The organism is Kribbella sp. CCNWLW201 (assembly GCF_037203805.1).
Taxonomy (GTDB): Bacteria; Actinomycetota; Actinomycetes; order Propionibacteriales; family Kribbellaceae; genus Kribbella.
This window is the reverse complement of record NZ_JBBCBQ010000010.1, coordinates 114580-227981: the sequence shown is the minus strand read 5'-3', so window position 1 is coordinate 227981 and position 113402 is coordinate 114580. Positions and strand designations below refer to the sequence as shown.

At 67.1% G+C, this 113402-nt stretch carries 113 protein-coding genes and 2 pseudogenes (2 of these 115 only partly in view); 41 read left to right on the top strand and 74 right to left on the bottom strand.

What is annotated here, in order from left to right; genetic code table 11:
• From V9K99_RS33725 to V9K99_RS42795, 6 genes are all read left to right on the top strand, one after another.
• Positions 1–2283: the 3' portion of a helix-turn-helix transcriptional regulator gene (locus V9K99_RS33725; RefSeq protein ID WP_337323756.1), read on the top strand. 582 nt of this gene lie to the left of the window's left edge; 2283 of the gene's 2865 nt are visible here — the last part of the coding sequence; its start codon lies off the left edge, out of view; the stop codon is at positions 2281–2283.
• Positions 2284–3096: 813 nt separating this feature from the next.
• Positions 3097–3555: a hypothetical protein gene (locus tag V9K99_RS33720; RefSeq protein WP_337323757.1), complete on the top strand. Its 459-nt coding sequence runs from the start codon at positions 3097–3099 to the stop codon at positions 3553–3555.
• Between the two features lie 516 nt (positions 3556–4071).
• Positions 4072–4419 carry a hypothetical protein gene (locus tag V9K99_RS33715; protein WP_337323758.1) on the top strand — a complete coding sequence of 116 codons (348 nt, stop codon included), beginning with the start codon at positions 4072–4074 and terminating at the stop codon, positions 4417–4419.
• Between the two features lie 247 nt (positions 4420–4666).
• Positions 4667–5215 (top strand): three-Cys-motif partner protein TcmP, encoded by a 549-nt coding sequence (gene tcmP / locus V9K99_RS33710; protein WP_337323759.1) that lies wholly within the window; start codon positions 4667–4669, stop codon positions 5213–5215.
• Between the two features lie 38 nt (positions 5216–5253).
• Complete coding sequence (locus V9K99_RS33705; protein ID WP_337323760.1) at positions 5254–5871, top strand: AAA family ATPase; 618 nt, start codon at positions 5254–5256, stop codon at positions 5869–5871.
• Positions 5868–6575, top strand: coding sequence for an RloB family protein (locus V9K99_RS42795; RefSeq protein WP_443137107.1), 708 nt, complete (start codon positions 5868–5870; stop codon positions 6573–6575). Before V9K99_RS33705 ends, V9K99_RS42795 begins: the two co-directional genes overlap by 4 nt.
• A 724-nt stretch (positions 6576–7299) precedes the next feature.
• Here the strand turns inward: V9K99_RS42795 and V9K99_RS33700 are convergent.
• From V9K99_RS33700 to V9K99_RS33670, 7 genes are all read right to left on the bottom strand, one after another.
• Positions 7300–7935 carry a hypothetical protein gene (locus tag V9K99_RS33700; RefSeq protein ID WP_337323761.1) on the bottom strand — a complete coding sequence of 212 codons (636 nt, stop codon included), beginning with the start codon at positions 7933–7935 and terminating at the stop codon, positions 7300–7302.
• Positions 7932–8798 carry a hypothetical protein gene (locus tag V9K99_RS33695; RefSeq protein ID WP_337323762.1) on the bottom strand — a complete coding sequence of 289 codons (867 nt, stop codon included), beginning with the start codon at positions 8796–8798 and terminating at the stop codon, positions 7932–7934. Before V9K99_RS33695 ends, V9K99_RS33700 begins: the two co-directional genes overlap by 4 nt.
• A gap of 818 nt (positions 8799–9616) precedes the next feature.
• Positions 9617–10570: a hypothetical protein gene (locus V9K99_RS33690; protein WP_337323763.1), complete on the bottom strand. Its 954-nt coding sequence runs from the start codon at positions 10568–10570 to the stop codon at positions 9617–9619.
• A gap of 205 nt (positions 10571–10775) precedes the next feature.
• Complete coding sequence (locus tag V9K99_RS33685; protein ID WP_337323764.1) at positions 10776–11108, bottom strand: histone-like nucleoid-structuring protein Lsr2; 333 nt, start codon at positions 11106–11108, stop codon at positions 10776–10778.
• 739 nt (positions 11109–11847) lie between these two features.
• Positions 11848–12072, bottom strand: a complete 225-nt coding sequence (locus V9K99_RS33680) for a hypothetical protein (protein WP_337323765.1) — start codon at positions 12070–12072, stop codon at positions 11848–11850.
• A 481-nt stretch (positions 12073–12553) separates the two neighbouring features.
• Positions 12554–13279 carry an HNH endonuclease family protein gene (locus V9K99_RS33675; RefSeq protein ID WP_337323766.1) on the bottom strand — a complete coding sequence of 242 codons (726 nt, stop codon included), beginning with the start codon at positions 13277–13279 and terminating at the stop codon, positions 12554–12556.
• 180 nt (positions 13280–13459) lie between these two features.
• Positions 13460–14095, bottom strand: coding sequence for a TetR/AcrR family transcriptional regulator (locus tag V9K99_RS33670; protein ID WP_337323767.1), 636 nt, complete (start codon positions 14093–14095; stop codon positions 13460–13462).
• A 178-nt stretch (positions 14096–14273) separates the two neighbouring features.
• On the opposite strand from V9K99_RS33670, the gene V9K99_RS33665 reads away from it, so the two are divergent.
• On the top strand, positions 14274–14885 hold the full coding sequence (locus V9K99_RS33665) for a hypothetical protein (RefSeq protein ID WP_337323768.1): 612 nt from the start codon (positions 14274–14276) through the stop codon (positions 14883–14885).
• A 101-nt stretch (positions 14886–14986) separates the two neighbouring features.
• On the top strand, positions 14987–15328 hold the full coding sequence (locus tag V9K99_RS33660; protein ID WP_337323769.1) for a DoxX family protein: 342 nt from the start codon (positions 14987–14989) through the stop codon (positions 15326–15328).
• Positions 15329–15475: 147 nt separating this feature from the next.
• Here V9K99_RS33660 and dapA read toward each other — a convergent pair whose 3' ends face one another.
• Complete coding sequence (gene dapA, locus V9K99_RS33655) at positions 15476–16378, bottom strand: 4-hydroxy-tetrahydrodipicolinate synthase (protein WP_337323770.1); 903 nt, start codon at positions 16376–16378, stop codon at positions 15476–15478.
• A 73-nt stretch (positions 16379–16451) separates the two neighbouring features.
• On the opposite strand from dapA, the gene V9K99_RS33650 reads away from it, so the two are divergent.
• Positions 16452–17348, top strand: a complete 897-nt coding sequence (locus V9K99_RS33650; RefSeq protein ID WP_337323771.1) for a LysR family transcriptional regulator — start codon at positions 16452–16454, stop codon at positions 17346–17348.
• A 6-nt stretch (positions 17349–17354) separates the two neighbouring features.
• Here V9K99_RS33650 and V9K99_RS33645 read toward each other — a convergent pair whose 3' ends face one another.
• Entirely contained in the window at positions 17355–17906 is a 552-nt protein-coding gene (locus V9K99_RS33645; protein ID WP_337323772.1) for a dihydrofolate reductase family protein, read from the bottom strand.
• 148 nt (positions 17907–18054) lie between these two features.
• On the opposite strand from V9K99_RS33645, the gene V9K99_RS33640 reads away from it, so the two are divergent.
• Positions 18055–18663, top strand: coding sequence for a GNAT family N-acetyltransferase (locus tag V9K99_RS33640; protein ID WP_337323773.1), 609 nt, complete (start codon positions 18055–18057; stop codon positions 18661–18663).
• Here V9K99_RS33640 and V9K99_RS33635 read toward each other — a convergent pair.
• Positions 18618–18986: a hypothetical protein gene (locus tag V9K99_RS33635; RefSeq protein WP_337323774.1), complete on the bottom strand. Its 369-nt coding sequence runs from the start codon at positions 18984–18986 to the stop codon at positions 18618–18620. The two genes, V9K99_RS33640 and V9K99_RS33635, sit on opposite strands and share 46 nt — an antisense overlap.
• A gap of 31 nt (positions 18987–19017) precedes the next feature.
• Positions 19018–19185 (bottom strand): annotated as a pseudogene (locus tag V9K99_RS33630) (sigma factor-like helix-turn-helix DNA-binding protein); the annotation flags it as partial.
• A gap of 71 nt (positions 19186–19256) precedes the next feature.
• Between V9K99_RS33630 and V9K99_RS42790 the strand changes: the two are divergent.
• Positions 19257–19556, top strand: a pseudogene (locus V9K99_RS42790) (hypothetical protein); the annotation flags it as partial.
• On the opposite strand, the gene V9K99_RS33625 reads toward V9K99_RS42790, so the two are convergent.
• The 3 genes from V9K99_RS33625 to V9K99_RS33615 are packed head-to-tail and all read right to left on the bottom strand — an operon-like array spanning position 19458 to position 23404.
• Positions 19458–20102, bottom strand: coding sequence for a response regulator transcription factor (locus tag V9K99_RS33625; protein WP_337323775.1), 645 nt, complete (start codon positions 20100–20102; stop codon positions 19458–19460). The pseudogene V9K99_RS42790 and the gene V9K99_RS33625 sit on opposite strands and share 99 nt — an antisense overlap.
• Positions 20099–21274 (bottom strand): sensor histidine kinase, encoded by a 1176-nt coding sequence (locus tag V9K99_RS33620; RefSeq protein ID WP_337323776.1) that lies wholly within the window; start codon positions 21272–21274, stop codon positions 20099–20101. The genes V9K99_RS33625 and V9K99_RS33620 overlap by 4 nt, the downstream gene beginning before the upstream one ends.
• A 39-nt stretch (positions 21275–21313) precedes the next feature.
• The gene (locus V9K99_RS33615; RefSeq protein ID WP_337323777.1) at positions 21314–23404 is read right to left on the bottom strand and encodes an MMPL family transporter; all 2091 of its coding nucleotides are present in this window, start codon (positions 23402–23404) and stop codon (positions 21314–21316) included.
• 459 nt (positions 23405–23863) lie between these two features.
• Here V9K99_RS33615 and V9K99_RS33610 point away from each other — a divergent pair, with 459 nt between their 5' ends.
• Complete coding sequence (locus V9K99_RS33610) at positions 23864–24151, top strand: YiaA/YiaB family inner membrane protein (RefSeq protein ID WP_337323778.1); 288 nt, start codon at positions 23864–23866, stop codon at positions 24149–24151.
• 156 nt (positions 24152–24307) lie between these two features.
• Here V9K99_RS33610 and V9K99_RS33605 read toward each other — a convergent pair whose 3' ends face one another.
• From V9K99_RS33605 to dnaG, 3 genes are read right to left on the bottom strand one after another with little or no spacing between them, the layout of a single operon-like run.
• Positions 24308–24667, bottom strand: a complete 360-nt coding sequence (locus tag V9K99_RS33605; RefSeq protein WP_337323779.1) for a hypothetical protein — start codon at positions 24665–24667, stop codon at positions 24308–24310.
• A gap of 3 nt (positions 24668–24670) precedes the next feature.
• Positions 24671–25060: an Imm1 family immunity protein gene (locus V9K99_RS33600; protein ID WP_337323780.1), complete on the bottom strand. Its 390-nt coding sequence runs from the start codon at positions 25058–25060 to the stop codon at positions 24671–24673.
• Positions 25061–25069: 9 nt separating this feature from the next.
• A complete protein-coding gene (gene dnaG / locus V9K99_RS33595) occupies positions 25070–26974 on the bottom strand; it encodes a DNA primase (protein WP_337323781.1) in 1905 nt (634 codons plus the stop codon).
• A gap of 45 nt (positions 26975–27019) precedes the next feature.
• Between dnaG and V9K99_RS33590 the strand changes: the two genes are divergently transcribed.
• Positions 27020–27880, top strand: a complete 861-nt coding sequence (locus tag V9K99_RS33590; protein ID WP_337323782.1) for a TolB family protein — start codon at positions 27020–27022, stop codon at positions 27878–27880.
• Here V9K99_RS33590 and V9K99_RS33585 read toward each other — a convergent pair.
• The 3 genes from V9K99_RS33585 to V9K99_RS33575 form a co-directional block, all read right to left on the bottom strand.
• Complete coding sequence (locus V9K99_RS33585) at positions 27877–29118, bottom strand: NAD(P)/FAD-dependent oxidoreductase (protein ID WP_337323783.1); 1242 nt, start codon at positions 29116–29118, stop codon at positions 27877–27879. The genes V9K99_RS33590 and V9K99_RS33585 overlap by 4 nt on opposite strands.
• Positions 29119–29128: 10 nt before the next feature.
• Complete coding sequence (locus tag V9K99_RS33580; protein ID WP_337323784.1) at positions 29129–29773, bottom strand: carbohydrate ABC transporter permease; 645 nt, start codon at positions 29771–29773, stop codon at positions 29129–29131.
• Positions 29774–29892: 119 nt separating this feature from the next.
• Positions 29893–31119 carry a deoxyguanosinetriphosphate triphosphohydrolase gene (locus tag V9K99_RS33575; protein WP_337323785.1) on the bottom strand — a complete coding sequence of 409 codons (1227 nt, stop codon included), beginning with the start codon at positions 31117–31119 and terminating at the stop codon, positions 29893–29895.
• A gap of 111 nt (positions 31120–31230) precedes the next feature.
• On the opposite strand from V9K99_RS33575, the gene V9K99_RS33570 reads away from it, so the two are divergent.
• Positions 31231–31995 (top strand): DUF899 family protein, encoded by a 765-nt coding sequence (locus V9K99_RS33570; protein WP_337323786.1) that lies wholly within the window; start codon positions 31231–31233, stop codon positions 31993–31995.
• Here V9K99_RS33570 and V9K99_RS33565 read toward each other — a convergent pair.
• The gene (locus V9K99_RS33565) at positions 31992–32591 is read right to left on the bottom strand and encodes a dihydrofolate reductase family protein (protein WP_337323787.1); all 600 of its coding nucleotides are present in this window, start codon (positions 32589–32591) and stop codon (positions 31992–31994) included. The genes V9K99_RS33570 and V9K99_RS33565 overlap by 4 nt on opposite strands.
• 74 nt (positions 32592–32665) lie before the next feature.
• On the opposite strand from V9K99_RS33565, the gene V9K99_RS33560 reads away from it, so the two are divergent.
• Complete coding sequence (locus tag V9K99_RS33560) at positions 32666–33208, top strand: helix-turn-helix domain-containing protein (RefSeq protein ID WP_337323788.1); 543 nt, start codon at positions 32666–32668, stop codon at positions 33206–33208.
• On the top strand, positions 33205–34461 hold the full coding sequence (locus V9K99_RS33555) for an MFS transporter (RefSeq protein WP_337323789.1): 1257 nt from the start codon (positions 33205–33207) through the stop codon (positions 34459–34461). The genes V9K99_RS33560 and V9K99_RS33555 overlap by 4 nt, the downstream gene beginning before the upstream one ends.
• Here the strand turns inward: V9K99_RS33555 and V9K99_RS33550 are convergent.
• Positions 34407–35027, bottom strand: coding sequence for a TetR/AcrR family transcriptional regulator (locus tag V9K99_RS33550; RefSeq protein ID WP_337323790.1), 621 nt, complete (start codon positions 35025–35027; stop codon positions 34407–34409). The two genes, V9K99_RS33555 and V9K99_RS33550, sit on opposite strands and share 55 nt — an antisense overlap.
• Before the next feature lie 84 nt (positions 35028–35111).
• Between V9K99_RS33550 and V9K99_RS33545 the strand changes: the two genes are divergently transcribed.
• Positions 35112–36014, top strand: coding sequence for an alpha/beta hydrolase family protein (locus V9K99_RS33545; RefSeq protein WP_337323791.1), 903 nt, complete (start codon positions 35112–35114; stop codon positions 36012–36014).
• On the opposite strand, the gene V9K99_RS33540 is transcribed toward V9K99_RS33545, so the two are convergent.
• Complete coding sequence (locus tag V9K99_RS33540; protein WP_337323792.1) at positions 35979–37505, bottom strand: UDP-N-acetylglucosamine 1-carboxyvinyltransferase; 1527 nt, start codon at positions 37503–37505, stop codon at positions 35979–35981. The two genes, V9K99_RS33545 and V9K99_RS33540, sit on opposite strands and share 36 nt — an antisense overlap.
• Positions 37506–37701: 196 nt before the next feature.
• On the opposite strand from V9K99_RS33540, the gene V9K99_RS33535 reads away from it, so the two are divergent.
• Positions 37702–38919, top strand: a complete 1218-nt coding sequence (locus V9K99_RS33535; protein ID WP_337323793.1) for a hypothetical protein — start codon at positions 37702–37704, stop codon at positions 38917–38919.
• Here V9K99_RS33535 and V9K99_RS33530 read toward each other — a convergent pair.
• The 7 genes from V9K99_RS33530 to V9K99_RS33500 all read right to left on the bottom strand — a co-directional run bounded on the left by V9K99_RS33530 (position 38916) and on the right by V9K99_RS33500 (position 49951).
• Positions 38916–39194, bottom strand: a complete 279-nt coding sequence (locus tag V9K99_RS33530; RefSeq protein WP_337323794.1) for a YciI family protein — start codon at positions 39192–39194, stop codon at positions 38916–38918. The two genes, V9K99_RS33535 and V9K99_RS33530, sit on opposite strands and share 4 nt — an antisense overlap.
• Before the next feature lie 140 nt (positions 39195–39334).
• Positions 39335–40126, bottom strand: a complete 792-nt coding sequence (locus V9K99_RS33525; protein ID WP_337323795.1) for a class I SAM-dependent methyltransferase — start codon at positions 40124–40126, stop codon at positions 39335–39337.
• Positions 40127–40213: 87 nt separating this feature from the next.
• The gene (ppdK, locus tag V9K99_RS33520) at positions 40214–42871 is read right to left on the bottom strand and encodes a pyruvate, phosphate dikinase (protein ID WP_337323965.1); all 2658 of its coding nucleotides are present in this window, start codon (positions 42869–42871) and stop codon (positions 40214–40216) included.
• A 408-nt stretch (positions 42872–43279) separates the two neighbouring features.
• Positions 43280–45238 carry a vWA domain-containing protein gene (locus V9K99_RS33515; RefSeq protein WP_337323796.1) on the bottom strand — a complete coding sequence of 653 codons (1959 nt, stop codon included), beginning with the start codon at positions 45236–45238 and terminating at the stop codon, positions 43280–43282.
• A 1-nt stretch (position 45239) separates the two neighbouring features.
• Positions 45240–46637, bottom strand: coding sequence for a sigma 54-interacting transcriptional regulator (locus tag V9K99_RS33510; RefSeq protein ID WP_337323797.1), 1398 nt, complete (start codon positions 46635–46637; stop codon positions 45240–45242).
• 1298 nt (positions 46638–47935) lie between these two features.
• Complete coding sequence (locus V9K99_RS33505) at positions 47936–49231, bottom strand: serine hydrolase domain-containing protein (RefSeq protein WP_337323798.1); 1296 nt, start codon at positions 49229–49231, stop codon at positions 47936–47938.
• Between the two features lie 9 nt (positions 49232–49240).
• Complete coding sequence (locus V9K99_RS33500; protein WP_337323799.1) at positions 49241–49951, bottom strand: Clp protease N-terminal domain-containing protein; 711 nt, start codon at positions 49949–49951, stop codon at positions 49241–49243.
• 64 nt (positions 49952–50015) lie between these two features.
• On the opposite strand from V9K99_RS33500, the gene mug reads away from it, so the two are divergent.
• Entirely contained in the window at positions 50016–50516 is a 501-nt protein-coding gene (gene mug / locus V9K99_RS33495) for a G/U mismatch-specific DNA glycosylase (protein WP_337323800.1), read from the top strand.
• Here the strand turns inward: mug and V9K99_RS33490 are convergent.
• The gene (locus V9K99_RS33490) at positions 50509–51438 is read right to left on the bottom strand and encodes an alpha/beta hydrolase (protein WP_337323801.1); all 930 of its coding nucleotides are present in this window, start codon (positions 51436–51438) and stop codon (positions 50509–50511) included. The two genes, mug and V9K99_RS33490, sit on opposite strands and share 8 nt — an antisense overlap.
• A 110-nt stretch (positions 51439–51548) precedes the next feature.
• Here V9K99_RS33490 and V9K99_RS33485 point away from each other — a divergent pair, with 110 nt between their 5' ends.
• Both V9K99_RS33485 and V9K99_RS33480 read left to right on the top strand, forming a co-directional pair.
• Positions 51549–52121 (top strand): TetR/AcrR family transcriptional regulator, encoded by a 573-nt coding sequence (locus V9K99_RS33485; RefSeq protein WP_337323802.1) that lies wholly within the window; start codon positions 51549–51551, stop codon positions 52119–52121.
• Positions 52122–52150: 29 nt separating this feature from the next.
• On the top strand, positions 52151–55471 hold the full coding sequence (locus tag V9K99_RS33480) for a hypothetical protein (RefSeq protein WP_337323803.1): 3321 nt from the start codon (positions 52151–52153) through the stop codon (positions 55469–55471).
• 6 nt (positions 55472–55477) lie between these two features.
• Here V9K99_RS33480 and ligD read toward each other — a convergent pair whose 3' ends face one another.
• The 9 genes from ligD to V9K99_RS33435 all read right to left on the bottom strand — a co-directional run bounded on the left by ligD (position 55478) and on the right by V9K99_RS33435 (position 65002).
• Positions 55478–56458, bottom strand: coding sequence for a non-homologous end-joining DNA ligase (ligD, locus tag V9K99_RS33475; RefSeq protein WP_337323804.1), 981 nt, complete (start codon positions 56456–56458; stop codon positions 55478–55480).
• Positions 56430–57536: an aminotransferase class V-fold PLP-dependent enzyme gene (locus V9K99_RS33470; RefSeq protein WP_337323805.1), complete on the bottom strand. Its 1107-nt coding sequence runs from the start codon at positions 57534–57536 to the stop codon at positions 56430–56432. Before V9K99_RS33470 ends, ligD begins: the two co-directional genes overlap by 29 nt.
• A 22-nt stretch (positions 57537–57558) precedes the next feature.
• On the bottom strand, positions 57559–58407 hold the full coding sequence (locus tag V9K99_RS33465; protein WP_337323806.1) for an acetylxylan esterase: 849 nt from the start codon (positions 58405–58407) through the stop codon (positions 57559–57561).
• Positions 58407–59336, bottom strand: coding sequence for an acetylxylan esterase (locus V9K99_RS33460; RefSeq protein WP_337323807.1), 930 nt, complete (start codon positions 59334–59336; stop codon positions 58407–58409). The genes V9K99_RS33465 and V9K99_RS33460 overlap by 1 nt, the downstream gene beginning before the upstream one ends.
• A gap of 78 nt (positions 59337–59414) precedes the next feature.
• The gene (locus V9K99_RS33455; RefSeq protein ID WP_337323808.1) at positions 59415–60506 is read right to left on the bottom strand and encodes an ABC transporter ATP-binding protein; all 1092 of its coding nucleotides are present in this window, start codon (positions 60504–60506) and stop codon (positions 59415–59417) included.
• A 3-nt stretch (positions 60507–60509) separates the two neighbouring features.
• Positions 60510–61448: a carbohydrate ABC transporter permease gene (locus tag V9K99_RS33450; protein ID WP_337323809.1), complete on the bottom strand. Its 939-nt coding sequence runs from the start codon at positions 61446–61448 to the stop codon at positions 60510–60512.
• Entirely contained in the window at positions 61445–62350 is a 906-nt protein-coding gene (locus tag V9K99_RS33445) for a carbohydrate ABC transporter permease (protein ID WP_337323810.1), read from the bottom strand. Before V9K99_RS33445 ends, V9K99_RS33450 begins: the two co-directional genes overlap by 4 nt.
• A gap of 2 nt (positions 62351–62352) precedes the next feature.
• On the bottom strand, positions 62353–63684 hold the full coding sequence (locus V9K99_RS33440; protein ID WP_337323811.1) for an extracellular solute-binding protein: 1332 nt from the start codon (positions 63682–63684) through the stop codon (positions 62353–62355).
• A gap of 10 nt (positions 63685–63694) precedes the next feature.
• Positions 63695–65002, bottom strand: coding sequence for a MarR family transcriptional regulator (locus V9K99_RS33435; RefSeq protein ID WP_337323812.1), 1308 nt, complete (start codon positions 65000–65002; stop codon positions 63695–63697).
• Between the two features lie 161 nt (positions 65003–65163).
• Between V9K99_RS33435 and V9K99_RS33430 the strand changes: the two genes are divergently transcribed.
• Entirely contained in the window at positions 65164–65595 is a 432-nt protein-coding gene (locus tag V9K99_RS33430; protein ID WP_337323813.1) for an RpiB/LacA/LacB family sugar-phosphate isomerase, read from the top strand.
• A gap of 111 nt (positions 65596–65706) precedes the next feature.
• On the opposite strand, the gene dusB is transcribed toward V9K99_RS33430, so the two are convergent.
• The 6 genes from dusB to V9K99_RS33400 all read right to left on the bottom strand — a co-directional run bounded on the left by dusB (position 65707) and on the right by V9K99_RS33400 (position 70558).
• A complete protein-coding gene (gene dusB, locus V9K99_RS33425; protein WP_337323814.1) occupies positions 65707–66828 on the bottom strand; it encodes a tRNA dihydrouridine synthase DusB in 1122 nt (373 codons plus the stop codon).
• 2 nt (positions 66829–66830) lie between these two features.
• On the bottom strand, positions 66831–67508 hold the full coding sequence (locus tag V9K99_RS33420) for a hypothetical protein (protein WP_337323815.1): 678 nt from the start codon (positions 67506–67508) through the stop codon (positions 66831–66833).
• 2 nt (positions 67509–67510) lie between these two features.
• Positions 67511–68896, bottom strand: a complete 1386-nt coding sequence (locus V9K99_RS33415) for a glycine--tRNA ligase (protein WP_337323816.1) — start codon at positions 68894–68896, stop codon at positions 67511–67513.
• A gap of 112 nt (positions 68897–69008) precedes the next feature.
• On the bottom strand, positions 69009–69299 hold the full coding sequence (locus V9K99_RS33410; RefSeq protein WP_337323817.1) for an antibiotic biosynthesis monooxygenase family protein: 291 nt from the start codon (positions 69297–69299) through the stop codon (positions 69009–69011).
• A 72-nt stretch (positions 69300–69371) separates the two neighbouring features.
• Positions 69372–70067, bottom strand: coding sequence for a hypothetical protein (locus V9K99_RS33405; RefSeq protein WP_337323818.1), 696 nt, complete (start codon positions 70065–70067; stop codon positions 69372–69374).
• Positions 70064–70558, bottom strand: coding sequence for a hypothetical protein (locus tag V9K99_RS33400; protein ID WP_337323819.1), 495 nt, complete (start codon positions 70556–70558; stop codon positions 70064–70066). The genes V9K99_RS33405 and V9K99_RS33400 overlap by 4 nt, the downstream gene beginning before the upstream one ends.
• A 77-nt stretch (positions 70559–70635) precedes the next feature.
• Between V9K99_RS33400 and V9K99_RS33395 the strand changes: the two genes are divergently transcribed.
• Positions 70636–70950, top strand: a complete 315-nt coding sequence (locus V9K99_RS33395; RefSeq protein ID WP_337323820.1) for a DUF6703 family protein — start codon at positions 70636–70638, stop codon at positions 70948–70950.
• On the opposite strand, the gene eboE is transcribed toward V9K99_RS33395, so the two are convergent.
• Both eboE and V9K99_RS33385 read right to left on the bottom strand, forming a co-directional pair.
• Positions 70942–72096: a metabolite traffic protein EboE gene (eboE, locus tag V9K99_RS33390; RefSeq protein WP_337323821.1), complete on the bottom strand. Its 1155-nt coding sequence runs from the start codon at positions 72094–72096 to the stop codon at positions 70942–70944. The two genes, V9K99_RS33395 and eboE, sit on opposite strands and share 9 nt — an antisense overlap.
• A 125-nt stretch (positions 72097–72221) precedes the next feature.
• Entirely contained in the window at positions 72222–73517 is a 1296-nt protein-coding gene (locus V9K99_RS33385; protein ID WP_337323822.1) for a YibE/F family protein, read from the bottom strand.
• A gap of 52 nt (positions 73518–73569) precedes the next feature.
• Here V9K99_RS33385 and V9K99_RS33380 point away from each other — a divergent pair, with 52 nt between their 5' ends.
• The 4 genes from V9K99_RS33380 to V9K99_RS33365 all read left to right on the top strand — a co-directional run bounded on the left by V9K99_RS33380 (position 73570) and on the right by V9K99_RS33365 (position 76747).
• Positions 73570–74526 carry a metal ABC transporter substrate-binding protein gene (locus tag V9K99_RS33380; protein WP_337323823.1) on the top strand — a complete coding sequence of 319 codons (957 nt, stop codon included), beginning with the start codon at positions 73570–73572 and terminating at the stop codon, positions 74524–74526.
• Entirely contained in the window at positions 74523–75278 is a 756-nt protein-coding gene (locus V9K99_RS33375) for a metal ABC transporter ATP-binding protein (protein WP_337323824.1), read from the top strand. The genes V9K99_RS33380 and V9K99_RS33375 overlap by 4 nt, the downstream gene beginning before the upstream one ends.
• On the top strand, positions 75278–76282 hold the full coding sequence (locus V9K99_RS33370) for a metal ABC transporter permease (RefSeq protein WP_337323825.1): 1005 nt from the start codon (positions 75278–75280) through the stop codon (positions 76280–76282). Before V9K99_RS33375 ends, V9K99_RS33370 begins: the two co-directional genes overlap by 1 nt.
• A gap of 69 nt (positions 76283–76351) precedes the next feature.
• A complete protein-coding gene (locus V9K99_RS33365) occupies positions 76352–76747 on the top strand; it encodes a Fur family transcriptional regulator (protein WP_337323826.1) in 396 nt (131 codons plus the stop codon).
• Here the strand turns inward: V9K99_RS33365 and V9K99_RS33360 are convergent.
• Positions 76744–77382: a hemerythrin domain-containing protein gene (locus tag V9K99_RS33360; RefSeq protein ID WP_337323827.1), complete on the bottom strand. Its 639-nt coding sequence runs from the start codon at positions 77380–77382 to the stop codon at positions 76744–76746. The genes V9K99_RS33365 and V9K99_RS33360 overlap by 4 nt on opposite strands.
• 89 nt (positions 77383–77471) lie before the next feature.
• Here V9K99_RS33360 and V9K99_RS33355 point away from each other — a divergent pair, with 89 nt between their 5' ends.
• From V9K99_RS33355 to V9K99_RS33340, 4 genes are all read left to right on the top strand, one after another.
• Positions 77472–78098 (top strand): TetR/AcrR family transcriptional regulator, encoded by a 627-nt coding sequence (locus V9K99_RS33355; RefSeq protein WP_337323828.1) that lies wholly within the window; start codon positions 77472–77474, stop codon positions 78096–78098.
• A gap of 56 nt (positions 78099–78154) precedes the next feature.
• Positions 78155–78637, top strand: coding sequence for a MerR family transcriptional regulator (locus V9K99_RS33350; protein ID WP_337323829.1), 483 nt, complete (start codon positions 78155–78157; stop codon positions 78635–78637).
• A 72-nt stretch (positions 78638–78709) separates the two neighbouring features.
• The gene (locus V9K99_RS33345) at positions 78710–79690 is read left to right on the top strand and encodes an aldo/keto reductase (protein ID WP_337323830.1); all 981 of its coding nucleotides are present in this window, start codon (positions 78710–78712) and stop codon (positions 79688–79690) included.
• 79 nt (positions 79691–79769) lie between these two features.
• A complete protein-coding gene (locus V9K99_RS33340; RefSeq protein ID WP_337323831.1) occupies positions 79770–80258 on the top strand; it encodes a GNAT family N-acetyltransferase in 489 nt (162 codons plus the stop codon).
• On the opposite strand, the gene V9K99_RS33335 is transcribed toward V9K99_RS33340, so the two are convergent.
• Positions 80255–81349, bottom strand: a complete 1095-nt coding sequence (locus V9K99_RS33335; protein WP_337323832.1) for an S-(hydroxymethyl)mycothiol dehydrogenase — start codon at positions 81347–81349, stop codon at positions 80255–80257. The genes V9K99_RS33340 and V9K99_RS33335 overlap by 4 nt on opposite strands.
• Positions 81350–81630: 281 nt before the next feature.
• Here V9K99_RS33335 and V9K99_RS33330 point away from each other — a divergent pair, with 281 nt between their 5' ends.
• Genes V9K99_RS33330 through V9K99_RS33315 form a run of 4 tightly spaced genes read left to right on the top strand, consistent with a single transcriptional unit; the run spans position 81631 to position 85199 of the window.
• Positions 81631–82509 (top strand): ABC transporter ATP-binding protein, encoded by an 879-nt coding sequence (locus tag V9K99_RS33330; RefSeq protein ID WP_337323833.1) that lies wholly within the window; start codon positions 81631–81633, stop codon positions 82507–82509.
• Entirely contained in the window at positions 82506–83315 is an 810-nt protein-coding gene (locus V9K99_RS33325; RefSeq protein ID WP_337323834.1) for an ABC transporter permease, read from the top strand. The genes V9K99_RS33330 and V9K99_RS33325 overlap by 4 nt, the downstream gene beginning before the upstream one ends.
• 34 nt (positions 83316–83349) lie before the next feature.
• Positions 83350–84561: a sensor histidine kinase gene (locus V9K99_RS33320; protein WP_337323835.1), complete on the top strand. Its 1212-nt coding sequence runs from the start codon at positions 83350–83352 to the stop codon at positions 84559–84561.
• Entirely contained in the window at positions 84558–85199 is a 642-nt protein-coding gene (locus V9K99_RS33315) for a response regulator transcription factor (protein ID WP_337323836.1), read from the top strand. Before V9K99_RS33320 ends, V9K99_RS33315 begins: the two co-directional genes overlap by 4 nt.
• A gap of 6 nt (positions 85200–85205) precedes the next feature.
• Here the strand turns inward: V9K99_RS33315 and V9K99_RS33310 are convergent, their stop codons facing one another.
• The 3 genes from V9K99_RS33310 to V9K99_RS33300 form a co-directional block, all read right to left on the bottom strand.
• Positions 85206–86063 (bottom strand): hypothetical protein, encoded by an 858-nt coding sequence (locus V9K99_RS33310; protein ID WP_337323837.1) that lies wholly within the window; start codon positions 86061–86063, stop codon positions 85206–85208.
• Complete coding sequence (locus tag V9K99_RS33305) at positions 86063–86251, bottom strand: hypothetical protein (RefSeq protein WP_337323838.1); 189 nt, start codon at positions 86249–86251, stop codon at positions 86063–86065. The genes V9K99_RS33310 and V9K99_RS33305 overlap by 1 nt, the downstream gene beginning before the upstream one ends.
• A 102-nt stretch (positions 86252–86353) precedes the next feature.
• Positions 86354–87193, bottom strand: coding sequence for an isoprenyl transferase (locus V9K99_RS33300; RefSeq protein WP_337323839.1), 840 nt, complete (start codon positions 87191–87193; stop codon positions 86354–86356).
• Between the two features lie 102 nt (positions 87194–87295).
• Here V9K99_RS33300 and V9K99_RS33295 point away from each other — a divergent pair, with 102 nt between their 5' ends.
• The 3 genes from V9K99_RS33295 to V9K99_RS33285 all read left to right on the top strand — a co-directional run bounded on the left by V9K99_RS33295 (position 87296) and on the right by V9K99_RS33285 (position 89355).
• Positions 87296–87904: a hypothetical protein gene (locus tag V9K99_RS33295; protein ID WP_337323840.1), complete on the top strand. Its 609-nt coding sequence runs from the start codon at positions 87296–87298 to the stop codon at positions 87902–87904.
• A gap of 554 nt (positions 87905–88458) precedes the next feature.
• Complete coding sequence (locus V9K99_RS33290) at positions 88459–88890, top strand: hypothetical protein (protein WP_337323841.1); 432 nt, start codon at positions 88459–88461, stop codon at positions 88888–88890.
• A 228-nt stretch (positions 88891–89118) separates the two neighbouring features.
• Positions 89119–89355: a hypothetical protein gene (locus V9K99_RS33285; RefSeq protein ID WP_337336417.1), complete on the top strand. Its 237-nt coding sequence runs from the start codon at positions 89119–89121 to the stop codon at positions 89353–89355.
• A 289-nt stretch (positions 89356–89644) separates the two neighbouring features.
• On the opposite strand, the gene V9K99_RS33280 is transcribed toward V9K99_RS33285, so the two are convergent.
• The 5 genes from V9K99_RS33280 to V9K99_RS33260 form a co-directional block, all read right to left on the bottom strand.
• Positions 89645–90169 (bottom strand): hypothetical protein, encoded by a 525-nt coding sequence (locus tag V9K99_RS33280; protein ID WP_337323843.1) that lies wholly within the window; start codon positions 90167–90169, stop codon positions 89645–89647.
• Between the two features lie 482 nt (positions 90170–90651).
• The gene (locus V9K99_RS33275) at positions 90652–91020 is read right to left on the bottom strand and encodes a hypothetical protein (RefSeq protein WP_337323844.1); all 369 of its coding nucleotides are present in this window, start codon (positions 91018–91020) and stop codon (positions 90652–90654) included.
• 289 nt (positions 91021–91309) lie between these two features.
• A complete protein-coding gene (gene recO, locus V9K99_RS33270; RefSeq protein WP_337323845.1) occupies positions 91310–92044 on the bottom strand; it encodes a DNA repair protein RecO in 735 nt (244 codons plus the stop codon).
• A 12-nt stretch (positions 92045–92056) separates the two neighbouring features.
• On the bottom strand, positions 92057–92881 hold the full coding sequence (locus V9K99_RS33265; RefSeq protein WP_337323846.1) for an SDR family oxidoreductase: 825 nt from the start codon (positions 92879–92881) through the stop codon (positions 92057–92059).
• Positions 92878–93867, bottom strand: coding sequence for an aldo/keto reductase (locus V9K99_RS33260; RefSeq protein ID WP_337323847.1), 990 nt, complete (start codon positions 93865–93867; stop codon positions 92878–92880). The genes V9K99_RS33265 and V9K99_RS33260 overlap by 4 nt, the downstream gene beginning before the upstream one ends.
• 165 nt (positions 93868–94032) lie before the next feature.
• Here V9K99_RS33260 and V9K99_RS33255 point away from each other — a divergent pair, with 165 nt between their 5' ends.
• The gene (locus tag V9K99_RS33255; RefSeq protein ID WP_337323848.1) at positions 94033–94524 is read left to right on the top strand and encodes an ATP-binding cassette domain-containing protein; all 492 of its coding nucleotides are present in this window, start codon (positions 94033–94035) and stop codon (positions 94522–94524) included.
• Positions 94525–94527: 3 nt separating this feature from the next.
• Here the strand turns inward: V9K99_RS33255 and V9K99_RS33250 are convergent, their stop codons facing one another.
• The 9 genes from V9K99_RS33250 to leuA form a co-directional block, all read right to left on the bottom strand.
• Positions 94528–94986, bottom strand: a complete 459-nt coding sequence (locus V9K99_RS33250; RefSeq protein WP_337323849.1) for an NUDIX hydrolase — start codon at positions 94984–94986, stop codon at positions 94528–94530.
• A complete protein-coding gene (locus V9K99_RS33245) occupies positions 94983–96440 on the bottom strand; it encodes a GNAT family N-acetyltransferase (RefSeq protein ID WP_337323850.1) in 1458 nt (485 codons plus the stop codon). The genes V9K99_RS33250 and V9K99_RS33245 overlap by 4 nt, the downstream gene beginning before the upstream one ends.
• A 50-nt stretch (positions 96441–96490) precedes the next feature.
• Positions 96491–98356: an ABC transporter substrate-binding protein gene (locus V9K99_RS33240; RefSeq protein WP_337323851.1), complete on the bottom strand. Its 1866-nt coding sequence runs from the start codon at positions 98354–98356 to the stop codon at positions 96491–96493.
• Between the two features lie 46 nt (positions 98357–98402).
• Positions 98403–98621, bottom strand: a complete 219-nt coding sequence (locus tag V9K99_RS33235) for a hypothetical protein (RefSeq protein WP_337323852.1) — start codon at positions 98619–98621, stop codon at positions 98403–98405.
• Positions 98621–99670 (bottom strand): ABC transporter ATP-binding protein, encoded by a 1050-nt coding sequence (locus V9K99_RS33230; protein WP_337323853.1) that lies wholly within the window; start codon positions 99668–99670, stop codon positions 98621–98623. The genes V9K99_RS33235 and V9K99_RS33230 overlap by 1 nt, the downstream gene beginning before the upstream one ends.
• On the bottom strand, positions 99667–100752 hold the full coding sequence (locus V9K99_RS33225; RefSeq protein WP_337323854.1) for an ABC transporter ATP-binding protein: 1086 nt from the start codon (positions 100750–100752) through the stop codon (positions 99667–99669). The genes V9K99_RS33230 and V9K99_RS33225 overlap by 4 nt, the downstream gene beginning before the upstream one ends.
• Before the next feature lie 2 nt (positions 100753–100754).
• On the bottom strand, positions 100755–101651 hold the full coding sequence (locus tag V9K99_RS33220; RefSeq protein WP_337323855.1) for an ABC transporter permease: 897 nt from the start codon (positions 101649–101651) through the stop codon (positions 100755–100757).
• A 4-nt stretch (positions 101652–101655) separates the two neighbouring features.
• A complete protein-coding gene (locus V9K99_RS33215) occupies positions 101656–102684 on the bottom strand; it encodes an ABC transporter permease (protein WP_337323856.1) in 1029 nt (342 codons plus the stop codon).
• Between the two features lie 330 nt (positions 102685–103014).
• A complete protein-coding gene (leuA, locus tag V9K99_RS33210) occupies positions 103015–104688 on the bottom strand; it encodes a 2-isopropylmalate synthase (RefSeq protein ID WP_337323966.1) in 1674 nt (557 codons plus the stop codon).
• Between the two features lie 291 nt (positions 104689–104979).
• On the opposite strand from leuA, the gene V9K99_RS33205 reads away from it, so the two are divergent.
• Positions 104980–105399: a PPOX class F420-dependent oxidoreductase gene (locus tag V9K99_RS33205; RefSeq protein WP_337323857.1), complete on the top strand. Its 420-nt coding sequence runs from the start codon at positions 104980–104982 to the stop codon at positions 105397–105399.
• On the opposite strand, the gene katG is transcribed toward V9K99_RS33205, so the two are convergent.
• A complete protein-coding gene (katG, locus tag V9K99_RS33200; RefSeq protein WP_337323858.1) occupies positions 105386–107590 on the bottom strand; it encodes a catalase/peroxidase HPI in 2205 nt (734 codons plus the stop codon). The two genes, V9K99_RS33205 and katG, sit on opposite strands and share 14 nt — an antisense overlap.
• 151 nt (positions 107591–107741) lie before the next feature.
• Between katG and V9K99_RS33195 the strand changes: the two genes are divergently transcribed.
• The gene (locus V9K99_RS33195; protein ID WP_337323859.1) at positions 107742–108731 is read left to right on the top strand and encodes a GNAT family N-acetyltransferase; all 990 of its coding nucleotides are present in this window, start codon (positions 107742–107744) and stop codon (positions 108729–108731) included.
• Here V9K99_RS33195 and V9K99_RS33190 read toward each other — a convergent pair.
• The 6 genes in view from V9K99_RS33190 to V9K99_RS33165 are tightly spaced (at most 42 nt apart) and all read right to left on the bottom strand, a layout consistent with a single transcriptional unit that may run on beyond the window.
• Positions 108728–109393 carry a GNAT family N-acetyltransferase gene (locus V9K99_RS33190; RefSeq protein ID WP_337323860.1) on the bottom strand — a complete coding sequence of 222 codons (666 nt, stop codon included), beginning with the start codon at positions 109391–109393 and terminating at the stop codon, positions 108728–108730. The genes V9K99_RS33195 and V9K99_RS33190 overlap by 4 nt on opposite strands.
• 24 nt (positions 109394–109417) lie before the next feature.
• Positions 109418–110347: a GTPase Era gene (gene era / locus V9K99_RS33185; RefSeq protein ID WP_337323861.1), complete on the bottom strand. Its 930-nt coding sequence runs from the start codon at positions 110345–110347 to the stop codon at positions 109418–109420.
• Complete coding sequence (locus V9K99_RS33180) at positions 110331–110666, bottom strand: cytidine deaminase (RefSeq protein WP_337323862.1); 336 nt, start codon at positions 110664–110666, stop codon at positions 110331–110333. Before V9K99_RS33180 ends, era begins: the two co-directional genes overlap by 17 nt.
• 18 nt (positions 110667–110684) lie before the next feature.
• Positions 110685–111989, bottom strand: coding sequence for a hemolysin family protein (locus V9K99_RS33175; protein ID WP_337323863.1), 1305 nt, complete (start codon positions 111987–111989; stop codon positions 110685–110687).
• Between the two features lie 42 nt (positions 111990–112031).
• Complete coding sequence (gene ybeY, locus V9K99_RS33170; RefSeq protein WP_337323864.1) at positions 112032–112505, bottom strand: rRNA maturation RNase YbeY; 474 nt, start codon at positions 112503–112505, stop codon at positions 112032–112034.
• Between the two features lie 9 nt (positions 112506–112514).
• Positions 112515–113402: the 3' portion of a PhoH family protein gene (locus tag V9K99_RS33165; protein WP_337323967.1), read on the bottom strand. It continues 27 nt past the right edge of the window; only the last 888 of its 915 coding nucleotides appear in the window; the start codon falls outside the window, past its right edge; it ends in the stop codon at positions 112515–112517.

The following is a 113402-nucleotide window of genomic DNA, read 5'->3' as shown; positions in this document are numbered from 1 at the left end:
CTGCGGTCAGACGCGACGCTCGAAGAGGTGGAACGGATCCACCAGCGCAGTGCGGGAAACCCATATCTCACCGCCGAACTGGCAACCCTCGAGCCGGCCGTGCCGGCCTCGCTACGTCGTGTGCTGCTCAGCCGCCTGCAACTTCAGTCGCCCGCCGTACGGACGCTCGTTGCCGCTGCCGCGACGCTGGCCCGCCCGCTTACCGACGGTGAACTGCTAGCAGTGGCCGGTGGCGAGGTCGACCTGATACGGAGGGGATGCGAGGCCGGCATCCTGGTCAGGGACCCCAACGGTAGAACCACCGCGAGACATCCGGTCCTCGCCGAGGTCGCCTACGAGAGCCTGCTGCGACCGGAACGCCAGCAGATTCATGCTCGCCTAGCACGCCACCTCAAGGCGCACCTGCGGGCTCCGGCCAGTCCGTCGGCCGTGGCTGAGGTGGCCGAGCAGTACCACCGCGCCGGCGACCCGACAGCTACCCTGCGGTGGTCGATCTCGGCTGCGCGCGCCGCCGAGGCTAGGTTCGCTCTTGCCGAGGCCGGCCATTGGTACGCCATTGCGGCAGCGGTTGTCGAGGCGACCGCCGATAGCTCGGATATGCCCAGCAAGTTGGAGTTGGCTCAGTCGGCCGCGACCAATCTCGGGAGCGCCGGACAACGGACGGCTGCACTCACCGTACTCGACGAGGCCCTAGCAGGGCGCGACGACACCGCTGAGCTGGTTCCCGCCTTGCTGAACAGGAGTTGGCTGCGCATGCATGCGGGCGACTCCGACGCTGCGCTGCGCGACGCCGAACGCGCCAGGTGCCTGGTCCCACCCGGAGATGAACTGCTCCTTGGGCGCACCCTGGCGAACCATGCGTTGGTTCTGTTGGAGTACGCGCGCTACATCGAAGCTGCCGAGTTGGCCACGGCCGCGCTCGAGCTGGCGCTGCGATCAGCTGACACTCGAACGGTGGGGCAGGCGAAGATCGCACTCGGCATCGCCAAGGAGGCGCGCAGTTGGGGCGAGGACCCCCACCAAGCCGCCGAAACATCCGCGGCCGGGATCGAAGACTTGCGCGCGGCGATGTCGATCGCCCGACAGGTGGCCGAGCCGGATGACATCGCCCTCGCAGGTGTCGGGCTCTCGAGCGCCTACCTCGCCCGGTATCAGCTCGACGAGCTGCTCGAGGCCGTACGCCTGACCCAGCGTGAATTGCGGCGATACATGTCGGGTCGGCATTGGCTCGAGGACATGATGGAGTACTGCGTCGTCATCCGCCTGTACGAACTCGGTCGCTGGGACGAGGCCCTCAGTTTCGAACGCAGTTCGGCAACGCCGGAGTTGCCGATACTCGAGCAGGCGATCGCACGGATCAGAATCGCGCGCGGCGAACTACGCTGGGCGGGCCAGCTGCAGCACCTGGCAAGCGTTGCAGATCGCGACGATCAGCCGATGTTCAAACTCAACTACGCCGAGGTGCAGTGTGAACTCTGCCTGCGGCTCGGCCGTGCGGACCAGGCGCTCGCTCTGGCCATCGCCGCAGCCGAAGTCGTTCACGGCACAGAAACTGAGAATGACGGGGAGGTTCTACTGCTAGTTGGCCTTGAGGCCGCCGTCGCGGAACATGCGCCAGAGGCGTTTGAGCGACTTGTAGATCTGCTCCGTGGCGCAGTCGGCGGCGTCACGGCAAACGCCGTCGACGCCACGATCGAAGCCGAGCGGTCCCGTATCGGCGGAGCTTCCGATCCGGAGCGGTGGTTGACCGCGGCCAGGGAGTGGAGCGCGCTCGGCCATCCGTATCCGGAGGCGAGGGCGCGCCTGCGCGCCGCCGAGGCCTTTCTCGCACAGGCACGTGTTGCAGGTTCCCGCGCACGAGCAGCGAGTGAGCTCGAGACCGCCAGGTTCACGGCGGAGTCCCTGGGTGCCGCTCCGCTGCGTGAGCAGATCGACGAGCTCGCCAAACTAGCGCGTATCCACCTCAGCGACGCCGTTACCATGCATGGCGGCAAGCCAGATGCCGCCGCAAACGACGACTATGGTCTGACCGACCGCGAGCGCGCCGTGCTCGCACTGCTCGCGGACGGCAAGACGAACCGAGAGATCGGTGCCGCGCTCTATATGAGCCCAAAGACCGCTAGCGTCCATGTCACCCACATCCTCGCCAAGCTCAGCGTCCGCAGCCGCGTCCAGGCCGCCGCGATCGCGGTGCGGCTGGGGATCGCCCGGTCAAGCACAAACGACCGTGACCAGCCTCGGGATGAGGCCAGCGACCCGCATGGATCGGCCGGGCGACCATGATGGCGCAAAAGCCTGCGCCACCGAGGACGACACGTTCAATCACAGAAGCCGCGTCACGTCGCCGAGGACTTCGCCCGAAACGATTCCGGGAGATCCTCGACCACATGTAGCCGCACGAACACTGATGCGTCCGTGTGAATTGGCACCAGACTCGGTTCGACCTCGCCTTGCACCTGCACCCGTGTGGCCGTGCCTGCTGCCGCGCGACTGGCCACCATCGACAGCCCGGCCGAGACTTTCGCCTGGCCCCGCTAGACGTTCGCGAACATGCGCGGCACATGACCATGGCCCCGAGCGCGGCCGCCACCTGAGCGGGCGACGGGTCGGCTAAGGCACCTCCGCAGGCAACTAAGGACATGCCGGCCCGCGACCTAGCCGATCGCCAGATTCGACCGCAAGTGACTTAGTCCCACGGTGAAAGGGAACCCGGCCGTCGGCCGGACCGAGGCCAAAGAGGTCACCATGAATCCCAATCTTGAAGCGCTCGCTGCCGATGGACTCGCCCGCCTGCGCCAGGCAACTCAGGTCGACCGACGCCGGCCGGCCGGCGTCCCTGGATCGCCGCCATCGTCTGAGCCAGCCGCGTCAGTTCGAGCGCCCGTCTCTGCGAGCAATCGAGTTCACAGGAAGCGGGCTCACAAGTTAGGGCTCGCCGCAGTTGCGGCGTGCTCGATCGCAATGCTCGCGGCCTGCGGCGGCAACGCTTCGGGACAGCAACCCACGACACCCTCGTCCAGCACGCCCGTGGCAGAACCACCCACGGCGCCGGTTCCCCCACCCATTTCTTCCCCACCGGTCCCTTCACCTCCGGTCATGTGCTCTGACCCGGTAGGCAAGCCTGGCAACATCCCAGCGCTCGTCGAAGAGGCCTACGACTGGCCACTGACCAACGGTCTCCACATGCACAGTCGGGTCACGGTCAACAGGAACTCAGGCGGGATCGCAGGATCGACGCACACGTTGAACACGAACCATCTGGAGGGGTTCCACGCCAGAGTCATGGCTGTTCTGAAGAATGGGTGCGGCGAGGTAATCTACGTAACTCCGCCCGAGGCCGTCGGTGTGGACGCGAACCAGTTCTTCCTCAGGTGGGAGGACTGGTTCGAATGGACAAAGCCGGTTGACCTAATGGTCACTCAACGCACGGCATCACTGCAGGTGGTCAACAGCCGCGGCGGAAACGACACGACCGACAACTTCAACCGATTGCGCGGCCTCGCCTGTTCGTACTGGGAAGCCCAGCGGCAGGCCTGCCCCATCCCCACGCTTTAGCACACCCACCACCAGGGTCCGGGTGGGCGGGTCGACCACCCGGACCTCAGCTTCCACCATTGGAGGAAGGTGCCAGTATGTTCCCGACACCGGCACATCGAGCGATCGTGGCGATGCTGGCCGAGGGCCGCCCGGTCTGGTACGTCGCTGCGGTTACCAATGCGACCGGCACTACGACTACACGGTCGGAGCTGAGCACGGCTACCCGAACCGCGTCGCACTGACGCGCTCGCTCCACGAGCCCACCACCGCCGACGCCGACTCGCGGCAACGGCATGAGCCATCAAACCAGGCGTACCCGCGTGCACGTAGCCTGCGCGACGGGACGCATGCTGACAGCTGAATCGACCCCGCCGTTCGACCTGCCTGCTGCGCACTGCGGTCCTTGGCACCTCCCCAAGGCGCCGGAAATCGATCCGGCCATGCAGCAGCTCCCGTCGAAGCTCGGCCAACGACAAAGACCCCTACGTCACGGGCGACTGCACCATAGACTGGTGCAGTCAACTCCGATGGCCAATGCTCGGTCCGAGACGGTGCAACCTGCCGCTCGTTCCCGGCACGAAGTCACTGGTCTACCCGGCCGACGTCGCGGCCATCACCCGCACGTGCGCTCAACGGCCGATCCGCCGCCCCGTCGAGCCGCCCGGATACGTCGACACCAAGCACGCCGCGCACCACCTGGGGCTCACCGGTCCCTACGTGAGCCAGCTCGCCGCCGAGGAGAAGCTGCCCGCGATCTTCCAAGACGGCCAGTGGTGGTTCGACCCAGAACAAATCGAGCTGGTCCGCCGCGCCCGCCGAGCACGGCGTGACCGGGTCGTCCATCGCCGGCCCATGCAGCGGCACGGCGGCACACCGTTGTGAAGCCGCCCCGGGCGGAGGACCGTGGTCCGGCGCCGTCTCCACCCATCGTCGCCTCGGCAATGACGGCGGCTAAGGGTCACTGCCTTCGACGTCGATGTGGACGCAGTTCTGCGCCCGTGATCTCGGGGAGGTCGGCGTAGCCGAGCGTGGGTTCCGGATCTTGCGTCCCGCCGTGAATCAGATGTTGGTTGTACGGTAGCCAGCAGTAACGACAGGCCGCGCGGTCGAGCGCCGACACCGGCCCACGATGGCGGAGGACCCGCACTTGAAGCCAACGATCTGGGCGCTCAGCCCCCACACCAAGGCAAAGCACGACCTGCTGCGCAAGTACCTCGGTGGCTGGTTCCCGATCCTGTCTCGCTGGGAGAGAAAGGTCATCTTCCTCGACGCATTCGCAGGCCCCGGCGTGTACGCCGGCGGCGAGCCCGGCTCGCCGCGACTGGCGCTGGAGACGGTGCTCGACCACAGGCATTTCAAGAACATGACGGGTACCGAGTTCGTCTTTCTGTTCAACGAGAAGGACCCTGCGCGCTACGAGTCGCTGAAGAAAGTCGTGGCGGACCTCGAAGCCGAACGCAGGGGCTGGCCGTCCAATGTCCGCGTCATCGTCGAGAACATGAACTTCGTCGACCTCGCCGACGAGATGATCGCCTCCCTCAGCGGGGAGCGTATGGCACCGATCTTCGCGTTCGTCGACCCGTTCGGGTACCGCGATGTGCCGCTGGAGAAGATCCGGGCCATAACCCACTCACTCTGGACCGAGTCGAGAATGACCCCAAGGTTGCCCAGCGTCTAAGGTCATTACTCAAGTATGCCGACCTTGGCATTTGTGACTTGACCGTCAAACATACGGAGATAACTGACGACCAGCGCAGCAGAATGCTGAGGGCGCTGGCGTCATTGCATGACACCGAACCCACGGACGAGCTGGTAATACGGGCGGTCGATATAGCCAATACGACTGTCGAGCTCCTGCATTCTTGTTCGGATGGTTCAGCACCAGTCGCCCTGCCTTTTGACCGTGAATCGGTGGGAACGAAGTCGCTTATTGCGTTGACGGGACCAATCACAGACGCCCTTGCGGAAGGGCACATATTACTCGTTGACGAACTCGATACCAGTCTGCACCCGCGTCTTGTAGCTGAACTCGTGCGCCTATTTCAGAACCCTGAAACGAATCCTCTGCACGCCCAGTTGATCTTCACGAGCCATGACACCACTCTGCTAGGTCACATCGTCTCAGATACCCCAGTGATGGAGAGAGGCCAGGTTTGGTTCGTCCAAAAGAACACCCACGGCGCCAGCGAGATATACCCACTTTCCGATTTCAAACCTCGGAAGGCGGAAGATCTGGAGCGAGGTTACCTCCAGGGACGCTACGGCGCGGTCCCTCTCGTCGACTTTGAGACAGAGTTCCCATACGTTCTCTCCGTTGTGGAAGGCGCTGAGTGAATAGCGGACGACGTGGGAGACGGAAGAATCTAGCCCCAATTCGCGACCTATCCCGAGGCGAGGCTGGGCGCGAGCAGGGAGTACGCCATTTAGTCGTCTGCGAAGGAGAACGGACCGAGAAAGCCTATTTCAAAAGCTACATTCGGATAAAGCTGAAGGACACTCTACTGGATATAGATGTTCAACATTCGTCGGGCGATCCCCTCGAATATGTTAGAGCTGCAATTCGAGGGAAGGCCATTGCCCAGCGTGCAGCAAAGCGCGAGCGGGACGATAACTTGAAGTGCGATCAAGTGTGGTGCGTTACCGATGTGGACACACATCGAAACCTGCCAGAGGCGCGTGTTCTTGCGCGGCGAAACGAGATTCGGTTGGTTGTTACTAATCCGTGCTTCGAGCTCTGGGGGATTCTTCATCTTGCTGGCTGCACCGGGCATCTCTCCAGCGCCGACGCCGCAGAGAAACTGAGAGAATACATGCCGAAGTATGATCCAAAGAAGAACAAGGAGTTTCAACACGAACTTATGGAAGGGAAGTATGCAATTGCGCGATCAAGGGCCCTTGCACTAGGTATAAAACATGAGGGCGACGGGAGCCCTGTCGGAAGCAATCCGTCGACAGATGTCTACTTGCTGGTCGATGAGCTTATCGCAGGAGCGAGGCGTGTAAGAGACGCAGGTCAGGACGGGTACTTTGGACTGTAGGGCTGCGCGAGCGGCTCGTGAGCGGTCCCGCGCGCGGCGCGCCTCTGATCCATGGCGCCCCCTGATCCATAAGGGCACGACACAGCAGCCAGAGCCGGCACGGCCATGTCCTCCGTCGGCCGATGTTTGACGGTCGACCGCCAGGCCGGTCTGCGACAAGTGAGGAAGCGCGGATCGCGGCAATTGCGGATGCCCGTGAACCGGTGCCGTCGTGGCAGGCCGTTCAGCACGGTCGTGGTTTCCTAGTGCCGTGATAACCCAGATCCGCCTCGCGACCCAGGTCGACATCGAAGACCTCGTTGCGCTCGAGGCCCGGTTGTTCGCTGCGGACGCCGGCGAGCACGACCCCATTGTCGACACCACGTGGCCGCAACGACGCGGGGCAGGCCACGAGACAGTACTTTCCCACGTCTCGCATGACGCAAGAAAGTCCTGATGCTCCTCCGAGCGAGACACCCAATAGGTTCCCTCGGCAATGAATTGCATCGATCCTCGTGCCATGGCAAACGACAAATAGCTCGCATCTCGACACGGTTCGTGTCAGATGAGCCGTGCGGCGGCTGGAGGCTACGCCGCTCGCCAGCTGGCTCCTGCAATGCGGCAACCGAGCCGGTCATGCAAGCCGCCAACGATTAAGCCCACAAGTCCGATGAGGGCGCCTCAGTCATCGATGTCCTCTCAAGCGACGGCCAAGCAACGCGTCCCCACATCCGACATTCCTGCTCTAGTTGCGAGATTCCCGCTGTGCCCGGAGTTCCTCGTCCGAGAAAATGGGCCTTAGTTCCGCGTCTACCGCCACCGCATCGTAGCCGCGGACATTCAGACGAGGAGAAACAACAGCAAGGGCATGAGAAATTGCTCCGTCGTCCGATGGCGGGTTGATCCACAGCCACAGGGGCCGGCCTTCCCAATCGACAAGAACTGACGTGGTTCCCCCTTCCGCGGCCTCGATTTCTGCAATGGGGTACAAGTTGCCGGGCCCCTTTTGTGCGTACCGCGTTACAAGGCCGACTAGGGCCGCGGGAGTGACGGGCCCAAAGTGATCCGCAGGCGCTAGTCCGTCGTCAACAATGGTGACACCTTCGACGCTGTGGATTTTGTGCAGATTGAAGAATGGTGACCCTGTCTCGTTGATCGGCAGCAGTAGGAAGTGGGGTGGTTTTACACCTGATGGCGTATGAGTAAGAACCATCGGGGTCCCGACGTAATTGAAGGCTAGCGGAAGATTCTCCTGGCCATCTGCGACAACGACTAAGTCCCACCTATCCTCAAACAGGCGATGGAGGTGCGCCATTACCGGATTCCCTAACTGATCGCGCTTAGCATGCTTCAACAGGTCCTCTAGCGTTGCGTCGATCACGGCACACGTCCTTCCATTGCTCGTCTCCTCAACTCTCCCAACGCGTACAGAGCGACGTCGGCGGCGTGGCGAATGCGCTCGTCCGCCTGTGGCTCAACCTGAGCGCCGGCCACGATGCGGTCACCGAGCTCCACGAGCTGACGAAGGCCGCGTGCAGCTTGCGTGTCGAGAACTCCTTCCTTGCTCAAGCGCGCCGGAATCTTTAGCAGGGCGATGTCGCGGTCAAGCCCGACGCTTTCCGCCAGGTCCCGTAGACGTTCTTCAAGCTCGATGCGGATGCTCACCAAGGACAGCTGCGGATCATCGATCGAGTAGAACTGCGGGTAGGGCTGCGGCCCCCGCGGCCCACCCTGCGCGAGGGCCAGAACTTCTGGCGACTCCCTGATCAGCTCCTCAACTTCGGTCGCCGCTTCATTTGTCACTGCGGCTAGGGCCGGCAGCGAGACAGGACCCACAGTGATGCCATACTCACCCAGCCAAACACGCTGAACAAAGGCGCCTGCGGCGAACGCGACAGCGGCGGCGACGAGAAGCTGCAGCAGAATTGGGCCGGCCCCACTACCCAGGGTTCTACCCAGGAATGAGGCATCGGTGCCGCGCGACGTGACCTCAGTGGACTTGGTCTCCTTGACGGTCCCCGCCTTGCCCGCACTGTTCGAGCTCTCGGTGATTGTTGTCTGTTTGGTCGACGGCGTGTTCTCATTTTCAGCCCGGGCTATCAGCACCAGCGCCAGCAACAACACCACTACGGCGACCACCGCGGCGGCTCTGGACGCGCGGCGCCGCCGGAGTAGTTCTACCGACGGAGTGGCGGTGGTCACCTGATCCGCCGTAGGCGCCAGCATCTCGCTCGAATCAGCCATCTCATCCCCTGCCCCAAAGCCGTCCCTGCCGGGGGCGGCTACAAACCGTCATACCGACCGACCAGGGCGTTGTCGAGTGGCTGGCGCAAGACGCGAACCACGAGTGCGGCCCTGGCTGGCTGAACCTAATCGCGCGATCGCATGCGGACGTGATCGGCGTTGTCTTGGTCAGGCGTAACCAAGAACATCAGCCGAAGCCACCACAACCGCTTGGCCCTGGGTCCCACCGGTGCGCGTCTCCGCCAACCTCCTTGACCCGGACGGACGGACCTCTTACGCGTCGTGCCCCCAGGCTGCCCGCCTTGCTCATCTGTCACTCCGCTTCAAGGCACGAATTGACAGTTGACGGTCAGATGCCAAAGCGCAGGCACGAGCCAGTTGGATTCGCGTGCGAGAGGAAGCGTCCTACGCGCGATAGGCCTGGCGAATTCCAGAGGTCCCCCACCCTCGAGGGCAGGCGTTTGGCCTGCGGGGGTCCCCGATCGCCAGCGCGGGATCTCTGATCTGGTCGCGTAGCGTCGGCCCTGTCGATGGGGTCCGGCGGCCTTCTAAGCCGTCTGTCAACGCCCGAAACGTTCCGCCGCAGCCAGCGCACCTCGGCCGCGGCGGCCTTGCGGTACCCGATCCGGCGACCTGTGTAAGGGCCGGTGGGAGGGCGCTGGCGGTGACCACGCATCTGCGGCGTCCTAACACGCGCTATGCCTCAGGGGCGAGGCGGCCGTGCTGGCCGGAGTGCGGACAGATCGCCACTGAGCTGCGGAGCTGCCGGCTTCGTCCGCGCCTTGGGCAACGTTCTTCACGTCCAGGCGTCTCCGTTCTCATGCCTCGCCGACCAGCGGCACGAAGGCACCGAGAGCGCTGGTGAGAAGGGGCGACAGGATCGTAAAGGCGGTCAGGGGATTCCGTAGGAGCGAAACGTCAAGGTGCAAAAGGGCTTCAAGGCGGGTTCGTGCTGCCACCCATTCCTCAGTTGGCTGACCGTCTGGTGGAAGGGGGAACGTGTGGTCGACCATGGTCCGCGCGGACCTTCTCCAGACGACAATCAGCGGAAGGTTGACAAGTGATGCGATCGCGGCAAACAGCACACCGTAGTAAATGACGTTGACCGTAGGGAACTCGTCGTCTCGGGCCGGGTACGCCTCGAGGAACGCAGCGCGCAGCAAACTCGCGGTCACGATAGCTGCAACCACACCAAGTGCGAAGGCTCCGACGCAGAGTTCAATGAGACGCCACAGACGTAGCAGCTGCTCAATTACGTCACGGCGCGACGGCTTCATATCCTTGGATCGAGACTTCGAAGATGACTCGAGCACTGGCGGGATCGACGGCAGCTCCTCTATCCGCTGCTGTAGCAAGTGGCATGTTTCATGCGCAAGCCAGACGAGAACAACCCACGGAATGCCTGCCAGCAGAGAGGTGGTCAGGACCGCCCCGACTCGCACTTCTAGCGCCTTGACAGGCAACTCTGGAGTGCCACCGCCGACGACGATCCGGCCCAGAATGAGTACGGCAGTCCCCAAGATCCCAAAAGCAAGGTGTGGCCAGAGCTTTAACTCAGAACCAGTGACCCCCCACTCGTTAGCGTTGCGCAAAACGTGGACCGCGGTCAGCAGCAACGCGAGGAACAGGACACTCGCCGTTGCAGCAACGAGACGCCAGACATCCCAAGCAGCGCTCTCAACGAAGGCGTCGCTCGCTTGCGCTCCGGTCGAGGCATCTGCTCCGAGTCCAGCGGCAACGGCAAACACGAGCGCTCCGCTGCTGATCGACACGATCGGAGCCTCAAAGCGATGTATACTTTGCAAGCTCGGCACGCAAGCCCCCCAACTGCAACCACCGCGAACGCCGCAGGCCGACATCATGGCGCCACGTGCAAGCGGCGAATGATTCGATAGCCAGAAGCTACCTGGCCTGCTTGCCGAGAACCAATAGGTCGCTGACCCCCAAGGGCTATCTCGCCGCGTCCAACTTCATCGACTAGTTCGCGGCGTCGAAAGCCTCACGAATGTGCGCCGGGACTCGTCCCCGGTCATTGACCTCGTATCCGTTCGCCCGAGCCCATTCCTTGACTGTGCGAGCATCCGCATCAACTGTGGGACGGGTCACGCGCCTGCGGGGTCCGCTCTTGATTGACCGGCCCGCCTCGACATACGGACCGAGCGCCGCGCGCAAGGCTGCCGCATGCCTGGTGCGGAGGTCGATCTCGTACGACCTGCCGTCGAGCGCGAAGAGCACGGTCTCGCCCTTGCCGGTAGGGATCTCGCGGCCGTCGAGGTCATCGGTCAGCCGAATCTCAACTCTTTGGACCACGGGCCGCCTCCTGGCGCTCGATGCAGGTGCACACAGCATCGTTCATCACGCCCGTGCGGAGGCGACGCACCCGCCGAGAATCTTGCCGTCCAGTCCAGCCCGGTCCTCCCGGCGGGCACACCTGGCCTGCGGAAACGATGTTCCGTCGTGACCGGCCGGTCGCGCGGCCAGAGGGACAGGGACTACCCGGCGGTCAGTCGCCAGGACTCAGAGCTCTCGCCGTGCACCTGCGATCGGGCTGTGTCGGCGCCGTCCTACGCGCGGCGTGGGCGAGGCTAGCTGGGCAGGCCGCAACGGGCTCGCCCACAGCGTCCCTATGTCAATCTGAGCGTCGGTCGGCCGCCTCGGCACGCCGAGCCCGTTGAGCGAACGCGGCGGTGAGCGAACCTGCCAAGTCGCAGACGCCTCCGCGTGACATGACTCGTGACATGAAATCGCGTCAAGTAGAGTGTGTTCAGTTAGCTAGAGGTGCCGAATCCCGAACCCACGCAGCCTGAAGTTGACTCGCGCGGCAAGTGGCATGGCTCTCATAATCCCTGGGTCGCGGGTTCGAGTCCCGCCCGCCCTACCAAGTGAATATCGCACGCCAGGCGCGGTTCTGGTCGTTGACCTGTGGTGGACCGACCACCCCATGCCATTCGATGCCGGTACCAGCAGCACGCCCCTGAGCATCCCGCGAGTGGCCGGCACGACCACCGGCCGGGACACGCGGAGGGCACGAACGAGGTATCAGGATCAGTCAGCGCGGTTGGTTGGTCTCTGGTCGTACTCCTGTGGGGGGCTTGGTGGAGACGTGTTGATGGTCCGTGGGTTCGTAGTGCGCCGCGGTCTCACCCGAGCCGTGGCGTCGCGTCGCCTTGGCGACGGTCACCCCTTCGAGAGCGACGACGTACAGAGTCCACAGAGCGAAGCCGACCGAAATCAGGACGACGATGATCAGCGGTATCGCAATAGCAGCACCCATGAGGAGCCTCCCGTCTGGGGGCGTTTCCCCAGTACCCGGTGACCAGCGCCCGCATTCGGTTGCTGCCGGAACTCTCTGGTTCCACTCACAGCGGCGCGGGTCGGAGGTCGTTTGCTGGCGTAGGAGAGGTTGCCCAAGCCTTTCCGGGGCCGCGAGAGTGCTTACCAGGACCATGGTGAGCACAGCGCACCCACGCGGCATCATCCTCATCTGGACCTCCTAGCCGAGTAGCAGGTCCGTCATCACCACTGTCCGTCCCCGAGGTGCCGCCGGGCAGGGACCAACGACTCTCCGCCACCGCTGAAGGTCCCGATCCGGCGCGCGTCATACGGCCCAAACGCCGATCCTGCGCACGACCTACGAGATGCCCGACAAGTCCTTGTTCTGGCAGGTCGAAGAAGATCAGCACCGACCACCCGAGCGTTGCGATGATCGACAAGTCTGTTGGCCCGTGTGCCTGTCGGTGAGGCAACTCGGATTCCTAAGGGCAGGTTCGGGTGATTCCCTGGGCGGCATCGCGGTCGGCGGTGGTGATTGGTAACGAGTACTTGTGGGCGACCTGGAGGTAGCGCAGGACGTAGGTGCAGCGGTAGGTGCGGTTGAGGGGCATCCACTCGCCAGGTCCGGCGTCGTTCTTGGAAGCGTTGGCTGGTCCGTCGACAGCGAGCAGGTTCGCGGACTGGTCGTTGGCGAAGTCGATGCGCCGCTGCAGGGACCAGCGGGCCGCGCCCATGTCCCACGCCCGCGCCAGCGGATATAGATGATCGATCTGCACCTTGGACGCAGCGGCCTTACGGAACTCGATCCGACGACTGGTGTAAGGCTCAACCGGAAGGGCGCCTGCGATGACGACGCATGCAGAGCGATCGCGGTAATGCACCGCAGTCAACTGGGCCGTGAGTACGTCGTTGCGAGTATCGCAACCGTTATGACCACCACGACCCGCGTGATCATCAGTCCACGTCGGCCCGAACTGGTCCCGCTTGTACCCAGACACCTCAGGCCGTACGGCGATGACGCGGACCTGGCGAAGTTCGGCAGTGATCAGCCTGGCCGTACCAGTCCCTGGCTGAACGGTGACGGGAGCGCCGGTGGGCGTGGTTCGTGGCGGTGTGCTCGGCTCGGCCGGATTAGCGCCGGCTACCGGAAAGGCGCACCCCGTAGCCGCGAAGCCGAGCACGATCAGGGCAGCAGGGAGGACGCGCACCACGCGACCTTAAGCACCGCTGACGTCCCGCCCGCCTTACGACACGGCCCATCCCCATCTCAGTTGCCAGGAGCTGCGCGAGCCGGGGCAACGCTAAGCAGTTCAGGGTGGAAGGCTTTGGAACCGAGGGCGCGACGGCTGGTCTCAAGAGCCTCCGAACTGGAGTTGGCTGATAACGACTTAGATCTCGTCGGGACGCTTAGCTGCCTGCTCGATGTCCGGACCGCTGACTGCTATTGGCGTCGGGGCGTAGGCACGCCAGGCGATGTCGACGACCGCTTCGACAGTCGCGTCGTCGAGCGGATGTCCGAGGAGGAATCGCTGGTAGAACAGCGGCCCGATGGTGGCCATGGCGAACGTCTCGGCCGTGACGTCGGACCGCAACAGTCCACGCTCGGTCGCCTCGGTCAGGGCCGGGCGAAGCGCGTCGGTCATCGGCTGCACGAGCCTCTCGCGCAGTACCTGCATGCCCTCGTCATGTTCGGCGCCGCCAATTACGGCCGCGACCACCGCGCCAGCGGACTCGTGGAGCCGCCGGGCGATGGCCCGCAGGTGAAAGGCCAGCTCGGCGCGCGGGTCGGTGCCGGCAGCGGCATCCGCCAGGGGCAGGTCGTGCTCGCTGGCGGACAGCACGGCCAGCCGGAGATCGAGCAACTGCGGCCAGTGCCGATACGCGGTCGCCCGGCCCACCCCCGCGCGGGCCGCAACCGCCTGATGTGTCACGGCCTCGAGGCCTTCCTCGGCCAGCAGCGCGCCCCCGGCAGCCAGCATCGCCTCGCGGCTGCGTACTGCTCGCGGATCGGTTGGTTGGTTCACGACGACATACCTCGCTAAGAGACAGACTGCTGGACATCTTCGAGCCATTCTGTCTCATAGAAGCGGATCCCTCCCTGCGCAGAGGTGACGGCCACCACTATGAGACAACTTGCATCATAGATGACTTGTGAGGCACTCTGTCTCATAGATCGTTCGAACCGAGTCCACGGAGGACCACATGACCATCAACAAATCCATCGCCGTTGTCCGCTTCTCCGAAGCCAGTCAGGCCTACCAGGCGCTGTCCGAGCTGCGGCAACTCGACGCCGGCCTCACCGGCCTGGAGGTTCGCAGCGCCGCGTTGCTGGAACGGCGGCCGGACGGAACGCTGCGCATGCCGGAAGGTGGCGACTCCACGATCGGTGTCGGCACCACCACCGGCGGCCTCGTCGGCATGCTGATCGGCGTGCTGGGTGGACCGCTCGGAGTGCTGCTCGGGTTCGGCACCGGCGCGCTCGTCGGCGGCGTCGTCGACATCGACCGGGTGACCAAGGTCGACGGCACGCTGGCGTTGCTGTCCCGCGAGATCGCCCCGGGCATTACCGTCCTGATTCTCGAGACGGCCGAGACCACCGCCGTACCCCTCGATCAGCTTGCCGCACGCTTCGATGCAACCGTCGAGCGCCAGCCGACCTCCGCGGTCATCGCCGAGGTGGAAGCCGCCGCCGAGGCAGCCGAGGCGGCTCAGAAAGAAGCCAACCGCGTTCTGCGCGAGCGCAACCGCGCCGAGTTCCGCGCCAAGGTCGACGAGCGCGTCGACGCCGTCAAGGAAAAGCTGCACATCGGCTGAGCTCCACGCGCCCTACCCGCATGTGGCGGGCTGCGCGTCAGACCGCCCCGGACTCGCAGTCCGGCGCGGGCCCGCCAACTGAATCACCCCGGAGTCTCATCGTGTTCGTTGTCTTCTCACTGTTACTGACCGCAGCGTCCCTCGGCCCCGCCGTCGGCAAGCTGCTCGGACTTCCCAAAATCCGCCACGCCGCCGCCCACTTCGGCATCCCCTGGTCCAGGTACCGACTCCTTGCCATTCCCGAACTCGCCGCGGCCGGCGGCATCCTCGCCGGCCTGCTCTGGCGGCCGGTCGGCATTGCCGCCGGCATCGGCATGGCACTACTGCTCCTCGGTGCTCTCGCCTATCACCGGCGAGCCCACGATCCCCACCGCGAGGCGCTCCCCGCGCTGGCCGCCCTCGCCGTATCCGCGGCATACCTGGCCGTTGCACTCTCGTCTTGAACGGACACGATGGTGTGTGAGCAGAGCGGGAAGTCCTGACGCCACACCATCCCTTTTCCGATAGCTGCGTCGTTGTATGAGTCCGGGTCATCCTTGACAGGTTGGGTCGGGCTCTTGCTCTGCACGGCTCCAACTGGGGTTGGGGTGTTAGGCAGGTACGGCGATTGTTGCCAGGGCGTCCACCAGGCGCTGAAGGTGTGGGGGTGGCGACTCGAGGAGAGGGAGGCGCACTGTGGGGTGGGGGATGATGCCGAGTTCGGTGAGGGCGGACTTGGTCATGATGGCGCCTTGGGAGGTGTGCATGATGGCGTCTATCAAGGGAAGCAGCGAGGTCTGGATCGCTTGGGCTGTGTCGAGGTCGGCGTTGCGGATCGCTTGGATGAGGTCGGCGTTGCGGTTGGCGATGAGGTTGCCGACGACGCTGACCACGCCGGTGGCGCCGGAGGCCAGGTAGGGGAGGTTCAGGTCGTCGATGCCGCAGTAGTAGGCGAGCGTCGTACGGGCCATGATGGTCATCGCTTCGAAGAGGTCGCCCTTGGCGTCCTTGACTGCGCGGATCCGGGGGTGGCCGGCTAGTTCGATGAGGGTGGGTGCTTCGAAGGCGATACCGGCGCGGGCGGGGACGTCGTACAGCATCACGGGGAGGTTGGTGGCGTCAGCCACTGCCACGCAGTGCGCGATCAGTCCCGCCTGGGTTGGCTTGGAGTAGTAGGGACAGACGAGCAGCAACGCATCCGCTCCGGCGGCCTCGGCCTCGCGGGCCCGGCGGACGCTGGCGGCTGTGTCGTAGGTGCCGATGCCGGCGATGACTCGCGCGCGGTTGTTCGATTGGGTCGCCACGGCACGTACGAGTTGGGCTGACTCGGCGTCGGTGAGGGTGGGCGACTCGCCGGTGGTTCCGCCGACGACGATGCCGTCGCATCCGGTGGTGAGCAGGTGGTCGACGAGGTTGGTGAGTCCGGGTTCGCTGATGGTGCCGTCGAGGTGCATTGGGGTCACCATGGCGACGAGGTTGGAGCCGAAGAGGAGTTCAGCAGAGGCGTCGGTCATGATGCGATCCTGCGGCAGCCAGATTGCTATGGTCTAGCGATGGTTTTTTGCCGATATTGCGTAGCCTTCCTTCATGGTTGAAGTCGAGGTCGGTGCGCTGAGAGCGCTGCGGTCGGTTGCTGCTCTCGGGACGCTCGCGCGGGCGGCCGATGAGCTCGGGTTCACGGCCTCGGCGGTGTCACAGCAGATCAAGAGGCTCGAACGCCAGGTCGGTGTGGCCGTGCTCGCGCCGGCAGGACGCGGCGTCGTACTCACTCCCGCCGGGCAGGCGATCGTCGACTCGGCGCCCGAAGTGTTCCAGGCGCTCGAGCGCTGCGCCGAAGCCGCACAGTCAGTCTCGGAGGGCACACCGCGCGGTGTACTCCGCGTGGTCGCCTTCTCGACGGCGATTCGCGGGCTGCTCGCCCCGGCTGTACTGCGCCTGTCGACAAGCTGCCCTGATCTGCGCCTGCACGTCACCGAGCTCGACCCCGACCAGGCCCTCCACAGCGTCGATGCCGGTACCGCCGACCTTGCCCTCATCCACGACGCCGACGGACTGCCGGCCCCGCTGCCACCAGCCTTGACCCAGAGCCACCTTCACACCGATCTCGGCGACCTCGTCATGACTCGAACGCATCCCCTCGCGCGGCTCAGCCGGCCGCTCACCGGCGCCGACCTTGCCGGACATGCATGGGTGACCAGCCCGCCTGGCTCGGTGTGCCATCAGTGGTTCCGGCGACTGTTTGCCGATGCGCCTGAAGACCCCGACGTTCGTCACCTGGTTGACGATTTCGCCAGCCAGTTGTCGCTGGTGGCCTCGAGCAACGTCATCGCCTTGATCCCTCGCCTTGCGCGCCCGCCGTTGGGAGATGGGCTCGTTTCCCGGCCCCTCAGGCGACCACCGAAGCGCGAAGTCAACGCGGCGTGGCGACGCAGCGCCAACGCCAGCCCAGCGATCCAGGCCGTGCTCGCGGAGCTCGCCAGTTGACCGGGCTCAGTGCAGGGTGGGGACGTAGTTGAGGAGTTGCATGCGGCCGTCGAAGGTGCGTGAGGTGACGAGTTCGAGGTCCAGGTCGGGCCAGTCCGCGAAGATGGGCTCGAGCCCAGTCTGGCCAGTGACCACAGGGAAGACCACGAGCTGAAGATTGTCGACAAGACCCTCGCTGAGCAGGGCCTTGTTGAGCGAGATGCTGCCCATCGTCCGCATCGGGGCCGAGTCCTCGTCCTTCATCCTGCGGATCGCCGTGACGGCGTCCTCGGCGACCAGCTGCGTGTTGGCCCACGTCAGCGGCGGTTCCAGAGTCTTGGAGAACACGAACTTCGGGATCTCGGCCATCCGCTCGAACGTCGGATCCTCCATCTCGGCCACGATCTGCGACATGATCCGGTAGGTGTTCGCGCCCATCACGATGACGTGGTCCTCGGCCAGCTTCTCCTCCAGCCACGCCAGCAACTCGGGCCCTTCCTTGCCCCAGTAGCCCGGCCAGTCCTCAGCCGAGGCGAAGCCGTCAAGACTGCTGAAGAGATCAATGGTCAGCGTGCTCACGGATCGCTCCCCTCTGCCGACAACGCGGCCGGCCGTGTGGATCCCTCGCTACCCCATATCTCCACACCATTCAAGACAACAACGCACAGAAGCCGGTACGCCGTCCAACGCAAGAACCTGCGACCCGGTGCATGGGAGGATCGTCGGCGTGACGGAGTGGGCTCTGCGCGACTACGACCCGGCCGATGAGACGTACTGGTTGCGCTGCCGCGTCCTGGCTTTCCTTGGTACGGCGTACTACGACGACGTCGCCACCTCGAAGCCGGAACGCGAAGCCGGCCTTGAACTGGTAGCAGTCGCAGATGAACAGGTCATCGGCTTGCTGGACGCCAGTGTCACCGGTAACGAGGCGACGATCGAGACGATCGCGGTCCACCCTGACCACCGTCGGCTGGGTGTCGCGACCCGGCTTCTCGACGAGATCTGTGCTCGGCTGCACACGCGTGGCGTCGTACAGGTGGATGCCTGGACCCGGGACGACGAGGAAACGCTGGCCTGGTATCGGTCGCACGGTTTCGAGCAAGCGATGCGCTATCTCCACGTCTACGCATCCGAACCGGACGAGGCGCGTGCGGCGTTCGGATCACGGTCGGACCTCATGCCGCGCACGGGGTTCTTCCACGCCTGGACTGATCGCGAGGACGCTCTGCGGAACGAGTTCAGTCGCGTGTACTCCTGCCGGCAGTTCGTGAAGTCGCTCGGGAGTGGGCCTCAATCTGCGGAGACCCAGATTCCCGTTTCGTTTTCCTCGGAGTAGAACCAGCCGCCGGGTGTGGGGCGCCAATGGACGGACGCCTCTCGCACGAAGCCGCGGTCGTCGCTGACCATGCGGATCGTGGTGTGGTCCAGGGCTCGCGTCAGGACTTGGTCCTGGTCGCGGATCATTTCGACTCCGTGCTCGGTGAGGAGGCGGTGCGCGTCGTCCAACTGCAGCGCTCCGGCCGACGCGACGGACGCGTCGGCAATCGCTTCCGGCAGGGTCAGCTCCTGGCGGTCGCGAAAGTCGATGCGGATCGAGGCGAGAACGAGATCCTTGCCGGCGCCACGCCGTACCTTGGCGTCCAGGTTGAAACACCGCATCACGAGTTCCTAGGCAGTCGCGGAGCCGGACCAGTCCGTCGCGCATTCTCGCCTTGATAGTGGGTAGCTTGCTGTCCAGCAGGGTCGCTACCTCGCTGTAGGTGTGGCCGCCGTAGTAGGCCAGGGTGATCGATTCGCGCTGCAGCTCGGTCAGCGAATCGGGGCAGTGGCGGACCCGTTCGGCGTCGAGCTGGCCGATGACGGTGTCGCTGATCTACACAAGGTCAAGAACAATCGCGCCGCGCGTCCACACCGAGCGGCCGGGGCAAGTCGTTGACTCCCGGCCAGATCGGCACCGCCCGGCAACTGAAGGCCGGCGGCCTGTCGATCCGGGCGATCGCTGAAGCTGTCGGGTCCAGCCGGGCAACAGTGCACCGCGCTCTCACCACGGCCTCCAGAGGTCTGCAACCACCACCCGCCCCACAGCGCGATCGGCAAGACCTCACCCATCACCCGGCTGGACATCACACCCTAGGGGAGCCCGGCTTCGTACGCCGCGATCACGAGATGGACCCGGTCGCGAGCGCCCAACTTCGCCAGGATGCGGGCCACGTGAGTCTTGGCGGTTAGCGGGCTGACGACCAGCTCGTCCGCGATCTCCTGGTTGCTTCGGCCCGCGGCGACCAGCCGAAGCACCTCGCGTTCGCGCGCCGTCAGGCTGGCCAGCCGCTCAGGCGTAGGGGCGTCCGGGCGACTCAGCGCACGGGTGATGACCGCCCTGGTCGCGCCGGGCGACAGCAGCGCCTCCCCCGCCGCGACGGTGCGGATGGCGTCCAGCAGCGCGTCCGGACGGGTGTCCTTGGGCAGGAATCCACACGCCCCCGCGCGAAGGCCGCGCAGTACGTTGGTGTCTGTTTCGAACGTGGTCAGGACCAGCACTTTGCTGCGGCTCGATTCATCGTCAGCGATGATCTGCCGGGTCGCCTCGATGCCGTCGGTGCTCGGCATCCTGATGTCCATCAAGACGACGTCGGGGCGCAGGTCCCGGGTCAGCGTCACCGCCTCGTCGCCGGTGCCGGCCTCTCCGACGACCTCCATGTCGTCAGCGGAGTTGACCAGCAGCGCGAACGCGCCGCGCACCAGGGTCTGGTCGTCGGCGAGCAGGACCCGGATCACGACGGCACCCGCCAGATCTCCGGCAGCGGCAGGCTGGCCCGTACTTCGAATCCTCCGGACTTGCCCGGGACGGCGGACAGTTCGCCGCCGACGGCCTGTGCTCGCCCTGTCATCCCGGCGATCCCGAAGCCGGCCGGTGTCACGGTTGAGCTCGCTCGCGCGGGCCCGTGATCGATGACCGCGATCCGCAGCCGGTGGCCGTTCCGGTCGAGTCGGACGGTCGCGTGCTTGGCCGTCGAGTGTCGAATGACATTGGTGAGCGACTCCTGGATGATCCGATAGGCCACGATGGACACCGTCGACGGTAACTCGTCCGGGAGCCCGTCAGCTTCCACGTCGACCCGGACATCAGCCGCCTCGGCCATCTCCACCAGACGCTGCAGCTCGCCGAGGTGGGGCGCTGGCTCGGTTGGCTCGGCATCGCCACCATGCAGCACGTCCAGAACGGCACGCAGCTCACGGAGTGTGGCCCGGCTCGTGTCCGACAGGTTGTGCAGCGTGCTGGACAGCTCCTGCAGCGACGCATCCCCGCGCCTCGGCAGCTGGTCGATCAGGTGCGCAGCGACGGACGCCTGGACGTTCGCGACCGCGAGGCCGTGCGCTAGGACGTCGTGCAGCTCGGCAGCGATCAGGACCCGCTCCTCGGCGACCCGCCGCTCGACCTCGTCGGCACGCTCCTGCTCGACCCGCGCAGTGACGGCGGCCTTCCAGTTTTCATGGAAGCGGACCGCCAGCCCGGCAAAGAAGGCCATGAACAGCCAGCCGACGCCGAGGAGAGCATCGTCAGGTGCCCCCGACGCCTCGTCGGCGAGGACCGGCACGGTCACCGCGGCCACCGCCAGCAGGACGGCGGCGGCCCGCCGCGGTGGCGCGCTGTAGCGCGCCGCCGTGAACGCCGCCACAAGTGAGGCCGGCATCGTGGCCTCATGGGGATAGTCGAGGATGTGGTACGGCGTCGACACGGCGAGGACCGCGAGGACGACGAAGATCGGCCGGCGCCGGCGGGCCAGCAACGGCGCCGACATCGCGCCCAGGAGCGCGATCGCCCACAGATCCACGCTTCGCTCACCGTCGAAATCGACCGCCTGGAGCGTGATAGCGACGACGACGCCGAGCACGAACGCCGCCGCCGTCAGCAGCCGATCGGCTACTGACGGACGGAGCGCCATCATCGTTCCCACAGTGTCATCGACAGGGTCATCGACACAGTCCTATCCCGTGCGCCAGAGCTTGCTGGGCCACCAGATCCGCGAACCCAGCGACATCGTCAGTGCGGGAACCACGATGGACCGCACCAGCAAGGTGTCGATGAGCACGCCGACGGCGACCAGTATCCCAATCTCGACGAGCATGACGAGCGGCAGCGTGGCGAGCACCGCGAACGTCGCCGCGAGCACGACGCCGGCCGAGGTGATCACGCCACCGGTCACCGCGAGGCCACGCTTCGTGCCCTCGACAGTGCCGTGCCGGGCGGCTTCCTCACGTACCCGGGTCATCAAGAAGATGTTGTAGTCGACCCCGAGTGCGACCAGGAAAAGGAACCCGATCAGGGGCACCGACGGCTCCAACCCGGCGAAACCGAGCACCTGTTCAAACAACAGGTTGCACAGTCCGAGGGCTCCGAAGAACGACACCACGACGGTGGCGACCAATACCAGCGGAGCCACAATCGCCCGCAGCAGTAGCCCGAGGATGGCGAGCACCACCAGCAGGATCAGCGGCATCACCAGATTGCGGTCGCTCTTGTTGGTCTCGGCCTCGTCAAGCCTTTCGGCACTCGGCCCACCGACCAGCACGGCCTCGCCTCCGACCTCGTGCACGTGCTCCCGCAGCCGCTTGATCGTTGCCGTCTCACCCGCGCTTTCTGGCGAGTCGACCGGGATCACGGAGATCTCCACCCAGTCGTCACTGGTCCGGCCGATCTCGGCTTCGGCAACCCCCGGGGTACTTTCGACGGCGGCCAGGACCTCGCGGCTCTGGTCCGGCCGACTCATCACGGTGAGCGGCTGACCGCTCTGATCGGGGTAGCGCGCCTCGATCAGCTTCGCCCCGGCCACCGACTCCGGTGTCGAACGGGCGAACTGGTCCAGCTGCGGAAGCGAGCCGCTGGCACCCACTGTGCCCAGCGCGAGACCGCCCAGGATCACCAGCGGCACCGCCCAGCTGACGACGCGGCGGCGCGCAACCAGCTCACCAAGCCGAGCCCACCGAGAACCAGATGCGTGTGCCTCAACCCCGAGTCGCGGCACGAACGGCCAAAAGACCCGGCGCCCGAGCACCACCAGCAGGGCCGGGAAAAGCGTCAACATGACGAGCAGCGTGGACCCGATGCCCGCCGCACCCACCGGGCCGAGACCGCTGGTGCTGTTGAGATCCGCGGCCAACAGGCACAACAGGCCGGCTACCACCGTCGCCGCCGAAGCGAGGATTGCCGGGCCGGCCCCACGCAGCGCCGCCAGCATCGCGTCGATCGGCCGCTCGTGGTTGTGCAGCTCCTCGCGGTAGCGAGACACGAGAAGCAAGGCGTAGTCGGTGCCCGCGCCGAAGACCAGGACGATCAGCAGCGCCGAGCTCATGCTCGTCACGGTGAAGTCGAAGATCTGGGTGAGTGCGTAGACAACACCCATCGACATGATCGCCGCGACCCCGACCGCCGTGAGCGGGACCAGCCACAGCAGCGGACTGCGGTACGTCAGGATCAGCAGGACCGCCACCACTACGGCCGTAGCGAGCATCAACGTAGCGTCGACGGCATCGAAGACCTCGTCCATGTCGGCCCCTAGCGCGGTCGGACCGGTGACATAGGCATTCAGACCGTTCGGCCGGTCGGCGAGAAGGTGACGCGCCTCGGCGGTGGCGCCGGCCTCCTCGTCGATCGCCTCTCGGTCGAGCGGCAGCGCGTACAGCAGGGCTGTGCCGTCGGCGGAGTCGATGATCTGGGGCGGTGCAGCGGTGTCGTTGCCGAATCGCTCCGCCAGCTCAGTGTGGCCGCGTACGACCGCCTCCCGATCGCCCGGTTGGAGGCCGTCGGGTCGTTCGTACACGACCACGAGCAGGCCGTTCTCACCCCCGGGCAGCTCGGCTTCGGCCTGGAGCACCTTGGTCGACTGGGCGCTGGCCGGCAGGTAGTCGGCCTGGCCATCGCGGGTCACCGAGTCGAGTTTGCCGGCGAGTGAGAAACCGGCCACCACCAGCCCGGTCCACACAGCCAGCATGAGCCACGGCACCACGGTCTTGGTCCGTGATCTCTTCGGTCTGGTATCGGCACCGGAGTGGTCGGGCGCCCGTAGTTCAGAAGTCATGGCGATCACGCTGTCAAGCCGGCGGGGTTGACGCGTCTGGCCACGGCAGACACTTCGCCGTACTCCGTGCGGAGTACGGCGGGCGGCTGGGGAAGGCGGCTAGGGCGGATGGCTACGGCGGATGACAGAGGCCGGGGCCGGGGATTTCCACTTTCTCGGCAACGTGTCCTTCAGGCCGGACGACGTACGACCGAAGGTGATCGACTGGTCTGAGGCGAAGCCCGGGCTGGGGCCCCACGACCTTGCGTACTGCCTGACTGTGGTGCCGACCGACGACCGACTTACGCGCGATCGGGTACTGCTGCGGCAATACTGGGACGGATTGCGAAGTGCGGGCGGCGCAAATCGCTGGCCGAGATCGAGGCACTCGGCTCCCGCGAGGTGCTGGCCGAACCGCCTCCCCTGATCTGAGTAGTTCATCGCATGCGGCGTACCTGGTGGCGAACTGACGATAGACCCATGACGAAGCCGATTCAGCCATCGACCACAGCCGCGTATTACGTCCAGGCGATTCTCTCGTTTGCCATCTCCCTGACCGCGATGGGTCTTGCGTTGATCTACCTGCCCGCGGCCGGATGGGTGCGAGCATTTCTCGCACTTGGTTTGCTGTTCGTCGTCACGTCGACGATCACGCTCTCCAAGGTCATTCGCGACCGCCAGGAACTGGCCGAGGTGACCAACCGCGTCGACCAGGCCAGACTCGACAAACTCCTCGTCGAACACGATCCCTTCAAGATCGACACGTAAGCGCGCGGGCATGCCGGCTGAGCCTGTGCAGGATCTGTTTCGCGGGCATCAGTCGCGTTGAGCATGAGGATCTGGAGATCGCTACGCCGTTATGGGACTTCGACCGGATCCGCGAACGGATGTCGGCGTACGAGTTCTACGTCGCGCACCCGTGGATCAACGTGCTCGGATGACGAGGACGGTTCTGAGGAGGCCGACGATGGGACCGATCGGGAGGGCGAAGCCGATCCAGAAGGCGAACTCCAGGGGCAGGAGCGCGTAGGCGAACACGGCACCTCGGCGGATCCAGAGGAGGTAGCCGAGGAGAAGCTCGGCGAGGCAGACGGCCAGGAAGGCCACGAGGAGCAGCACGGTGGTGTCGAGGCCGATGGATTCGAACGGGCCATCGCCGTACGTCGGGAAGCCGAGGAAGGTCCAGACCGTGCCGTGGTCGGCGAGGTACCAGATCGCATAAGCACCCGGCACCCCGAACCCAAGCCCAGGAATCCAGGCAAGCACCGCCGCCGCTCTCCACATGGTTTAAGTCTCGGTCCACGTGATGGACGAAGGGCGGCGGCCGGTCTCCACGAACTCCGCCAGGCCGTCGAGCGCCAAGCTCTTGGGAATGCGCACCGTGCCGGGGAGTTCGCTGTGTTGAGTGTCGTAGGCGTCGTCGATGAGGGCGTCGGCCGGGAGCGAGCCGACGCTCTCGTAGTACGGCGGGTCAGCCGACTCCCAGTAGGCCGCGCACGAGTCCTCGGCACCGAGGCCGATCGTGAAGGTGGGGCCGTCGGCAACGCCGAAGGTCACCAGTACGCGGCCCAGCCCCTGACTTTCCAGCTCTGCACACAGCGCTCGGGCGGCCGGGCCGTCGAAGATCTCGCGGGAACCGGCGACACCGGAGTACGCGCCCCAGTCGGCAACAACCATGGGCACACCCTAGAGCGCGCCGGAGATCGCCTTCTTGCGGAGGTCGGAGCGGTAGGCCTCTAGGGCTATGAGTTCGCCGAACATGCGGTTGTAGTCGTCCGCCCGGTCGATCGGGTTGGTGCGTTGGAGCTTCGACTTCAGATCCTGGATCCGGCGCGCGCAGGTCAGCTCCTGCAACCGGGCCAGCAGGGCCAGCGCATACGCCTCGTCCGGTTCGCGGCCGAGCCGGAGCGGGTCGACCGCCAGCGCGCCGACCACCGCCGCGGCGGGATCGTTGCCGATGGCATCGCGTACGGCGACCACCCAGGCCTCACCGGGAGCCGCGGCCGCCGGTCCGCCCGCCTTCGCCATCGCGGACCGGATCGCGGCCAGCCACGGATGCGTGAAGTCGTGGTCGTCCAACTCGTCGAACGCGACACTCACCAGTGCCGGATGCTGCATCGCGATCTTCAGCACGTCCCACTCGATCACGAACCGCTGGTCCCGCGGCGACGGCACATCCACCCGTGGCGGCGGCGGAGGAGCCTCCCCCTGTACGACGACCGGCTGCGGCCGATCGTTCGACACAGCAGCAGGTGGACGAGACGCAGCCCGGTACACCTCGGTGCGAACCTGGTCGACCTCCATGCCGAGATGGCCGGCGAGCTCACGGGTGAACGCGTCGACCTTCGACCGGTCGCGGATGCTGACCACCAGCCGGGCCGCGTCCCGCAACGCGTCGATGCGGGTGTCCGCGCGGTCCAGGTCGTACTTCGACAGCACGTTGGCGAGCACGAACCGGTACAGCGGCACCCGCCGGCCGATCAGCTCACGGACGGCAGCGTCGCCCTTCTGCAGCCGCAGGTCGCACGGATCCAGTCCGTCCGGCTCCACCGCGACGTACGTTTGCGAGGCGAACGCCTGGTCCCCCGCGAACGCCTTCAGCGCCGCCCGCTGGCCGGCCTCGTCACCGTCGAAGGTGAAGATCACCTCGCCGCGGAACTGGTCGTGGTCCAGCAGCAACTGCCGAAGCACTCGCGCGTGATCGTCGCCGAACGACGTACCGCAGGTGGCAACGGCGGTCTGGACGCCGGACAGGTGGCAGGCCATCACGTCGGTGTAGCCCTCGACGACCACGGCCTGGCGGCCCTTCGCGATCTCGCGGCGGGCGAGGTCGACGCCGTACAGGACCTTGGACTTCTTGTAGATCGGGGTCTCGGGGGTGTTCAGGTACTTCGCTTCGATCTTGTCGTCGTCGAAGAGCCGCCGGGCGCCGAACCCGATCACGTCCGACGACGCGTCCCGGATCGGCCACATCAGCCGGCCGCGGAACCGGTCGTACAGCCCGCGCTGCCCGTCCGCCGACAGCCCGGACGCGACCAGCTCGGCGTTGGTGAAGCCGCGGCCCCGCAGATGCGCCGTCAGCGCCTCACCGCCGCGGGGCGAGAACCCGACCCCGAAATGTACGGCGGCGTCCTTGTCGAACCCGCGCTTGTCCAGGAACTGCCGCCCGAGCGTGGCGTCGGGTGCGCCGAACAGCTGCTCCACGAAGAACTCGGCGGCGACCTTGTGCGCCTCGACCAGCCGGGGCCGCTGGTTCGCCGGACCGCGCTGGATCGGCGCGCCGGACTCGTCGTACCGGAGCTGGATGCCGACCTTCGCGGCCAGCGTCTCGACCGCCTCGTGGAAGCTGATCTGGTCGATCTTCTGGATGAAGTCGATGACGTCGCCGCCCTCTTGGCAGCCGAAGCAGTAGAAGAATCCGCGCGACGGGGTGACGTTGAACGACGGCGACTTCTCGTCGTGGAACGGGCACAGCCCCTTCAGCGACCCACCGCCGGCGTTCTTCAAGGTCACGTACGAGCCGACGATGTCGTCGATCCGGGCACGCTCGCGCACCAGCGCGATGTCCTCGTCCTTGATCCGGCCTGCCACCCCGTGAGTCTACGACGCTGGCGCAGTGAACTTAATCTGGATGCCATGCCACGAACTCTTCGCCCTGGTCAACGGTCCGAGCTCTACGTCCTGGAGGTGGACACCGGTGCGATTCGCCTGGTCTACAGCTCGTCCACTGTGCTCTTCGAGGCACCCAACTGGACCCCTTCCGGCGATCTCGTGGTCAACGGTGACGGGCGGCTGTTCAGGGTCGGCGACGGGCTCGAGGAGATCGACCTCGGCGGGGTGCCGCCGATCAACAACGACCACGTCCTGAGCCCGGACGGTACGACGATCTATGTCTCGGCCGACGATGGCCACTTGTACGCCGTACCGCTCGAAGGCGGTGCGCCACGCCGGGTGAGCAACGACCGCGGACCGGGTTTCCACCACTACCTGCACGGGGTCTCGCCGGACGGGCAGACGCTCGCCTACATCGGTCTGGAGCAGGTGGGCGACCGCCGCGTGACCAACATCTGGACGATCCCGACCGCGGGCGGCGCCGACGTACAGGTGACGAACGACGAGCACGCGGACGACGGCTCGGAGTACAGCCCGGACGGGAAGTGGATCTACTTCAACTCCGAGCGCGCGTCGACGGCGCCGGGCCACGCCCAGCTGTTCCGGAGCTCGGTCAGCACCGGCGAGGTCGAGCAACTGACGTTCGACGAGCGGGTCAACTGGTTCCCGCACCCCGCACCGGACGGCTCCGCGATCGCCTACGTCAGCTTCCCGCCGGGCACGCTGGGCCACCCGGCGGATGTGGACGACGTACGCCTGCGCCTGCTGAGCCCCGAAGGTGAGATCCGGGAGCTCACCTCACTGTTCGGCGGCCAGGGCACGATGAACGTGCCGAGCTGGTCGCCGGACAGCAAGAGCTTCGCGTACGTCGCCTACCCGCTCTAGACCTCGGACAGCTCGACCGACGTATCGGCGAGGCGCTCGGGGTCGACCTGCTTGCCCGACCGGATGAGGTCCTGGACGCCGTCGATCGCACCCCAGGTGTTGACGTGCATCCCGGCCAGGACATGCCGATCATCGTCGAGCCAGAACGCGAGGTACGCACCCGAGGCAGGATCGCCGCGCAGCACCACCTGGTACGACGCCCCGCGCGGAACGTCACCGGCGTACTCCATGCCGAGGTCGTACTGGTCGGTGAAGAAGAACGGGATCGCGTCGTGCGCGACGTCCTGACCGAGCATCGCCTTCGCCGCCGACTTCGCGGAGTCCTTCGCGCTCTGCCAGTGCTCGACCCGGACCGGCCGGCCGAACAGCGGGTGCTCCCACCGGACCACGTCACCGGCCGCGTACACGTCCTCCGCCGACGTCTGCAGGTCCGGACCGGTCACGATGCCGGAGCCGTTGTCCCGGGTCGCGACCTCGATCCCGGCTTCGGCCGCCAGCTCGGTGTTCGGCTGTACGCCGACGCCGACGATCACCAGATCCGCCGGGAGGACCTCACCGTCGGAGGTCCGAACCCCGGTCACCTTGTCAGTGCCCTCGAACCCGTCGACGCCGGTGTTGAACCGCAACTCGACCCCGTGCTGCCGGTGCAACTCCGCGAACAGCTCGCCGATCTTCTCACCGAGTACGGCGGCCAGCGCAGTGGACTGCGGCTCGACCACGGTCACCTCGCAGCCGCGTTCCCGCGCGGCCGACGCAGTCTCGAGGCCGATCCAGCCCGCGCCGACCACGACCACTCGCGGCTTGGCGGCGTACGCGTCGGTCAAAGCCTGTGACTCGTCAGCCGTCCGCAGGTAGTGGATACCGGCCAGGTCACCACCCGGTACGTCGAGACGCCGTACGCGACTGCCAGTCGCGATCAGGAGCTTGCCGTACGACACCTGCGACCCGTCGTCGAGCGTGACGCTGTGCGCCTTGGCGTCGATCCCGGTGACGGTCGTGCCGAGTCGCAGCTCGATGTTGTTGTCGTCGTACCACTGCTGATCGTGCAACTGCGCGACATCGGTCTGGTCCTTGCCGAGCAGGACGCCCTTGGACAACGGTGGTCGCTCGTACGGCAGCCTGGTCTCGCTGCCGATCAGGACGATGCCGCCGGTCCAGCCGTCGTTCCGGAGCTCCTCGGCCGCGGTCGCTCCCGCCAGACTCGCGCCGACGATGACAATCTGCTCTGCATCAGTCATACCGTCGACATTAGGCCTTCAAGCTTCCTTGAGTCAGGCCGGAGCGCCAGTAGCGTTGCAGAACGACCATCAGGATCATCAACGGGATGACCGACAGCAGGGCGCCGCCGACGGTGAGCTGGTAGAGGATCGGCGCCCGGTCGGTGTACCCGTGCCACGACGTCAGCCCGAGCGTCACCGGATAGAGCTTCTGATCCGACAACATCACCAACGGCAGGAAGAAGTTGTTCCAGATCCCGACGAACTGGAACAGGAAGACGGTCACCAGCGCCGGGGTCATCACCCGCAGCACGATCCGCGCGAAGATCGCCAACTCCCCCGCGCCGTCGATCCGGGCCGCCTCCAGCAGACCGTCAGGTACGGCGGCCGTCGCGTAGATCCGGCACAGGTACACCCCGAACGGCGACACCATGCACGGGATCAGGACCGCCGCGTACGAGTTGGTCAGCCCGATCTTGTTGAACAGCAGGTAGAGCGGCAACGCCAGCGCGGTCGCCGGGATCAGCACCCCGGCCAGTACGACGGTGAACACCGCCTCCCGACCGGGGAACCTGAACTTGACCAGCGCGTACCCGGCGGCCGAGGAGAGCAGCGTCGCCGCGGCCGCCCCCACTCCGCCGAGGAGCACCCGGGGTGCCGGGCGGAGACGCAGCACGAGGATGGCCAGGCCGCGAAAGGAGCCGGGGGTGCGGCACGAGGAGCGCCGCGGGCGCCGCACGACGAGCGCCGAGATGCGCCAGGGCGGGGGCCTGCCGTGGGAAAGGGGTGTGCGGGCTAGGGGATTAGTTGGGTGTGCCAGGCGAGGGCTGAGGGGTCGGTGAGGGAGGCTACCTGGTCGACGATGACGCGGAGGCGGGCGTTGTCGTCGGCCGCCTCGGCGAAGTCGGCCTTGAAGGCCGCGTCGAGGTGAAGCGGCGCGGTCTTCCACAAGGCTTCGACGAGTTCGGTGAGGAGTTCGCGTTGGGTGGCGCGGCGGGCCTGGCGTTCTGGGGAGTTGAGGACGTGGAACATGCCGACCCCCTTGAGCAGGCCGATCTCCACGCCGATGCCGTCGGGGATGATCAGGTCCGCCTCGTAGCGGATCAGGCGCGAGCGACCGAATACAGCGTGCGTCGCCTGCTCCGCGGCGGTGCAGAAGCGCCCGATCAGCTGACTGGTCAGGTCCTTCAGCCCGCCGAGCGCCCGCCGGCTGTCGTCGAACGGCGCACCCGGCCAGTACGGCAACCTGGTCAGCCGCCGCCAGCCCTCGTCCAGCTCCGCATCCGTTGCTTCCGGCAAATACAGCCGCCGGACGATCTCCCAGTACGGCGCCCGATCCGCATCCACCGCGGCCAGGTCGATGTGGTGGGCAACGATCCCGTCCTCGACGTCGTGCACCGAGTACGCGACGTCGTCGGCGAAATCCATCACCTGCGCCTCGATGCACCGGCGGTCGCCGACGCCCTGGCGCAACCACTCGAACACCGCGAGATCGTCGTCGTACACACCGAACTTGCGCTGACCCGGCCGCCGGGGCCACGGGTACTTGGTGGCGGCGTCGAGGGTTGCCCGGCTGAGGTTGAGACCGACGCTGCGGCCGCCCGGGTCGAACGCCTTCGATTCCAGCCGGGTGAGCAGGCGCAGTGTCTGCGCGTTGCCCTCGAAGCCGCCGATCTCCGCCGCAACCTGGTCGAGCGCCCGCTCGCCGTTGTGCCCGAAGGGCGGATGGCCGAGGTCGTGCGACAGACAGGCCGCGTCGACGATGTCCGGATCGCAACCCAGCGTCAAGGCGAGCTCACGACCGATCTGCGCGACCTCGAGGCTGTGCGTCAGCCGATTGCGGACGAAGTCGTCGCTACCGGCCGTCACGACCTGCGTCTTGGCCGCCAGTCGCCGGAGCGCGGCACTGTGCAGCACGCGCGCACGGTCGCGAGCGAAGGCGGTCCGCCCCGGCCGCTTGACCGGCTCCGCCACCCATCGCTCGGCGTCATGCTCGTCGTACCACTCATGCTGCTTCCTCATCACCGCTCACAGTAGCCGCCCGCACCGACAGTTTCGTGAACACCACAAAGGGAACCCGGAAAGAGCACAGGGCCAGGTCGAGACCGACGAACCGGCTCCGACGTCCCGATCATGACCGAGAAGAAGCAACGACAGGACACCGTCATGAAGGACGCCACCACGACGAACCTCCCGCCGATCGTCGATCGAGAGACCTTCGAAGCAGAGATCGAAGAGCTGCGGGTCCGGGAGAAAGCGCACACCCACGAAGGCGACGCGATCGCCGCGGCCCGCAGGCGGCTGCCGATGGTCGAAGTGGATCCGAACATCGAGCTGATCGGTCCCGACGGACCGCTCACCCTGCTCGACGCGTTCGAGGGACGTCGGCAGCTCATCGCGTATTACTTCATGTGGTATCCCGGCCATCCCGCGGCCGAGCAGTGTCAGGGCTGCACCTGGTGCAACACCCACGTCTCGGAGCTGTCCTACCTGCACTCCCGCGACATCACGTACGCCGTCTTCTGTCAGGGCCCGTACGACGAAAGCCGCCGGTACCACGACTTCATGGGCTGGACGATGCCGTGGTACTCGGCCCTCGACTCCCTCGACACACTCCTCGTCGGGCGGGTCATCGGCCGGATGCATCTGGTCTGCTACGTCCGCGACGGCGACCGGGTGTTCGAGACCTGGTGGACGACCATCCGCGGCGTCGAGGTGATGGACAACAGCTACTCGCTGATGGACCTCACCGTGTACGGACGCCAGGAAACCCACGAGGACTCACCCGACGGCTGGCCGCAACCCTGGGAGCCCGGCGGCCTGATCACCAACGGCCGCCCCATCTCCCATTGGTCCCGCCTCGAAGCCGGCCGATCGGACGACCTCACGAACCACTAGACGCAGTACCGCAGCCAGACGACGCCGCCCTCGAAGACCTCGGTGCCGGCTGGTTCGAGGTTCACATGGTGTCCCTCGGACCAGCGTCGGCCGGAGCCGACGACGACCGGGTGGACCAGAAGGGCGAGTTCGTCGATGAGGCTCAGATCGAGGAGCGCGCCCAGCAGGCCGCCGCCCGAGTCGACGCGGACGACCCGGGCGCCGCGATTGCCCAGGATGTCCAGGGTCTCGACCAGGTCCACCCGGTCGTAGCCGGTGACGAGCTCGCGGGTCGTGCTGTCGGGCGGTCGTGCTGGAGTCTGGTCGGCGTACAGGGCAAGTACGTCAGACCAGTAGCCGAGCTGTCGTAGGCCCTCCCACTCGCGGACGCGGGCGCGGCTGTCCACGACGGCGAGCAGCGGACCCTCCGACCGCCGACCGGGATGCGGCGCCGAGCGTACGGCGTCCTCCTGCGCCAGGATCGTGTCGGCACCGACCAGCGTCACGTCCTCCTGCCACAGCGTCGCCAGCGCATAGAAGCGTGCGAGATCCACGTCGAAACCCGACGTCCTCCCGTCGAGGGACACCGCTACCTGAGCCACCACATGAGGCCGCATGCCGCACAAGCTATGGGTCGCCACCGACAGTCCGCGTGTTGCAGAGACTTATTTGCAGAGACTACTCTGCAAGCATGCGACGGATTGATGCCCGCAGCCTGCGCGGACTCGCGCACCCACTCCGGATGGACATCCTGGAGGCGCTCGAGCTGGACGGCCCGGCAACCTCGACCACCTTGTCCGCACGACTGGGTGAGAACACCGGCACGATCAGCTGGCACCTGCGGTTGCTCGCCGAGCATGGGTACATCGAGGAAGACGTCGAGCGCGGCACCAAGCGGGAGCGGTGGTGGCGGATCCCCGGCCGGACCGTCCTCGACCCTGCCGAGTTCCGCGACGATCCGGAGACGAGCGGCGCGCTGGACGTCTACCTACGGCATCTGGTCGAGCGGTACTTCGACCGCGTCCGGGCGTACGTCGACGAGAACTGGCCGGCCGAGTGGCAGCACGCGGCGGCACTGTCCGACTGGCGCGATCTCCGCCTCACGCCCGAGCAACTCCACGCACTCAACGAGGAGATCGCTGAGGTGATCGACCGCTACACGGCGACCGAACCGACCGGCGACAACGCCGAACGAGTCATCGTCCAGCTCCAGTCATTCCCGCGCAGATCGTGAGCCTGCTCCGGCGGCATCGGGACTTTCGGTTGCTGTGGATCGGCGAGACGGTCAGTCGGTTCGGCAGCGCGACCTCGTCGGTGGCCTTGCCACTCATCGCCATCTCGATGCTCGAGGCAACCACCTTCCAGGTCGGCCTGCTCACCGCAGCCGCGTGGGCGCCCTGGCTGCTGATCGGCCTACCGGCCGGCGCGTGGATCGACCGACGCAACCGCAGGCCGATCCTGCTGACATCGTCAGCCGCATCCTTCCTGCTCACGGCCGCACTCCCGGTCGCAGCCTGGGCCGGCATCCTCACCATCGACCTCCTACTGACAGCCGCACTTCTCATCGGCGCCGCGGCAGTCCTCTTCCAAACTGCCTACACCGCCTACCTGCCGACCCTTCTCGATCCTCCCGATCACGCCGAGGGCAACGCGAAGCTGCACGGCAGCGCCTCCGCCGCGCAGCTCGCCGGACTGGGCTGCGGCGGCCTCCTCATCCAGTTCGCCGGACCAGCCAACGCACTTCTCGTCGACGCCGCCACGTTCCTGATCGCCTTTACCTGCTTGGCGGCGATCCGCTTCCGAGAACGACGTACGACGTACACGAGCCAAGCGGGCGGCATCAGGACCGGTATCGCATTGGTCGCGAAAGACGTCTGGCTGCGCACGTTGACGATCTTCGGAGCGGTCTCGAATCTCGCTCTGATGGGCTACCAGGCGATCATCGTGGTCTTCCTGGTCCGCGAGGCCGGCCTGTCCCCCGGCACCGTCGGCGCGCTGATCGCCGCGGCCATGAGCGGCGGCATCCTCGGCGCCTTCGCGGGCCGCCGTCTCGCCGCCCGCTTCGGCACCGCGCGCGCCCTGCTCCTCTGCGAACTCGGCCTGCCGACCCTCGCACTACTGATCCCGTTGAGCAGCCTGAGCCCGTGGCTCTACCTGGTTGGCGCCTTCGGCGTCAGCCTGGGCGTCGTCGGCGGCAACGTCGTCAAAGCGACGTTCCATCAGTCGTACTGCCCACCAGAACTCCTCGGCCGCCTCGCCGCGACAACCTCGTTCGTGAACTACGGGACGATCCCGCTCGGCGCGCTCCTCGGCGGAACACTCGGCGAACTCCTCGGCCTCGGACCAGCCCTGTGGATCACCACAGCCGGAGTACCGCTGGCCGGCCTGGTCCTGCTGTGCTCACCGATCCGGCGACACCGCGATCTGCCGACCTACCAGGGCAGCGTCGTACCGGTCGCCGACTCCAGTCGCGTCCGGATGGACTGACGCGCCTGGTCATAGCCGGCCTGGTTGTCATGCAGGATCGACGCGAGGTTGGCAGCCTCGTAGTACGCGTTCAGGTCGAACGCCAGCTGCGCCGGATCCGCGTCGAGCTCGCCACGCTCGACCGCCTCGCGTACGACGCTCTCCATCAGCTCCATCCACTCCCGGTGCACCCCGGCCAGCGCCTCGTGGACGGCTCCCCCGCGAGCGGCGTACTCGTGGGAGACCTTCTGGAAGAAGCAGCCGCCGGGAAACACCCGGCGACGCGAGTAGTCGAGCCAGCACTCGCTCATCCGCCACACCCGTTCGAGCCCGGGCTCGACCGCGAACGCGGGCGTCACCACCTCGTCGGCGTAGATCCGTCGCGCGGCCCGGATAGTGGCGAGCTGCAGCTCCTCCTTCGAGCCGAAGTGCGCGAACAGTCCGCTCTTGCTGATCCCGAGCTCGGTCGCGAGCCGCCCGATCGACAGACCCTCGAGCCCGTCGACCGACGCGATGTCGACCGCCCGGCGCAGTACCGCGCGCCGGGTCTGATCGCCTCGCACCAACCGTCCGTCGACCTTCTCCACCACCCGATCCTATTCGGCTTGACCGCGGCCTCGTTCCAAACTAATAATACGACCGTTCGTATTGTTTGCTAGTCGAGGAGCGAGATGGCGAAGATGACAACGGCGGTCGGGGCGGGGTTGCGGGCGATCGGTGCGGTCTCACCGCGGCTGGCCGGGCGGGTCGCGTTCGAGTTGTGGCGGCGGCCGATGGCCCGCGGTCAGGTCCGGTCGTCGGAGCGTGAAGTGCACGAGTCCGCCCGGGTCAAGGTCGTCGACGGGATCGTCACGTACGCCTGGGGCGACGGCAGCCGACCGGTCCTGCTCGTCCACGGCTGGCGTTCCCGCGCGTCGAGGTACGCCGGTTTCATCACGCGACTCCTCGAGCTGGGCTACAGCCCCATCTCGTACGACGGTCCCGGCCACGGCGACACCACCATCGCGATGGGCACGATCCTCGACCACGAGCGCATCATCAACGCACTTGCAGCCCGGTACGGCGCCTTCGAGGGCGTGATCGCGCATTCGCTGGGCGTGCCGTTCGCGCTGTACGCCGTCCGCCAGGGAGTCGCGGCCGGACGGATCGTCTCGATCAGCGGGTTCGCGGAGTTCGGCTACCTGGTCGACAAGTTCGGCGGCGAACTGGGTCTGGGGACCAAGGTGAAGGACAACCTGCGCCGCGAGATCGAACGGCGGTTGTTCCACGGAGATCCGGAGATCTGGACCAAGTACTCGGCCGGTCCGGGTGATGCCGACCTACTGGTGATCCACAACGACGTGGACGACGTGGTCGACCCGGCCCAGGTCGCCGTACTGCTGGCGTCGTACGGACCGAAGGCGCGCTTCTCCCCCAAGACCGGCCTCGGCCACGGCCGGATCCTGTCGGACCCGGCCGTGATCGAGGAGGCCACAACGTTCCTTGCGTCCGAAGATCCGAGGGCTATAGCCCACACTTCTTCGGACGCAAGCGGGTTGTCAGATGTCGCGGAAGGTCTCGATCTGAGCGCCTAGCGAGTTGAGGCGGGTGGCGAGGTCCTCGTAGCCGCGGTTGATCACGTAGACACTGCGCAGGACCGAAGTACCCTTCGCGGCCATCATCGCGATCAGCGTGACCACGGCCGGCCGGAGCGCAGGCGGGCACATGATCTCCGCACCGGACCAGTGCGTCGGGCCCTCCACCATCACCCGGTGCGGGTCGAGCAGCTTGACCCGGCCGCCGAGCTTGTTCAGGTCGGTCAGGTAGATGGCGCGGTTCTCGTAGACCCAGTCGTGGATCAGCGTCTGCCCGGTCGCCGAGGCCGCGATCACCGCGAAGAACGGCAGGTTGTCGATGTTCAGGCCGGGGAACGGCATCGGGTGGATCTTGTCGATCGGCGCGTGCAGCCGGGACGGCCGGGTGACCAGGTCGACCAGCCGGGTCCGGCCGTTCTCGGCCAGGTACTCCTCGGAGCGGCTGTAGTCCAGCCCCATCTCCTCCAGCAGCGCCAGCTCGATCTCCAGGAACTCCACCGGCGCCCGCCGGATCGTGACCTCTGAGCCGGTCACGATCGCCGCGGTGAGCAGGCTCATCGCCTCGATCGGGTCCTCCGACGGCGCGTAGTCGACGTCCACGTCGATCTCCGGGCGGCCGTGCACGGTCAGCGTCGTACTGCCGATGCCGTCGATCTTCACGCCGAGCAGGTCGAGGTAGAAGCACAGGTCCTGGACCATGTAGTTCGAGCTGGCGTTACGGATCACCGTGACCCCGTCGAACCGGGCCGCGGCCATGATCGCGTTCTCGGTCACGGTGTCGCCGCGCTCGGTCAGCACGATCGGCTTGCCCGGCGTCACCGCCCGGTTCACCATCGCGTGGTACTCGCCGCCGGTCGCCTTCACGTCCAGGCCGAACGGCCGCAGGGCCGCCATGTGCGGCTCGACCGTCCGGGTGCCGAGGTCGCAGCCACCGGCGTACGGGAGTTGGAAGGTGTCCTCGCGGTGCAGCAGCGGGCCGAGGAACATGATGATCGAGCGGGTACGGCGGGCGGCCTCGGCATCCATCGCGGCCAGGTCGAGGTGGGCCGGCGGGACGATCTCCAGGTCGCCGGCGTCGTTCAGCCAGGTGGTCCGGACGCCGATCGAGTTGAGCACCTCGAGCAGCCGGTTGACCTCTTCGATCCGGGCGACCTTGCGCAGCGTGGTGCGGCCCTTGTTCAGCAGGCTGGCGCAGAGCAGCGCGACACCGGCGTTCTTGCTGGACTTGACGTCGATTGAACCGGAAAGCTGCCGTCCGCCCACCACACGAAGGTGGACCGGGCCGCCACCGAGAGAGACAATTTCGGAGTCGAGTGCCTCGCCGATCCGGGCGAGCATCTCGAGGGTGAGGTTCTGATGACCCTTCTCGATCCTGTTCACCGCACTCTGGCTGGTGTTCAGTACGTCGGCGAGTTGTGCCTGCGTCCACCCGCGGTGCTTACGGGCGTCCCGGATGAGATTGCCGATCCGGCTCAGGTAGTCATCAGTCATGCGCGGGACCTTATCTCACATGTGAGATACCCCAGCACCGACCCGCCGTTGCCAGCGTAGCCAATGTCACTCGAGCCCCGTTCGCCCACCCCCGGCCGCTGACAGCGCAGCAAGTCTCGGCCCCCTACTGACTGTTGAGACGCCCGCCGCCTACAGTTACCCCCAACTCCCGCCGCCACCCGGAGAGGACCAGCAGATGCCCGACGACACCGCCGCGGTGGTGAACGAGTTCGAGGCGGAGTCGTGGCCGTTGGAGGCAGCGGCGGACAGCCTGCACCAGGTGATCGACGGCTTCCAGAACGGCGACACCCGGCCGCTGGTCATCGGCGACGGCGACCAGCCGGTGCTGGTAGTGCTGGCGATCGCGGACCTGGCCGACTTCCGGGCCCGGATCGCGGAGCTGCTGGCCAACCCGGTCGACGCCGGCTGGCTGCGCTACTACCTGCGCTCCCACTTCGACATGAGCTCCGAGCGGCTGATCGAGCTGCTCGGGGTGGACGGTGACCACGGCCTGTCCTCACTCGCCAGCCAGGTGAACGTCGAGCAGGCCGCCGTACTGATGCCGGATCATCTGCGCCGGACCGAGGCGGGCGGGAACCCGCTGATGCTGATCGGCGACGGGATGATGGCGACCGCGGCGCTGCTCGCGTTCCCCGCGTTCCAGGTGCTGCTGGCGATGGAGAACGAGGGCGCGGGCGACGACGACTCCTGCGCGCATGACGACGAGGAGAAGCCGACCACCCCACTCGAGGTACTGGCCGAGCGGCTCGGCCCGGTCGCGACCCAGCTGGTCGCCCAGATCAACGCGGGCCGCGAGCCCGGGCTGCCGCGGTACGAGCTGCACTTCGAGGACGACTTGGTCGAGCACCTGCGCGACCTGGAGGGCCGCGCGGAGAAGGCTCCGGGCGGCGGTGCGTACGACGAACTGAACGATCTGCTGCACCAGTTCGACCAGATGCGCAGCGGACTGGTCGAGGTCGAGGAAGACGACGAGCCGGGCGAGGCGCCGTACCTGGAAGCGACCGATCTGAAGGCCGCGTTCCCGGATCTGCGGGACAACTTCCGCAACGGCGCCGACGACCCGTACCTGATCGGCCTCGACGGCCGCCCGCTCGCCGGGCTGATCACCTTCGACCTCTACGAGGAGCTCCAAAAGGTGTCGGTCGAGCTGGACGGCACCGACGAGGCGCCGGTGCTACCGCTCCCCCAGCCACGCTGGGAACACGGGCCGCGGCTACTCCCGTTCGAGGCCGCCGTCGAGGTGTGCGACGCGGTCATCGAAGACATCTCCAACGGCGAGGCCTCCATGGTCTTCGTCGCCGACGAAGACGGCGAACCCGAACTGGTCCTGGCCCCCCTCGTCTGGCTCTGGGCCTACGTGGACCACCTGGACCTGGAACCCGCCGACGTCTAGCTGAACGGGAAGAGCGGCTGCCATTCGGCGAGGGTGGCGATTTCGTAGACGTTCTGAGGGGTGTAGGGGTCCTTGGCGAGGATGTCGCGGAGTTCGGCTTCGTCGGCGACGTCGTAGACGAGGAGGGCGCCGGTCTGGTCGGTGAAGGGGCCGGCGGCGACCAGCTTGCCGGCTTCCTTGAGCGCGGTCAGGTACTCGCGATGGGCCGGACGGACCTCCATCCGGCGGTCGGTCTCGGCGAGGTCGAAGCGCAACTGCACGACAAAAAGGGCCATGCCGAAAACCCTACATGACCTGAATTACAAGAGAATTTGGTGCGGGAAGGGAGTCACGAGCCGCCACAGCGGCTGGTTCAGGTCAGACCCGAAAGTCGACGAGTGATCGCCCTTCCCGCCCGGTTATTTTCACTGCTCAACTAGCCCAGATGCAAGGGGTTGGTTAAGGAAATTGCTGCGGACAGTTGAGTCAGGTAACGCTTGGTGATCGAACCCCCGCCGGCGTTGATGAGAGCGCTGATACAGCCGTACAGACCGTCACGTCGCTCGCTTGTCAAGGCCCGATGTCCCGAGTACGACGACAGCACATCGAGGTACTGCGAGGTCGTATAAGTCAGCTCCCACTCGTACCGCCGGAACTCCACCGGCTCGAACCGCTCGCTCGCGTCGACCTCCGAGGAGTCTTGCGGAATCGCGTCCGCCGGCTGCAGACCGGTCGTGTCCGCATCGTCCATGAACCGCTGGTAGCAATCCATCATGTCCGCGAAGAACTGCACGCTGCCGCCAAGGATGTGTTCGGTCGACACCACGGCGAGCATGCCGCCCGGCCGCAGTACGTCGGCACACCGCGCGACCCGCGTCGCCGGATCGAGCCAGTGGAACGCGGTCGCGCAGATGACCAGGTCGTACGTCGAAGCCGGCAACTCCACGCTGTCGAAGTCGGCCACGATCACCTCGACCTCGGGCAGCTTGGCTTGCGCGAGCCGGGCCAGGTCGGGACTCAACTCGATCGCCGTGACCGACCACCCGCGCTCGACCATCGGTGCCGTCGCCTGACCGGTGCCGGGTCCGATTTCGAGCACCCGCAGCCGATCCGGATTCCCGAGGAGCTCGGCGATGTCGTCGTACAGGGCGGATGGATAGGTCGGTCTGACCCGGTCGTACAGCTCGGCGTCTTCCCCGAAGGTCTGGCGCAGCGTCTCCCTGCTCACGCCCCGAACGCTATCCGCCGACGTTGAGAAGCCACCAACCATTTCCTCGCCCGCGAAATGGTCGGTGGCTTCACAAGGTGACCCGAGTCAGCCGAGGGCGGAGCGGCCGGCTTCGAGGCGGGCTACGGGGATGCGGAAGGGGGAGCAGGAGACGTAGTCCAGGCCCGATTCGTGGAAGAACTGGATGCTGTCCGGGTCGCCGCCGTGCTCACCGCAGATACCGAGCTTGAGGTCCGGCTTGGTGGCCCGGCCGCGCTCGACCCCGGTGCGGACCAGCGCGCCGACGCCCTCACGGTCGATCGACTCGAACGGCGATACCGCGAAGATGCCCTTCTCCAGGTACTGGGAGAAGAACGCGCCCTCGACGTCGTCCCGGCTGAAGCCCCAGGTGGTCTGGGTCAGGTCGTTGGTACCGAACGAGAAGAAGTCGGCCGCCTCGGCGATCTGGTCCGCGATCACCGCGGCCCGCGGCAGCTCGATCATCGTGCCGATCGGGATCGACCACTCCACGCCGACGTCGGCGAGCACACCTTCCACCTCGTCGCGGGCCAGCATCAGTTCCTGGACCGCGCCGACCAACGGGATCATGATCTCCGGCCGCGGATCCTTGCCCTGCTTGCGCAGCTCGGCGGCCGCGGACGCGATCGCCCGGACCTGCATCGCGAACAGCCCCGGGATGACCAGGCCGAGCCGGACCCCGCGCAGGCCGAGCATCGGGTTCTCCTCGTGCAGCCGCTGGACCGCGGTCAGCAGCGTGGCGTCGTGGCCGGGTTCTTCACCGCGTTCGCGAGCAAGTGCGACCTTGACCGCGAGCTCCTCCATCGACGGCAGGAACTCGTGCAGCGGCGGGTCGATCAGCCGGATCGTCACCGGCAGCCCGTCCATCGCGGCCAGCAGTTCGAGGAAGTCGTCCCGCTGCAACGGCTCCAGCTCGGCCAGCGCGGCATCGCGATCGGCGTCGTTGTCGGCCAGGATCAACCGCTCGACCGACTCACGCCGCTCGCCCAGGAACATGTGCTCGGTCCGGCACAGCCCGATCCCCTCGGCCCCGAACCGTCGCGCCCGGGCCGCGTCGTCGGCCGTGTCCGCGTTGGTTCGTACGCCGAGGCGCCGTACCTCGTCCGCGTGGGTGATCAAACGGTGCACGGCGGCCACGAGTTCGTCACCGGCGTCCGGGGCCAGCGATCCCTCGAAGTACTGAACGACCGGGGACGGGACGACCGGGACCTCGCCGCGGAGCACCTCGCCGGTGGTGCCGTCGATCGAGATCATCTCGCCGGCCTCGATCACCGTGCCGTTCACCTTGATGGTGCCCTCGGCAACATTCACGTCGAGGTCCTCGGCCCCGCAGACACAGGTCTTGCCCATGCCGCGGGCGACCACGGCCGCGTGCGAGGTCTTGCCGCCGCGGCTGGTCAGGATGCCCTGCGCCGCGATCATGCCGTGCAGGTCGTCCGGGTTCGTCTCGCGGCGGACCAGGATCACCTTCTCGCCGTTCGCCGCGGCCTCCACCGCGGCGGCGGAGGTGAAGACCACCTTGCCCGAGGCCGCGCCCGGGGACGCGCCGATCGCCTTGGTGATCCGCTCCTTGTCCGCGTCCGCGTCGAACCGCGGGAACATCAGCTGCGCGAGTTGCGCACCGTTCACTCGTTTGAGTGCCTCGTCGGTGTCGATCACACCTTCGTCGATCAGGCTGGTCGCGATCCGGAACGCGGCCGCCGCGGTCCGCTTGCCGACCCGGGTCTGCAGCATCCACAGCTTGCCGCGTTCGACGGTGAACTCGATGTCGCACAGGTCGCGGTAGTGCCCCTCGAGCTTGGCCATGATCGCCATCAGATCGTCGTACGACGTCTTGTCGAGCTGCTCCATGTCCGCCAGCGGGACGGTGTTGCGGATGCCGGCCACGACGTCCTCGCCCTGCGCGTTCTGCAGGTAGTCGCCGTACACACCGGGCTGGCCGGTGGACGGGTCGCGGGTGAACGCGACACCGGTGCCGGAGTCCATGCCGAGGTTGCCGAACACCATCGAGCAGATGTTGACCGCCGTACCGAGGTCGGTGCCGATCCGTTCCTGGCGGCGGTAGAGGATCGCGCGCTCGGAGTTCCAGGAGCCGAAGACCGCCTCGATCGCCAGGTCCATCTGGGTCCGCGGGTCCTGCGGGAACTCGCGGCCGGTGTGCTCGTGGACGGCGTGCTTGAACGTCTCGACGAGCGCCTTCAGGTCGTCGGCGTCCAGGTCGAGGTCGTTGTGCGTTCCCTTGGCCTCCTTGGCCGCCTCCAGCGCCTGCTCGAAGACCTCACCCTCCATCCCGAGCACGGTCTTGCCGAACATCTGGACCAGTCGCCGGTAAGCGTCCCAGGCGAACCGCGGGTTGCCGGACTGGTGCGCGAGACCGTTCACCGAGTCGTCGTTCAGGCCGACGTTGAGGACCGTCTCCATCATGCCCGGCATCGACGCCGCGGCACCGGAACGAACCGACACCAGCAGGGGGTCGTCGGCCTGGCCGAGCTTCTTGCCCATCTTCTGCTGCAGGACGTCGACATGGTGGTCGATCTCCTCGGCCAGCTCCGGCGGGACCGCCCCGGTCCGCAGGTAGACCTTGCAGGCTTCGGTGGTGATGGTGAACCCCGGAGGCACCGGAAGGCCGAGATTCGTCATCTCGGCCAGGTTCGCCCCCTTCCCGCCGAGTAGCTCCTTCATGTCCTTGTTGCCTTCGGCGAAGTCGTAGACGAGTTTCGGCACGATCACTCCCTGGGTTTCAGGCGGTGTTTTCAGGCGCGGTGAGATGGCCCGCTCGGCCCATCGACTCCGGTGGCGGGGGCGTGATTTCAGAGTAAGCCAAAAAACCAGTCCAGTTGAACACTGGTCTCACGATGTCGACGTGACCCTGCCCACAGGTCGAAGGCCGGAAAACCCTTCCCTGGTTGACAACGCGAGACAATGAAGCACTTCTCCATCGATTCCCAGTCCAGCAGGATCGATACCCGAACGAACCGGCCGTTGGACCAGGATCACGCAGGTCCAAGGTCCCGTCTCGCGAGCGCGGGAGCACGTACGACGGGCCGTCGACGAACAGGCCGGACATGAAGACGGGACCTGGGACATGTCAGTGCATGTCCCAGGTCCCGCTGTCTTGTCTCAGGTCCCGCCGGCCTACAACTTGCGGCGGGTTCTGAGGTAGTCGCCGACGACGGCCGCGCCGAGGCCGTCTGCGTCCGGGGCGAGGACCCGGCCGCCGCTGCGGCGGGCGAGGAGGTCGACGAAGGCGTTCAGCCGAGGATCGTCGCCGAGGCGGAAAACGGTCAGCGATGCGCCGAGTTTCGCCAGGCGGTCGACCTCGAAGATCGTCTTCCGCAGCGTCGCCGGCTCGGGTGGGTAGGAGAACTCCGCCGTACCGTCCGGCTCCAGGTGAGCGGTCGGCTCGCCGTCGGTCACCATCAGTACGACGGGCTGCGCGTCCGGATGACGACGCAGGTGCCGGCCGGCCAGCAGCAGGGCGTGATGCGCGTTCGTCCCCTGTTCCCAGGTGCCTTCCATCCCGATCAACTGCGGTAGCTCGACGACTCCGGCGTACCTTCCGAAGGTGATCAACTGGAGTGCGTCGTTCCGGTAGCGCGTCGAGATGAGTTGATGCAGTGCGAGCGCCGTACGTTTCATCGGCAGCCAACGGCCCTCCTGGACCATCGACCACGACGTGTCCACCAGCAACGCGACCGCGGCCCGCGCCCGATGCTCGGTCTCGGCGATCTCCACATCGGCCACATCGAGCTTGACCGAGCCACTGCGCGAAGCGGTCCGCAGTACGGCGTTCCGCACCGTCCGCGGCACGTCCCACGGCTGGGTGTCGCCGAACTGCCACTGCCGCGTCGACCCACTCAACTCACCGGCCGCGCCCGCATTGGCCGCGTCGCGTTCACCGGAGCCCCGAGCAGTCCGCAGTACGTCGGCCAACGCCGTCTGACCGAGTTGCCGCAGAGCCTTCGGCGACAACCGCAACGACCCGTCGGGGGCACGTTCCAGCAACCCTTGATCGCGCAACTGCCGCTCGAGCTCGCTCAGCCGACGGGCATCGACCGTCGCCTCGTCGCCGAGTTGCCGGGTGAGTGCATCGAGATCGATATCCTCCAACCGCGCACCCGGATACGACTGCGCGAGCTGCTCGGCCAACGCATCGAGCTCGGCCAGATCCGACATCGCCCGCGCACCCTCGGCGAGACCGAGCGGATCGTCACCACTCATCTGGGCCGAACCACTCCAGTCCTCCCCCGGCCGGAGCGACTGGAGCTGTGCGTCCAGCTGCGCCAGCTGCTGCGCGAGTTGCGGACTGCCGAACGCCTGCTGCGACAGTTCCATCAGCTCGGCCCGCTGCTCGGGAGTCATCGAGTTGAGCATCCGCTGCGCCGCGGCCGCCCGCTGCGCCAGTACGTCGATCAATTCGTCGACGTTCCGTGGATTCTCCGGGAAGAACTCGCCGTGCTTGGCCATGAACTCGTCGAACAACTGCGGCACGTCCGGCCGGCCCTGCGCGTGTGCCGCGAGCAGCGCGTTGAGGTCGGTCAGCATCTCGTTGATGCGTTCCACGTCCTCGGGCGTGGTCTGCTGCAGCGCCTCCTTCATGCCCTCGAACCGCGATCCGAGCAGCTCCCGGCCGAGCAACTCCCGGATCTGCTCGTACTTCTCCCGCGCCTCCGACGACTCCCACTGGTAGTTGGCCAGCTCCCGGACTGCGGCCGCCGTACCGGACGGGAGTGCGTCGAGCTCGGCCTCCTTGAACCGGGCGTCGTCGGACGGGTTCGGGAAGAGCTCCCGCCGCTCGGCCGCCAGCGCCTCGTCGAGCAGACGCTGAACGTCTCCCAACGTCCCCTCCAGGTTGTGCCGCCGCTGGATCTCGCGGCGGCGCTCCCACAACCTGCGAGTGAGATCGTCCAGGCCCTGCGTACTCCGGGTGCCGCGCCGGAGCATCTCCTCCAGCGCGGACCGGGGCGACGACCCGTTCATCACGTCGCGGCCGATCTCGTCCAGCGCGTCACGCACATCCACCGGCGCGGCGAGCGGATCCGGCCCGTCATGCCACGGACCGTACGACCAGCCTTCCGGTATGGACGCCGACATGTCAGGCCCCGTAGACGGTCGTGTCGTTGTCGGCGTCCTTGGCGACCCGCTTGGACAAGTAGAGCGCCTCCAACGCCAACTCGATGGCAGCGGCGATGCGTCCCGGCGACTCGTCCGGCTCGACCCCGGCCCGGGCGGCGACGTCGTGCAGCACCGGCAGCTCGGGCAACGCCGCGAGCACATCCCGGCCAGGCACCCGTTCACCGGTGGTCACAAGGTTGCCGTCGGCAATCGCATGCGCGAGCGGGCTCAGATCGAGACCGGCGAACCGCTCCCGCGCGGTGTCGGCGACCGACCGGCGCAGCAGGTACTCGAGCAGCTCGATCTCGCGCCCTTCCTCACCAGGCTCGAACTCGAGCTTGCCCCGCAGTACGGCGGGAACCGCCTCCAGATCCACCGGACGAGCAACCGCCGGCTCCTCACCGGTGATCGCACTCCGCCGCAACGCGGCCGCCGCGATCGTCTCGGCCGCGGCCACCGCGAACCGGGCCGAAACACCCGACCGCTGGTCGATCGCGTTCGACTCGCGCAGATGCCGGACGAACCGGGCCAGCACCTCCAGCAGCGGTTCGCCCACCTCGGCAGTGAACTCGGCCTCCTGCCGGATCACATCCACCTCGGCGTCGATGGTGAGCGGGTAGTGGGTCCGCACCTCGGCGCCGAACCGGTCCTTCAACGGCGTGATGATGCGACCGCGGTTGGTGTAGTCCTCCGGGTTGGCCGTTGCCACCAGCAACACGTCGAGCGGCAGCCGCAGCGTGTACCCGCGGACCTGGATGTCCCGCTCCTCCATCACATTCAGCAGCGCGACCTGGATCCGCTCGGCCAGGTCGGGCAACTCGTTGATCGCAACGATCCCGCGATGCGATCGCGGGACCAGACCGAAATGGATCGTCTCCGGATCACCCAGGCTGCGGCCCTCGGCCACCTTCACCGGGTCCACGTCACCGATCAGGTCACCGACCGACGTATCCGGGGTCGCGAGCTTCTCGGCGTACCTCTCACTGCGGTGCAGCCAAGCCACCGGCAGCTCGTCACCGAGCTCAGCGGCCCGCCGACGCGACGCGGGCGTGATCGGCTCGAGCGGGTGTTCGGGCAGCTCCGCCCCCTCGATCACCGGGGTCCACTCGTCCAGCAGACCCACCAGGGTGCGGAGCAGCCGGGTCTTGCCCTGACCACGCTCACCCAGCAGTACGACGTCATGCCCCGCAAGCAGGGCGCGTTCGAGTTGCGGAATCACCGTCCGGGTGAACCCGACGATCCCGGGCCAGGGATCACGCCCGGCCCGGAGTTCCTTCAGCAGATTGTCACGGATCTCGGCCTTGATCGACCGTGGAAGATACCCGGCGGCCCGCAGGTCACCGGCCTTACGAGGAAGTTCAGCAGGTGCACTAGTCACCCTGAAAACGTTAGCTCGCCCACCCCAAACCGCACCCCGTTTATCTCACCCCACCCCCAACACCTCATCCACCAAGTACAACGCTCGCCACCGGCAACCGGGGTTCCACAGCACTGCGGTTCGCGGGTCAACTGTGGTTCGCGGGCAACAAACGACTCTGGAGCCGCGGGCTCCGCTGCGTGATGGTGCTGGTCGGTGCGGCATGCGTCAAGGGCGCCTTCGGCGTCCGCTGCGCGGATCTTCGACCCTTGACACACACCACCCCGACCAGGGAAGGACGCAGCTATGCGGATCCCGCGCAGACGTATAGCCCGAGATCGTGGACCGATCGAAGCTCCCGGTCGCACGACGAGCCGAACCTCGTACACCTTCCGGGGACCTGGGACACCCGACCAGATGTCCGAGGTCCCCACGCGATGTACGACGTCCCGCGTTCCGCGCCGCTTGACCATCATCCGGCCCGGATCCCGAGACCACAGTCCCAAATCCGTGCAATCGTGGGGACCTGAGACAGGAAACGGCGCGGTGAGACAAGTTATCTCAGGTCTCACCCCACGCTTTCCTGTCCCAAGCCCCAACGACTCGGGAGGGAGTCCCGGGATGCGGACGGATCCGCCCAGATGCCGGCCCGACCCCAACCGGAGACAAGACGGCTGACGGGATGCGTGTCACCGTTGCCCTGCTGCATCCAGCCAGCAACCACAACCCGCCACCCACGATCCGCTCCCGGCATTCCCCGGATCCACAGTTCGCTCCCGTGTTCACCCCGGGGAGTGTGACCACTCGGGTGAGCTGCTCCGGGATAGCTGCGCCCTTCTGGTCGGGGTGGTGGGAGTCAAGTGTTGAAGATCCGCGAAGCGGACGCCGAAGGCGCACTTGACGCCCGCCACCCCGACTAGCACCGTCCCGCAGCCCGGAGCCGCGACACCCCAGTCCCCCCGCCGAGCACCCCGAGACCACAGCCGCTCTCCCGAGCACCCGCCAACAACAGTCGCCTACCCGAAGCAACCGACCCAGAACCGACGCACCGCAGCACCCGGCACCACCGCCACCCCACCACAGCACCCACCCCACGACCGCCCTACCCGAAGCAACCGACCCACAGCCGTCGCACCGCAGCACCCGGCACCACCGTCACTCCACCAGAGCACGCATCCCCGGCCGCCTACCCGAAGCAACCGACCCACAGCCGTCGCACCGGAGCACCCGACGCCACGGTCGGCCCGGCGGAGCGGGCACCCCACGGCTGCCGAGCCGGAGGAATTGACCTGCAGCCCTCTACCGGAGGCGGCGGGACGTCACATTGAAGTGGGTTGTTCGAGTCTCGGGGTGACTCGGCCGGAGGTGAAGACGTGGGTGGGGGTGAAGGTGACTGGGACCCATGGGTGGGTTGGTGATTCTCGGGTGACGAAGTGGTCGCCGTCGGGCGGTGATGTCGGGCGGAGTTCGTATTCGTGCACAGGCTCCTCGGCGAACGCCAACCGCTCCCCCGTCGCCTCGTAACACATCACCAATCCGTCGTCACGCCGTACGACGTCCAGCCGCACGCTCGCCCGTTCGTAGCGACCGACGTGACGATCGTCGACCGGCACGTCGATGGGTTGTGGCGACTCCGGATGCGCGACGCCGACGTAGTGCGTGAAGACCTCGGATGCGAGTGGCTCGAACAGCGTGGTCCCGTTGCCCGAGTTGGTCAGCAGGCACATGACCAGACGCGCCTCCGGGTCGACGCGCAGGAACGCCAACTGCGAGATCGTCGATCCGTCATGGCCGAAGAGTCGCCGGCCGTTCCAGTCGTAGATGCGCCAGGCCAGCCCGAGGTCGTTGAAGCCGCCGATGCCACCCGCATACGGGACCTGTGGTTCCTGCATCGCCGCATACCGCTCGTCGGTCAGGTGCATCCGGGCGAACTCCAGCAGGTCGCCCGCGCTCTGCGTGATCAGTCCGGCGGGCCCTATGCTGCGCGGGAGCTGCCAGGTCTTGGCCGGCGAACCGTCGGCCAGCAAATGACCACGTGCGGCCCGGTGCAGGATCGCCTCCTCCGGCAGCGTGACGGTCGCGGTCAGGCCGAGCGGCTCGACCAGTCTGGCCTTGAGCGACTCGTCCCACGTCCGCCCGTCGAGGACCTCGATGATCCGCCCGAGCAGGACGAATCCGGCGTTGCAATAGGAGTACGCCGTACCAGGCTCGAAGAGACTGTCGACCTCGCTGAGCAGGCCGACGTACTTCTCGAGGCAGTCGTCACCGCGACCGGTGTCAGTGAACACGTCGCCGTCGATCCCGCTCGTGTGCGTGAGCAGCTGACGGACCGTCACCCGTGGATCAATCGGTGCCTCGGGCACCAGTTTGACGACCGGGTCGTCGAGGTCCAGCCGATCCTCCGCCGCCAGTTGGACGATCATCGTCGCGGTCCACGGCTTGCTGATCGAACCGATCTGGAAGATCGAGTCGGCGGTGGTCTCGACCCCGGTCGCGGCGTTCAGGACGCCGTACGGCGCGATCGTCGTCTCGCCGTCGTGCCAGATCCCGAGCACCGCCCCGGGGACCTTCGCCGCCACCGCCAACTCACTCAACCGCGCAGACCAGTCAGGCATGCGTCCAACCTACTTCGATGCCTGCTCGAGCAATCCACGCAGTGCCGACCAGGCGGCCGACTCGTCGAGGCCTTGCTCCTGAAGGATCTTGGTCGCAATCCCGGCCGAGTCGCGGTAGAAGGCGAGCAGGATGTGTTCGGTGCCGACGTAGTTGTGCCCGAGCGCGAGCGCCTCCCCGACGGCACCTTGGAGGACATGGGATGCCCGGCGGGTGTACGGCGGATTCTCGGCGTCCAACGGTGCCGGGGTGGATTCCGCAGCAGGACTCAGTACGTCGACGGCCTCGCGGACGGACTGTTCGGTGATGCCCTTGTCGAGAAGAACCCGGGTGGCCAGCGCCTGAGGTTGGGAGAAGAACGCGAGCAGTAGGTGCTCGGTGCCGATGAAGACGTGGTTCCGCGCCCGGGCGACGTCGGCGGCCGCCGCGGCCACGGCCTTGGTGCGCTCGGTGTAGCGGTCGAACGCCGGCCGGGCCGTCCAGGAGTCGGCGAACCGTTTGTGGGCCGCCTGTTTGCTGACGCCGAGCACGGCGCTGATCTCGACCCACGACTTCCCCGCACCGCGCGCCCGGTCCACGAAGAACCCGAGCGCGGCGTCGCCGGTGCTGGTCAGTTCGCCGATGGTGGTCGCCGCGGTCGCGAGCTGCTCGAGCTCGTCGTCCGTACCGGCGTCGGCCTTGATCGTATTGATGAGTTGCTGCAAGTCAGGTCCGGGAGTCATGCGTCAACCCTAGGTTGACGTCGATCATTCGTCAACCCTGGGTTGACGCGGTAGTGTGTCGCCCATGCAAGGGATCCCAGATGTGATCGACAGCGGATTGCGGGTGCTGTTCTGCGGAATCAATCCCGGCCTGATGTCGGCGGAGACCGGGCACCATTTCGCGCGGCCCGGGAACCGCTTCTGGCCGGCGCTTCACCTGAGTGGATTCACATCCCGGCAACTAAAGCCGGCCGAACAGAAAGAGTTGCTGACCTACAGCCTCGGGATCACCAACGTCGTCGATCGTCCGTCCGCGCGGGCCGACGAACTGACCCGCGCGGAATACGTCACCGGTGGGGAGAACCTGGTCAAGAAGGTTCTCCACTACCAACCGGAATGGCTTGCCGTCGTCGGCGTCACGGCGTACCGAGATGCTTTCGCGGAACGTACGGCGCGGATGGGCAAACAGGACCGGATGATCGGTGACACGCGCGTCTGGATCCTGCCGAACCCGAGCGGACTCAACGCGCACTACACCCTGCCCAAACTCGCCGACGCGTTCGCCGAACTCGAGCGGGTCAGTTGAGCGCGGTCCGCAGAGTCGAGATCGCCAGGTTGATCGCAGCGTTGGCGGCGTAGGTGTCGCGCAGCGCGTCCAGCATGACGAAGTCGTGGATGATCGCGGCGAACCGTACGGCGGTCGTCGGCACACCGGCCTCGAGGAGCTTGGCGGCGTACGCCTCACCCTCGTCGCGCAGGACGTCAGCCTCGCCGGTGATGACCAGCGCCGGCGGCAGTCCGGCCAGTTGGTCGGTGGTGGCGCGCAACGGGGACGCGGTGATCTGGTTCCGCTCGCTCTCGTCGGTCGTGTACTGATCCCAGAACCACTTCATGCCCTCGCGCTGAAGGAAGTAGCCCTCGGCGAACTGCTTGTACGACGCCGTGTCGAAAGACGCGTCGGTGACCGGGTAGAACAGCACCTGCTGGACGAACTTCACGTCGCCACGCTCCTTGGCGAGCAACGTCACCGCGGCCGTCATGTTGCCGCCGACCGAGTCCCCCGCGATCGCGAGCCTGGTCGCGTCCAGCCCGTGGTCCTTGCCTGAGGCAATGATCCACCGGGCGACCGCGTAGTTCTGCTCGAGCGCGTGCGGGTAGCGGACCTCCGGCGACAGGTCGTACTCCGGGAATACCACCGCAGCACCCGCGCCGACGGCGAGCTCTCGGACCAGCCGGTCGTGGGTATGCGCGTTGCCGAACACCCAGCCGGCGCCATGGATGTAGAGGATGACGGGCAGTACGCCGGTCGCACCGGCCGGCTTCACGACGCGCGCCTTCGTACCGTCGGCCGCGGTCACCCACTCCTCGTCGACGTCGAGCTTCGCGTAGTCGGTGGTCTGCACCTCGTCGACCAGCTTCCGCCCCTCGGCGGGCGGCAGCTGGAACAGGTACGGCGGGTTGGCGGTCGCGTCGGCGAAGGCCTGGGCAGCGGGCTCGAGCACAGTCATCGGAATCTCCTCCGGTCAGTTGGTGAGAACGAGCGTTCTCCCCGATGTCCTGTACTCTAGGAGAACGATGGTTCTCCGCGCAAGGTGGCGTGGATCACTGGGAGGAACAGATGGCGATCGACACGGCGACCGCCCAGCGGCAGGTGCTGGACGCGGCGGACGAGTTGTTCTACGAGCGCGGCGTACAGGCGGTTGGGATGGACGCGATCCGGACGGCGTCCGGCGTCTCACTGAAGCGCCTCTACCAGCTCTTCCCGTCGAAGGACGCGCTGATCGAGGCGTATCTGGACCGCCGCGACGCGCTGTGGAAGTCGATGCTCGCCGAGCACGTCGACGCGGCGACGGATCCGCGCGACCGCATCCTGGCCGTGTTCGACTTTCTGCACGACTGGTTCCGCCAGCGGGACTACCGCGGCTGCGCGTTCATCAACTCCTTCGGCGAGCTCGGCACCGTCTCACCACGCGTCGCCGAACTCGCCCTGCAACACAAGGAAGGCTTCCGTCAGGCGTTGACCGACCTGTCGAAAGCGGCCGGCGCCCCCGACCCCGAGCGCCTCGCCGACCACCTGATCCTCCTCAGCGAAGGCGCCATCACCCGCTCCGCCATCTCCGGCTCCCCTGACCCCGCCCTCCGCGCCCGCGAAGCCGCCGTACTCCTCCTGGACGCGACCCTTCCGAGCTGACTGACACCTGCGCTAGGCAAGATTGGCGCATGCGTGCGAGTGAGCTACTGCGGTCGATCGACGGGCTCTCGTACGGACAACGGGTGCGGCTGCTCTCCGATCGCGCGCAGGAGCTGACCGGACTGCTCGATGAGCTCGGCCGGGGTGACGCGTTCGAGCGGACCATCGGGATCCAGATCGCAGAGGTCGCGCGGGATACGTCGTACATCACCAGGCTGCTGCGTGACCCGGAGCCGGCGGTTCAGTCCCGGGCGCTGGCGGCGGTCGCGCGTGGCGTTCCGGTGTCGGACGACGACCTGCGGATCCTGTACGACGACGCACCCGCCGTACTGCGATCGAAGCTCGTTTCCCTGGTACGACGGACGCGGCGCGAGCATCTCGCCACCCGCCTGATCGACGAGCACCGGGCCCGCTGGGGTGATGTGGCTGCGGTCGGTCTGCTCGAAGCCACCGATCGCGCGACCATCGCCCGCCTGCTGCCTGAGTTGGCGTACTGCGTGGCACCGGGCGCGTGGCGTCGTCTGGCCGCGAACCACCCCGACGAGGTGCTCGCATTTGCCACGCGGACCCTGCCGTCCGGTGAGGATCGGGACGAGTGGTGGCAAGGCGTCGGCCACGGTGTCACCGCTGCGCTCGACCACGACCCATCGGCCGTGATGGCGTTGATCAAGCAGGCGATTCCGGCGCACGATCTCCCGGTCGCGGTGCTCGACATCCTCGGCCGCCTCACCGATCGCGATCCGGCCGGCGTACTCGATATCTTGCTGGCGCCTGACCGGCAGACAGTCGTCTGGAAGGCGCTCACGCCCGGGTTCCGCCGCCGCCTGCACAGGTACTCCGACGACGACCTGACCGCGCTCGGCCGTCTGCTCTGGCCGGATCTGACAGATCTCTTGCACGTTCTGGCGCCGTCACGACGTACTTCGATTTTCGAAGCAGTGACGCGCGACGTCGACCTCAGTCAGGCATCTCTCAGCTCAGCGCTTCTCCGGGTGCTGCCGCACACAGTGCGCATCGAACAGGCGCGCCGCATCCTGACCCTGCCGAAGATCCGCGAGGCCGGCTCGCTCCGTCGGGGCATCACCGGTCACCTCCCCTACGAGGAGGCGTTCGCCGCACTCGAGCCGGACACGCGCGATCCCGATGCTGGCGTCCGGACGTCGGTGTACCAGGCGATCATCCGCTCGGCTGGCTATTCGAGACGACCGGATCAGCTCTCGCGGGCGCTCACTTGGGCTGTCGATCGGGTGCGCAACGATCAGGACGTCGTACGCCTCAACGTCGCCCAGGCCGTCGCCGAGGTGTCACCGACTCTCCTCACCGACGCGCTGACTGCTCCGCTCGAGACGCTGCTGACCGTCGCGCTCGAGGCGCGGGACACGTCGTGGGCGACCCGGCGGGCGCTCACCACACTGGCGGAGCACGCCGTCGTACAAGGTGCCCTGGGCAACCGACCCGCATTGCTGGACTGGGGTTTGCAGGCGCATGCGCGGCTGTCGGAGAACCGGGGCCGGATCGACTTGGAGCGGCTGGTCGACGGTCTGCCGCGTGGACGAGAGGTGGAGGTCTATGAGGCGCTGCGGCCGGCGATCGAGGCCGCGGCCAAGCGCGACGAGTTCTCGCTCGCGTTCACAGTGGCCGCGGCTTTGGGTCGTCGCGGCTGGGCTCTGGAGCATTTGCACGGAGTGCTGGAGCAGGCGGTCTGGTCTGACCAGGAGCACGTCGCCGACCAGGCTTGCAGGTACTGGCTGGACCCGCCGCGGACCCGATACGACCGGCTTCGTCGGATTGTCGACAATGACGTCACGATGGCTCGCTCGCACCCGGTGTGGTGGCTCGTCACCGAGCACCACACCGACCTGCTCGACCCCGTGCTCGCCGCCGCGGATCGCATCCGCCGCTTCGAACTCAGCGGCACCTCCTGGCTGGTCCCCGACTACGCGCTCCGCCGGTGGCTGCCACGACAGCAGGCCCGGTACGCCGATCTGCTCGTCGAGTTGGCCCGGGACGACCGCATGCACACGTGGTACCGAGCCCTCGCGGTCAAGTCGCTCGGTCGCGTACCGGGGGTTGGTCGTGCTGCGGTAGAGCCGTTCCTTCAGGATGACGACGTACTGCTGCAGGAGGCTGCGCTCGCCGGGCTGGCGTGGACCGATCGGCCTGACCTCGCTATGCCGTTGCTGCTCGCGCATGCGGGTGACGATCGTGCGCGCGTCGCCGTGTACGCCGCCGCACGTGCCGCCCGGTTCATGCGGGCGAGTCTGCTGCCTGGCCTGTTGCAGCCGGTGCTGGCTGGTGACAGCGCCAAGATCACGTCCCGGAAGGAGGCGGTCCGGCTGCTCGGCGAACTGCGTGCAGCGGGCGCGGGCGCCGTACTGACTGAGGCCTGGCCGCGTGCGCATCGGGATGTGCGGGCTGCCATCGCTAGCACCGTGTCGCAGCACCTCCTGTACGACCCGGCCGCGTGGGCGGTGCTGGAGCAGGCTGTGCACGATTCTGCTGCGACAGCGGTCGTGCTGACACAGCGGTCCGCGTACGACGTACCTCTCGCCTATCGGTCGCGGTATGCGGACCTGTTGATCGCGGTCACCACCAGGAGCGAGCCCGAGGTGGTGGGGCCGGCGGTGCTCGCGTTGCGGCAGTGGGCTCGCTACAACCGTGCTGCTGCTCGGGTGTGCGCGGACTTTGTCAGCAATCTGACAATCCGCAATCGGATCTGGGGCGATGCGATCACGGCTCTTGTAGGGATCGTCGCGACGAACCCTGCCGACGGCCTGGACGAACTCGTCGACGTCGTACGGATGCTGGTCCGGCTCGAAGACGACCCCGATCTGCCGAACGCGACCGCTGACCGCGATCACCCGGCCCGTCAGCGGCTGTCGGTCCTGGTGCAGCGGCTGACTACTTCGCTGAGTGGGCGATCAGAGCAGGTCCGTCAGATCCTTAAGCAGGTGGCCAGCGAGCTGACCGGCCAAGACTTCCTGCACCTCCGGCTGCGGCTGACTATCACCGCCTTGCAGACCTCGCACCTGGCGGCAGAACTGGCTGACCTCCGTCGCATCGTCCACAATCAGCCGATCGCCGCCCTGACCGCCGCCGACCTGCTCCGCGACCGCCTGACAGCCACCGAGTCAACCTGGACCCCGGCGGATCTCCTCGATATCGCCGAGTCCCTGACCCAGGCCGACGACCTGCCTTCCGGCCTCCTGGCCCACGCCCTCCTCTCAACCGCAGCCCCTCGAGCCGGCTGGCCAACCCCCTGGCGCCAACTCCTCATTGCCCTACGCAACCACCCGACCCCCGACATCCGCCACCGAGCCCTAGACCTAACCCCAACTCCCGAGACCTGAGGCTCCTCAGTCCTCTGGGGTGGACTTCTCGGCGGCTTGGGCGGCTCGTTTGCGGCGTTTGCCTTCGTGCATGGCGACTACTCGGGCGATGGGGATGGCGCGGCCTTCTTCGAGGAGGTCCTCGGGGAGGGATTGAGGTTCAGGTAGCTGGTCGGCCCAGCGGTCTGCGTCGCCGAGGAGGGCGGGTGCGGTGCGGATGGTGAAGTCGCGTGGGGTGACTCGGTCGAGGTCGTCCCAGCCGACCGGGAAGGAGACCGGCGTACCGGGACGGACGCGTGGGCTGTACGCCGCGACCACAGTCGCTCCACCCGAACGGGTCGAGTCGACGAAGACCTTCCCGTGCCGGTCCTCCTTGATGTACGCCGTCGTGGCGACGTCCGGGTCGATGCGCTCAGCCCGCGCCGCTATCGCCCGGGTCGCGGCCGCCGCGTCCTCGATGGAGACCGACTCGTCGATCGGCACGAAGACGTGCACGCCCTTCGCTCCACTCGTCTTGACCGCCCCCGACAGCCCGGCGTCGGCGAGTGCCTGCCGGACCAGGAAGGCCGCCTGCACCGCCATCGCGAACGTCTCGCCCTCCGGCGGATCCAGGTCGAGCACGAGATGGGTGATGCGATCCCAACGCTCGGCGCGCATCAGGGTCGGGTGGTACTCGACGGCGCGCTGGTTCGCGAACCACAACAGCGTCCGGCGGTCGTCGCAGAGGGCGTACGACACCTCTCGCTTGGACGCTTCCGCCCACAGCGAGACCGTCTTCACCCACTCGGGCGTGTACTTCGGAACGTTCTTCTGCATGAAAGCCGGCTGTCCCGGCCGGATCCGGATCACCGATAGCGGCCGGTCCCGCAACTCGGGCAGGATCCGCTCGTGGACGGCGTCCAGATAGTCGACCAGATCCCGCTTGGTCGCGTCGGCATCGTCGAACAGCGGCTGATCCAGATTGGTCAGCGGTACCCCGTCACGCGTCTCGTCCGGCTTGCTCGCCATTCCCAGAGCTTAGAAGCCTGACCAGCGCATCGAGAACCACCACATCCTCCCCCGCCTCCAACGTCTGCGGACTCAACGCAATCTCATCGTCTCCCACTCCGATCACGCCCACCGCAATCCGCGGATCGCCGTCCCACAGCGCCGCGATCAGCTCGTCGCGCGTCCAGCCGCAGGTTGTAGACAATCGGACAACCGCACGGCCATGCGGCTGCCCGGCCTCACTCGGGTACCCACGCTCGGCTGTCACACCCGGCAGATTCTGCAATCCGACAACCCACCTGTCGACAATCTGCTCGTAGGCAGCGAGCACCGCCTCCTCGTCCTGCTCCAGCGTCCACTCGACCGCGGCGAGCAACCCCAGCAGTTCTTCCTTGCCCACCTTCATCCCGCGCCCGATCTCCTGGTACGGCGAAGCATGCGCACGGCACTTGTCGACAATCCACCGTCGCCCGAGCACCAACCCGCTGGACTGTGGACCGCGCAACCCTTTGCCTCCACTGAAGATCACCGCGTCGGCGCCGGCTTCGCTGGTGAAACGCCACAGCGACGAGGCCGGCGGGATCTGAGCCGCCGCATCCACGATCACCGGTACACCGAACTGCTTGGTAACCGGGATGACGTCTTCCACCGGTAGTGCACCGGCGGCGTAGTGGGCGCCGGCGAACCACAGTACGCAGGCGGGGCGTCGTACCAGGGCTGCTCGCAGTTCCTCGATGGATGGGCCGAGCTCGGTGATTCGGGCGCCGGTGAGGCGGGCGGCGTAGTCGTAGCCGTTGCGTTGACTCGCGAACATCACCACCTCGGAGTCGACCGGGAACGCCTGCCCAGGTTCGGCGACGCAGGCTGCGACGGTGAGGGTGATGCCGGCCGCGGCACCCGAGGTCACGTACGCGGCCTCGTTGCGGGTCAGCGCGGCCAACCGCTCGCCGACCCGCGTGTGCAACTCGTGCAGATCGACGAAATGCGCGGCCGCGTCGACCATCGCCTTGATCGCGGGCGGCGCCATCAGCGAACCACCCAGCGCGGTCAACGTGGCGGACGCGTTGATGACGGGCCGCACCCCGAGCGGATTCGTCATCGCCCCACCCCGAGCCGCCTGCTCATCCGACCAGGAATCTCGACATCGGTGGTACGCCGGACAGGTTGGCCAGCCAGGCGTCCAAGTAGTCGTTGTCCGTGCCGTCCAGGTGCGTGAGCTGATAGACGCTCGCCGCCGGAAAGGCCTCGACCAGCGGAGCAGACCAGTGCGGATTGTCGACAGCCAACAATGTTCGGGCACTCACCGCCGGCGCGTGGCGGACCGGATCGAAGTACGACAGCGTCCGCTCGACGACCTCCGGCGAAGACCCGGCGCGGAGGTGATCATTGAGCTCCTCTAACGGATACAGACTCGACCGCAGCCGTGCCTCGAGCGCCCGGTAGAACAGCAGCTCCGACACGCGTACGGCGGTGAACCCGGGCCGCCGCGCAGCCGTCAGCACAGCGAGATCGTCCCCACTCACCGCAACCCGAGCCGGATCCACTTCCGCCAGGCCCATCAGGAACTCGGCCGCCCGCAGGCAGTCCGCCGCGATCCCGCGATAGATGTACGACGCCGGATCGTCGATGTCCATTGTCAACAATCCTGGGTACGACGCCGAGAACCCTTCGTCGGCCAGGCGCTGACCACGGTGCATCAGACCGAAGACGACGTACCGGCTTCTGTCGTTGGGATGCGGGACGTGGTTGACACTCCCGTACCGCGGTGTGTGCAGCAACGCCGGGAACGGCCCGTCCCCGGTCGGGATGCTCAGATGACCGAAGACCCGATACGGACCCGCGCTCGTGAGGCGCACGGTGTAACTCGTCGACTCGTCAGTTGTCCGAGCCGGCACCACGTCGAGCACCGGTCGCGCAGGAATGGCGGCCAACTCGGCATCAACCGCGGCCCAGTAGCTGTCGAAGTCCATCAGTACCGTCCCGGCTTCAGGTGGTCGGCAAGGAAGTCCTCCACGATCCGCATCACGCCTGGCAGCCCGGCGTGATGTGCACAGTGCGGGAAGGTGTGCAGCGTCGTCTCGCAGGTCAGCACCCGCTGCAGCGCGAACCCGGTCTCCGGCGGACACACGTCGTCCTCGAGCCCGAGATACAACAGCGTCGGCGCCTGGACATTCGGCGCGAAGTTGAGCCCGTCGTAGTACGCGACCGTCTCCCGCACCCGGTCGACATCCTTCGGATGCACCCGCAGATACTCGTTGATCTCCTCGTACGGGTACGACCGGGTCAGCGTCGGCGCGGTCATGATCCCGCAGAGGTACGGCGCACCGGCCGCAACGCACGCGATCGCGTCAGGACGCAGCGCGGCCGTGGAGATCCCGAGCCCACCGCCCTGGCTCGACCCCTGCAAGCCGATCCTCTGATTGTCGACTTCTGGACGATCGAGCAATACGTCGACGGCGCGCACCACATCCAGGTAGAACCCGCGGTACCCATACGTGTTGTGGTCGACGATGTTGTGCGTCAGCAATCCCGGGTAGCCCGGGTTGAACAGGCTGTTCGACCGAAGCTTCCCGCGCGGGGCCACGGCCAGCGCCGCGTACCCGAGCTCGGACCACTCCTTCGGGATCGTCGGCTCGGAGATGTAGCCCGGAATCGTGACGAGGGCCGGGTACGGCGCCGGCAGGTCGCGCGGGACCGTGTACCAGCCGGCGATCCGCAGACCGCCGAAGCTCGTGTAGCGCAGATCGTAGACAATCACCTTGTCTGTCGACAGCGCCGGCAGTTCGGTGAGCACCGGGTCCAGCGGGTACGACGCACAGTCCGCCAGGCCGGCTGCCCAGAAGTCGTCGAAGTCGGCCGGCCGTTCGACCTCGACGGTCGCGTTCTCGGGGTCTCTCAAGGGCATTCCTCTCGACTCGGTCCATGCACGCGGCCGACCTGCCTCCACGCGAACGCGTGCTTTCAAGAGCTGCTGTGCTTACGCGGGTTGCGGGGCTTGGAGAGCGACGCCATCCGAGGCTGCGAACAGATGCAGGCGATCGGGGTTGAACCCGACGTGCACCGTGCTGTCGTGACCGAGCCGGAACGGCGTCGGCACCCGTGCCTTGATCAGCTCGCCGTCGATCCGGACCGTGACGAGGACGTCGGGACCGAGCGGCTCGGACACGAACACCTTCCCCGGCCGATACCCCGGCAGCGGCTCCGGCGACAACGACACGTCCTCGGGCCGGACCCCGAGAACGACGGCCGGGTCGTCAGGCAGAGCGTCGTACAGGCGAATGTCCTGCGTGATCGCGCTGCTGCGGAACGACCGCTTACCGTCGACGTCGGCCAGTTCGCCGGTGACGAAGTTCATCGGCGGCGAACCCATGAACGACGCGACGAACCGGTTGGCCGGTCGTTCGTAGATCTCCTCCGGCGTCGCGCACTGCTGGACGATGCCGTCGCGCATGACCGCGATCCGGTCCGACATCGTCATCGCCTCGACCTGGTCGTGGGTGACGTAGATGAAGGTCCGGGCGACGTCGACGTGCAGGCGCTTGATCTCGGCCCGCATCAGCACCCGCAGTTGCGCGTCCAGGTTGGACAGCGGTTCGTCGAGCAGGTACGCACCCGCATCCCGGACGATCGCGCGACCGAGCGCGACTCGTTGCCGTTGGCCACCGGACAGCTCGCGCGGCTTGCGGTCCAGCAGATCCTCGATGTCGAGCGTCCGGGCGGCCTGCAGCACCTGCTCGGCGATCGTTGCCTTCGGCACCCGCATCATCTTGAGCGCGAAGCCGATGTTCTGCCGGACCGTCTTGTGCGGGTAGAGGGCGTAGCTCTGGAACACCATCGCGACGTCCCGCTTGTTCGCCGGCAGCCAGCTGACCGGCTTGCCGTCGAAGAAGATGTTGCCCTCGGTGGCCCGTTCCAGGCCGCAGATCATGCGTAGGGTTGTCGACTTTCCACAACCGGACGGACCGACCAGGGTGAGGAACTCCTGATCCTCGATGGTCAGGTTCAGGTCGTTCACGGCGACCTTGCCGCCGAACGACTTGGTGATGCCTTCGAGTCGTACCTCTGCCATCTGTCAGCCCTTCACGGATCCGGCGGCCATGCCCTGGACCAGCTTGCGCTGGAAGAGCAGAGCCAGTACCAGGGGTGGGACGACCGCGAGCACGCCGGCCGCGGCCATCACGGTGAACTGGGTGTTGAAGTCGGTGGCGAAGTTCGCCGCCACCACCGGGATCGTCTTCGCGGCCTTCGTACTGGTCAGGAACAGCGCGAACATGAACTCGTTCCACGCCGTCATGAACGCGAACACCGCGGCCGCGACCAGCCCCGGCGCGGCGACCGGCAGGAACACCGACCACATGGTCCGGAACCAGCCGCACCGATCGACCCGGGCCGCCTCCTCCAGTTCGCGTGGCACCGACCGGAAGAAGTCCTTCAGGATCCAGATCGTGATCGGCAGCGCGAACGTGGTGTACGACAGGATCAGCGCCAGATAGGTGTCCAGCAGCCCGAACGTCCGCATCAGCAGGTAGAACGGGATGATGATCGCGATCCCCGGCACCATCCGGGTGAGCAGGTAGAGCACCAGCAGCACCTGACTGCCGCGGAACTTCAGCCGGCTGAACGAGTACGCCGCGAACGTCGCCAGCGCCAGGTTCAGCACGGCCGTCGACGTGGCGACAATCAGACTGTTCCGCAGCGAGTACGGCGTTTCCTCGATCGCCCGCCCACCGACCAAGGCCTGGGCCTCGGTGGGCCTGATGAAGCCGAGGTAGTTCTCCAGCGTCGGGCTGGTCGGGATCCAGTGCGGCGGCACCGAGATCGCGTCCACCTCGTGCATGAAGCTCATCGCGACGATCCAGTAGAACGGCAGCACCAGATACAGCGCGAACGCGATCGCCAGCACGTACAGGACGATCTTCTTCCACGGAATGCGATACCGCAGCGGGATCTTGACGACGGTCGGGGTGGTGGAGGCGCCCGTCGTGGCAGGCGGGCTCACAGTGGCGGTCATACCTCGAAGTTCCCCTTTCGGTACAGCAGGCCGATGTACCCGACCGAGATCAGCAGCGTGATCGCGGTGATCACCCACGCGTAGGCGCTGCCGAGGCCGAAGTCGGTGAAGGTGAGCACGGTCTGCACGTCGAGCAGGGCGATGGTGGTGGTCGCGTCCCCGGGACCACCACCGGTCAGCACGTAGATGGTGTCGAACGCCCGGAACGCGTTCATCGTCTCGAGGATCAGCACAATCAGCAGCGGATGCAGCAACCACGGCAGCGTCACCTGGCCGAACCGCTGCAACGCACCGGCGCGGTCGACGGTCGCGGCGTCGTACAGCTCGGACGGGATTGTCGACAATCCTGCAAGCAGAATGATGACCGAGAACGGCAACGTGTTCCACACCTGCGCCAGCGCGGTGAACAGGAACGCACCCGTCCCCGACGTCAGCCAGGCGTGGTAGCTGTCGATCAACCCGAGCTGGGTGAGCAGGCCGTTCAGCGCACCGGTCTTCGCGTCGAAGATGGTCCGCCACATCAAGCCGTTCACCACCCCGGGCATTGCCCAGGGCAACAAAGCCAGGCTGAGCAGCAACCCGCGCCCGCGGAACCGCTCGTTCAGCACCAGCGCCAGGATCAGCGCCAGTACGACGGTCAGCCCGAGCACCACCAGCACGAACAGCGCCGACACCTTCAGCGCGGACAGGAACGCCTGGTCGCTGAGCAGCGCCTTGTAGTTGTCGAAACCGATGAACTTCTTCGCCCGCGGCCGCTTCAGGTTGTTGCGCTGCAGGCTGACCCAGAACGAGTAGATGATCGGATAGGCGACCAGCAGGGCGATCACGATCATGGCCGGCGCGTTCAGCGCCCAAGCCTTCGCGTTGTCGCCCAGCGGCCGTCGTTCGGTGAGGACACTCATCCTCAGGAGTACTTCTTCTTCAGGGTTTCGGCGGTCTGCGCCAGGCTGGCGACCGCCGCGGACGGCTGGGTCTGGTTGCTCAGCACGCCCTGCACGACCTTGTGCATCTCGGTCTCGAACTCGGTGTACCAGGCGACGCCCAGGACGTTGCGGGGTTTGGCGATCTCGGCCAGCTGGGCGTAGACGGCCGGGTCGGCGAACTTCTTCAGCGACGCGACGATCTCGGGGTCACTCGCCATCGACTTGTAGGCGAAGCCGAGGCCGCGCTCGAGGAACCAGAAGCGCGCGGTGTACGGCTTCTTGTCCGCGTCGAACCCGCCGAGATAGGTGAGCAGCTTGAACGCGTTGTCCTTGACCTCGGTGTCCTTCGCCAGCCCGTACAGCCGGGTGTTGCTGACGGTGCCGTGCACCTGGCCGTCGAGGCTCGGGACGAGCGCCATCTTGATCTTGCCGGCCGCCTTCGACTTGGTCGGGTCGTTGTAGTCGCGGTTCGCGTAGCGGGCGCCGATCGTGTACGCGTACCGGGCCGCCTTCATCGCGTTGTCGATCGGGACCGGCAGCAACTGCAGGCAGGCCGGGTCGATCACCTTCGACTTGTTCGCCGCCTGCTGCAGCCAGGCGAAGACGTCCTTCACCACGGTGTCGCTGGTGTTCATGATCGGGTTCTGCTGGTCGTCGAACATGTTGCCGCCGCTGGCGAACACCAGCGCCCAGACCCACGACCACCAGGTGTCCGACAGCTGCGCGGGCACGCCGATCGGGTACTCGAGCAGGCCGGCGTTCTTGATCTTCAGCGCCTGCGCTTCCAGCTCCTCGAGGCTGGCCGGCGCCTTGGTGATACCGGCCTTGGCCAGGATCTCCGAGTTGTACGTGAGCGAGTTGGCGTCGGTGTAGTACGGCAGGCCGTAGCGCTTGCCCTGGTACGTCATCGCTGTCGCGTTGCCCGGGTAGATCGCGTCGTACACCTCGTCGACACCGGGCATCCCGTCCAGCGGCTGCAGGTAGTCGCCCTCGACCCAGGCAGCGAGCGAGTCGTCGTACACGTAGAGGGCGTCCGGGCCGCCGCCACCGGTGAACTCGGCAACGACCTTCTGGACGTACTGCGCACTCGTGATCGGGGTGTAGTTGACCTTGATGTTGTTCTGCTGGGTGAATCGGTCGAGGTTCTTCTGGACCAGAGCGGCCTCGTAGTCCCAGCCCTCGAACTTGACGCTCCCGTCGCCGGAACTGCCGCTGGAGGAGTCGTTGGAACAGGCGGACAGCAGGGAGGATGCGCTGGGCAGGGCGATGCCGAGGCCGGCGAGCTTCAGGACCTGGCGGCGGTTGAGCTCCATGGTTTTCCCTTCAAGACTGTTGATGCAGTAATGCTTGGGAGATGCGAAGCCGGTACAGACGCGTCGGGCGTCCTTTCCGGTGGTGCTGAGCGGTGCCTTCGACGCTCACCAGGCCCCCGGCGTCGAGCGTGCGGATCAGCCGGCGGCCGCTCTGATCCGTGATGCCGAGACGGTCGGCGAGCTCACCGGGCGAGATCGCGCGACCTTCCAGCTCGTGGTCCAGCGCCGCGAGCTTGGAGACCGTTGCGGCGCTGAGGCCGACGTTCTTCGCGAGCTGTTCCACCTCATCCCCGTGCTCGCGATAGGAGTAGCTGAGCGCCGCCTCCCGGACCGGCCCCATCGGACCGATGATCACTCCGCTGTCCTCGATCAGATATGCGCACGGCTCGTCCTCGAGCTCCGCCCGGGCGGCCGCCTGCTCCGCGAGCAGCACACAGTTGCGGGCGGACACCCCGACGCCGAACCCGGCCGACACCTGGACGCCGAGCGCGGCGGCCGCTTCGGCCAGCGCAGGTACGGCGACCCAGTTGCGGGTGACGCGCTCGAACAACGCCTTGTGCGCGAACACGACGACACCACGTGGGCCGCGATCCTCGATCCATGCACCGGCGAACTCGGGGGTGTTGAGCAGCAGGTTCATCAGGCCGACCCGGGCGCGTTCCTCGTCGGCCGAGCGCGAGATCAGGAAGACGCCGGCCGCGAACCGCTGGGCGCTGGCGCGTTCGGACTCGATCCGCAGGGCCAGCTCGTGCAGCTCGGTCCGGATCGTGGCCGGTACCGGCATCCCGCTCATGATCGGGATGTCGCCGCTGAGCTGGTCGCGGACGGCGGCCCGGACACTGATCACGTAGCTGCGATCACCGAACCGGTGGAACGCCGACCGGTGGAAGTCGACGATGTCCTCGACGCTCTGCGTGGGTGAGTAGGGCAGGCAGTCGATCGCGTCCTGGTCGAGCTCGAGTGCGGTCGCGACCGCCTCGACGGCCTCGGCCGGGAACGTGTCGATGCTGACGGGCGTCCGGCCCCAACCGCGTTCCTGGGCGCGGTAGAGAGCCAGGGTCAGGTCCAGCGCGGACGACCTGATCACGCCGACCGGTAGGCCGGGTGGCAGGAGTTCGCGGCTGGCCGTGTACGGAACCGGGCCGGCCAGGAAGCCGTCGAGGCGCGTGCTGGCGAGGAACTCGGCGACCCGGTCGCGGATCTCCTCCTCGTGGTCATAGCTGACCCACTCCAGGTCGACGCCGCCGAGTGTGCTTGCCGCTTCGCGGAACAGCACCCGGTGAGTCGAGTGGGTCACGACCCCGATCACGATTGCCACGGCACCCCTTTACGAACCAGGTTCGGAAGTGACTCGTAAATCCAATGCGGATAAAGGTGGCCCCGATCCGGGGGTCAGGTCAAGGGCCTGGGCAAAACAAAATCTGCCGGAAACAAAGCGGTCTGAGCCGGTCGGGCCGAGGGCCGACTAGGCTCGCAGGTATGCGGATCTCCGTTTCCTCGGACATGGATCAACCCGTTGCCCGCGCACTCGTGGCGCTGCTTCGCAGCCGCGGCCACGAGGTCACGACGTACGGCGCGCTCAGCCCGGGTGACGATCCACAATGGGCTGTCTGTTCCGAGACCGCGGCCCGTGAGGTCGCCGCCGGGACCGCGGATCAGGCCGTCGTGTGCTGCTGGACCGGCACCGGCGCCTCCATCGCCGCGAACAAGGTGCCCGGTGTCCGCGCCGCTCTCTGCACCGACGCGTACACAGCCGAAGGCGCACGCCGCTGGAACGACGCCAACGTGCTGGCACTCAGCCTCCGCCTGACGTCCGAGCCGCTGCTCGAGGAAATCCTCGACGCCTGGTTCACCGCCGTACCGAGCCAGGACGAAGAAGACCGCCAGAACATCGAACGCGTCAGCCGATAACGCCTGCGATGCTGCCGCCTCGACCGGGAGGCAGAAGGCGTCTGCAGCGCGCACTACCGCAGCGCAGCGACACAGCATGCGGGCGACAAAAGCGGTCCGCGCGTGTCCTTGTCAGCCGCCGGAGACGCCGAGTTCGGCGGCGGCTAGGTCGTCGGAGAGGCCGTCGGTGTCGTTGAGCCAGCCTTCGGGGAGGACGACGTGGTCGCGGGGGCTGCCTTGGCGGCCTCGGGGGGCGCCTAGTTCGGCGACGGGGAACGGCACGGCGGGGTCCAGCTGTGCGAGCAGTTCGTCCAGCTGGGCCAGGGATTCGACCATGCCCAGGGCCGCGCGGAGTTCGCCGCCGGCCGGGAAGCCCTTGAGGTACCACGGCACGTGCTTGCGGAAGTCGCGCAGTCCGCGCTGCTCCCCCATCAGGTCCGCCAGCAGCTCACCGTGCCGCCGCATCACCGTGGCGACCTCGCCGAGCGTCGGCAGGTTCAGCGCCTCACCACCGGCGAACGCGACCGCGAGATCGCGGAACAACCACGGCCGGCCGAGACAGCCACGACCGACGATCACCCCGGCGCATCCGGTCTCCGCGACCATCCGCAGTGCATCACCGGCTTCCCAGATGTCCCCGTTGCCGAGCACCGGGATGTTCACCGACCGCACGAGTTCGGCGATCGTGTTCCAGTCCGCCTGACCCGAGTACGCCTGCGCCGCCGTACGTCCGTGCAGACCGATGGCCGCGGCGCCCGATTCCTCCGCGATGCGGCCGGCGTCGAGATAGGTCTGGTGCGCCTGGTCGATGCCGATCCGCGTCTTCATCGTGACCGGTATGCCGTACGGCGTGGCCGCGCGAACCGCCGACTGCAGGATCGCGCCGAGCAGGTTGCGCTTCCACGGCAGCGCCGCGCCGCCGCCCTTCCGCGTCACCTTCGGGACCGGGCAGCCGAAGTTGAGGTCGATGTGCGCGACGCCGTACTGATCGCAGAGGATCTGGACCGCGCGGCCGATGTAGACCGGGTCGACGCCGTACAACTGGACCGAGCGGACCGTCTCGCGCTCGTCGAAGGTGAGCATGTCGAGCGATTTCTGGTCACCCTCGACGATGCCGCGGGAGGTGATCATCTCGCACACGTACAGCCCGGCGCCCTGCTCCGCGCAGAGCCGCCGGTACGCCGCATTCGTGATGCCGGCCATCGGCGCCAGCACCACGGGCGTGTCGATCGTGAGGTTGCCCAGCTTCAGCATGGTCAGGCCTTGGCCACCAGGACCTGACCGTTGCCGGAGACCTGGGCCTTGTAGGGCTGGACCGCGTTCGCCGTGGTGGTGACGTCGCAGGCGATGCCGTCGCCGGAATGCTTGACCACGGCAACGTCATCCATCGTGCAGGTCACCTTGGCCGCATCGGCCGCGTTCCGCAGCACCGCGTCGACCACCTTCGGCTTCACGATCGCGACCGACTCGGAGGTGAACTTGTACGACGCGCTGTACGTCTTCGCGTCGACGACCAACGTGCCGGTGTAGGGCTTCCCGGCGTACGTGACCGTGCAGGTCAGCTCGTGCTTGCCGGGCTTCTCGGCGTCCTCGATCCCCGGGCACTTCACCGTCGTGGCGGCGGTCTTGCCGGCCGCGATCTGCGCCTGCTTGGCGATCGCGAACTGGATCCGCTCGGCCAGTGGGGCGTCGTTCTCGGGTTCGCCGGTGACCTTCGGAGTCGGCCACGGCTTCGACGGGGTCGGCAACGGGGTGAGCGACGGCGTGGACGCGGTCGGGATCGGCGCGGTGGAGTTGGCCGGCGTGGACGGACCCGGCGTGCTACCCGCCTCCGGCTGGCTGTCCGAGCAGGCGGTCAGCGCGAACACCGCGATCGCGGACACGCCGAAGACGGCCAGCCCGAAGCGCAGGTGGTGAGCCGACGCGAACCGCATCGTCAGCAACCGACCAGGTGCTGGGCCAGGTAGCCGGTGACCTCGGTGAGGGCGACCCGCTCCTGCTTCATCGAGTCACGTTCGCGGATGGTCACCGCCTGGTCGTCGAGGGTGTCGAAGTCGACGGTGATGCAGTACGGCGTACCGATCTCGTCCTGCCGGCGGTACCGGCGGCCGATCGCACCGGCGTCGTCGAAGTCGACGTTCCAGTTCTTCCGCAGCTCGCCGGCCAGGTCCTTCGCCTTCGGGGACAGCTCGGCGTTCCGCGACAGCGGCAGCACGGCCGCCTTGACCGGGGCGAGTCGCGGGTCGAACCGCAGTACCGTCCGCTTGTCCACGCCGCCCTTGGCGTTCGGCGCCTCGTCCTCGGTGTACGCGTCGAGCAGGAACGCGAGCACGTTGCGGGTCAGGCCGGCCGCCGGCTCGATCACGTACGGCGTCCAGCGCTCACCCTTCTCCTGGTCGAAGTACGACAGGTCGGCACCGGAGTGCTTGGAGTGGGTGGACAGGTCGAAGTCGGTCCGGTTCGCGATGCCCTCGAGCTCGTCGAACTCCTTGCCGCCGAAGTTGAACCGGTACTCGATGTCGACGGTGCGCTTCGAGTAGTGGCTGAGCTTCTCCTGCGGGTGCTCGTAGAAGCGCATGTTGTCCGGGTTCAGGCCGAGGTCGAGGTACCAGTCCCAGCGGGTCTTCAGCCAGTACTCGTGCCACTCCTCGTCGGAGCCGGGCGCGACGAAGAACTCCATCTCCATCTGCTCGAACTCCCGGGTCCGGAAGATGAAGTTGCCCGGGGTGATCTCGTTGCGGAAGCTCTTGCCGACCTGGGCGATGCCGAACGGCGGCTTCTTCCGGGCGGTGCCCATCACGTTGGCGAAGTTCACGAAGATGCCCTGCGCGGTCTCCGGGCGCAGGTAGTGCAGACCCTCCTCGGACTCGACCGGGCCGAGGTAGGTCTTCAGCAGGCCGTTGAACATCCGCGGCTCGGTGAACGTGCCCTTGTTCCCGCAGTTCGGGCAGGCGATCTCGGCCAGCTTGACGTCTTCGGGGTCCTTGCTCTTGCGCCGGGCGAAGTCCTCGCGCAGGTGGTCGTCGCGGAACCGCTTGTGGCAGGACTGGCACTCGGTCAGCGGGTCGACGAACTCGGACAGGTGCCCGGACGCCTCCCACACCTTGGTCGGCAGGATCACCGACGAGTCCAGCCCGACGATGTCGTCACGGCTGGTCACCATCGCCCGCCACCACTGGGTCCGGACGTTGTTCTTCAGCTCGACACCCAGCGGACCGTAGTCCCAGGCCGACTTGGTTCCACCGTAGATCTCGCCGCACGGGTACACGAAGCCTCTCCGCTTGCTGAGGCTGACGACTGCATCGACGGTTTCCACGGGCACTTTTCGACTCCAGTAACGGCACTTTGCAACTCGGAAGGGTCCAGGCTATCGGTCCCACCGGCCCCTGGTGGAATCCACTCGGCGATCGGCGGAAACCAGTCGGAGATCGGTGCTACGGCTGGAACTCGGACAGATCGTCGTACGCGGTCGGCTCGTCGATCGCCAGCGACAGCAGCGGCACCGCGGTGAGCTTCACCTCGTACGGCGACAACGCCCGCCGGTAACTGCCGACGTTCAGCCACTCCAGGTTCAACGCGATCAACTCCGGGTCATCGACGTTCCGCCCGACCTGGGCCGCGACGAAGCCTTTCTGCTTCTGCAGTACGTCGACCGCAGCCTGCAACCGTACGGCGAACTCCGCCTGCTCGGCCTCCGGTACCCGGAACCTGATCACCACGAACACACACTCACCCTATGCACCCCACCCCACTGGTGGCCGGACAGGGTGACGAACCTCTTGTGTGCTCGGGGTGGGTCAGGCACGGAATTGGGTGTGGCGGGTTGGCCAGCCGGTGGGGCCTGAGCGGGCGGAGGCCGGTCGTGGAGGGCCCGGCGCGGTGTGCGGGCCGGCGCGTGCGGGTGCCCACGATCTGCTCGCGGTCTCGGCGTACGACTGGGACGGACCGGCGACCAGCGTGAGAGGCCGGGAGGAGGCCAGTGGTCGTTGGCCGGTCCAGGCGTGCGCGATCGCGCGTTTGGTGTCGAGCTCGGCTTGTCTGCTCGCCTGGCTGCCACCGGAGTCGGCGGGACGGTCACCGAAGCGGTCGAGGCCGGGCTGGCGGTCGGCCGGGTGCCGGTTCAGCCGGGCGCAGACGTGGGCGTAGATGTTGTTGGAGCCCCGGCGCGGTTTGATCGCCAGTAACTCCCGTCGCGGCAAGTCCCCTGGCGCATCAGGCCCGATCTCCCGAAACACCAACCGATAGTCAGCCTTCTGCTCCGGATCGGACTGCACATATCCGACCACGCAGTCCCGCAGATCCCCCTTCCCAGCTTCATACCCCAACACATGATGCCCGTCGGTGTTGCCGGAGCTGAGCTGCTCGATCTGCCGCAGAACCTGCTGTCGCAGGTACACCTTGCCGGGATCGCGCCGGGCGTCAGCCGCCAGCCGCCGGAGGTCGTCGACGAACTTGTCGGTGAGCAACAGCTCGTAGCCCGAAGCACTTCTCACGGTTGGTTGCCTTCACGGCGAATCTCCTCCAGGTCTTGAACGGCCTCCGGCCCCATCAGCGCGGCGATCTCATCCACGGTGACTGGGCGGCTGTCTGGTAAAGGTTCCGTTGCGTAGGTGCGGACTGTGGGGTCGTCGACCACGCCTGCTGGTGGCTCGTCGTCGCCGCGGAGGTGCCGGTACTGCGAGGTCGACAGGACGACCGCCTCCGGCTCACCCGCCTCACCCCACACGACTGGCTCGCCGGAACCGGCCCGTGCGGCGTCCACCACAGCGGCCAGCTGCGCCGCCAACTCAGCTGGCTCCAGCACCTCAGCGCCGACGGTGAACTTCGCCTCACCGCCGAGGTCTTCGAACTCGTCGTACGTCAGGAGCACCGCCTCGGGCGCCCCGGCGCCGAAGCTGAAGGCACGCGTGCGGCCCGCGCGGAACCGCGCCAGGACGGCGGGCAGGTCGGCGCGGATGTCGTCTACGGAAGGCAAACCGGTCATGCCCTTGAATCTATTGGTTTCCGGCCGGCCGGGTCCGGAGTTATCCACAAGCTCCGCGCGCCTGGAACAATGGGACGATGAGTTCCCCGAGCAGTCAGCCGGTGAGCCCGCTCCGGCAGCGGATCACCAAGATCAGTTACCCGTACGTGGCGAAGCTGCACGGGATGCCCAAGCTCACCCTGCCCGGTATCACCCTGGTGCTGGCGCTGGCCGGAGTCATCGCTCCGGTCCCGGTCGCCGTCCCGGCGCTGATCCTGCTGGCCCTTTTGCTGGCCTGGCTCGGTTTCCTGTCCTGGCCGGTCGTCGGCAAAGGCGCCCGCTTCATCCGGGTCTTCTCGATCCTGATCATCTTGTTCTACGCGATCACCCGCATCGCCGAAGCCTCAGCCTGAGACCAGCTCGAGGCCAAGCGCCGTCAGGCGATCGCGTAGCCAGCACAGTTCCTTCGCGATCTTCTTCGCCAACGTCTCGGGGGTCCGGGGCTTGCGCGTCCACGCGTACGTCTCGGACTCGAGGTGATGCGTGAGCGGCTGTCCCCCACCGACCAGTCGGGTCAGGCAGTCCTCCAGTACGGCGTTGGTGCCGCTGAGCGGATCAGACAGCGCGCAATGGGCCGGAAGGTGCGCATGCATGCGCCACGCCGCATGCCCGGACAACTGGTACGCCAACTCCACGTCGTCCACACCAGGCCCGCACCACTCCCGGACCTGACGTAGGTACTTCGCGTCACCGAGGTCCGCAAGCCGCCGCCGAGCAGCACTGTCGGACGGATCCACGAGCTGGGGAGCCGCCGACAATTGCGCCTTCACCACATCCACGCCGGCCCGCCACAGCGTCTCGAACGCGTCGGCGGGTTCCTCGAACTGGACCGCGAGGTGGCAAGTGTCGAACCCCAGTCCGATCCGCGACGCACCGCCGTACGGGCTCGCGTATCGGCTCAGCCACGCGGCGGCCTGGCCAGTCATCTCGAGGACGCAGCCCGGTTCGGGCTCGACCGCGACCCGGATCTTGCGGCCGGTTCGCTGCTCGGTTCGCTCCAGGTGCCAGTCGAGCCGCTCGAACGCCTTCTGCGCGGCCGCGTCGCGCGCCTTCGACCAGGGCACCCGCCACGCCAGCGGGAGGGTCGAGATCGATCCGTACGGCGCATCCCGCGGAAGCAACACCGCGAGTACGTCGACCAGGTCGAGGGTGTAACGCAGTCGTTCGGGATCGGTCCAGTCCGGGCAGTAGAGCTTGGTGCCGACGACCTGGTCCTGGAACGCCGAGTGCGGGATCCCGTTCAGCGTCACGACTTCCAGCTGATTGCGAGCGAGAGCTCGGCGCAGCTTGGTGACCGCGGTCGGCGAGTTCGCGAGCCGGTCGGCCAGCGGGCTCGCGAACCACAGGCCGATGCCGAGCATCGGTACGTCGAGCTCCTGGCGCACCAGCGACGCACAGCCGTCCAGCCCGGCGATCAGGTCGTCGAGGTCCTCGGCTGGGTGCACCGTGGCGCTGTAGCCCAGATGGACGGTCGACCCGTCCCGGTGCCGGAATCTCATCCCGACCTCCTCACCCCATCCAGCCACGGAAGGTAGTCACTGGCGGACTTTCCGTAGCCTTGATACTCACTGTAAGAGTCGGACGACGCGGCGTGAAGGCCTGGTTCCCGTTCGTGACAAGGGTTTTAGGCGGTGAGGGGTTCCAGTTCGGTGGCGACCAGGTCGCGGGACCGGTCGGCCACGGCCATGGCCGCGAGCACGGTCGTCAGGGGTACGGCGGCAATGATCCCGAGGCTGCCGACCAGACCACGAACCACTTCCATGGCCACCATCTCCGTGGAGAGGACATACCGCCCGGGCAGGCCCTGGATGGCGAAGGTGATCAGGACCGGCATCGCGGCACCGGCGTACGCGAGGACGAGGGTGTTGACCACCGAGGCGACGTGCGTACGGCCGATCCGGAGGCCGGCGCCAACCAGTTCACGGCGGCTCGCCGACGGGTTCGCGGCGGACAGCTCCCAGACTGCCGCGGCCTGAGTCACCGTCACGTCGTCGAGCACACCCAGGGCACCGATCACCATGCCGGCCACGAGCAAACCGGTGAGATCGAGATTGGGCGCGAACTGCTTGGCCGCCGACGCACCGTCGGAGGCCAGCCCGCTCAGCTGACAGAACTTGGTGAAGAACCAGCCCAGCCCGACCGTCAGCCCCAGCGCCGCGATCGTTCCGGACAGGGCTATCGAACTCTCCGCATTGATCCCATGCGTAAGGAACAACGCGATCGTCATGATCACCGCGCCGCCGACAACCGCCACCAGCAACGGATTCGAGCCCTTGAGGATCGCGGGCAGGATGAACTGGGTCAGCATCACCGCGGTGACGGCCAGCGCGATCAACGCGGCGAAACCCCGCCAGCGCGACAGCGCCACGACCGCGATCGCGAAGATCAACGCCAGCACGAGCAATGGCTTGGTCCGGTCGTGGTCGACGTACTGGTACCGCTCGGCGATCGTCTTCGCATCGGTCTGGACGCCGAGCATGACGGACTGGCCCACCTCGACCGGGATCGCCACCTGACCAGTCTTCGGCACCTCGACGGGCGCCAACTGGCCCTTGTCCGCGCCGCTGGTCAGCTTGACGGTCGCCTCATCGCACTGATCCTTCTGATCCGCGCACGCCCTGATCGCCGTGACCTCGCCGCGGGCGGTGTCGGTCTGGTACGACGTGACCTTCAGCCCACCGCCCGGCCACATCACGATCATCGCGATCACGGCCGCCGTGATCAGCGGGATCAGCACCGCGGCGACCACTATCCGGACGCGGCGGGCGACGATCGCATCCGAGTTCACCACCGAGGTGTCGACCAGATGGTCGCCGTGCCCGTGGCCGTGACCATGCCCGTGACCTGCGGGAATGTCGAGCCCGCGGCGGCGGTTGGCCCGGTGGTCGGCTCGTCTGCGTCCAACGTTGCGGCTGGCCAATGCTCAACTCCCTGTTTTGACAACCAGTTCCGATTAAATGAAAATGATTGTCATGAGATCTAGTACTCGTGCTGTCGTCGCCGGCGCCACTGCCCTGGCCGCCGCCCTCACCCTGGCCGGATGCGGTGGCGACGACACCGCCAGCGGCTCCGGTGGCGGCAAGCTCGACGTCGTCGCTTCGTTCTACCCGCTCGAGTTCATCGCCCGCACAGTGGGGGGTGACGCGGTGAACGTGACCACCCTGACCGCCCCCGGCGTCGAGCCGCACGACCTCGAGCTCACCCCCAAGCAGGTCGGCGAGATCGCCGGCGCGAAGCTGGTCGTCTACGAGAAGGACCTGCAGCCCGCGGTCGACGAGGCGGTCGCGCAGAACGCCAAGGACGCCGGGTTCGACGTCGCCCCGGCGGCCAAACTGGAGGCGACCGGCGCCGACTTCGAAGAGCACGAGGAGGGCGAAGCGGCCGACCCGGCCGCCCACTCCGAGGACGCGCTGGACCCGCACTTCTGGCTCGACCCGGTCCGATACGCCGCCGTCGTCCAAGCGGTCACCGACAAGCTGGTCGCGACCGACAGCGCCAACGCCGACGGCTACAAGGCCCGGGCCAAGACCCTGCTCGACGAGGTCGGCAAGCTCGACACCGACTACAAGACGGGTCTGGCGAACTGCAAACTCAAGACGTTCGTGACGAGTCACGAGGCCTTCGCGTACCTCGCGAAGCGGTACGGTCTGACGATGGTCGGCATCGCCGGGTTCACCCCGGACGCCGAACCGACCCCGGCCCGGATCAAGGAGGTCCAGGACATCGTCAGGAAGCAGGGAGTGACCACGATCTTCTACGAGGAGCTGGTCAGCCCGAAGGTGGCCGAGACGATCGCCCGTGACGTCGGCGTCAAGACCGCCGTACTGAGTCCGATCGAGGGCCTGTCGGATGCCAACTCGAAAGAGACCTACCTGACGTTGATGCGGGAGAACCTGCAGGAGCTCCGGAAGGCGAACAGCTGCACGTGACATCACAAGACACTGCTGGGAAGGCCGTCCAGGTCGCCGATCTCTCGGTCGACCTGGGCGGTCGTCTCGTGCTGCGGGGCGTCGACCTCCAGATCCGCCAAGGCGAGGTGGTCGCCATTCTCGGCACCAATGGCTCCGGCAAATCCACCTTGATCCGGACCATGGTCGGCCTGCTCCCGGCGGCTCGCGGTGAGGTCCGTCTCTTCGGTACGCCGGTTCCACGCTTCCGGCAGTGGCGTCGGGTCGGGTACGTCCCCCAGCGCATCACCGCGGCAGGCGGCGTACCGGCGACTGTGGCTGAAGTGGTGTCGTCCGGACTGTTGTCCAAGCGGCGGATGTTCACCCCGCTGCGGGCCGCGCAGAAGCAGGCGATCGACGACGCGCTGCAGATCGTCGACATGGCCGACCGGCGCAAGGATGCGGTCGCCGAGCTGTCCGGTGGGCAGCAGCAGCGAGTGCTCATCGCGCGGGCGCTGGTGTCCGATCCGGAGTTGCTGATCCTCGACGAGCCGACGGCCGGGGTCGACCTGGCCAGCCAGCAGATCTTCGCCGACGCGATCCGGGAGCGGGTCGCGCACGGCACCACCGTGGTGATGGTCAGCCACGACCTCGGCCCGATGGACGTCCTGATCGACCGTTCTGTCGTCCTGCGCCGCGGCCGGATCGTGTACGACGGTCCACCGCACGCATCGCAGACCCACGCGCACGTCCACCACTCCCACGGCGGCGACGAACCCGGGTGGCTCTCGTGATGACCATGTTCCAGCTCGAGTTCATGCAGCGGGCGCTGATCGCCGGACTGCTCACCGGGCTCTCCGCTCCCGCGATCGGGACCTACCTGGTCCAGCGCCGGCTGTCGCTGATGGGTGACGGTATCGGCCACATCGCCATCACCGGTGTCGCGCTCGGCCTGCTCACCGGGAGCGCACCGGTCCTCACCGCGATCATCGTGTCCATCGCCGGCGCCACTGCGATCGAGCTGGTCCGCGCTCGCGGCAAGGCCAGTGGCGACGTCGCCCTCGCACTGCTCTTCTACGGCGGTATCGCGGGTGGCGTACTGCTCATCGGCCTCGCCGGACAGGGCGCAGCCACGCTGAACACCTATCTGTTCGGCTCACTGACCACTGTGTCGCCAAGTGACCTGTACGTCGTCGTCGGGCTGGCTGTCGCCGTACTGGTGGTCGCGGTCGGTCTCGGACCGCAGTTGTTCGCGGTGTGCCAGGACGAGGAGTTCGCTCGGGTCACCGGGCTCAGAGTGCAACTGCTGAACCTGCTGATCGCTGTGATGGCTGCTGTCACGGTGACGGTGGCGATGCGGACAGTGGGGTTGCTTCTGGTCAGTGCACTGATGGTCGTCCCGGTGGCGACTGCGCAGCAGATCACGAGGTCGTTCCGCAGTACTTTCATCACGGCGTGTGTGATCGGCGTCTTGGCTTGTCTGGCCGGCATCGTGACGTCGTACAACGCGAATGTGGCTCCGGGCGCGACGATCGTCGTACTGGCGCTTGCCGGCTTCGTGGTGGCGGCGACGGTCGGGACGCTGATCCGGCGGCGGCAGGGCCGGATCGCGCCGCTGGCGGACGAGGAGCCCGAGGTCGGCGTACCTGCACCGGAGCCTCACGTGGTGAGCGCCGGGCACCCGCACAGGCACAGCGAGCAGTGCGGTCACACGAAGGTCGAGCACGGCGACCACGTCGACTACGTGCACGACGGGCACCTGCACGCGGCGCACGGGGACCACTGGGACGAGCATTGATTTGCTGACTTCTGAGAGAATTGGCGGGTTGCCGCGGAAAACACGGCGACGGGAATGACAGGAGGAACGGTGGCCATCGGAACACGCTCGACGCGTCAGCGCGCAGCGGTCGCGTCCGCGCTCGAGAATCTCGACGACTTCCGGACCGCCCAGGAGATCCACCAGGAGCTCCGGGCCGCGGGCGAGGCCGTCGGCCTGACCACCGTCTACCGCACCCTGCAGGCACTCGCCGACTCGCGCGAGGTCGACGTACTACGCACCGCTGACGGCGAGACGGCGTACCGGCGCTGCTCGCAAGGCCACCATCACCACCTGGTCTGCCGCAACTGCGGCCGCACCGTCGAGGTCGAGGGACCGGCGGTGGAACGCTGGGCGGACAAGGTCGCGGCCGAGCACGGGTACGCCGACATCAGCCACACCCTGGAGATCTTCGGCACCTGCAAGGAGTGCCAGCAGACCGGCTAGGTCCCGCGGACAGCTGTCATGAACCGCTGATACCGCCGGCGTCCGACCAGCCGCCAGACAACGCGCACCGGAGCGGGTAGGTCGGCCAGCATCCTCGCAGCCTCGTCAGGATGCGCGGTCTCCAGCAGCTCCCCCATCGCGGTGAACCGCTGGCTCGGCTTGAACTTGCCGAACGCAACTTTCCCGAGGCTGTCCCATTCGGCCTGGGTGATGTGCACCGCGATCAGCGGCACCACCTCACGCTCCTCCTCCCCGAGATGCTCGGCGAGCCGAGTCGAGATGGTCTCGAGGGCCGCAGCGAGCGACTCCGAGGTGGCGCTGGTGGGCGCAGCCAGCCAGGCCGCCAACTCGCCGCGGGCCGTCTCGACGGCATCGTGTACGCCGACGTGCTGCTGCTCCATGCGGTGAATCAAAGCGGCCGACAGGCCGGCGCGATCGAGCAGCGCGGGCCAGAGCAACTCGTCCTCGGTCGAGTGATGAGCGTGCAACCCGTCGAGCTGAAATCCGATGTACTCCGCCACGGCTGCGGCGCGGGACTCCGCGCCCGCGGCCAGCACGTGGTCTCTCGCCTGCTCGAACCCCCGCCGGATCACGCGATGGATCAGGGCCATTTCCCAGGGATCCGATGCCGTCACGGCACTGCTTGGTGTAGCCATCCGTGCCCCCATGTACTCAATTCACTAGTGATGGTCACTAGTGAACGACTACTGCTAGTTTGGGTCGGGTGGCGAAGGCTGTCAACACACCGAAGCGCACCCGGCGCGAGCAGGCCGCGGCGACCCGGGAACGGATGATCCGCGCGGCGATCGCGGTCTTCTCCGAGGCCGGCTACGTCGGTGCGCGGATGAGCGATATCGCCGCCCGTGCGGGCGTGGCCGTGCAGACCGTCTACTTCACCTTCCACACCAAAGGCGAGCTGCTGCAGGCGTGCTTCGACCACGCCGTACTCGGACCGGACCACCTTCTCCCGATGGAGCAGCCGTTCCTCGCCGATCTCGCCTCGGCGGAGTCCGGCCTGTCGGCGGTGACCGACTTCGTCCGGGGCAACACCGCGATCCTGGCGCGGGTCGCGGCCATCAAAGAGGTCGCCGAGTCGGCGCCGCACGAGCCTGACGCCGCCGCCGTGGTCGAGCGCAGTGAAGCGTTGCGTCGTGAGGGCTTGGGCCAGATCGTCGAACTGATCGCCGAGCGATGGGGACTGCGGCCCGGTCTGGATGCCGCCGAGGCCACCGACCTGCTGATGATGCTCTCCTCGTCCGGGCCGTATCTCACGCTGCGGCGCTACGGCTGGAGCGAGGAGAAGTACGCCGCCTGGCTGGCCGAAACGCTCGCCCGGGATCTCCTCGCCTGAGTGTGGCCCAGGTCACCTTTGCCTTTGAGCGCACTCGAACCCGTAGTGTCGAAGACATGAACACGACCGAGCTGCTCACCGCCTCGGAACGGCGGCAGGCCATCGCCGCTCACCACCAAGGCATGGCGCCGATCGATCCGGATCTGATCTGTCTGCTGGAGCTTCCGGACGACCTGCCCGAGCAGCTCACCATCGCCGAGGCCGCGGAGATCACCGGCCTCACCGCCCACACCTTGCGGTACTACGAGCGGATCGGGCTGCTCCGGGTGGGTCGCGACAGCGCGGGCTACCGCAGTTACGACCGGCAGGCGATGGCGCGGATCGTGTTCATCACCAGGCTGCGCGTGTCCGGTATGCCGATCGGCACGTTGAGCCACTACCTGGACCTGGTCGAGCAGGGCGAGCACACCGCACCACAGCGGCTCGCCCTGATGCAGGAGCACCGGGACCAGATCCAGCAGCAGTTGCGTGATCTGCAGCTCGCGCTGGCGGTGACCGACTACAAGATCGCCATGTACGGCGGCACTGCCGCTCCGTAATCGAATGTGCTGTGTCAGGGCGGGCCCTCGCGGTCTGCCCGGCGGAGCCATGCCAACTTTGGAGATTTCGCCATGAAACTAGGTAGCACTGGAGCCGAGGTCAGCCGGCTGGGACTGGGCTGTATGGGAATGAGCTACGCGTACGGCGCGACCGACGACACCGAGTCGATCGCGACCCTGCACCGGGCGCTCGACCTCGGCATCACCTTCCTCGACACCGCCGACATCTACGGTTTCGGCGCGAACGAGGAGCTGATCGGCCGTGCGTTGAAGGACCGCCGGGACGAGATCTTCCTGGCGACCAAGTTCGGCATCGTCGGCGATCCGACGCGTCCGGAGACGCGCGGCGCGAACGGTTCGCCTGAGTATGTCCGGTCGGCGATCGATGCTTCGCTGAGCCGGCTGGGTGTCGACCACGTCGAGCTGTACTACCAGCACCGCGCCGATCCCGCCGTACCGATCGAGGAGACGGTCGCTGCGATGGCCTCCTTGGTCGAGGCCGGGAAGGTCCGGTACCTCGGGTTGTCCGAGGCGTCGGCGGACACGATCCGGCGGGCGCACGCCGTACACCCGATCACGGCAGTGCAGACCGAGTGGTCGCTGTTCAGCCGTGACATCGAGGAGTCGGTGCTGCCGACGTGTCGCGAGCTGGGGATCGGGATCGTGCCGTACTCGCCGCTCGGCCGCGGGATGCTGACCGGCGCCGTACCGCGGACCTCCGAGCTGGCCGCCGACGACTACCGGCGGACGTTACCGCGGTTCGACGACGAGAACTACGACGCGAATGTGGCGCTGGTGGACGAGATCCGGACGGTTGCTGCCCGCTACGACGCCACCCCCGGTCAGGTCGCGCTCGCCTGGGTGCTTGCTCAGGGCAACGACGTGGCCCCGATCCCGGGGACGAAGCGGCGCAAGTACCTGGAGGAGAACTTCGGGGCGCTCGATGTCGAGCTGTCCGCGGATGATCTGGCTACCCTGTCCAAGCTGACTCCGGTGGGTACGCGGTACCCGGACATGAGCTGGGTCGACCGGAGCACCGCCCCGCTCGGGTGATAAACTGCTTCGCACTAAGGCCTCCCGCTTCCGGCGGGAGGCTTTTCTGCGTTCTCATCCGGGTTTAGTGAGGATTCTGATGTCTGATCTCGTCGTACGGCGTGCCGGTGAGGCCGATCGGGTTGTGCTGGAGCGGATGTGGCTGATGTTCCGGCACGATCTGTCGGAGTTCCAGGGGCAGTTGCCGCGGCCGGACGGGAGTTACCGCAGTGAGCGACTCGAGTCGGTTCTGGCGGGCGATCCGGACTGGGCGGGCTATCTGTTCTACACCGGGGAGAACCCGGTCGGGATCGCGTTCGTGCGGGCGTTGACGCAGCCGGTGCGGGTGCTGAACACGTTCTTCATCGTGCGGCCGGTACGGCGGCATGGTCTCGGGCTCCGCGCCGTACAGGAAGTCGTCGCACAGCATCCGGGTCCGTGGGAGGTGGCGTTCCAGGAGAACAACTCGTCCGCCGTCGCGTTCTGGCGGCGGGTCGCGACGGCGGTGTCCGGGGAGGCCTGGTCGGAGGAGAAGCGGCCGATCCCGGGCGATCCGGACGCGACGCCGGATGTGTGGATTTCCTTTTAGAGGATGACTACTGAGCGCAGGACGTCGCCGTGGTGCATCTTGGTGAACGCGGCCTCGACCTCGTCCAGCGCGATCGTCTCGGAGACGAAGCGGTCCAGCGGCAGCCGGCCCTGGAGGTGCAGGTCGATCAGTAGCGGGAAGTCGCGGGTCGGCAGGCAGTCGCCGTACCAGCTGGACTTGAGTGAACCGCCGCGGCCGAAGAAGTCGAGTAGCGGCATCTCCAGGGTCATGTCCGGCGTCGGTACGCCGACCAGGACCACGGTGCCGGCCAGGTCGCGGGCATAGAACGCCTGCTTCCACGTCTCCGGCCGGCCGACCGCGTCGATCACCACATCCGCGCCGAACCCACCGGTCAACTCCTGGACCCTGGCGACGACGTCCTCATTGCTGAGGCCCTTGGAGTTGATCGTGTGGGTCGCGCCGAGCTCCTGGGCTGTGGTGAGTTTGCGATCGTCGACGTCGAGGGCGATGATCTTCGCGGCGCCGGCGAGGCGGGCTCCGACGACGGCCGCCGTACCGACGCCGCCACAGCCGATGACGGCGACGGAGTCACCGCGGCCGACGTTGCCGGTGTTGATGGCGGCGCCGAGGCCGGCCATCACGCCGCAGCCGAGCAGGCCGGCGACCTCGGGCTTGGCAGCCGGGTCGACCTTGGTGCACTGGCCGGCCGCGACCAGGGTCTTCTCGGCGAAGGCGCCGATGCCGAGTGCCGGTGAGAGTTCGGTGCCGTCGGCAAGGGTCATCTTCTGCTTGGCGTTGTGCGTGCTGAAGCAGTACCACGGGCGACCGCGCAGACAGGCGCGGCAGTTGCCACAGACGGCCCGCCAGTTCAGTACGACGAAGTCGCCGGGCTGGACGTCGGTCACGCCCGCGCCGACCGACTCCACGATCCCGGCCGCCTCGTGGCCGAGCAGGAACGGGAACTCGTCGTTGATGCCGCCCTCGCGATAGTGCAGGTCGGTATGGCAGACGCCGCACGCCTGCACCTTCACCACCGCTTCCCCCGGACCAGGGTCCGGGATCGCGATCTCCTCGATCGAGACCGGCTGACCCTTACCCGCCGCCACCACACCACGCACCGTCTGAGCCATGCCCAGACGCTAACCGCATCCGCCCTCCCCCGTCAGCCCTCCGGGCGTGGCGCATCTCCCCTGGTACCAGGTCGTACTCGGCTCGCTGCCTGTACTGACCGACGGGTAGTAGACGGTCGACGCGGGCTCCGTCGCTCGCCTCTAGGCGGGGCCTGGTCGGGCAGCGGTCACTACCACCCGTTCTTCGGTACGCACTCGGCCCGGGTGTCCACCGGTTGGGGGACAGAGGGTCAACCGGGTGGTGCTCCCGGGGGTGGGGGTCTGGGCGGGAGGGTTGGGGCATGGAGAGAGCTGAGGCTGTGAGGGTCCGGGGGCTGGTGAAGCGGTACCCGGGCAAGGTGGCGGTGGACGGGGTGGACCTGGACATCCATCGGGGTGAGGTGTTCGCGCTGCTCGGTCCGAACGGGGCCGGCAAGACGACGACCGTGGAGATTCTGGAGGGGTATCGCCGAGCCGACGAGGGTGAGGTCAGCGTGCTGGGCGTCGAGCCGGCGCGCGGCGACCGGTCCTGGCGGGCGCGGCTCGGGATCGTCGCCCAGACCTCCCGCGACGAGGCCGAGCTCTCCGTCGCCGAAATCGTGCACCACTTCGCCGGCTACTACCCGGCTCCGCGGGATCCCGATGAGGTGATCGCCGCGGTCGGGCTGACGGAGAAGCGCAAGACGCGGACGCGGAAGTTGTCCGGCGGCCAGCGTCGCCGCCTGGACGTCGCACTCGGCGTGGTCGGGAACCCGGAACTGCTGTTCCTGGACGAGCCGACCACCGGGTTCGACCCCGAGGCGCGCCGGCAGTTCTGGACCCTGATCGAGAACCTGCGCACCGCGGGCACCACGATCCTGCTCACCACCCACTACCTGGACGAGGCCGAGCACCTGGCCGACCGGGTCGGAGTCATCGCCGACGGCCGGATGGTCGAGGTCGCGACACCCGAGACCCTCGGTGGACGTGGCGCCCGGACCGCGCGCGTCTCCTGGCTGTCCGCGGACGGGATGCGCGAGATCCGCACCGACGAGCCGACCGCAGAGGTCGCCCGGCTGATGACGCAGTACGGCGGTGAGGTCCCGGAGCTGGAGGTACGGCGGCCGAGCCTGGAAGACATCTACTTGGAACTGATCGGATCGGCCGCGGCCGCTCCGGCACTGGAAGGAGCTTTGCGGTGAGCGTCGTACTGCCGTCGCCGATGAAGGTCGGCCTGTCCCGGACCGGGCTGGAAGTGAAGCAGTTCTTCCGCGAACGCGAGCAGCTGATCTTCACGTTCTTCTTCCCGATCATCTTCCTGGCCATCTTCTCGGCCGTGTTCGGCGGCACCGACTTCTCCGACGGAGTCGACGCCGCCACCTACTTCACGCCCGGAATGATTGCCTCCGGCATCTTCCTGACCAGCTTCCAGTCGCTCGCCATCACGATCGCGATGGAACGTGACGAGGACCTGCTGAAGCGGTTGCGCGGTACGCCGATGTCGCCGCAGTCGTACTTCATCGGCAAGATCGGGCTGGTCCTGGTCACCTCGATCCTGCAGTTCGGACTGCTGCTCACGATCGCCGGTCTTTTGCTGGGTGTCGACATTCCTACCGAGCCGTCGAAGTGGCTGCACTTCCTCTGGATCTTCGTCCTCGGGACGGCGTCCGGGTCGGTGCTCGGGATCGCGTTCTCTGTCGTACCGAAGTCGGGTAAGGCCGCGTCCGCAGTGGTGACACCGGTCGTCCTGCTGCTGCAGTTCATCTCCGGGGTGTACTTCGTCTACAGCAGCCTGCCGGAGTGGATGCGGACGGTCGCGGAGTTCTTCCCGCTGAAGTGGCTCGCGCAGGGCATGCGGTCGGTGTTCCTGCCGGACGGGTACGAGGCGAACGAGCCGGGCGGGTCGTGGCAACTCGGTCTGGGCGCCCTGGTGCTGTCGGTGTGGCTGGTGGTCGGCCTGATCGTCGCACAACGCGTCTTCCGCTGGACCCGCCGCGACGCCGGCTGATTGTCACCCGGTTTGATTGGAGGAAGATGGGATCGTGGAACGGACTCGGGTAGACGAACCGATCTGGGTGCGAACGCTGATCGGCTGGCACATCGTGTTCTGGGTGCTGCTGGTGATGACGCTGGTCATCTCGATCTCGGCCGACTTCAGCACGGGTCGTCGGATTGTCTACACGAGTGCGATCGCGTTGCTCGGGGCGGCGTACCAGTTCGTCGGGTGGCCGGCGATGACCTCGCGTCGGCAACTTCCGTCGTACGCGTACCGGATCTTGCTGGTCGGGTGCCTGATGGTGCTGGTCGCGCTGTATCCGCAGGCGGTGTTCGTGATGTTCATCGCGTCGGCGCAGATGTGGCTGCTCTGCGACCGGCTGCGCGAGGGTGTGGCGTTCAGCGTGCTGCTGGTGATCGGCGTCGGCTCCGCGCAACTGTGGAGCGCTGGGTGGGGCTGGGACGCGTTCTGGGAGATCCTGCCGTGGATGGCGGTCAGTCTGGTCGTCAGCGTGCTGTTCGGGCTCTGGATCGCGCGGGTGATCACCCAGAGCGAGCAGCGGGCCGAACTGATCGCGCAACTCGAGTCCGCCCGGGACGAGCTCAACGAGGCGCACCACAGTGCCGGCGTGATGGCGGAGCGGGAGCGGATGGCGCGGGAGATCCACGACACCCTGGCGCAGGGTATGACCAGCATCGTGATGCTCGCGCAGGCGGCCGCGGTCGAGCTCCAGCGCGGCGGGACCGACGGAACCGCGGCACGGCTGGCGGCGATCGAGGACACGGCACGGGAGAACCTGGCCGAGGCACGGGCGTTGGTTGCCGCGTTCACCCCGGTCGCGTTGTCTGAGGCAACGTTGGCGGAGGTGCTGCGCCGGCAGGCTGAGCGCTTCGCGGCCGAGACCGGGGTCGACGTACAGGTATCGCTCGATCTGCCGGACGAGGAAGTCGCCGCACTGCCGCAGGGGCAGCAGGTGGTGCTGTTGCGATCGGCCCAGGAGGCGTTGGCGAACGTTCGGAAGCACGCGGGGGCGACGCAGGTCCAGATCACGCTGGGGCTGTCGGACGGCGGGGTATGGATCGAGATCCGGGATGACGGTTCCGGGTTCGCGCCCGGTACGTCGGCCGGCGGCTTCGGGCTGGCCGCGATGCGGGGGCGGGTCGAGGAGTCGGGTGGTTCGGTGCAGGTCGAGAGCGAGCCGGGTCGGGGTACCCGGGTGCAGGTGCTCGTCCCCGCTAACGCTGAGGAGGATGTGTGATTCGGGTTCTGGTGGTCGACGACCATCCCGTGGTGCGGTCGGGACTGGTCGGGATGCTCGCGGTGACCGACGACATCTCGGTGGTCGGTGAGGCGGGCGACGGTGCGGAGGCCCTCGCGCTGGTGGAGTCGACCAAGCCGGACGTCGTACTGATGGATCTGCGGATGCCTCGGATGGACGGGGTCTCGGCGACCGGTGCGATCGTGTCCGGGTATCCGTCGACCCGGGTGCTCGTGTTGACGACGTACGACACCGACACCGACATCCTGCACGCGGTCGAGGCGGGTGCCGCCGGCTATCTATTGAAGGACACGCCGCATGCTGACCTGCTGGACGGGATCCGCGCGGCGGCTCGTGGTGAAACTGTCCTCGCTCCCCCGGTCGCGGCCCGCCTGATGTCGCGGCTGCGGACCCCGGCAGCACCGGCCGCGGCGCAACCGTCACCGCGCGAGCTGGAGGTCCTGGCGGCGGTCGCCCGCGGCCTCAGCAACGCCGAGATCGGCCGCGAGCTGTTCATCGGCGAGGCCACCGTGAAGACACATCTCCAGCGGTTGTTTGCCAAGCTCGACGTCGACGACCGCACCCGAGCGGTGACGGTCGCCATCGAACGCGGCCTGCTGCCCTCACCCAGGCGCTGAGTCGACCTACAGATTGATGCCGGTACCGTGTGCGGGCCCGCCGGCCCCATGACGACGGTCCTGCTCCCCGCTGCCGGCGGAGATCTGCTGGGCCGATGTCGGCGTCGGATTCTGGGCGGCCCGGGCCGCGTTCGCCAGGTCGGCGCTCTGGTTGAACGCGTCGTGCGCACTGGGCGCCGCGATGGCGACCTGACCGTTCAGACCCGCCAGTCCTTCACGGGCCACACTCACGTCGGTCTCCAGCTGCGAACCCGTCCGGTCGACCACAACGGAGCGCAAGTCCTCGCCGTCGATCTCCGACCCGCGGACCTCGAACCGCGCCGCAGTGACCCGGGCCGACTCGAGCCGGGTCGCCGCCCGGTTGAGGGTGCCGCCTGCCGTTGTGACAGCGTTCCTGAGGTTGTTCAGCCGGACCCGCAACTGGTGGGTCGTCGAGTTGCTGCGACCAGGCAGCTGCTCGAGTTTGTCGAGGTGCTCGATCCCGCTGTCGATCGCGTCCGAACTCTGCTTGAGGAGTTCGCCGAGCCCGGCGACCTCTGACTCCGACTCACGGATCCGCTCCATCAGCACACCCGCGGTCTGCTGGGTTTTCGAGAACTCCTTACGCACTTCGGCACCGGCGTCGTAGCGCTGGTCATCGGTACTGTGCTCGTCACTCTCGACCGATCGGGCCGCCGCCTCGGCACTGCGGACCCGGTCGGCGCCGACGCGCAGCGTCTCGAGGTCCTCCAGCCGGCGGGCCAGCATGCGATCGAAGGAGGGATCGCTCGTGGCGTGCACCACGGCCTCAATGGTCGCGCGCGCCGTCACCAGATCGTTCGTGATCCGATCGGTCCGGTAGATGACCTCGTCCTCGTTCGCCATCAGTGCTCGTCCCGTGTCGTCGGCCGGTGGTCCTGCGGCGACTGGCTGGCCTGCGGCGCCGGATGGTTTGTCTGCTGCGCGAGCCGGTCGTCCTCGGCCAGGGCGGCGCGCAGGATGTCGCCCAGTTCACGGACCTGCTCCTGCGCGGCGCGCAGCTCTCGTTCCACCTGAGCCGCCGGATCGTCCATCGGTTGGTCCTGCATATCAGTCCTCTCCGTCCGGATCAGTGTGCCAACAAGAGTTGACGCCCTGGAGTCCACCACCGTTCCGTCGTACGGCGTACGTCGTACTCAGCTGTCGGCGACGACAGGGTTGGGGATCGCGCCGCCGTACCGCCGGTCACGCTGCGCGTAAATCTCGATCGCGCGCCACAGGTCGCGGCGGTCGAAGTCGGGCCAGAGCGTGTCCAGGAAGACCATCTCGGCGTACGCGAGCTGCCAGACCAGGAAGTTCGACGTACGCTGCTCACCCGACGAACGGACGAACAGGTCCACCTCGGGGATGTCCGGCGCGTACAGGTGCCGGGCGACCGTCTGCTCGGTGATCCGGTCCGGCTTGAGCTTGCCGGCGGCAACATCGCGCGCGATCGACCGCATCGCATCCGCCAGCTCCGCGCGACCGCCGTAGTTCACACAGAACTGCAGCGTGATCGTGTCGTTGTGCTTGGTCCGCTCCTGCGCGTACTCCAGCTCGTCGATCACGCTCTTCCACAACCGCGGCCGCCGCCCGGACCACACCACCCGCACGCCCATCGCGTCCAGCTCGTCACGGCGCCGGTGGATCACCTCGCGGTTGAACCCCATCAGGAACCGCACCTCTTCGGGCGACCGGGCCCAGTTCTCGGTCGAGAACGCGTACGCCGAGATGTACTTCACGCCGATCTCGATGCCGCCCTTGATCACATCCAGCAGCGACGCCTCCCCCGCCTTGTGCCCCTCGGTCCGCGGCAACCCCCGCTGCTTCGCCCACCGCCCGTTCCCGTCCATCACGATCGCCACGTGCCGCGGCACCAACTCCGCCGGGATCCCCGGCGGCCTGGCCCCCGACGGATGCGGATCCGGCGCCACCACCACCTTCTCCCCACCCCGCTGCACCACACCCCAACCCCGACGACGACCAATAGGCGACATAACCAGCAGTCTCCCGCACGCCCGAACCCTGTGGATAACCCACCCCGGCGAACACCCTCCGTATGACACCCTTACACCAACCGCACTCAGATCGGAGCCTGAATGACCCGCCGCCCGGCCCTCGGACCCGCCACCGCAGCCCTCAGCGCCCTCCTGGCGCTAACCGCCTGCCAAGCCTCCCCCGAAGCCGGCCGCCCCAACACCACCCCCACCTCCCCCACAGCAACCCCAACCCCCACCGCCCCCTCCACCCCCGAGTGGACCCCAGAACAACAAGCCGCCATCACCGCCGCCAAAGCCCGCTATACCGCCGCCCGAGCGGCTATTGACAAGGCCATGCTCGCGCCGACCAAAGCCACGCGGACTGATCTGGAGAAAGCAGGCAATGGCGGGTCCTGGATTCTGACTATTCTTCAGGACATCCTCAATTTCGAGGATTACGGCTGGTACCAGACCGGAAATACGAAGATCACCAACACGATGGTGACGTCAGTCAAGCTCGATCTTCAGCAACCGGAAGTTCGAATGGTCAGCTGCATCGACAGCTCTGCGGTCGTCATCAGATTCCAGAAAGATGGCAAGCCAGTTCCCACGGGACCGGGCAACGGGAACCGTCAAAAGTTCTCCTCACAACTCGTTTACGCCCCGCCTGCCCCCGGTGGCCAGAAGATGTGGTGGCTCATCGCAGACAAGGCCATGGGCGCATGTTGAGGCGAGGCTTCAGAGCAATCGTCTTACCCCTGTGCGTATTGGGGTTGCTAGCGTCCCCGTTGGTTGCGACTGCCGGGGATAAGCCGCCTCGTCCGGGACCCGACTACGTCTGGACATGCGTCGGCGGCGGCAACCGTTGCATGTGGATCCTGAAGAGCTATGTCAACGCTCCCGATAAGACCGAGCCAGTCGATGGCAAGGACCCGCAGGGAAGGACCAAACGAGTCTGCCAGCACGGCGGGGCGCCGCAGGCTTGCACCTCTCGGCTGGGTAACTGGTCGAACAGCCAGCAGTGCTACATGAGGCGCGAGGCTCCACAGCCGCCCTTCGGCGATCCGCGGTGGCAGGGGCATACCGACGGGAGTATCTGGGCGTGTGTGCGGGAGCAGGGGTATGACGAGGGGGAGCATTTGGTGACTGAGTGGGTTTGGTTGCCTGGGGAGCCTGACACTGTGGTGGTTGATCCGGTGACGTTGGCTTATCGGGCGATTGCGTTGATGGAGTTGGCGCCGCCGGTTGTCAGGACGGCGCCTGGGGTGGGGCAGGTTGGGTTGGTGAACATGCCTGTGTGGTTGTGGGTGGAGAAGAGTGAGAACACCTGGGGGCCGATTGCGCGTAGTGCGAGTGTGCCTGGGTTGAGCGTGACGGCTACTGCTCAGGTGAAGGCCATCAATTGGGCCATGGGTGATGGGAGCACGGTGCGGTGTGAGGGCGCTGGGACGCCGTACGACAAGTCGATGGGGATCAAGGACTCGCCGGACTGCGGGCATCGGTACAAGAAGACGTCTCGGGAGTTGCCGAAGTGCGTGTACCCGGTGACGGCGACCGCTCAGTGGGACATCACCTGGCAGAGCACGCTGGGTGATACCGGGCAGATCTCGATGACGCAGGACGCCGCGACCCAACTGCGGATCGGCGAGGCGGTCCCGGTGCTGGTGGATCCCAATGACTCACAACCCACCGCTCCGGCCAAAGCCACCTGCTGACCTGCGGGTCACAAGCTCAGAGGACATCGACGCACTGCCGAGCCTGTCGCCGAAGCCGGCCGGCCCCTGCGGCAAGCGGGTGAGCTGCGAGCCGATCGCGTCCGAGATACACCTGCTGTCCGAGGACGACAGCCAGCCGGCTGCCGGATGGCCGGCGCTGATCGGGGCGGACGGAACGAGGCACGAGCTTCCGCCCAGGGTGTTCGAAGCGTTGCAGTTCACACTGCCATGGGTGCTGACGTACAACCAGCCGTCGAGGGGGCGATGCGGCAGGGTTTGCTGTGCAGGTCACGGCGCTTCGGCATGAGTCTGCCGATCGACGAGGCGGCCGCCGCGATCGGGATGGGGAGCGACGATCTGCGGTCGTACATCGCCGAGGGTGCGATCCCGTTCCGATCCATCGAGTACGTCGACTGGGTGCGACTGGCCGACGTACTCGCCTTGGACGTACGACTGCGAAACTAGCGCCGGAAGCACTCGACACGATGCTGAACGAGTCCGAGTCCGAGTACGAGTACGACGATGACGACGTACCGGAACCTGGTCAGGACAGGTAGAAGCCCGCGATGCCAGAGCCAGTTAGGCGGGCGTTCCTAAACGCTTCCAGCCGCGCTGGTCGGCGGAGATGCTCGACGAGGTACGACGAAGTCGTCCGTCCACTCGGGGGTCCCGATGATCGAGCAGATCAAGGACGTCCGGCTGTTGGGTGCCGGTTCGCAGGCAGCCAGAAGGGTGGCCGCTTGGGCGGCTGTTGTTAGGGGCAGGGTCTTGGCGATGGTTGGGGTGCGGGTGCGGTGGCTTCTGGGGCTACTAGGACTGGGCGGAGGTCGGTGATTTGGAGGGGGATCGAGCGGCTGAAGTTGAGGGGGATGTTGCCTTGCATGCCGCCGCCGGTCCAGTGGACGTTCCAGTAGGCGGTTGCGGTGACTTGGAATTGGCCGTTCTTCTCGCAGCGGGAGGTCTTGCGGTAGGTGTGGCCGCACGTGGGTGATGCGGGGATTTCCTTGAGGGATTTGCCCTCGGCGTTCGCCCGGATGAACGGGGTGCCGGCTCCCTTGCAGGTGACTACGTCGCCGGCGCCCATCGACCATTCGATCCGGTCGACCGTTCCAGTGGCTTCGATGGTTACGCCGCCTAGCGTCGCCCGCTCGGTCAACGGGCCGGTCGTGCTCGCACCCGGATCCGTTACCCACATCCAGATCGGGACGTTCACGATGCCTTCGTGCGTCGCACTCTGCACGTACGGCGACAACCCGAGCTGCGGTGCCACGAAAACCATCGACTTGACCACCTGCTGAGCCGCCACCCGAGGATCAATCGTCTCCGGCTCCCCCGGTTCCCGGACGACAGGCTCGAACCTCTCGATCCCCTCCGGTCTCCCATCCACCACGTCCAGCAGAACCCAGCACCGGTAGAACTTTGTCCCGGGCGGATAGTCGCTGGCCGAATTGACCATCGAGACCGGCGTGTCAGTCGGCGTCAGATAGCACCCCGACGCAGCATCCCAGAACCCGTTCTGCGTCCGACACGGAATCGCCTTCCCCTCGAACACGCACCCCGGCTGTCCGACCTCCTTCGACCCAGGTTTCCCCTCGCCGGTGACAGGCGGCGTTCCCTTCTGATTGTTCAGCGTGATTCGGCACAGGCCGGAGATCAGGTCCCAGTCACATTTCGGAGCTGCGGGACTGGGCGTCTGCAAGCCAGGAGTCACTCCGGCCATCGGCAAGCCTGCGAGCAAGCTCACCGTCGCAATCACCGAGGTCAGCATTTTGCCCCCTGATTCTCGCCCTTGATGACTTTCCAGCTTCCAGCGATCAGTTGCAGATCGCGGTTGTCCAGCCAACGAGTCGGCGTACCGGGCTGCCTCACACTCTTTCCGGTCGAATCGACGGCCTGAGTCTTCGACGTGTCTAAGCAGGCCTGGATGGATGCCGTAGTGAACTTGCCGGCAGTCGCCCCAGCCACCTTGACTGGCTTGACCCAGATGAACTCCGGGGCCCCGATGGTCCTGATCCTCCGGCCGCGATAGTTCTCAGCCTGAATCTGGGATACACGAAGCTCGACGCCAGCTGCGACCGATGGGAGGCTCTCCACCTCCGTGCCTCCACTCGCCGTCATCTCGTTGATCACCTGGATGTACCGGCGGTAGGCGGCTACGGCTGCGGCGCCGGCTTGCTCTGACTCGTTGGCCGGAGTGGAGGCGGTGCTGGTCGGTGCGGTGGAGGGGGTGAAGGGTGGGGGTTTGGGGGTTTCGTTGGTGCAGGCGGGGAGGGTGGTGGCGACTGTGGTGATTAGGGCTGCTGTGGCTAGTCGCCTGCGCATTGGGGGACCTCCGGGAACCGAACGGGGACTACTGAGAGTGCAACTGTTTCATACGTTCGGTTCGTGGGGGTGGGGTTATCCACAGGGCTTGCGGAGGTTAGGGGGTTAGGTCCAGGTGGGGGAGGGAGCGGAGTTGGTGGTCTTGGTGGTAGGTGAAGAAGGCGGCTATCAGGCCGGTGGATTCTCGGCGGGTGCGGGGGTCGGCTTGGAGGACCGTGGGCCAGTCGCCGGTGAGGAGGGCGGCCAGGTGGGTGACGGTGGCAGGGGCGGGCATGGCTGAGGCTGGGGGGCGGCAGGTGGCGCAGACCATGCCCCCGGCGGCGGGGTTGAAGGCTCGGTGTGGGCCGGGTTCGCCGCAGCGGGCGCAGTCGCCGAAGGAGGGGGCGTAGCCGGCGATGGCGAGGGAGCGGAGCAGGAAGGAGTCGAGGACGATGGCGGGTTCGCGTTCGCCGTTGGACAGGACGCGGAGGGCGCCGGCCAGCAACAGGAACTGCTGGGTCGCGGGTTCTTTCTCCTCGACGACGAAGCGATCGGCGGTCTCGAGCAGGACCGTGCCGGTGGTGTAGCGGGCGTAGTCGCCGACGATTCCCTCGCCGTACGCGGAGATCGAGACGGCCTGGGTGACGACGTCGAGGGTGCGGCCGGTGGCGAGTTGCAGGTCGACGTGGCTGAACGGCTCGAGCCGGGCGCCGAAGCGGGACGAAGTACGGCGGACGCCCTTCGCGACGGCGCGGATCTTGCCGCGGCCGCGGGTCAGCAGCGTCGCGATCCGGTCCGCTTCACCCAGTTTCTGGGTGCGCAGCACGATCGCCTCATCCCGGTAGAGCGGCACCCGAACAGTCTCTCACCCGCGGGCGACATACTCCTCGAGGCTGGTCGGCCGGCGGCCGGTGATGTCCTCGACGGCAGAGGACACCGCGCTCAGCTCGCCGCTGGCGATTGCGGCGTACGACGTGACCCAGCCGGCCACCTCCCAAGCGGGAGCGCCGTACACCTCGCGGGACCGGTAGGCCTCGTCCAGCGTCTCCGCCTCGTAGCGGACGGGCCGGCCCCAGGCTTCGGAGAGTACGGCGGCTGCCTCGGCCAACGTGAAGGCGACCGGGCCGGTCAGGTCGTAGGTCATGCCGGAGTGCCCCGGGTCCACCAGAACCCGGGCCGCTACCGCTGCCACGTCGTCGCGGGCCACCGCGGCCACTCGCCCGTCGCCGGCCGGTCCGCGGATCGAGCCGTCCTCGCCGACGAATCCGGTGACGAAGTCGAGGTACAGGTTGTCGCGCAGGAAGGTGAAGTCGACGCCCAGGGACCGGATGTGTTCCTCGGTGTGCCAGTGGTCCCGAGCGAAGGTGAACGTCGACCCCGGCGCCGCACCCAGGAACGAGGTGTAGACAATCCGCCGCACACCGGCCACCACCGCCGCGTCGACCGCTGCCTTGTGCAACGCGACCCGATCCGCCGACTCCGTTGCACTGAGCAACATCAGGGTCTCGATCCCGTCCAGCGCGTCGGCGAACGACTGGTCGCCGTACGCCCCCTGCGCCACCTCCGCGCCCGGCAACTCCGGAGCACGCGCCGGATCGCGAACGATCAGCCGCTGCGGTACGCCGGAATCCGCCAGCAACCGGGCGATCCGGGAACCGAGCTGACCGGTGGAGCCGGTGAGGCCGATCACTTGCCCACCAGGTCCATCCCGCCCTGGGTGTACCGCTGTCCGGAGACCGCGTCCGGCGGGAACGCCTCGTCCAGCGCGGCCAGCTCGTCCGCGGTCAGCTCGACGTCGGCCGCACCGAGGTTCTCGGCCAGGTACTTGCGCCGCTTCGTCCCCGGGATCGGCGCCACATCGTTGCCCTGAGCAAGCAGCCAGGCGAGCGCCAGCTGACCGGGAGTGACGCCCTTGTCGGCAGCCATCGCGGTCACCTGCGCGACCAGGTCGAGGTTGCGCTGGAAGTTCTCCCCGCTGAACCGCGGCAGCCCGCGGCGCATGTCGTCCGGCTCGAAGTCGTCCGGCGACTTGAGCTGCCCGGTCAGGAAGCCGCGTCCGAGCGGGCTGAACGGGACGAATCCGATGCCGAGCTCACGCAGCGTCGGCAGTACGACGGTCTCCGGGTCACGGGTCCACAGCGACCACTCGCTCTGGACGGCGCTGATCGGGTGTACGGCGTGCGCGGCCCGAACCGTGTCGCCGTTCACCTCCGACAGGCCGAGGTACCGGACCTTGCCCGCCTCGACGAAGGAGGCCATCGCGCCGACGGTCTCCTCGATCGGCACCTGCGGGTCGCGCCGGTGCAGGTACCACAGGTCGATGTGGTCGACGCCGAGGCGGCGCAACGAGGCGTCCAGAGCCTGCCGCGCGTACTCCGGGCTGCCGTCGACCACAGTCGGCAGCGCGTTGCTGTCGGCCGGCTTCTTGAAGCCGAACTTGGTCGCCAGGACGACCTGGTCGCGACGGCCGGCCAGCGCGCGGCCGACCAGCTCCTCGTTGGCGCCGTCGCCGTACACGTCGGCGGTGTCGATGAAGGTGCAGCCGGCGTCGATGGCGGCGTGCAGGGTGGCGATGGACTCGGCCTCGTCCGTCGTCACTCCGTAGGACTGGGACATCCCCATGCAACCGAGGCCGAGGCAGGAGACGTGCAGGTCACCGAGCTTCGATTCACGCATGCCCCGAACCTACCGTCGTCACCCGTTGCTGTGGGCAAGACCCTCCTGCGGTCACGGTCAGTGACAGGGCTGACTGATCAGGCAACAAGTCTGTAGCGAAGTCAACGTTGTAGATCCATTCGCCTGTCGCGTTCCGTATCTTCGACCGGGGCAAAAGGGGGTTGGATGTTCCTGAAGAAGGCGCTGCGCTACCGGTGGTTCCAAGCGCTGGTACTTGGCGGGGTCAGCCTGCTGATCGGGACCTGCGCGGTGTTCGCACCGTGGTTCGCCCGTGCCGTCGAGCAGACCGTGATGACCGAGGCGCTGTCCGGCCAGAAGCTGACCGCCGCCTGGCAACTCGAGTCCCGGGCGCCGGTACTGACCCAGGTTGGCCTCAACGACAGCGGCGACCATCTCGTCGAGGAGCTGTCCGGTGGTGAACAGCAGCGGGTCGCGGTAGCCCGTGGGATCGCCCAGCAAGGCAAGGTGATCCTGGCCGACGAGTCCACCAGTGAGCTGGACAGCAATAACCGCGAACGCGTCCTCGATCTCCTGCGTACGCAGGCCGATCGCGGTGCCGCAGTCATCATCGCCACCCATGACCCCACCGTCGCCGAGACCGCCGACGGTCACGCCCTCATGGACGAAGGCCGGCTGACCTGGGTACGACGGCTGTGAACGTCACACCCCGAGCAGGAGCGGCCGCGCCGGCACACCGTCGGTCAGTAACGCATGCATCAAGGTGGGCAACGCTCGAGGTGAGAACTCGGCGTCTGCGCTGAGCAACTCCGAGACGGTCCACCACCGGCAGTCGCTGACACCCTCCAGCTCCCAGTCGGGTGTCGCCTCAGGCTCGAAGTGCTCGGTGCGGACGACGTAGTAGTCGTTGCGGACGCCGTCATGACCGACGGCATACGGTCCGACCGCCTCCTGGCGCCACACGTGGTGCTGGATGTCAGCGGACTGCAGGCCGATCTCCTCCTGCAACTCACGGGCGAGAGCCTCGTGGTGGGATTCGCCGGGCTCGAGGCCGCCGCCAGGGGCCACCCAGAAGGACCTGTCCGGGAGTTCGCAGCGCAGCAGGAGGAGCCGGTCCGAAGGGTCCAGGACGAGGCCTCGGGTGGAGTGGCGGAGGTTCACAGGCCTAGCTGGGTTGGGATCGTGGGTGGGCCGTGCTGGAGGAGGTCCTGGATCAGCGACGGAAGGGTTCGGGGGGCGAAGCGGGCATCTGAGGCAAGGAGTTCCTCGAGGGTCCACCAGCGGTGGCCGTGGAGGTTCTCGGCGCGGAGTTCCTCCTCGGTCATGGTGCCGCCGACGGTGAAGGGGTCGGTGCGGACCAGGAAGTAGTCGTTGATGACGCCGTCGTACCCGGAAGCGTGGCCCTCGGCAACTACCTCCTGGTGCCAGAGGTGGGTCAGCTCGGCCGGGGCGTCGAGGCCGACCTCTTCCTGGAGTTCGCGATGTAGCCCGTCCCGAAGCGACTCCTCCGCCTCGAGACCGCCGCCGGGCGTCGCCCAGACCGGACCGCTGGAGAACTCGAAGCGGACCAGCAACAGCCGATCCGCGGGGTCCAAAATCACCGCCCGGGCGGCGGGACGCAGTCGTGGGTAGGTCAGCTCGAGCTCGCGATGCTCCTCGACCGAGCGGAAACCGAAGCGGGCGTTGACCTTCTGCATCGGGCCGTTCGACAGCGCCGTCCAGGTGTGCAGGAACCGCTGGGTCGTCCGGTGCTTCGCCAGCTGATCGAGATTGGCCAGCTTCAGGTGAGTGCCCAGGTTGTGCCCGCGGTGCTCCCGCAGTACCAACGTATCGTCCTGCTGGGCGTGCTCGGCGTCGGCCCGTGGCAGGTACATCAACGTGTATCCGGCCGGCTCCCCCGACACCGTGTGCGCCATCGTGACGAGTGCGAGGTAACTCCGGTCGATCCGCTGCTCACTCGCCTGCAGCTTCTCCACCGTCCACGGCACCACCTCGCGGGTCATCCCGCCGGTCGGTACGTCGTGATCCATCGCGGTGTGCAGATCGGCGTACGCCTGCTGATGTTCCGGCGGGCACACCCCCGCCCACGACGTCAGCCGATAGCCGTCGAGCGCTCCGGCCGTGTGCCGCAGGTCGTCCAGGAGCACGTCGTCATACGGCAGCGGTACGACGAGGTGGTCCTCGACATGCTCGACGGCGAACCCGAGGCTCGCGGCGAACGCGGCACCCGGCCACGGCTCCGACGGCACGCCGAGTTCGGTCTGGAAGATGGTCCGCCCGAGCTGCGCCGACCGCGTCACGGCCCACTGCCACAGCGCCGTACCGATGCCACGACGCCGATGCTGCGGCGGTACGTCGATCTCGACCTCGACCGTGTCCAGATTGTCGGTCAGCCGGTACTCGAACAGCATCGCGCCGAGCACCCGGTCGTCCTCGAACGCGCCGACCGCGAGCCGCCGCTTCAGCGGTCCCGGATTGCGCAACGAGTAGCCGAGCGCCTCCCGCCCGACCACGAGCGCGGCCTCGCGTCCCGCCACCACGCCGGCCCGCAGCGCGTCGTACCACTCGTCGAAGAGGGCCAGGTCGGCCGGGTCGATCTCGCGAACGCTGATCACCCGGCCGACCCAACCAAACGAAAGGGCCAACCGCTACCGATTAACTGCGATCAGACCGGGGTGACCTTGCCCTGGTACATGTACATGATGACGAAGTTGTCGGCGTACGGCGCGTTCTTCAGGATCGGATCGTCGTCGGCCGGGAACTTGGCGACCCGGGTGCCCTCGAGGGCCGGGTTGTTACCGTAGCGCTCCCAGAGCGGGATGATCGGCAGCAGCTCGTTGAACGCCATCGCCGCGGCAGTGACGTTCTTCTTCTGCTCGTCGAGGTTCAGGCCCTGGGCGGACTTGTCCACCACCGCCTTCAGGTCGATCGGACCCGCCGAGGTGGTCTGGTTGAGCGGGAAGTTCATGCCCTTCCCGCCCTGGTTCGCCGCCAGCACGTAGTTGAACCGGTAGAGGTCCTGGCTGTACGAGAAGTACGGGTGCGGGTGGCTCGACGCACCCCACGCCTGGATGGCGATGTCGAACTTACCCTCGAGAACGTCCGGCTCCTGCTGGGTGAAGGTGACGCCCCGCTTGGTGATGTTGAAGCCGAACTTGTTCAGCTGGTCGGCCGCGTTGGTGGCGGCCGGGTTCCAGTCCGCGAACTCGGTCGGGAACTTGATGTCGTACGCGGCCGGCTTACCGCTCGGCAGCGTCCACTTGCCACCGGTCTTCTTCCAGCCTGCCTCCTGCAGCAGCTGGGTGGCCTTCGCCTCGTCCTTCTCGTACGCGTTCAGCTTCTTCTGGTCCGCGTCCGAGACCCAGTCCGGGACCGAGATGTCGGAGAAACCGGCCATGAACTTGCACGGCTTGCCCGAGTCGCCGAGCGCGACCGTGCCGTTCTCATTGCGATCCAGGATGTACGCGATCGCCTGCCGGACCCGGACATCGGCAAACTCCGGGTGAGTGGTGTAGTTGAAGTACAGCGCCGGACCCGAGTACACCGGCGGGCGGAGGATCCGGAAGCCGCTGCCCTGCATGGTCTTCTCGCTGGCCACCGCGAACCCATGCGTCGCGTAGTCGACATCCTTGTTCATCACGACCGGGGTGACGTCGGAGGTCTCGCCGTTGTACAGCACGACCTTGGTGAAGCCGATCTTGTCGGCGAACAGGCCCTTGTCGTTCTTGACCAGCGTCATCTGCGCGTTGGTCATGCTCTTGACGTCGTAGTTGAACGGTCCGGAGACGGCCGGATTCTCCGGGCGGAACTTCTGGAAGTCGCCGTTCAGCTTCTTGCCTTCGCCGCTGTCCAGGCTGGCCTTCGCCTTGCGCAGGGTCTCGGCCTTGGTCGCCCACTCGCCGTACACCGACTCCGGCAGGATCGGTGCCCGGAGGATGTAGCGCTCGAGCACCGTGGACGGCGTACCGATCGTGAACACGACCGTGGTGTCGTCCTGCGCCTTGACGTCGGCCAGGAACGTCCACGACTGCTGGCGCATCAGCCAGTGCAGGTTGAACGTCGACACGACGTCCTTGGCGTTGACCGGCTTGCCGTCGCTCCAGGTCAGGCCGGACCGGAGCTTCAGGGTGTAGGTCTTGTTGGCTTCGTCCAGCGAGCTGGACTCGGCCATCATGTATTCCCACTTCTTGTCCGACCAGTAGTACATGGCGGCACTGGGATAGATGAGATCGAGATACGGGCTGTTCGCCCGCTGAATCCCGTCCAGGACGCCGGGGCCCAGGTTGAAGTGGCCCTTCGGCGGCAGCTCGTAGGGATACGCGCCGTGGAACTCCTTGTTGCCGGAGCTGCCGCCGCCCGCGTTGCTGCTGGTCGGGGTGCTCGGCGAGCACGCCGTCACTGATCCGATGCCGGCCACGCCGACACCGGCGATGCCGAACAGCTGGAGCACATGCCGGCGGGAGACCGCGTTGGTCAGGGCGCTCGCGCCCGTTCCGTTGGTGCCGGGATCGTTGGTCTCGGTGGGACTCATCCTCGTCCTTTCTGAACTGACCGCACTCCTGCGTGCGTGTCAGCCACTACTGATTCGATTGACTACCGCCCTCGCGTTTTTCCCGGCGCCGGGTCAGGACGACTCCGACGACGACCACCAGGCCCAGTAGCAGGCCCAAACACAAGGTGAACAGGGTGACGACGAACTCCGGGGTGCCCGGGGCCAGGGTGAGCAGCAGCACTCCGCTGGCCAGCACCAGGAACGCCGCCCAGCCGAGCGCCATGCGCCCGATCTGCGGTCCCATCAGGCCCCCGGCTCATCCGGCCGCTTCTCGGGTACGCCGTCGCGCGCCACCACATGGCACGCGGCGGACTGGCCGGACCGGATCTCGACGAGTTGGGGCACCGCTCCGTCGCACAGCCCGTCCTCGAACTGCGGGCAGCGCGGATGGAACGTGCAGCCGGACGGCAGGTGCGCCAGGCTCGGGATCTCCAGGCTGCGCAGGGATTCGCGGCCTTTGGTCTTGGTGAGATCCGGGTCCGGCTCGGGGATCGCGTCGATCAGCGCCCGGGTGTACGGGTGCGTCGGCGCGTTGATGATCTTCGGGGTCGGCCCGAACTCGACGATCCGGCCCAGGTACATCACCGCGGTCTTGCCGTTCCAGCCGAAGTACTTCGCGATGGCCAGGTCGTGGGTGATGAACAGGAACCCGACGCCGAGGTCGTCACGCAGCCGGCCGAGCATCGCGAGCACGCTGATCCGGATCGACACGTCCAGCATCGAGGTCGACTCGTCCGCGATGATCAGCTTCGGGTCCAGCGTGAGCGCCCGTGCGACCGCGACGCGCTGTCGCTGGCCGCCGGACAACTGGTGCGGGTACTTCGACAGGTAGTTCTCGGGCGGGGTCAGATCGACCTTGGTGAGCAAGTCGGCCGCTCTGTCGGCGGCAGCCTTCTTGGTCTTCACGACCCCGTGCTTGAGCAGCGGCGCGGTGAGCGTCTGCTGGACTGTCCGGGTCGGGTTCAGCGAGGCGTAGGGATCCTGGTGCACATACTGCACGCTGCGGCGGAATGTCGTGAAGTCCTGCCGATGCATCGACCAGATGTCGGTGCCGTCGAAGGCGACCTGACCGCTGGTCGGCCGGGCGAGCCCGGCCGCCATCCGGGCCGCAGTGGTCTTCCCGGAACCGCTCTCGCCGACCAGGCAGAGCACCTCGCCGGGATTGACCGACAGGTCGATGTCGTCGACCGCCCGGATCGGCCCGGCCTTGGTGTGGAACACCTGGCTGACCCCACCGAGCGTCATCAACGGCGTCGGGCCTGCGGTCTCGGGGGACTTCTCCAGCGCGCTCATGATGCGTTCCCCAAGTCGCTCGGCACCTCACGCTCGAGGTGCACCTCCTTCCAATGGATGCAGGCCGCCTCGTGCGCGTCGCCCGGCTCGTCGGTGATCGGGATCAGCGGCGGGTCCTCCTCCGTGCACGCCTCGGTCGCGTACTTGCACCGCGGGTTGAAGGTGCACCCCGTCGGCAGCGCGGCGAGGCTCGGCGGACCGCCCGGGATCGACTCCATGTCTGGCAGGTCACCGACGATCGGCGGCACGGCCTTGATCAACCCGAGCGTGTACGGGTGCCGCGGCCGGTAGAACATGTCCCGGACACCGCCGGTCTCGATGATGCGTCCGGCGTACATGGTGGCGACCCGGTCGGCGAGCTCTGCTGCCAGCGACAGGTCGTGGGAGATGAAGATCATCGAGAACCCGAGCCGCTCGCGCACCTCGTGCAGGACGTCGACGACCGAGCGCTGGGTGAGGATGTCGAGCGCGGTGGTCGGCTCGTCGAGGATCAGCACCTCGGGTTCGAGCAGCAGGCTCATCGCGATCAGCACGCGCTGCCGCATACCGCCGGACAGTTCGTGCGGGTAGCAGTCCATCACCCGGGACGGCTCCAGCCGGACCAGCCGGAGCAGTTCGGAGGCCCGGTCCTCGATCTCCTGCTTGGTGGCCTTGGTGTGCGCGCGCATCGTGTCGTGCATGTGCGCACGGATCTTCAGCACCGGGTTGAACGCGTTCATCGCGCCCTGGAAGACCATCGCCGCGTCCCGCCAGCGGAAACGACGCAGGTCGCGCCCGTCCAGCCCGAGTACATCGATCTCCGTGCCGTCGCCGCGGTTGAACGTGACCTCGCCGGAGGCGTGGCCGAGCCGCGGCAGCAACCGCAGCAGGCCGAGCCCGAAGGTCGTCTTGCCGCAGCCGCTCTCCCCCACCAGCGCCAGGCTTTCGCCGGGATAGAGGTCGAGGTCGACACCGCGGACAGCCTGCACCGTGGTGCCGCTCCCGGTCCGGTACTCGACCTTGAAGTCGCGCACCGACAGCAGTGGCTTGCCCTGTCCGCCGCGCACCGCGCGGGTGGCACCTGAAGTCGCGGTCGTCACCATGGTCACCGGTCCCGGAGCCGCGGGTTGAGGATCTCTTCGAGGGATCTCGTCATCATCACCAGTCCGAGCAGCAGCAGGATGATCGCGACGACAGGGCTGAGGATCCACGCCAGACTGTTGTCGTTGAAGATGGCGCCGGCGATCCAGGCGCGGTTGAGCATGATGCCCCAGTTCGCCCCGGTCAGCGGGGCCAGGCCGAGCAGATAGAGGCCGACCAGCTGGTAGATCGCGTTGGTCACGCCGATCATGAAGTTCATCAGGATGAAGCTGGCCATGTTCGGCAGGATCTCGACGAACACCACCCGGGGCGTGCCGAGATCCAGCAGCCGGGCGGCCTCGACGAACTCGCGTTCCTTTAGCGAGAACACCTGTGCCCGTACCGCCCGGGTCAGCACCGGCCAGGACAGACCGCCGACCAGCAGCGCGAGCAGCAGCGGCGAGTCCAGCCGGAAGAACGCGCCGAGCACCGCGAGCAGCACGATCTGCGGGACGGTCAGGAACACGTCGGCCAGCGTGACCACGACGGAGTCGACCCAGCCGCCGAGGTACGCCGCCAGCGATCCGAGCACGATCGCCAGCGCGGTCGAGATCGCAGCGGCGACGAAGCCGACGAAGATCACCGTCCGGCCGCCGCCGATCATCTGGATCAGGACGTCCTTGCCCTCGTTGTCGGTACCAAGCAGGTGCCCGGGAGAACCGGCGGGGAGCAGGATCTCCTTGACGTTCGGGGTCACGTCCGGCAGGAAGAACGGCACGATCGCGGTGATCAGCACCATCAGCGCGACGATCACGAAGCCGATGAACCCGGCCGGGCTGCGCCGCAGCGAACGAAGGATGCCGGCGAACCGGGAGACACCCGTCGTTCCGATCGAGGTGACGGGGATGGAAGCCTCGGTCACGTCGTCACCCCTTGCCCTTGCCGCTGACCCGGATCCGCGGATCCAGCCGGCTGTAGAGAACGTCGGCCAGCAGGTTCGCCACCACCACGGAGATCGTGACCACCAGGAAGATCCCTTGCAGCACCGGGTAGTCGCGACCGTTGACCGCGTTGAACAGGCTGAACCCGATGCCCTGGTAGCCGAAGATCCGCTCCACGAAGATCGAGCCGCCGACCACGAACCCGAGCGACACCGCGAGCTGGCTGAACAAGGGCAGGACGGCGTTGCGCCCGACGTACCCGGACCGGATCCGCGAGTCCGACAGGCCGCGAGCCCGGGCCACCGTCACGTAGTCCTCGCCGAGCGTCTCCACCGTCGACGACTTCATCACCAGCGCCCAGGAGCCGACCGTGGTCAGCGCGTAGGCGAGGATCGGCAGCATCGCGTGGTAGAAGATGTCGTTCAGGAAGCTCAGGCTGAACGAGGGTTCCACACCTGGTGTGTACGAGCCGCGGGCCTCGGTCAGGTTGAACCACTGCAACTTCACGCCGAGGAAGACCACGATCAGGATCGCGAGGATGTAGTTCGGGATCGCGTGCAGCAGCGAACCCAGCGAGCTGAGCAAGTGGTCGATCCAGCTCTCCCGGCGGTAGGCCATGATCATGCCGGCCACGATGCCGATGACGAAGCTGAACACCGTGGCGACACCGACGGAGAACAGCGTCCACGGCAGGTAGGTCTGGATCACCTGGGCCACGGTGGTGCCGGGCGACAGGATCGAGTTGCCGAAGTCGCCGTGCAGCAGGTTCCCCATGTAGCTGAAGTACTGCGTGATCAGCGGGGCGTCCGGATTCAGCGAGAACAGGTTCTTCGCCTGCGCCGCGGCATCCTCGTACGACATGCCGGTCTGCGAGATCTGGGTCTGGATGAAGGTGTCGACCGGGTTGCCCGGCAGCAGCCGGACCAGGAAGAACGTGCCGGTGGTGACGATGAAGACGGTCAGGACCGCTTTCGCGATTCGTCGGACCAGCCAGGCCTGCAGGAACTGTTTCACGGGCGAGGGTCTCGGCTCTGCGACCGGCCCTTCGATCAGCTTCCCAGCCGGTGTCTCGACCGCACCGCCCACAGCTCACCTCCAAGGACTACTGATCCGGCCCCCGGTGACACGCTTTAGTAAGAAACACTGCCTTGCAAGGATCTGCGCACAGTGCGGTTAGTCTGCGCAAAGACCTACACCGAGTCAACAGATTCCGGAGACTCGTTGTGACGTGTATCGAATCGTGAGTATTCGGTTGCACCACGCAACGCTGGCGCAACTGTCCGTGCCCATACCGGCATAGCCCGCCACCGGTAAAAGGTGGCGGGCTATGGAGAGGGTGAGTGGTCAGCGAGTGGCGCGGTTGATGGCGGAGACGACTGCCTTCAGGGAGGCGGTGAGGATGTTGGCGTCGCGGCCGACACCCCAGTAGACCTCGTCGCCGACCTCGCACTCGACGTACGCGGCGGCGAGCGCGTCACCGCCGGCCGAGAGGGCGTGCTCGTGGTAGTCCAGCACCCGGACGTCGTACTTCAGCGGCTTGATCGCGTCGACGAACGCCGACACCGGGCCGTTGCCCTCACCGGTCAGCTCGTGCGGTACGCCGTTGGAGTACACCTGCACGCGGAGCTCGTCGCCCCGGCCCTCGCCGGACGACGAGTTGACCGTCAGCAGCGACAGCTTGCCCGGCGCCAGGTACTCGGCCGCGAAGATGTCCCACATGTGCTGCGGACCGACCTCGCCGCCCTCTGCGTCGGTGTGCTGCTGGATCACCCGGCTGAACTCGATCTGCAGCCGGCGCGGCAGGTCGAGCCGGTGCTCCGACTTCATGATGTACGCGACGCCGCCCTTGCCGGACTGCGAGTTCACCCGGATGACCGCCTCGTACGACCGGCCGACGTCCTTCGGGTCGATCGGCAGGTACGGCGCCTCCCAGGCGATCTCCGAGACCGGCTTGCCCTCGGCCGCGGCCTGCTTGTCCAGCGCCTCCAGGCCCTTCTTGATCGCGTCCTGGTGCGAGCCGGAGAAGGCGGTGTAGACCAGGTCACCGGCGTACGGCTGCCGCTCGGGCACCCGCATCTGGGTGCAGTACTCGACCGTACGGCGGATCTCGTCGATGTCGGCGAAGTCGATCTGCGGATCGATGCCCTGGCTGAACAGGTTCATCCCTAGGGTGACCAGGTCGACGTTGCCGGTCCGCTCGCCGTGGCCGAACAGGCAGCCCTCGACCCGGTCCGCACCGGCCATCAGGGCCAGCTCGGTCGCGGCCACCGCGGTGCCACGGTCGTTGTGCGGGTGCAGGCTGATGGTGCTGTGCTCGCGCCGGGTCAGGTTGCGGCTGAACCACTCGATCTGGTCGGCGTACACGTTCGGGGTGGACATCTCGACCGTGGCGGGCAGGTTCAGGATGATCTGCCGGCCATCGGCCGGCTGCCACTGGTCGCTGACCGCCTCACACACCTCGAGCGCGAACTCCAGCTCGGTGCCGGTGAAGATCTCCGGGCTGTACTGGTACCCGAACTCACAGTCGCCCAGCATGTCGTCGGCGTACTTCATCACCGTCTCGGTGCCGCGGACCGCGATGTTGAGGCACTCGGCCTTGTCCACGTTGAAGACGACCCGGCGGAACAGCGGCGCGGTCGCGTTGTACAGGTGGATGGTGGCCTTCGGCGAGCCCTGCAGCGACTGCACGGTCCGCTCGATCAGCTCGTCGCGGGCCTGGGTCAGCACCGAGATCGTGACGTCGTCAGGGATGACGTCCTCTTCGATCAGGCTGCGGACGAAGTCGAAGTCGTACTGGCTGGCGCTCGGGAAACCGACCTCGATCTCCTTGTAGCCCATCTTCACCAGCAGGTCGAACATCCGCCGCTTGCGGGCCGGCGACATCGGCTCGACCAGCGCCTGGTTGCCGTCGCGGAGGTCGGTGGACAGCCAGCGCGGGGTCCGGTCGACCGACTTGGTGGGCCAGGTGCGGTCCGGCAGGTCGATCGGCGGAAACGCGCGGTAGCGCTGGATCGGCATCCCGGACGGCTGCTGGACGGGCTTGGGCTGATTCTTCGGTGCCACGGGGGTTCTCCTCGGGAGGTGTACTGCGGGGCCGTAAGGACGACCGGCGTACGACAAGACTCCGCGGCGAGGGAACCGGCCTTGTCAGGCCTCGCCGCGGCAGCGAAGGAGGAGAAGCTGGTGCCGCATGATGCCAGTGAGTCTAAGCACAATCCGCCCGACCCGTCGAACCGGGGGTCTCGACCGTCGAGACACGGAGGGTGACGACTTGCCCTCAAGTGCACTTGAAATTTTAACCTTGGCGGCATGACTCAATCCCTCGCGGACCGGATCGGCGCCCATGGCCTCGGTGTCCTCGTCACCCTCAAACGCGACGGCCGGCCGCAACTGTCGAACGTCACCTACGTGTTCGACGGCGAGCGGATCCGGGTGTCGCTGACCGACGGCCGGGCCAAGACGAAGAACCTGCGCCGCGACCCGCGGGCCAGCCTGTACGTCGATGGACCCGGTGGCCGGTCGTACGTCGTACTGGAGGGCAAGGCCGAGCTCAGTCCGGTGGCGGCGGATCCGTACGACGACGTGGTCGAGGACCTGGTCGACTACTACCGGACGGCGTCCGGCGAGCACCCGGACTGGGACGAGTACCGGGCTGTGATGGTCCGCGACCAGCGACTGATGTTCTCGATGACCGTCGATCACGCGTACGGAATGCCTACGCCCTCCTGAGGTCGAACCGGTCGAGCTCCATCACCTTGACCCAGGCGGCGACGAAGTCGGTGACGAACTTGTCCTGCGCGTCGGCACTCGCGTAGACCTCCGAGAGTGACCGCAGTTGCGAGTTCGCGCCGAAGACGAGGTCGACGGCAGTCGCTGTCCACTTGAGCTCACCGGTGCCGACATCCCGGATCTCGAAGACGTTCTCCTCCGACTCCGACGCCTTCCACTCCGCGCCGGGCGCGAGCAGATTCACGAAGAAGTCGTTGGTGAGAGACCCGGTGCGGTTGGTGAAGACGCCGTGCTGCGCATGACCGGCGTTCGCGCCCAGGGCGCGCAGGCCGCCGACCAGGACCGTCATCTCCGGGGCGGTCAAGGTCAGCATGTAGGCGCGGTCCAGCAGCAGCGTCTCCGGCGAGAGCTTCTCCCCCGCCGGCAGGTAGTTGCGGAAGCCGTCAGCCCGCGGCTCGAGTACGGCGAACGCGTCCACGTCGGTCTGGTCCTGGAATGCGTCGGTCCGTCCGGGGTGGAACGGTACGACGACGTCGTGCCCCGCGTTCTGGGCCGCCTGCTCCACAGCAGCGCAGCCGCCGAGCACGATCAGGTCGGCCAGGGACACCCGCTTCCCGGAACTGTTGAACTCCTGCTGGATCTGCTCGAGGGTCTGCAACACCGTGGCCAGTTCATCCGGCTCGTTGACCTCCCAGCTCCGCTGCGGCTCGAGCCGGATCCGCGCACCGTTCGCACCACCGCGCTTGTCGGTACCGCGGAAGCTGGCCGCGGCCGCCCAGGCGGTGGAGACCAGCTGGGAGATGGACAGGCCGGACGCGAGCAGCTTGTTCTTGAGCGCCGCGATGTCCTCGTCGCCGATCAACTCGTGATCGACCGCCGGCACCGGGTCCTGCCACAGCTGCGGCTCGGGGATCCACGGGCCGAGGAAGCGAGAGACCGGGCCCATGTCGCGGTGCAGCAGCTTGTACCAGGCTTTCGCGAAGGCCAGCGCGAACTCGTCCGGGTTCTCGAAGAAGCGTCGCGAGATCGGCCCGTAGATCGGGTCGAGACGCAGCGCCAGGTCGGTGGTGAGCATCGTCGGGCGGTGCATCTGGCCCGGGACGTGCGCGTCCGGCACATCCTCCTCGGCGTCCCTGGCCACCCACTGGTGCGCGCCGGCCGGGCTCTTGGTGAGCTCCCACTCATGGCCGAAGAGGTTCTGGAAGAACCCGTTGCCGAAACGGGTCGGCGTGCTCGTCCAGGTCACCTCGAGACCGCTGGTGATGGTGTCCTTGCCCTTGCCGGTGCCGTAGGTGCTCTGCCAGCCCAGGCCCTGCGCCTCGAGCGGTGCCGCTTCTGGCTCCACGCCGACATGGTCGGCCGGACCGGCACCGTGGGTCTTGCCGAACGAGTGCCCGCCGGCGATCAGCGCCACCGTCTCCTCGTCGTTCATCGCCATCCGGCGGAACGTCTCGCGGATGTCGCGGGCCGCCGCGAGCGGGTCCGGCGTACCGTTCGGGCCTTCGGGGTTGACGTAGATCAGGCCCATCTGGACCGCGCCCAGCGGCCCGCCCAGCTCCCGGTCACCGCTGTAGCGCTCGTCGCCGAGCCAGGCATCCTCCGGACCCCAGTAGATCTCTTCCGGCTCCCAGACGTCCTCGCGGCCGAAACCGAAGCCGAAGGTCTTGAAGCCCATGTCGTCCAGCGCGACGTTGCCGGCCAGCACGAGCAGATCGGCCCACGAGATCTTCCGGCCGTACTTCTGCTTCACCGGCCACAACAGCCGGCGGGCCTTGTCCAGGTTCGCGTTGTCGGGCCAGCTGTTCAGCGGCGCGAACCGCTGCGCGCCGTCGCCGGCACCGCCGCGGCCGTCCTCGATCCGGTAGGTGCCGGCCGCGTGCCAGCTCATCCGGATGAACAGCGGGCCGTAGTGGCCGAAGTCGGCGGGCCACCAGTCCTGCGACGTCCGCATCACCTGGACGAGGTCGGCCTTGAGCGCGTCGACGTCGAGCTTCGCGAACTCCGCGGCGTAGTCGAATCCGTCCTCCATCGGGTTCGACTTGGTCGCGTGCGGGTGCAGGATCGAGAGGTCCAGCTGGTTGGGCCACCAGTCGCGGTTCGTCCTCGGCCGGCCGGGCTTCGGAGTCGGTGCGTCGATGGCCGGGTTCTCGCTCTCACTGCCCTGGTGAGTGACGCCAGACGTGTCGGACATGCTCAGTCAGCCTTCCCGTGCGGATTCGACTGCCACTTCCCGCAGTCTTTCGCCGGTTCTGGAACCGGTCAACATTTCTCGGACGTACGGTCAGTTCCCCACCGCGGATAAATCACTCGCGGTAAACGGCAGCCACGGGGAAGCTGAGGACGTGGAGATTACGAGACTGCTGCCCGACGACGAGGTCGGATGTGCGGATGCCGTTGCGCTGATGAGCGCCGCGGCCAAGGTGGACTGCCCGGAGTCGTTGGTGCGGACGCCGCGGGGCTATGCGAACAGCCTGCGGTACGGCTGGGATCTCGACCCGGCGCGGGCCTATCTCGCCCGCGACACCGACGGGACGGCCGTCGGCCTGCTTTCCGTGGACGTTCCGACGTACGACAACACCAACCTGGTCTGGCTGGAGTTCGAGGTCCATCCGGACTACCGCGGCCGCGGGTTCGGGACGGAGCTGCTCGGCTACGGCGAGGCGCTGGCCGCGGAGCTCGGCCGGACGTCGCTCGGCGCCAGCTCGTGGGACCTGCCGAAGTCGGAGGCGTTCGCCCAGCGGCACGGCTTCGAGCGGAAGGCCACCGCGATCAACCGCCGGCAGGACCTCGCGAACCTCGACTGGGCCGTCGTGCAGAAGCTGTACGACGACGCGGTCGCGGCCGCCTCGGCGTACGAACTGCTGAAGATCACCGGAACGCTGCCGGACGAGCTGCTCGAGGGCATGGTCGCGGTGACGGAGTCGATCAACGACGCACCGAAGGACGACCTCGACATCGAGGACGACGCGTACAGCCCGGAGCGGTTGCGCGCGTACGAACAGGCGCAGCTGAAGAGCGATCGCAGCCTCTACCGGGTGATCGCCCGGGAGAAGTCCACCGGTGAGCTGGCCGGCCACTCCACCATCACGGTCGAGCGGGAACGCCCGCACATCGGCCACCAGAACGACACCGCGGTCTCCCGCGAGCACCGCGGCCACCGTCTCGGTGCCCTGACCAAGTCCGCGATGCTCCTGTGGCTGCGCGACCAGGAACCGGCCCTCACCCAGATCGACACCTGGAACGCCGAGTCCAACAACCACATGATCGCCATCAACGAACAACTCAACTACCGAATCATCGCCCGAGCCCTCGAATACCAGAAGACCGTTTAGATCGCTTCGACGACGGTGACCTTCATCGATTTGCTGAGGGTGAAGCCGAGGGATTTGTAGAGCTTTATCGCTCCGGCGTTGGTGCCGCCCGTGTGGAGGAACGGCGTACGGCCGGTTGACTCCACGTGGGCGGCTACCGCCCGGATCAGGCGGGTGGCGAGGCCTTGGCCGCGGTACGACGGGTGGGTACAGACGGCGCTGATTTCGGTGTGGGTGGGGAGGGCGAAGCGGGTGCCCGCCATCGCGATCAGCTCGCCGTCACGGCGGATGCCGAGGTAGGTGCCCAGCTCGATCGTGCGGGAGCGGAACGGCCCGGGATCGGTGAGGGCGACCAGGGCCAGCATGTCCGGTACGTCGTCCGGACCGAGTACGACGGCCTCGTCGTCGACCGCGGCCAGCGTCGGCGGGGCCACGAACTGGACCAGGTCGAACTGCTTGTCCAGCTTGAAGCTGTCCGGGATCGGCAGGTCCGGCCGGATCAGGGCCACTGTCCGGCCGGAGCCCAGCAGGGCAGCGGCGTCGGCCCAGTCCTGCGCCGACGGGTCGTCAGGCAGCCCGAGGAACGGCGCGACCGCGGCCGGATAGCAGTGCGCGTCGCCGCGGGTTTCCGCGATGAACGAGTGCGGGCCGGACAGAGCGGCGTACACCGGGTTGGTCAGCACGAGAAGCTCCCCCAGGACGACGGATCAGAAGCCCAGTTTGCGCAGATGCTTGGCGTCTGTCTGCCAGTTTTTGGCGATCTTCACATGCAGGTCGAGGTAGACCGGCGTCCCCAGCAGCGCCTCGATCTGGCGGCGGGCGGCGGCGCCGACCTCGCGCAGGCGGGCGCCCTTGTGGCCGATCACGATGCCCTTCTGGCTGTCCCGCTCGAGGAAGATGTTGGCGTACACGTCGAGCAGCGGCTTGTCCTCCGGACGGCCCTCGCGCAGCATCATCTCGTCGATGGTGACCGCGATCGAGTGCGGCAGCTCGTCGCGCACACCCTCCAGCGCGGCCTCGCGGATCAGCTCCGCGACCAGGGTCTCCTCGGGCTCGTCGGTGATGTCGCCGTCCGGGTAGAGCGCGAAACCCTCCGGCAGCAGCTTCACCAGCTCGTCGGCGACCACGTCGACCTGGTAGCCGGACGTCGCCGAGACCGGCACGATCGAGGCCCACTCGATCCCGGCCGACTCCCCCAGCGCGGCGATCTCGGCCAAGTGCTCGACCATCCGGTCCGGTTCGACCAGGTCGGACTTGGTGGCCAGCGCGACCTTCGGGGTCTTCGCGACCTTGGCCGCCTCGCTGACCAGGAACCGGTCACCCGGGCCGATCCGGTCGCTGGCCGGCAGGCAGACCGCGATCACGTCGACCTCCGCCCAGGTGGTCTTGACCAGGTCGTTCAGCCGCTCGCCGAGCAGCGTGCGCGGCTTGTGCAGGCCGGGGGTGTCGACCAGGATCAGCTGGGCGTCCGGCCGGTGCACGATGCCGCGGACCGCGTGCCGGGTGGTCTGCGGCTTCGACGAGGTGATCACGATCTTCTTCCCCACCAACGCGTTGGTGAGGGTGGACTTGCCCGCGTTCGGCCGCCCGACGAAACAGGCGAAACCGGACTTGAAAGCCTCAGGTGTGGACGACATCGCGGACCTCTCCGGTGCCATTGGCAACTACTACGGGAATGGCGGCGCCGGCGAAGTGGCGGACGACGTTCACATCGAGGCCGTCGGGTACGTCGGTGACCACCGCGGCGGCCTCCAGGCCCTTCACCCCCGAGGACAGCGCCATCGCGACTGCCAGCTGCAGCGCGGTCAGGTCGACGGTGTCGAGCGCGACCGTGCAGGCGGAGTACGTCCGCCCGTCGGAATCCCGGACGGCGGCGCCCTCGGCCGCACGAGTACGGGCCCGGGCGGCGCGGGCGAGGGTGACGAGCTTGGCGTCCTCGGCCGAGAGGTCTGACAAGAAGTGCTCCAAAGGGGATCAGGCGTGCTGGTGGTTCTGGTCGTGCGACGGGTCGGCGGTCTCCTCCCGCCGTACCAGCACAGTACCGACCTGGTTGCGGCGGCCGGACGGCCGCTCCGCGGTCAGCGACAATCCCGCGATCTCCACCTCGGCCCCGGGGATCGGCACCTTGCCGAGGAGTTTGGCCATCAGGCCGCCGACGGTGTCGACGTCGTCGTCGTCCAGTGGTACGCCGAACAGCTCGCCCAGCTCGTCGATCGGCAGCCGGCTCGACACCCGGTAGGCGCCGTCCGACAGCTCCTGCACCGAGTCGGGCACCTCGTCGTACTCGTCGGTGATCTCGCCGACGATCTCTTCCAGGATGTCCTCGATGGTGACCAGGCCGGCCGTTCCGCCGTACTCGTCGACGACGATCGCGACGTGCATCCGGGCCGCCTGCATCTCGCGCAGCAGCTCGTCGATCGGCTTGGAGTCCGGGATGTACATACACGGCCGCATCACCGACTCGACCCGCTCGGTCGACTCGGCCTGGGCGTTGTCGTACACCCGGCGCATCACGTCCTTGAGGTAGACGACGCCGAGGATGTCGTCGAGCGACTCACCGATCACCGGGATCCGCGAGTAGCCGGAGCGCAGCGCCAACGAGGTGAGCTGGCGCAATTTCTTGTGCTTCTCGATGTAGACCATGTCGGTCCGCGGCACCATCACCTCGCGGACGATGGTGTCGCCGAGCTCGAACACCGAGTGGATCATCTGCCGCTCGCCGGACTCGATGACCGCCGACTTCTCGGCCAGGTCGACCAGCGCGCGCAGCTCGGCCTCGGTCGCGAACGGGCCCTCGGCGAACCCCTTGCCCGGGGTGAGCGCGTTGCCGAGCAGGATCAGCACCTTCGGCAACGGCCCGAGCACCCGGGTCAGCGCCATCACCGGGCCGGCCGAGAGGATCGCGAACCGGTCCGAGTGCTGCCGGCCGAGGGTGCGCGGCGCGACGCCGATGATCACGTACGAGACCAGCACCATCACCACGGCGGTGATCAGGATGTGTTCCCAGGTGACCGGGAAGATGTCCGACAGGGCCTGGGTGACGAGCACGATCGCGGTGATCTCACAGATCAGCCGGACCAGCAGCAGCGAGTTCAGGTACCGCGGCGCGTCGGACAGCAGGTCGCGCAGCCGGACCGCGCGCAGGTTGCCCTGCTCGACCTGCTCGTTCGCCCGCACCTTGGAGTACGACGACAGTGCTGCCTCGGCACCGGCGAACAGACCGGCGAGCAGGACGAGCACCGCAGCCACAACCAGCAGAGCGAGGTCGTGGGAGGTCACCGCAACGTCACTCCTGTCCGAGAGGGTCTCTGGTGGCAACCATCAGACACCCTCCAACCGGTTTCCGGGGGCTCGCCAGGCTTCCAGCAGCCGGCCCTGGACATCCCACATCTCCGCCTTCTCGGCGGGCTCGGCGTGGTCGTAGCCGAGCAGGTGCAGGATGCCGTGCACCGTCAGCAGCTCGAGCTCGGCCCAGGTGCCGTGGCCGGCCTTGGCGCCCTGCGCGGCCGCGACGGTCGGGCACAGCGCGATGTCGCCGAGATGACCGAGCGGCGGCTCGGCGTCCTCCTCGGCACCCGGCCGCAGCTCGTCCATCGGCCACGACATCACGTCGGTCGGACCGGGCAGGTCCAGGAACTCGACGTGATACCGCGCCATGGTGTCCTCGTCGACCAGCTTGATCGACAGCTCACACTCCGGGTGCAGCCGCAGCGACGACATCACGAACCGGCTGAGCCGCATCAGTCCGTGCGCGTCGATCTCGACGCCGGACTCGTTGTTGACCTCTACGTTCATCGGTGCGGCTCAGCGCTGCCCTTCGAAGTTCTCGTACGCCGACACGATCCGGCCGACCAGCTTGTGCCGGACCACGTCGTGCGAGGTCAGCCGGCAGAAGGTCAGGTCCTGGACACCCTCGAGGATCTCCTGGACGACCCGGAGCCCGGAGTTCGTCCCGGTCGGTAGGTCGACCTGGGTGACGTCGCCGGTGACGACCATCTTGGAGCCGAAACCGAGCCGGGTGAGGAACATCTTCATCTGCTCCGGCGAGGTGTTCTGCGCCTCGTCCAGGATGATGTAGGCGTCGTTCAGGGTCCGGCCGCGCATGTAGGCCAGCGGCGCGATCTCGATCGTGCCGGCCGTCATCAGCCGCGGGATCGACTCCGGGTCCAGCATGTCGTGCAGGGCGTCGTACAGCGGCCGCAGGTATGGATCGATCTTCTCCGACAGGGTGCCGGGCAGGAAGCCGAGCCGCTCACCGGCCTCGACGGCCGGCCGGGTCAGGATGATCCGGTTGACCTCCTTGGCCTGCAGCGCCTGGACCGCCTTGGCGACCGCCAGGTAGGTCTTGCCGGTACCGGCCGGGCCGATGCCGAACACGATGGTGTTCTTGTCGATCGCGTCGACGTACCGCTTCTGGTTGAGCGTCTTCGGCCGGATGGTGCGGCCGCGGCTGGACAGGATGTTCTGGGTCAGGACGTCGGCCGGGCTCTCGACCGTGGCGGCCTTGATCATCACGATGCTGCGCTCGACCGAGTCGGCGGTCAGCCCGTGACCGGTCCGGACCACCGCGATCAGCTCGTCGATCAGCCGCTCGGCCAGGGCCAGCTCGGCCGGCTCACCGTTCAGCGTGATCTCGTTGCCGCGGACCATGATGTCGGCGGCGAACTCCTTCTCGACGATGCGGAGGAACTC

Excerpts from the sequence above, each read along its gene's own strand:
- V9K99_RS33720 (WP_337323757.1), top strand. The coding sequence starts at position 3,097 with ATGTGCTCTGACCCGGTAGGCAAGCCTGGCAACATCCCAGCGCTCGTC.
- V9K99_RS33715 (WP_337323758.1), top strand. The coding sequence starts at position 4,072 with ATGCTCGGTCCGAGACGGTGCAACCTGCCGCTCGTTCCCGGCACGAAG.
- tcmP (WP_337323759.1), top strand. The coding sequence starts at position 4,667 with ATGGCGGAGGACCCGCACTTGAAGCCAACGATCTGGGCGCTCAGCCCC.
- V9K99_RS33695 (WP_337323762.1), bottom strand. The coding sequence starts at position 8,798 with ATGGCTGATTCGAGCGAGATGCTGGCGCCTACGGCGGATCAGGTGACC.
- V9K99_RS33680 (WP_337323765.1), bottom strand. The coding sequence starts at position 12,072 with ATGGGTGCTGCTATTGCGATACCGCTGATCATCGTCGTCCTGATTTCG.
- V9K99_RS33665 (WP_337323768.1), top strand. The coding sequence starts at position 14,274 with ATGACCATCAACAAATCCATCGCCGTTGTCCGCTTCTCCGAAGCCAGT.
- dapA (WP_337323770.1), bottom strand. The coding sequence starts at position 16,378 with ATGACCGACGCCTCTGCTGAACTCCTCTTCGGCTCCAACCTCGTCGCC.
- V9K99_RS33650 (WP_337323771.1), top strand. The coding sequence starts at position 16,452 with ATGGTTGAAGTCGAGGTCGGTGCGCTGAGAGCGCTGCGGTCGGTTGCT.
- V9K99_RS33635 (WP_337323774.1), bottom strand. The coding sequence starts at position 18,986 with ATGCGGTGTTTCAACCTGGACGCCAAGGTACGGCGTGGCGCCGGCAAG.
- V9K99_RS33620 (WP_337323776.1), bottom strand. The coding sequence starts at position 21,274 with ATGATGGCGCTCCGTCCGTCAGTAGCCGATCGGCTGCTGACGGCGGCG.
- V9K99_RS33615 (WP_337323777.1), bottom strand. The coding sequence starts at position 23,404 with ATGACTTCTGAACTACGGGCGCCCGACCACTCCGGTGCCGATACCAGA.
- V9K99_RS33610 (WP_337323778.1), top strand. The coding sequence starts at position 23,864 with ATGACGAAGCCGATTCAGCCATCGACCACAGCCGCGTATTACGTCCAG.
- V9K99_RS33605 (WP_337323779.1), bottom strand. The coding sequence starts at position 24,667 with ATGTGGAGAGCGGCGGCGGTGCTTGCCTGGATTCCTGGGCTTGGGTTC.
- V9K99_RS33600 (WP_337323780.1), bottom strand. The coding sequence starts at position 25,060 with ATGGTTGTTGCCGACTGGGGCGCGTACTCCGGTGTCGCCGGTTCCCGC.
- V9K99_RS33590 (WP_337323782.1), top strand. The coding sequence starts at position 27,020 with ATGCCACGAACTCTTCGCCCTGGTCAACGGTCCGAGCTCTACGTCCTG.
- V9K99_RS33585 (WP_337323783.1), bottom strand. The coding sequence starts at position 29,118 with ATGACTGATGCAGAGCAGATTGTCATCGTCGGCGCGAGTCTGGCGGGA.
- V9K99_RS33575 (WP_337323785.1), bottom strand. The coding sequence starts at position 31,119 with ATGAGGAAGCAGCATGAGTGGTACGACGAGCATGACGCCGAGCGATGG.
- V9K99_RS33570 (WP_337323786.1), top strand. The coding sequence starts at position 31,231 with ATGACCGAGAAGAAGCAACGACAGGACACCGTCATGAAGGACGCCACC.
- V9K99_RS33565 (WP_337323787.1), bottom strand. The coding sequence starts at position 32,591 with ATGCGGCCTCATGTGGTGGCTCAGGTAGCGGTGTCCCTCGACGGGAGG.
- V9K99_RS33560 (WP_337323788.1), top strand. The coding sequence starts at position 32,666 with ATGCGACGGATTGATGCCCGCAGCCTGCGCGGACTCGCGCACCCACTC.
- V9K99_RS33545 (WP_337323791.1), top strand. The coding sequence starts at position 35,112 with ATGGCGAAGATGACAACGGCGGTCGGGGCGGGGTTGCGGGCGATCGGT.
- V9K99_RS33540 (WP_337323792.1), bottom strand. The coding sequence starts at position 37,505 with ATGACTGATGACTACCTGAGCCGGATCGGCAATCTCATCCGGGACGCC.
- V9K99_RS33535 (WP_337323793.1), top strand. The coding sequence starts at position 37,702 with ATGCCCGACGACACCGCCGCGGTGGTGAACGAGTTCGAGGCGGAGTCG.
- V9K99_RS33530 (WP_337323794.1), bottom strand. The coding sequence starts at position 39,194 with ATGGCCCTTTTTGTCGTGCAGTTGCGCTTCGACCTCGCCGAGACCGAC.
- V9K99_RS33515 (WP_337323796.1), bottom strand. The coding sequence starts at position 45,238 with ATGTCGGCGTCCATACCGGAAGGCTGGTCGTACGGTCCGTGGCATGAC.
- V9K99_RS33505 (WP_337323798.1), bottom strand. The coding sequence starts at position 49,231 with ATGCCTGACTGGTCTGCGCGGTTGAGTGAGTTGGCGGTGGCGGCGAAG.
- V9K99_RS33500 (WP_337323799.1), bottom strand. The coding sequence starts at position 49,951 with ATGACTCCCGGACCTGACTTGCAGCAACTCATCAATACGATCAAGGCC.
- mug (WP_337323800.1), top strand. The coding sequence starts at position 50,016 with ATGCAAGGGATCCCAGATGTGATCGACAGCGGATTGCGGGTGCTGTTC.
- V9K99_RS33490 (WP_337323801.1), bottom strand. The coding sequence starts at position 51,438 with ATGACTGTGCTCGAGCCCGCTGCCCAGGCCTTCGCCGACGCGACCGCC.
- V9K99_RS33485 (WP_337323802.1), top strand. The coding sequence starts at position 51,549 with ATGGCGATCGACACGGCGACCGCCCAGCGGCAGGTGCTGGACGCGGCG.
- V9K99_RS33480 (WP_337323803.1), top strand. The coding sequence starts at position 52,151 with ATGCGTGCGAGTGAGCTACTGCGGTCGATCGACGGGCTCTCGTACGGA.
- ligD (WP_337323804.1), bottom strand. The coding sequence starts at position 56,458 with ATGGCGAGCAAGCCGGACGAGACGCGTGACGGGGTACCGCTGACCAAT.
- V9K99_RS33470 (WP_337323805.1), bottom strand. The coding sequence starts at position 57,536 with ATGACGAATCCGCTCGGGGTGCGGCCCGTCATCAACGCGTCCGCCACG.
- V9K99_RS33465 (WP_337323806.1), bottom strand. The coding sequence starts at position 58,407 with ATGGACTTCGACAGCTACTGGGCCGCGGTTGATGCCGAGTTGGCCGCC.
- V9K99_RS33455 (WP_337323808.1), bottom strand. The coding sequence starts at position 60,506 with ATGGCAGAGGTACGACTCGAAGGCATCACCAAGTCGTTCGGCGGCAAG.
- V9K99_RS33450 (WP_337323809.1), bottom strand. The coding sequence starts at position 61,448 with ATGACCGCCACTGTGAGCCCGCCTGCCACGACGGGCGCCTCCACCACC.
- V9K99_RS33445 (WP_337323810.1), bottom strand. The coding sequence starts at position 62,350 with ATGAGTGTCCTCACCGAACGACGGCCGCTGGGCGACAACGCGAAGGCT.
- V9K99_RS33440 (WP_337323811.1), bottom strand. The coding sequence starts at position 63,684 with ATGGAGCTCAACCGCCGCCAGGTCCTGAAGCTCGCCGGCCTCGGCATC.
- V9K99_RS33430 (WP_337323813.1), top strand. The coding sequence starts at position 65,164 with ATGCGGATCTCCGTTTCCTCGGACATGGATCAACCCGTTGCCCGCGCA.
- dusB (WP_337323814.1), bottom strand. The coding sequence starts at position 66,828 with ATGCTGAAGCTGGGCAACCTCACGATCGACACGCCCGTGGTGCTGGCG.
- V9K99_RS33420 (WP_337323815.1), bottom strand. The coding sequence starts at position 67,508 with ATGCGGTTCGCGTCGGCTCACCACCTGCGCTTCGGGCTGGCCGTCTTC.
- V9K99_RS33400 (WP_337323819.1), bottom strand. The coding sequence starts at position 70,558 with ATGACCGGTTTGCCTTCCGTAGACGACATCCGCGCCGACCTGCCCGCC.
- V9K99_RS33395 (WP_337323820.1), top strand. The coding sequence starts at position 70,636 with ATGAGTTCCCCGAGCAGTCAGCCGGTGAGCCCGCTCCGGCAGCGGATC.
- eboE (WP_337323821.1), bottom strand. The coding sequence starts at position 72,096 with ATGAGATTCCGGCACCGGGACGGGTCGACCGTCCATCTGGGCTACAGC.
- V9K99_RS33380 (WP_337323823.1), top strand. The coding sequence starts at position 73,570 with ATGAGATCTAGTACTCGTGCTGTCGTCGCCGGCGCCACTGCCCTGGCC.
- V9K99_RS33370 (WP_337323825.1), top strand. The coding sequence starts at position 75,278 with ATGACCATGTTCCAGCTCGAGTTCATGCAGCGGGCGCTGATCGCCGGA.
- V9K99_RS33350 (WP_337323829.1), top strand. The coding sequence starts at position 78,155 with ATGAACACGACCGAGCTGCTCACCGCCTCGGAACGGCGGCAGGCCATC.
- V9K99_RS33345 (WP_337323830.1), top strand. The coding sequence starts at position 78,710 with ATGAAACTAGGTAGCACTGGAGCCGAGGTCAGCCGGCTGGGACTGGGC.
- V9K99_RS33340 (WP_337323831.1), top strand. The coding sequence starts at position 79,770 with ATGTCTGATCTCGTCGTACGGCGTGCCGGTGAGGCCGATCGGGTTGTG.
- V9K99_RS33335 (WP_337323832.1), bottom strand. The coding sequence starts at position 81,349 with ATGGCTCAGACGGTGCGTGGTGTGGTGGCGGCGGGTAAGGGTCAGCCG.
- V9K99_RS33330 (WP_337323833.1), top strand. The coding sequence starts at position 81,631 with ATGGAGAGAGCTGAGGCTGTGAGGGTCCGGGGGCTGGTGAAGCGGTAC.
- V9K99_RS33310 (WP_337323837.1), bottom strand. The coding sequence starts at position 86,063 with ATGGCGAACGAGGACGAGGTCATCTACCGGACCGATCGGATCACGAAC.
- V9K99_RS33305 (WP_337323838.1), bottom strand. The coding sequence starts at position 86,251 with ATGGACGATCCGGCGGCTCAGGTGGAACGAGAGCTGCGCGCCGCGCAG.
- V9K99_RS33300 (WP_337323839.1), bottom strand. The coding sequence starts at position 87,193 with ATGTCGCCTATTGGTCGTCGTCGGGGTTGGGGTGTGGTGCAGCGGGGT.
- V9K99_RS33295 (WP_337323840.1), top strand. The coding sequence starts at position 87,296 with ATGACCCGCCGCCCGGCCCTCGGACCCGCCACCGCAGCCCTCAGCGCC.
- V9K99_RS33285 (WP_337336417.1), top strand. The coding sequence starts at position 89,119 with ATGGGTGCTGACGTACAACCAGCCGTCGAGGGGGCGATGCGGCAGGGT.
- V9K99_RS33280 (WP_337323843.1), bottom strand. The coding sequence starts at position 90,169 with ATGGTTTTCGTGGCACCGCAGCTCGGGTTGTCGCCGTACGTGCAGAGT.
- V9K99_RS33260 (WP_337323847.1), bottom strand. The coding sequence starts at position 93,867 with ATGCGTGAATCGAAGCTCGGTGACCTGCACGTCTCCTGCCTCGGCCTC.
- V9K99_RS33255 (WP_337323848.1), top strand. The coding sequence starts at position 94,033 with ATGTTCCTGAAGAAGGCGCTGCGCTACCGGTGGTTCCAAGCGCTGGTA.
- V9K99_RS33240 (WP_337323851.1), bottom strand. The coding sequence starts at position 98,356 with ATGAGTCCCACCGAGACCAACGATCCCGGCACCAACGGAACGGGCGCG.
- V9K99_RS33235 (WP_337323852.1), bottom strand. The coding sequence starts at position 98,621 with ATGGGACCGCAGATCGGGCGCATGGCGCTCGGCTGGGCGGCGTTCCTG.
- V9K99_RS33230 (WP_337323853.1), bottom strand. The coding sequence starts at position 99,670 with ATGAGCGCGCTGGAGAAGTCCCCCGAGACCGCAGGCCCGACGCCGTTG.
- V9K99_RS33225 (WP_337323854.1), bottom strand. The coding sequence starts at position 100,752 with ATGGTGACGACCGCGACTTCAGGTGCCACCCGCGCGGTGCGCGGCGGA.
- leuA (WP_337323966.1), bottom strand. The coding sequence starts at position 104,688 with ATGCCGATCCAGCGCTACCGCGCGTTTCCGCCGATCGACCTGCCGGAC.
- V9K99_RS33205 (WP_337323857.1), top strand. The coding sequence starts at position 104,980 with ATGACTCAATCCCTCGCGGACCGGATCGGCGCCCATGGCCTCGGTGTC.
- katG (WP_337323858.1), bottom strand. The coding sequence starts at position 107,590 with ATGTCCGACACGTCTGGCGTCACTCACCAGGGCAGTGAGAGCGAGAAC.
- era (WP_337323861.1), bottom strand. The coding sequence starts at position 110,347 with ATGTCGTCCACACCTGAGGCTTTCAAGTCCGGTTTCGCCTGTTTCGTC.
- ybeY (WP_337323864.1), bottom strand. The coding sequence starts at position 112,505 with ATGAACGTAGAGGTCAACAACGAGTCCGGCGTCGAGATCGACGCGCAC.